Source organism: Edaphobacter flagellatus (assembly GCF_025264665.1).
Classification (GTDB): domain Bacteria; phylum Acidobacteriota; class Terriglobia; order Terriglobales; family Acidobacteriaceae; genus Edaphobacter; species Edaphobacter flagellatus.
Genome location: NZ_CP073697.1, coordinates 3,898,148 through 4,013,490 on the forward strand (window position 1 = coordinate 3,898,148; position 115,343 = coordinate 4,013,490).

Annotated in this window: 92 protein-coding genes, 2 tRNA genes and 1 pseudogene (2 of these 95 running past the window's edge); 40 read left to right on the plus strand and 55 right to left on the minus strand. The window is 57.5% G+C overall.

The genetic code is table 11. The annotated features are described in order from the left end of the window. Together KFE13_RS16335 and KFE13_RS16340 are read left to right on the plus strand one after the other, a co-directional pair. Positions 1 to 417 carry the 3' portion of a TetR/AcrR family transcriptional regulator gene (locus KFE13_RS16335; protein ID WP_260704526.1) on the plus strand. 186 nt of this gene lie to the left of the window's left edge, so 417 of the gene's 603 nt are visible here — the last part of the coding sequence; the start codon falls outside the window, past its left edge; the stop codon is at positions 415 to 417. A gap of 131 nt (positions 418 to 548) precedes the next feature. Then, positions 549 to 2,165 (plus strand): DHA2 family efflux MFS transporter permease subunit, encoded by a 1,617-nt coding sequence (locus tag KFE13_RS16340; RefSeq protein ID WP_260704528.1) that lies wholly within the window; start codon positions 549 to 551, stop codon positions 2,163 to 2,165. A 52-nt stretch (positions 2,166 to 2,217) separates the two neighbouring features. Here KFE13_RS16340 and KFE13_RS16345 read toward each other — a convergent pair whose 3' ends face one another. Next, complete coding sequence (locus KFE13_RS16345; RefSeq protein WP_260704530.1) at positions 2,218 to 2,541, minus strand: HU family DNA-binding protein; 324 nt, start codon at positions 2,539 to 2,541, stop codon at positions 2,218 to 2,220. A 248-nt stretch (positions 2,542 to 2,789) separates the two neighbouring features. After that, entirely contained in the window at positions 2,790 to 3,839 is a 1,050-nt protein-coding gene (gene sppA / locus KFE13_RS16350) for a signal peptide peptidase SppA (protein ID WP_260704532.1), read from the minus strand. A gap of 184 nt (positions 3,840 to 4,023) precedes the next feature. On the opposite strand from sppA, the gene KFE13_RS16355 reads away from it, so the two are divergent. Further along, on the plus strand, positions 4,024 to 4,845 hold the full coding sequence (locus tag KFE13_RS16355; protein ID WP_260704534.1) for a dolichyl-phosphate beta-glucosyltransferase: 822 nt from the start codon (positions 4,024 to 4,026) through the stop codon (positions 4,843 to 4,845). A 131-nt stretch (positions 4,846 to 4,976) separates the two neighbouring features. After that, positions 4,977 to 5,897 carry a proline dehydrogenase family protein gene (locus KFE13_RS16360; RefSeq protein WP_260704536.1) on the plus strand — a complete coding sequence of 307 codons (921 nt, stop codon included), beginning with the start codon at positions 4,977 to 4,979 and terminating at the stop codon, positions 5,895 to 5,897. A gap of 304 nt (positions 5,898 to 6,201) precedes the next feature. On the opposite strand, the gene KFE13_RS16365 is transcribed toward KFE13_RS16360, so the two are convergent. The 4 genes from KFE13_RS16365 to KFE13_RS16380 all read right to left on the minus strand — a co-directional run bounded on the left by KFE13_RS16365 (position 6,202) and on the right by KFE13_RS16380 (position 9,991). Beyond that, the gene (locus KFE13_RS16365) at positions 6,202 to 7,488 is read right to left on the minus strand and encodes a TlpA disulfide reductase family protein (RefSeq protein ID WP_260704538.1); all 1,287 of its coding nucleotides are present in this window, start codon (positions 7,486 to 7,488) and stop codon (positions 6,202 to 6,204) included. A gap of 494 nt (positions 7,489 to 7,982) precedes the next feature. Next, complete coding sequence (locus tag KFE13_RS16370; protein WP_260704539.1) at positions 7,983 to 8,654, minus strand: DUF3106 domain-containing protein; 672 nt, start codon at positions 8,652 to 8,654, stop codon at positions 7,983 to 7,985. 95 nt (positions 8,655 to 8,749) lie between these two features. Further along, positions 8,750 to 9,250, minus strand: coding sequence for a zf-HC2 domain-containing protein (locus tag KFE13_RS16375; RefSeq protein ID WP_260704541.1), 501 nt, complete (start codon positions 9,248 to 9,250; stop codon positions 8,750 to 8,752). Between the two features lie 90 nt (positions 9,251 to 9,340). Then, entirely contained in the window at positions 9,341 to 9,991 is a 651-nt protein-coding gene (locus tag KFE13_RS16380; protein WP_260704543.1) for an RNA polymerase sigma factor, read from the minus strand. Positions 9,992 to 10,292: 301 nt separating this feature from the next. Between KFE13_RS16380 and KFE13_RS16385 the strand changes: the two genes are divergently transcribed. Further along, positions 10,293 to 10,367 (plus strand) — tRNA-Val (locus tag KFE13_RS16385). A gap of 438 nt (positions 10,368 to 10,805) precedes the next feature. Here KFE13_RS16385 and KFE13_RS16390 read toward each other — a convergent pair. Continuing rightward, positions 10,806 to 12,638, minus strand: a complete 1,833-nt coding sequence (locus KFE13_RS16390; RefSeq protein WP_260704545.1) for a CRTAC1 family protein — start codon at positions 12,636 to 12,638, stop codon at positions 10,806 to 10,808. Positions 12,639 to 12,754: 116 nt separating this feature from the next. Continuing rightward, a complete protein-coding gene (locus KFE13_RS16395; RefSeq protein ID WP_260704554.1) occupies positions 12,755 to 14,422 on the minus strand; it encodes a tetratricopeptide repeat protein in 1,668 nt (555 codons plus the stop codon). Between the two features lie 906 nt (positions 14,423 to 15,328). Here KFE13_RS16395 and KFE13_RS18725 point away from each other — a divergent pair. Beyond that, a pseudogene (locus KFE13_RS18725) lies at positions 15,329 to 16,513 on the plus strand (amylo-alpha-1,6-glucosidase); the annotation flags it as partial. A 410-nt stretch (positions 16,514 to 16,923) separates the two neighbouring features. Here the strand turns inward: KFE13_RS18725 and KFE13_RS16400 are convergent. Beyond that, a complete protein-coding gene (locus KFE13_RS16400; protein ID WP_260704557.1) occupies positions 16,924 to 18,813 on the minus strand; it encodes an alpha,alpha-trehalase in 1,890 nt (629 codons plus the stop codon). A gap of 523 nt (positions 18,814 to 19,336) precedes the next feature. Between KFE13_RS16400 and KFE13_RS16405 the strand changes: the two genes are divergently transcribed. Both KFE13_RS16405 and KFE13_RS16410 read left to right on the plus strand, forming a co-directional pair. Continuing rightward, complete coding sequence (locus KFE13_RS16405) at positions 19,337 to 22,993, plus strand: TonB-dependent receptor (RefSeq protein WP_260704559.1); 3,657 nt, start codon at positions 19,337 to 19,339, stop codon at positions 22,991 to 22,993. A gap of 92 nt (positions 22,994 to 23,085) precedes the next feature. Then, positions 23,086 to 24,132 carry a tetratricopeptide repeat protein gene (locus KFE13_RS16410; protein ID WP_260704567.1) on the plus strand — a complete coding sequence of 349 codons (1,047 nt, stop codon included), beginning with the start codon at positions 23,086 to 23,088 and terminating at the stop codon, positions 24,130 to 24,132. Between the two features lie 557 nt (positions 24,133 to 24,689). On the opposite strand, the gene sdhB is transcribed toward KFE13_RS16410, so the two are convergent. The 9 genes from sdhB to KFE13_RS16455 all read right to left on the minus strand — a co-directional run bounded on the left by sdhB (position 24,690) and on the right by KFE13_RS16455 (position 33,457). Next, the gene (gene sdhB / locus KFE13_RS16415) at positions 24,690 to 25,451 is read right to left on the minus strand and encodes a succinate dehydrogenase iron-sulfur subunit (RefSeq protein ID WP_260704569.1); all 762 of its coding nucleotides are present in this window, start codon (positions 25,449 to 25,451) and stop codon (positions 24,690 to 24,692) included. A 12-nt stretch (positions 25,452 to 25,463) separates the two neighbouring features. After that, entirely contained in the window at positions 25,464 to 26,459 is a 996-nt protein-coding gene (locus tag KFE13_RS16420) for an acyltransferase family protein (protein ID WP_260704571.1), read from the minus strand. A gap of 160 nt (positions 26,460 to 26,619) precedes the next feature. Beyond that, a complete protein-coding gene (locus KFE13_RS16425; RefSeq protein ID WP_260704572.1) occupies positions 26,620 to 26,832 on the minus strand; it encodes a DUF4233 domain-containing protein in 213 nt (70 codons plus the stop codon). Between the two features lie 124 nt (positions 26,833 to 26,956). Next, positions 26,957 to 28,732, minus strand: coding sequence for a succinate dehydrogenase flavoprotein subunit (gene sdhA, locus KFE13_RS16430; protein ID WP_260704574.1), 1,776 nt, complete (start codon positions 28,730 to 28,732; stop codon positions 26,957 to 26,959). A gap of 355 nt (positions 28,733 to 29,087) precedes the next feature. Then, positions 29,088 to 29,864, minus strand: coding sequence for a succinate dehydrogenase (locus KFE13_RS16435; protein WP_260704576.1), 777 nt, complete (start codon positions 29,862 to 29,864; stop codon positions 29,088 to 29,090). 288 nt (positions 29,865 to 30,152) lie between these two features. Then, complete coding sequence (locus tag KFE13_RS16440; protein ID WP_260704577.1) at positions 30,153 to 30,773, minus strand: non-canonical purine NTP pyrophosphatase; 621 nt, start codon at positions 30,771 to 30,773, stop codon at positions 30,153 to 30,155. Further along, entirely contained in the window at positions 30,770 to 31,555 is a 786-nt protein-coding gene (locus KFE13_RS16445) for a hypothetical protein (protein WP_260704578.1), read from the minus strand. Before KFE13_RS16445 ends, KFE13_RS16440 begins: the two co-directional genes overlap by 4 nt. 19 nt (positions 31,556 to 31,574) lie before the next feature. Then, positions 31,575 to 32,990: a hypothetical protein gene (locus KFE13_RS16450; RefSeq protein ID WP_260704580.1), complete on the minus strand. Its 1,416-nt coding sequence runs from the start codon at positions 32,988 to 32,990 to the stop codon at positions 31,575 to 31,577. Between the two features lie 98 nt (positions 32,991 to 33,088). Continuing rightward, entirely contained in the window at positions 33,089 to 33,457 is a 369-nt protein-coding gene (locus KFE13_RS16455) for a hypothetical protein (RefSeq protein ID WP_260704582.1), read from the minus strand. 79 nt (positions 33,458 to 33,536) lie between these two features. On the opposite strand from KFE13_RS16455, the gene KFE13_RS16460 reads away from it, so the two are divergent. Then, the gene (locus KFE13_RS16460; protein WP_260704584.1) at positions 33,537 to 34,001 is read left to right on the plus strand and encodes a secondary thiamine-phosphate synthase enzyme YjbQ; all 465 of its coding nucleotides are present in this window, start codon (positions 33,537 to 33,539) and stop codon (positions 33,999 to 34,001) included. Here KFE13_RS16460 and KFE13_RS16465 read toward each other — a convergent pair. Genes KFE13_RS16465 through KFE13_RS16475 form a run of 3 tightly spaced genes read right to left on the minus strand, consistent with a single transcriptional unit; the run spans position 33,967 to position 35,787 of the window. Continuing rightward, entirely contained in the window at positions 33,967 to 34,722 is a 756-nt protein-coding gene (locus KFE13_RS16465) for a flagellar motor protein MotB (protein WP_260704586.1), read from the minus strand. The two genes, KFE13_RS16460 and KFE13_RS16465, sit on opposite strands and share 35 nt — an antisense overlap. Beyond that, positions 34,719 to 35,498, minus strand: a complete 780-nt coding sequence (locus KFE13_RS16470) for a flagellar motor protein (RefSeq protein WP_260704588.1) — start codon at positions 35,496 to 35,498, stop codon at positions 34,719 to 34,721. Before KFE13_RS16470 ends, KFE13_RS16465 begins: the two co-directional genes overlap by 4 nt. Positions 35,499 to 35,520: 22 nt before the next feature. Continuing rightward, the gene (locus tag KFE13_RS16475; protein ID WP_260704591.1) at positions 35,521 to 35,787 is read right to left on the minus strand and encodes a flagellar FlbD family protein; all 267 of its coding nucleotides are present in this window, start codon (positions 35,785 to 35,787) and stop codon (positions 35,521 to 35,523) included. A gap of 241 nt (positions 35,788 to 36,028) precedes the next feature. Here KFE13_RS16475 and KFE13_RS16480 point away from each other — a divergent pair, with 241 nt between their 5' ends. The 3 genes from KFE13_RS16480 (at position 36,029) to fliS (ending at position 38,879) form a co-directional block, all read left to right on the plus strand. Next, on the plus strand, positions 36,029 to 36,877 hold the full coding sequence (locus KFE13_RS16480) for a flagellin (RefSeq protein WP_260704592.1): 849 nt from the start codon (positions 36,029 to 36,031) through the stop codon (positions 36,875 to 36,877). Positions 36,878 to 37,033: 156 nt separating this feature from the next. Then, positions 37,034 to 38,407 (plus strand): flagellar filament capping protein FliD, encoded by a 1,374-nt coding sequence (gene fliD / locus KFE13_RS16485; protein WP_260704595.1) that lies wholly within the window; start codon positions 37,034 to 37,036, stop codon positions 38,405 to 38,407. A 4-nt stretch (positions 38,408 to 38,411) separates the two neighbouring features. Further along, positions 38,412 to 38,879, plus strand: a complete 468-nt coding sequence (gene fliS / locus KFE13_RS16490) for a flagellar export chaperone FliS (protein WP_260704596.1) — start codon at positions 38,412 to 38,414, stop codon at positions 38,877 to 38,879. On the opposite strand, the gene KFE13_RS16495 is transcribed toward fliS, so the two are convergent. The 13 genes from KFE13_RS16495 to KFE13_RS16555 all read right to left on the minus strand — a co-directional run bounded on the left by KFE13_RS16495 (position 38,880) and on the right by KFE13_RS16555 (position 53,057). Then, positions 38,880 to 40,685, minus strand: a complete 1,806-nt coding sequence (locus KFE13_RS16495) for an ABC transporter ATP-binding protein (protein ID WP_260704598.1) — start codon at positions 40,683 to 40,685, stop codon at positions 38,880 to 38,882. It lies immediately after the preceding gene. A 92-nt stretch (positions 40,686 to 40,777) separates the two neighbouring features. After that, on the minus strand, positions 40,778 to 41,434 hold the full coding sequence (locus KFE13_RS16500) for an FKBP-type peptidyl-prolyl cis-trans isomerase (RefSeq protein WP_260704600.1): 657 nt from the start codon (positions 41,432 to 41,434) through the stop codon (positions 40,778 to 40,780). A gap of 42 nt (positions 41,435 to 41,476) precedes the next feature. Beyond that, positions 41,477 to 43,843 (minus strand): LPS export ABC transporter permease LptG, encoded by a 2,367-nt coding sequence (lptG, locus tag KFE13_RS16505; protein ID WP_260704602.1) that lies wholly within the window; start codon positions 43,841 to 43,843, stop codon positions 41,477 to 41,479. 70 nt (positions 43,844 to 43,913) lie between these two features. After that, entirely contained in the window at positions 43,914 to 46,562 is a 2,649-nt protein-coding gene (locus tag KFE13_RS16510; protein ID WP_260704604.1) for an ABC transporter permease, read from the minus strand. Next, positions 46,559 to 46,903, minus strand: a complete 345-nt coding sequence (locus KFE13_RS16515) for a PadR family transcriptional regulator (protein ID WP_260704606.1) — start codon at positions 46,901 to 46,903, stop codon at positions 46,559 to 46,561. Before KFE13_RS16515 ends, KFE13_RS16510 begins: the two co-directional genes overlap by 4 nt. Before the next feature lie 98 nt (positions 46,904 to 47,001). Then, entirely contained in the window at positions 47,002 to 47,733 is a 732-nt protein-coding gene (locus KFE13_RS16520; protein ID WP_260704609.1) for a response regulator transcription factor, read from the minus strand. Continuing rightward, positions 47,730 to 48,674 (minus strand): sensor histidine kinase, encoded by a 945-nt coding sequence (locus KFE13_RS16525; protein ID WP_260704611.1) that lies wholly within the window; start codon positions 48,672 to 48,674, stop codon positions 47,730 to 47,732. The genes KFE13_RS16520 and KFE13_RS16525 overlap by 4 nt, the downstream gene beginning before the upstream one ends. A gap of 36 nt (positions 48,675 to 48,710) precedes the next feature. Further along, complete coding sequence (locus KFE13_RS16530; RefSeq protein WP_260704613.1) at positions 48,711 to 49,949, minus strand: YncE family protein; 1,239 nt, start codon at positions 49,947 to 49,949, stop codon at positions 48,711 to 48,713. A gap of 250 nt (positions 49,950 to 50,199) precedes the next feature. Further along, positions 50,200 to 50,343, minus strand: coding sequence for a hypothetical protein (locus tag KFE13_RS16535; protein WP_260704615.1), 144 nt, complete (start codon positions 50,341 to 50,343; stop codon positions 50,200 to 50,202). A 17-nt stretch (positions 50,344 to 50,360) separates the two neighbouring features. After that, complete coding sequence (gene ccsA / locus KFE13_RS16540) at positions 50,361 to 51,092, minus strand: cytochrome c biogenesis protein CcsA (RefSeq protein WP_260704625.1); 732 nt, start codon at positions 51,090 to 51,092, stop codon at positions 50,361 to 50,363. A gap of 56 nt (positions 51,093 to 51,148) precedes the next feature. Further along, complete coding sequence (locus KFE13_RS16545; RefSeq protein WP_260704627.1) at positions 51,149 to 51,838, minus strand: heme exporter protein CcmB; 690 nt, start codon at positions 51,836 to 51,838, stop codon at positions 51,149 to 51,151. After that, positions 51,835 to 52,341: a Cys-tRNA(Pro) deacylase gene (gene ybaK / locus KFE13_RS16550; RefSeq protein ID WP_260704629.1), complete on the minus strand. Its 507-nt coding sequence runs from the start codon at positions 52,339 to 52,341 to the stop codon at positions 51,835 to 51,837. The genes KFE13_RS16545 and ybaK overlap by 4 nt, the downstream gene beginning before the upstream one ends. Beyond that, a complete protein-coding gene (locus tag KFE13_RS16555) occupies positions 52,338 to 53,057 on the minus strand; it encodes an ABC transporter ATP-binding protein (protein WP_260704631.1) in 720 nt (239 codons plus the stop codon). Before KFE13_RS16555 ends, ybaK begins: the two co-directional genes overlap by 4 nt. Positions 53,058 to 53,124: 67 nt before the next feature. Between KFE13_RS16555 and KFE13_RS16560 the strand changes: the two genes are divergently transcribed. Continuing rightward, entirely contained in the window at positions 53,125 to 54,576 is a 1,452-nt protein-coding gene (locus KFE13_RS16560) for a M20/M25/M40 family metallo-hydrolase (RefSeq protein ID WP_260704633.1), read from the plus strand. A gap of 1 nt (position 54,577) precedes the next feature. Here the strand turns inward: KFE13_RS16560 and KFE13_RS16565 are convergent, their stop codons facing one another. After that, on the minus strand, positions 54,578 to 55,030 hold the full coding sequence (locus KFE13_RS16565) for a cytochrome c maturation protein CcmE (RefSeq protein ID WP_260704634.1): 453 nt from the start codon (positions 55,028 to 55,030) through the stop codon (positions 54,578 to 54,580). 50 nt (positions 55,031 to 55,080) lie between these two features. Further along, positions 55,081 to 55,290, minus strand: coding sequence for a hypothetical protein (locus KFE13_RS16570; protein WP_260704643.1), 210 nt, complete (start codon positions 55,288 to 55,290; stop codon positions 55,081 to 55,083). Positions 55,291 to 55,467: 177 nt separating this feature from the next. On the opposite strand from KFE13_RS16570, the gene KFE13_RS16575 reads away from it, so the two are divergent. The 3 genes from KFE13_RS16575 to thiC all read left to right on the plus strand — a co-directional run bounded on the left by KFE13_RS16575 (position 55,468) and on the right by thiC (position 60,069). Further along, positions 55,468 to 55,821, plus strand: coding sequence for a PadR family transcriptional regulator (locus KFE13_RS16575; RefSeq protein WP_260704645.1), 354 nt, complete (start codon positions 55,468 to 55,470; stop codon positions 55,819 to 55,821). Further along, on the plus strand, positions 55,818 to 58,490 hold the full coding sequence (locus KFE13_RS16580) for an ABC transporter permease (protein ID WP_260704647.1): 2,673 nt from the start codon (positions 55,818 to 55,820) through the stop codon (positions 58,488 to 58,490). The genes KFE13_RS16575 and KFE13_RS16580 overlap by 4 nt, the downstream gene beginning before the upstream one ends. A 100-nt stretch (positions 58,491 to 58,590) precedes the next feature. Then, positions 58,591 to 60,069, plus strand: coding sequence for a phosphomethylpyrimidine synthase ThiC (thiC, locus tag KFE13_RS16585; RefSeq protein WP_260704649.1), 1,479 nt, complete (start codon positions 58,591 to 58,593; stop codon positions 60,067 to 60,069). Positions 60,070 to 60,426: 357 nt separating this feature from the next. Here thiC and KFE13_RS16590 read toward each other — a convergent pair whose 3' ends face one another. The 4 genes from KFE13_RS16590 to KFE13_RS16605 all read right to left on the minus strand — a co-directional run bounded on the left by KFE13_RS16590 (position 60,427) and on the right by KFE13_RS16605 (position 64,273). Next, entirely contained in the window at positions 60,427 to 61,200 is a 774-nt protein-coding gene (locus KFE13_RS16590) for an SDR family NAD(P)-dependent oxidoreductase (protein ID WP_260704650.1), read from the minus strand. Positions 61,201 to 61,224: 24 nt separating this feature from the next. Then, complete coding sequence (gene tadA / locus KFE13_RS16595) at positions 61,225 to 61,773, minus strand: tRNA adenosine(34) deaminase TadA (RefSeq protein ID WP_260704652.1); 549 nt, start codon at positions 61,771 to 61,773, stop codon at positions 61,225 to 61,227. Positions 61,774 to 61,775: 2 nt separating this feature from the next. Next, entirely contained in the window at positions 61,776 to 63,125 is a 1,350-nt protein-coding gene (locus KFE13_RS16600; protein ID WP_260704654.1) for an amidohydrolase family protein, read from the minus strand. 74 nt (positions 63,126 to 63,199) lie between these two features. Then, positions 63,200 to 64,273: an agmatine deiminase family protein gene (locus tag KFE13_RS16605; protein ID WP_260704656.1), complete on the minus strand. Its 1,074-nt coding sequence runs from the start codon at positions 64,271 to 64,273 to the stop codon at positions 63,200 to 63,202. A 360-nt stretch (positions 64,274 to 64,633) separates the two neighbouring features. On the opposite strand from KFE13_RS16605, the gene KFE13_RS16610 reads away from it, so the two are divergent. Further along, entirely contained in the window at positions 64,634 to 65,950 is a 1,317-nt protein-coding gene (locus tag KFE13_RS16610; RefSeq protein ID WP_260704658.1) for a sugar MFS transporter, read from the plus strand. A gap of 136 nt (positions 65,951 to 66,086) precedes the next feature. Beyond that, complete coding sequence (locus tag KFE13_RS16615) at positions 66,087 to 66,776, plus strand: DUF4386 domain-containing protein (RefSeq protein WP_260704660.1); 690 nt, start codon at positions 66,087 to 66,089, stop codon at positions 66,774 to 66,776. A 50-nt stretch (positions 66,777 to 66,826) separates the two neighbouring features. Here the strand turns inward: KFE13_RS16615 and infB are convergent, their stop codons facing one another. From infB to KFE13_RS16635, 4 genes are all read right to left on the minus strand, one after another. Beyond that, positions 66,827 to 69,955 carry a translation initiation factor IF-2 gene (gene infB, locus KFE13_RS16620; RefSeq protein WP_260704667.1) on the minus strand — a complete coding sequence of 1,043 codons (3,129 nt, stop codon included), beginning with the start codon at positions 69,953 to 69,955 and terminating at the stop codon, positions 66,827 to 66,829. A 124-nt stretch (positions 69,956 to 70,079) separates the two neighbouring features. Then, the gene (nusA, locus tag KFE13_RS16625) at positions 70,080 to 71,651 is read right to left on the minus strand and encodes a transcription termination factor NusA (protein WP_260704670.1); all 1,572 of its coding nucleotides are present in this window, start codon (positions 71,649 to 71,651) and stop codon (positions 70,080 to 70,082) included. 94 nt (positions 71,652 to 71,745) lie between these two features. Continuing rightward, positions 71,746 to 72,336: a ribosome maturation factor RimP gene (locus KFE13_RS16630; protein WP_260704672.1), complete on the minus strand. Its 591-nt coding sequence runs from the start codon at positions 72,334 to 72,336 to the stop codon at positions 71,746 to 71,748. A gap of 220 nt (positions 72,337 to 72,556) precedes the next feature. Then, positions 72,557 to 73,504, minus strand: coding sequence for a beta-1,6-N-acetylglucosaminyltransferase (locus KFE13_RS16635; protein WP_260704676.1), 948 nt, complete (start codon positions 73,502 to 73,504; stop codon positions 72,557 to 72,559). 214 nt (positions 73,505 to 73,718) lie between these two features. Between KFE13_RS16635 and guaB the strand changes: the two genes are divergently transcribed. The 6 genes from guaB (at position 73,719) to KFE13_RS16665 (ending at position 80,337) form a co-directional block, all read left to right on the plus strand. Continuing rightward, positions 73,719 to 75,236 (plus strand): IMP dehydrogenase, encoded by a 1,518-nt coding sequence (guaB, locus tag KFE13_RS16640; RefSeq protein WP_260704683.1) that lies wholly within the window; start codon positions 73,719 to 73,721, stop codon positions 75,234 to 75,236. Positions 75,237 to 75,477: 241 nt separating this feature from the next. Beyond that, positions 75,478 to 75,879 carry a DUF503 domain-containing protein gene (locus KFE13_RS16645; RefSeq protein ID WP_313900658.1) on the plus strand — a complete coding sequence of 134 codons (402 nt, stop codon included), beginning with the start codon at positions 75,478 to 75,480 and terminating at the stop codon, positions 75,877 to 75,879. Positions 75,880 to 75,970: 91 nt separating this feature from the next. Continuing rightward, positions 75,971 to 76,372: a 30S ribosome-binding factor RbfA gene (rbfA, locus tag KFE13_RS16650; RefSeq protein WP_260704685.1), complete on the plus strand. Its 402-nt coding sequence runs from the start codon at positions 75,971 to 75,973 to the stop codon at positions 76,370 to 76,372. Next, the gene (locus KFE13_RS16655; protein ID WP_260704687.1) at positions 76,369 to 77,340 is read left to right on the plus strand and encodes a DHH family phosphoesterase; all 972 of its coding nucleotides are present in this window, start codon (positions 76,369 to 76,371) and stop codon (positions 77,338 to 77,340) included. Before rbfA ends, KFE13_RS16655 begins: the two co-directional genes overlap by 4 nt. A gap of 118 nt (positions 77,341 to 77,458) precedes the next feature. After that, positions 77,459 to 79,204, plus strand: a complete 1,746-nt coding sequence (locus KFE13_RS16660) for an ArnT family glycosyltransferase (RefSeq protein ID WP_313900659.1) — start codon at positions 77,459 to 77,461, stop codon at positions 79,202 to 79,204. Between the two features lie 110 nt (positions 79,205 to 79,314). Further along, positions 79,315 to 80,337, plus strand: coding sequence for a GNAT family N-acetyltransferase (locus tag KFE13_RS16665; protein ID WP_260704689.1), 1,023 nt, complete (start codon positions 79,315 to 79,317; stop codon positions 80,335 to 80,337). A gap of 49 nt (positions 80,338 to 80,386) precedes the next feature. Here KFE13_RS16665 and KFE13_RS16670 read toward each other — a convergent pair whose 3' ends face one another. From KFE13_RS16670 to KFE13_RS16680, 3 genes are all read right to left on the minus strand, one after another. Further along, the gene (locus tag KFE13_RS16670) at positions 80,387 to 81,082 is read right to left on the minus strand and encodes an outer membrane beta-barrel protein (RefSeq protein ID WP_260704690.1); all 696 of its coding nucleotides are present in this window, start codon (positions 81,080 to 81,082) and stop codon (positions 80,387 to 80,389) included. A gap of 111 nt (positions 81,083 to 81,193) precedes the next feature. Then, positions 81,194 to 82,504, minus strand: coding sequence for an NfeD family protein (locus tag KFE13_RS16675; protein WP_260704692.1), 1,311 nt, complete (start codon positions 82,502 to 82,504; stop codon positions 81,194 to 81,196). After that, positions 82,501 to 84,087: a tetratricopeptide repeat protein gene (locus KFE13_RS16680; RefSeq protein WP_260704694.1), complete on the minus strand. Its 1,587-nt coding sequence runs from the start codon at positions 84,085 to 84,087 to the stop codon at positions 82,501 to 82,503. Before KFE13_RS16680 ends, KFE13_RS16675 begins: the two co-directional genes overlap by 4 nt. A 225-nt stretch (positions 84,088 to 84,312) precedes the next feature. On the opposite strand from KFE13_RS16680, the gene KFE13_RS16685 reads away from it, so the two are divergent. Then, positions 84,313 to 85,650 (plus strand): alkaline phosphatase family protein, encoded by a 1,338-nt coding sequence (locus KFE13_RS16685; RefSeq protein WP_260704696.1) that lies wholly within the window; start codon positions 84,313 to 84,315, stop codon positions 85,648 to 85,650. Here the strand turns inward: KFE13_RS16685 and KFE13_RS16690 are convergent, their stop codons facing one another. The 4 genes from KFE13_RS16690 to KFE13_RS16705 form a co-directional block, all read right to left on the minus strand. Beyond that, positions 85,651 to 87,228 (minus strand): ArnT family glycosyltransferase, encoded by a 1,578-nt coding sequence (locus KFE13_RS16690; RefSeq protein ID WP_260704698.1) that lies wholly within the window; start codon positions 87,226 to 87,228, stop codon positions 85,651 to 85,653. Positions 87,229 to 87,264: 36 nt separating this feature from the next. Beyond that, complete coding sequence (locus KFE13_RS16695; protein ID WP_260704707.1) at positions 87,265 to 87,570, minus strand: DUF3467 domain-containing protein; 306 nt, start codon at positions 87,568 to 87,570, stop codon at positions 87,265 to 87,267. A 25-nt stretch (positions 87,571 to 87,595) separates the two neighbouring features. Further along, positions 87,596 to 87,680: transfer RNA gene (locus tag KFE13_RS16700), tRNA-Leu, on the minus strand. A 76-nt stretch (positions 87,681 to 87,756) separates the two neighbouring features. Beyond that, a complete protein-coding gene (locus KFE13_RS16705; RefSeq protein ID WP_260704709.1) occupies positions 87,757 to 89,184 on the minus strand; it encodes an MFS transporter in 1,428 nt (475 codons plus the stop codon). A gap of 222 nt (positions 89,185 to 89,406) precedes the next feature. Between KFE13_RS16705 and KFE13_RS16710 the strand changes: the two genes are divergently transcribed. From KFE13_RS16710 to KFE13_RS16750, 9 genes are all read left to right on the plus strand, one after another. Beyond that, a complete protein-coding gene (locus KFE13_RS16710) occupies positions 89,407 to 90,699 on the plus strand; it encodes an MFS transporter (RefSeq protein ID WP_260706989.1) in 1,293 nt (430 codons plus the stop codon). Positions 90,700 to 90,750: 51 nt separating this feature from the next. Further along, complete coding sequence (locus KFE13_RS16715; protein WP_260704711.1) at positions 90,751 to 92,253, plus strand: sensor histidine kinase; 1,503 nt, start codon at positions 90,751 to 90,753, stop codon at positions 92,251 to 92,253. Then, entirely contained in the window at positions 92,250 to 92,873 is a 624-nt protein-coding gene (locus KFE13_RS16720) for a response regulator (RefSeq protein ID WP_260704713.1), read from the plus strand. The genes KFE13_RS16715 and KFE13_RS16720 overlap by 4 nt, the downstream gene beginning before the upstream one ends. A 244-nt stretch (positions 92,874 to 93,117) precedes the next feature. Next, entirely contained in the window at positions 93,118 to 96,411 is a 3,294-nt protein-coding gene (locus tag KFE13_RS16725) for a TonB-dependent receptor (protein ID WP_260704715.1), read from the plus strand. 104 nt (positions 96,412 to 96,515) lie between these two features. Then, entirely contained in the window at positions 96,516 to 97,307 is a 792-nt protein-coding gene (locus tag KFE13_RS16730; protein ID WP_260704717.1) for an RraA family protein, read from the plus strand. Between the two features lie 82 nt (positions 97,308 to 97,389). Continuing rightward, the gene (locus KFE13_RS16735) at positions 97,390 to 98,670 is read left to right on the plus strand and encodes a selenocysteine synthase (RefSeq protein WP_260704719.1); all 1,281 of its coding nucleotides are present in this window, start codon (positions 97,390 to 97,392) and stop codon (positions 98,668 to 98,670) included. Positions 98,671 to 98,701: 31 nt separating this feature from the next. Next, positions 98,702 to 99,199 (plus strand): RidA family protein, encoded by a 498-nt coding sequence (locus tag KFE13_RS16740; protein WP_260704720.1) that lies wholly within the window; start codon positions 98,702 to 98,704, stop codon positions 99,197 to 99,199. A gap of 28 nt (positions 99,200 to 99,227) precedes the next feature. Then, positions 99,228 to 100,838: a PLP-dependent transferase gene (locus tag KFE13_RS16745; RefSeq protein WP_260704723.1), complete on the plus strand. Its 1,611-nt coding sequence runs from the start codon at positions 99,228 to 99,230 to the stop codon at positions 100,836 to 100,838. A 70-nt stretch (positions 100,839 to 100,908) separates the two neighbouring features. Next, positions 100,909 to 102,291 carry an amidohydrolase/deacetylase family metallohydrolase gene (locus KFE13_RS16750; RefSeq protein ID WP_260704725.1) on the plus strand — a complete coding sequence of 461 codons (1,383 nt, stop codon included), beginning with the start codon at positions 100,909 to 100,911 and terminating at the stop codon, positions 102,289 to 102,291. Between the two features lie 66 nt (positions 102,292 to 102,357). Here KFE13_RS16750 and KFE13_RS16755 read toward each other — a convergent pair whose 3' ends face one another. The 3 genes from KFE13_RS16755 to KFE13_RS16765 all read right to left on the minus strand — a co-directional run bounded on the left by KFE13_RS16755 (position 102,358) and on the right by KFE13_RS16765 (position 105,707). After that, complete coding sequence (locus tag KFE13_RS16755) at positions 102,358 to 103,512, minus strand: lactonase family protein (protein ID WP_260704727.1); 1,155 nt, start codon at positions 103,510 to 103,512, stop codon at positions 102,358 to 102,360. A 42-nt stretch (positions 103,513 to 103,554) separates the two neighbouring features. Beyond that, positions 103,555 to 104,676 (minus strand): lactonase family protein, encoded by a 1,122-nt coding sequence (locus KFE13_RS16760; RefSeq protein WP_260704735.1) that lies wholly within the window; start codon positions 104,674 to 104,676, stop codon positions 103,555 to 103,557. 209 nt (positions 104,677 to 104,885) lie between these two features. After that, positions 104,886 to 105,707 carry a protein-L-isoaspartate O-methyltransferase family protein gene (locus tag KFE13_RS16765; RefSeq protein WP_260704737.1) on the minus strand — a complete coding sequence of 274 codons (822 nt, stop codon included), beginning with the start codon at positions 105,705 to 105,707 and terminating at the stop codon, positions 104,886 to 104,888. Between the two features lie 251 nt (positions 105,708 to 105,958). Between KFE13_RS16765 and KFE13_RS16770 the strand changes: the two genes are divergently transcribed. From KFE13_RS16770 to KFE13_RS16795, 6 genes are all read left to right on the plus strand, one after another. After that, positions 105,959 to 108,154 (plus strand): DUF1800 domain-containing protein, encoded by a 2,196-nt coding sequence (locus tag KFE13_RS16770; RefSeq protein WP_260704739.1) that lies wholly within the window; start codon positions 105,959 to 105,961, stop codon positions 108,152 to 108,154. A gap of 16 nt (positions 108,155 to 108,170) precedes the next feature. Further along, the gene (locus KFE13_RS16775; protein WP_260704740.1) at positions 108,171 to 109,511 is read left to right on the plus strand and encodes a DUF1501 domain-containing protein; all 1,341 of its coding nucleotides are present in this window, start codon (positions 108,171 to 108,173) and stop codon (positions 109,509 to 109,511) included. 205 nt (positions 109,512 to 109,716) lie between these two features. Further along, entirely contained in the window at positions 109,717 to 110,472 is a 756-nt protein-coding gene (locus KFE13_RS16780; protein WP_260704741.1) for a TIGR00266 family protein, read from the plus strand. A 67-nt stretch (positions 110,473 to 110,539) separates the two neighbouring features. Next, positions 110,540 to 111,223 carry a response regulator transcription factor gene (locus KFE13_RS16785; protein ID WP_260704742.1) on the plus strand — a complete coding sequence of 228 codons (684 nt, stop codon included), beginning with the start codon at positions 110,540 to 110,542 and terminating at the stop codon, positions 111,221 to 111,223. Beyond that, positions 111,220 to 112,653 carry a sensor histidine kinase gene (locus tag KFE13_RS16790; protein WP_260704743.1) on the plus strand — a complete coding sequence of 478 codons (1,434 nt, stop codon included), beginning with the start codon at positions 111,220 to 111,222 and terminating at the stop codon, positions 112,651 to 112,653. Before KFE13_RS16785 ends, KFE13_RS16790 begins: the two co-directional genes overlap by 4 nt. Before the next feature lie 49 nt (positions 112,654 to 112,702). After that, positions 112,703 to 113,716 carry a YncE family protein gene (locus KFE13_RS16795; RefSeq protein ID WP_260704744.1) on the plus strand — a complete coding sequence of 338 codons (1,014 nt, stop codon included), beginning with the start codon at positions 112,703 to 112,705 and terminating at the stop codon, positions 113,714 to 113,716. Positions 113,717 to 113,763: 47 nt separating this feature from the next. On the opposite strand, the gene KFE13_RS16800 is transcribed toward KFE13_RS16795, so the two are convergent. Next, positions 113,764 to 115,343: the 3' portion of an efflux RND transporter permease subunit gene (locus KFE13_RS16800; protein WP_260704745.1), read on the minus strand. 1,513 nt of this gene lie beyond the right edge of the window; 1,580 of the gene's 3,093 nt are visible here — the last part of the coding sequence; the start codon falls outside the window, past its right edge; the stop codon is at positions 113,764 to 113,766.

A 115,343-nucleotide genomic window follows, 5' to 3' on the forward strand; every position in this document is an offset into this window, starting at 1 on the left:
GATTACTCCTGGGCCGTCGCGACAGGGATTCGGCAGAAAGGAATGGCAGAGATTACCAATCACGTTGACCGCCTGAAGCATCACATTGCGTCATTTGTGCATAAGTCGAGCATTCCCGGTGGATGTCCGCTGCTGAATACTGGAGTCGATTCTGACAATGGGAATCCGATCCTTCGTGAGCGGGTACGGAAGGCGTTACGTGAATGGCAGGGAATGATCCGTTCGGTGCTTGTTGAAGGGGTCGCCGCTGGAACGGTGCGCAGTGACGTGGATACAGAGAGAGTTTCACGGCTGATCGTCGGTGGGCTGGAAGGCGGGATGCTATTGAGCCGTATTGAGAAAAACGATCAGGCGAAGCTGGATGCAATGGAGCACCTGAACTCCTATCTGGAGACACAAGTGCGTGCTCCTCAATAGGCGGACCGCAAGCAAACAGGACAAAACACATCTGAGGCGAAATTTAGAATCGCAAGTATCAGCGCTTACTTCTAATAGAGACCGATCGGTCTTTTTGGTCGAGTTTGCTCCAGATAAGGAGAGGCTGCGCTATGGGAGCGGTTCAGGTCCTAGCTTCGCCAAAGGCTGCTGCGGTACGCCGCGAGATCAACCCCTGGGTGGTTGCGTTGACGGTCACTCTGGCGACCTTCATGGAGCTGCTGGATACCTCTATTGCGAATGTGTCCTTGCCGTATATTGCAGGCGGGTTGGGCCGCAGCTTCGATGAAGTCACATGGATTCTGACGACGTACCTGGTGGCTAACGCTGTCGTGCTGCCGATGAGCGCATGGCTGAGCAGAGTTTTTGGGCGCAAGAACTACTACATGGCCTGTGTTGCGTTATTCACGCTGACATCACTTTTCTGTGGAATCGCACCTACGTTAGGTGTCATGTTGATCAGCCGCGTGCTTCAGGGAATAGGTGGCGGCGGTCTGGCTCCGGTCGAGCAAGCAATTCTTATCGATACATTTCCGCCGGCGAAGCGAGCCTCGGCGTTTGCACTGTATACAGTGGCTATTGTGACTGCACCTGCGATCGGGCCAGTGCTTGGCGGTTGGATCACGGACAATTACAACTGGCGCTGGGTGTTTCTGATCAACATCCCGATAGGTTTCCTATCGCTCTATCTGACAAATCGCTTCGTGCACGATCCCCCGGCTTTTACGGAGGAGCGGAAGAGCGCTCGCATCGGTGGACGGCTGAAGATCGACACTGTCGGCATTGCGCTGGTAGCCCTGGGTTCTGCTGCGTTGGAAATCATGCTTGATCGCGGTCAGATCGATGACTGGTTTGGCAGCAGTTTTATCTGCTGGTTGTTTGCCATCGCCTTGGTTTGCTTTTCCGCAGCAATCTACTGGGAGTTGAAGACGCCAGATCCCATCCTCGAGCTGCGTCTTTTGCGTTATCCAAACTTTGCTATCGCATCGATCTTCTACTTCGTGTTTGGATTTGGGTTGTTTGCGACGACGACGATGATTCCTCAGATACTGCAGTCCCTTTATGGCTATCGTGCCATCGATGCGGGGCTCGTGCTCGGGCCAGGAGCCTTTGTCATTACGGCGCTCGCTCCAGTGGGAGCGCAACTGGTACAGCGCGGGCTGGTGCGCCCGAAGGTTCTGCTGGGGATCAGTCTGCTAACCGTATCGGCTGCGATGTTTTACTACAGCGGCCTTACCTTGCAGACGGATTACTTTCACTACGCGCTTTCACGTGGATTTCAAGGTTTGGGGTATGCATTCTTTTTCGTCCCTCTCAGCGTCATCGCCTACTCACAACTCAAGCCGAATGAAAATAACCGCGCCTCAAGCCTGACGAACCTATTTCGCAATTGGGGTGGTAGCTTTGGGATCGCCTTTGCAACCACACTAAGTGAGCGGCGGCAAAGCTTCCATCAGTCGGTCATGTCAGCAAATCTTCCACGCTCAGGCGCATGGTTGCAGGATGCGATCCAGCGCACGACTAACTATCTGATGAGCCATGGATATTCGCATGCCGATGCTCTTCGAGCGGCATATGCACGGTATTACGACCAACTAGGGGCTCAGACCAGATTATTGGGTTTTATGGATGTGTTCCGTGCGATTGCCTGGATCACCCTTATTACGGCTCCGCTGGTATTGCTTATCCAGAGATTTCACCCGCAGGGTAAGCCATCAGGCGGCCACTAAGCCGGCTGGAAAGACAATCCCTCCCGGAGGTGTCTTCCGGGAGGGAAATGAGTTACATGGCAGGAGGATGGTGCGAATCGATGGGCGCAGATTTAGCGCCATTAGGGTTGACCAGATCACGAAGCTCTTTGGATGGCTTGAAGAAGGGAACGCGCTTGGCCGGAACATCGACCTTGGCGCCTGTCTTCGGGTTGCGGCCGGTGCGAGCGTTACGCTGACGCGTCCGAAAACTGCCGAAGCCGCGAATTTCGATTTTGTCACCCGCCTTCAAAGCACCGATGACGGATTCGAAGAGGGTATCGACGATCACTTCGCCGTCGCGTCGGGTTAAGTCGCCGATAGCCGTTACTTTATCGACAAGATCTGCTTTGGTCATGAATGGAATCCTTTCGATGCCAAGAGGGAGGGCAATATACCGTCGATCTCGAACTCTACAGCCATAACTTTACAGCCAATGTTGATTGTAAATGGGATGCAGGATTCGGAGAAAAGGAAACCCGCCTAAGTAGCAAATAAGTGAACATCTTGCTGCTTTAGGATGCAGAAATGTGGAGCGAGGTTCCTTGAAGGAGACAAAATTGCCGCCTGAAGCTCCCCGAACGGGCTTTCTTCAACAGAAAAAAGCTACTTCCAGACAAAATAGAAGCCCGGAGCGCGGTTGAGCAACTGACCAGGGTTTGGAAACAGATCCTCACCATCATCGGTCAGGACGGTCAGGAGGCCGCGCTTGTTTTTATTGGGCTTCACAATGGAAGGCTCACCTGAGATGCCAACATCGCGCGCAGTTTCGATCAGGGCTGTGCGGAAGCCGCCAACCCGGTCGATCAGCCCGAGCCCCAGGGACTGTTGCCCGGTCCATACCTGGCCCGTGGCCAGCGGCTTGATCTTTTCGTCGGTAGTGTGGCGCCCCATGGCAACGTCGTGAACGAACTGTCCGTACATGTTATCGACCAGCGACTGGAAGTAAGCCTGTTCCTTCGGAGTAAGGTCGCGGCTGGGGTCGCCTGCGTCTTTCAGCTCACCGGCGGTGATCGTGATGTTCTTCAGTTTGGCCCACTTCAGCAGGTCACCATAGTTCATCCACTCCATGATGACGCCGATGGAGCCGACGACGGAGGCCTCGTTGGCGTAGATACGGTCGCAGGCGCTGGCAATATAGTAGGCGCCGGAAGCACCGACGCTTTCAACCGAGGCGACAATCTTCTTGTGCTTCTCTTTCCGGATGCGGAGAACCTCGTGGTAGATCTCCTGCGAGGCGGCGGCACCTCCACCGGGTGAGTTGATGTGCAGGATGATCGCTTTGATAGAAGAGTCGTCGCCAAACTTACGGAGCTGTGCGTTGACGGTGTCGGGAGAGAGGATGACGCCTTCAATGTCGATGACAGCGATCTGGCTGCCGAGTCCGAGACCTGCTGCGTTACCGCCAGCAGCAGAACGCATGGTGAACCAGACCACAAGGCTCATCACGAGACAGATTGCCGCAAATGATCCGCCGATAACCGCCACATAGAACCAGGGCGACCTCTGCCGGAGAGGGGCCTGACGATATGCAGCCGGGTAATATCCGGTTGCGTATGCAGAACGGGGTGCTGCATAGCCTCCGGTGTAGGGCGATGACGGTTGCTGAGGAGGGGGAGGCGGTGGCGGGGTAGGCTGATCGAACTCGTCCGGCATGTTGTGGAGTGTAGCAGGGAAGCCGCTTTGCTGTATCTGCTGTCAGGTGGAATCCCTTGTGAGAAAAAGCATTTTTAGAACTAAATACCGTGTTCGAACGTCAATATGTTGCAGTATGATAAACGGCGATCATTCTCTCCTCTCATTCTGTAAGGTTGGTTCCCGGGAAGGTTGGCAGTAGGTCATGGCTCATCCACAACTGAGCATTGTAATTCCGGCGTATAACGAGAGCGCCCGCATCGAAGATGCTCTTGAGCGCGTGATGTCGTGCATCGCCGAAAAGGGGTGGGATGCCGAGGTTCTCGTCGTCGATGATGGGTCGAAGGACAATACTGCAGCGATTGTAGAGCGGTGGATGGCTGAGTATCCCCGGCTCAACCTGATCCAGAATCCGGGAAACCGCGGCAAAGGCTATTCGGTTCGCAATGGCTTGTTGCAGGCAGCCGGCGAGATTGTGATGTTCACCGATGCAGATCTTTCGGCCCCGATGGAAGAAGCCGAGCGGCTAATCGCTGCGATTCATGACGGCGCTGATGTTGCCATTGGTTCGCGCTGGCTGGATCGGGCGAAGCAGACAATACATCAGCCGCTTTACCGGCAGTTCTTCGGCCGATGCTTCAACTGGATTACGCGCACGGTGATGGGGCTTCCGTTCCGCGACACGCAGTGCGGCTTCAAGGCATTCCGCCGTCCCGCTGCTCAAGTGATCTTCCGCCTGCAGACGATCGAGCGCTGGGGCTTCGATCCCGAGATTCTTTTTATTGCCCGTAAACTGAAGTACGACATCCGTGAGGTTCCGGTGACGTGGGGCCATGACGAGCGGTCACGTATCAGCTATCTGAAGGATGGCATGAAGATGCTGGAGGAGATGGCGAAGATTCGCGCGAACTCTCTCGCTGGCCGCTATGATGAGGCGATTGCGGCGATGCGCGATACCAGCAAAATGGTGACTCGCCCGGTTGAGGTCACGAAACCTGCGGCGAGAGCTGGAATGTCGACGAAGTAGCCTTAGAGGACCGTAAGTGTCGGCAAGGGAGGGCAAAAGCCCTCCCTTTTGCTTGCCAGTTTTCGATTTGGCCCTGCTGGTGGGACAATACCGATGGCCTTTCTCAATCAGGGCCGTCAGGAGTATCTGGGTTGCTTCGATCATTTTTTATTGCTCTCTCGCAGAACAGATCATTGAGGTCGTTTTCCGAGCGCTCCACTGTAGGGCGCAAGATGTCGAGCCGCTTTGTTGCGGGCATGTCCGTTGACGATGCGCTTGCGGCGTGTGAGCGCGTGAATCGAGAAGGTATTGCGGTGACGCTGGACGCGCTGGGCGAGAGCGTGACGACAGAGGCTGAAGCGCAGCGTTCGGCGGCGGTTTATCACGAGATGCTGGATGCGATCGCGGCGCGGAAGCTGAATGCCAATGTGAGCCTAAAATTGACGCAGATGGGCATGGATTTCGACCCGGCGCTGGCGGAGAAGATTGTTGGCGAGCTGGTGGAGCATGCTGCGCAGGCGGATTCGTTTGTGCGCATCGACATGGAAGGCTCGCCTTATACCGAAGCGACGATTGCGATGACGGAGCGGCTTCATGCCCGGCCGGGAATGCAGGGCCGTGTGGGAACGGTGCTGCAGGCTTATCTGTTTCGTACGGCGGGCGATGCGGATCGATTGTTGCAGCAGGGAATCCGCATACGGCTTTGCAAGGGAGCTTACAAAGAGCCACCGGAGATTGCATTTCCTTTGAAATCAGACGTGGATGAGAACTATGTGAAGCTTGCGCAGCGTTTGATGACCTCAGGCGTCTTCTGCGGGATGGCGACGCATGACGAAGCGATCGTCGAAAGATTGCTGGCCTTTGTGCGGACGCAGGGGGTGCCGAAGAGCGCGTTTGAGTTCCAAATGCTCTACGGGATACGACGCGACCTGCAGCGGCGGCTGGCCAAGCAGGGATTCGGCGTTCGCGTGTATGTGCCGTTCGGACCGGAGTGGTATCCGTATTTCATGCGGCGGCTGGCGGAGCGGCCGGCAAATGTGCTCTTCCTGATGAAGAACTTCCTGAAGAGCTAGTCCCCCGTACCGATTTTATGCAAAGTATTCAAACGATTGCTCTTATTTGAATGGTTACCCTGCGGGCGCTCCATAAAAACAAAGACTGCCTCAGGTCATGCTGAGGCAGTCTTTGCTATTTCCAGATACTTCTATTGTAGTTGGTCGGGCGGGGTAAATGCGCAACTTGTATTTCTTTTACCATCAACGACTTGCGGTGTTTTGGGGCTTGACAACATTTTGGGAAGAGGCGCGGATTTTCCGCTATGCAGGACATAGAACTGTCCTGCATAGCGGAGAAATGACAACTTCATCCAAAACCGCTTTAGTTGGAGGCTTTTTGGGTTGCAGGCGGCAGGGCCAGTAGTTTTTCGATGGTTTCTGTGACCTCGTTCTCGAGAGCCTGGTGGCCGGCGGGGTTAGCCGGTCCTGCGAATCCGGCATGGACCTCTTTCACCCGGCCGTCGCGACCGAGGATAAAGGAGGTTGGCCAGCAATTAAGGTGGTCTCCTTGAGGAACTTTCTCGTTGAGCTGATCCGGGGTTCCGGCGATGAGGACCGGATAGGTGAGGCCGTATCGCTGAATGAAGGCCCGGAGACGAGTAGGATTCTGGAGCTGGTCTTCTTCTTCGAAGCTGAGGTTGACGATCTCAAGGCCGCGGGTGTGGAACTTCTTGTAGAGGCTTTCGAGGAAGGGAGCCTCGTCGTGGCAGTTGGGGCACCAGGAGCCGCCGATGGCGACGATGACGACCTTGCCCGTGAATTCAGGATCGGTGTTGGAGACCTGATGGCCGGAGAGATCGGGAAAGCTGAAGGCGAAGGGGACGGAGGGATCCTTGACGCGAGTTTGCTGGGTGGAGTCGGTGGGGGCGGAGAGGTTCTGCTTGCGCGCATCGGAGGGACGGCGGGCGACGAGGTCGCGGGCCTGGGCCTTCTGCGATTCGGGCGCGAGGAGGTTGGAGACGAGCAGAGTGCCATCCTGCTGTGGGACGAGTGAGTAGAGAGCCGGACCTGCTGCGTTGAAGTGGCTGATCAGATATTGATGGCCATCCCATGAGCCGTAGAGAGAGCCGGTATCTCCATCGATGCGCTGGATGACGGCATGAACGACCGTGGGCTGTTTGGTTGGGTTGATGCGGAGTTGCCAGGCGGATTCGCCCTTGGAGCTGGAGACGGCGATCTCCCAATCGCCGTGGATGTCGGGGCCAGAGGCTGGAGTGGTGGAGGCTGCAGCGGGGTGAAGTGAGACGGGGACTCGCGGCGCATTGGGGTGGGCGGGGGTTCCGGGCGAGATGAGGCCGAAGGTGCCGGAGAGCTGGCTGCCGTCGAAGGTGGCCTCGAGGGAGCGAGCAAAGTAGTTGAAGGTCACGAGGAGTTTGCCGTCCTTGAATGTGGCGGCAGAGGCAGGAGCTTGTTCGGTGCCGTTGATCAGGGCCGCCTTCAGGTTGGAGAGTGAGCCGGAGATATGGAGGCGGAGAGGGACCTGTTGTCCGCGGACGGTGGCCGCGCCTTCCCAGGTTCCAGTGATAGGCACAGAGCCTGCGGCGAAGACGAGGGACGAGGCGGAGAGCAGGAGCGATCCAGCAAGAAGCTTCCCAAAAAAGGGGTTCATGACGAGCTCGATTCTTTCGTTTTTGAGAGGAGAAAAGGTGCGGCAGAGGCGCTTTAGCGAGAAGCGCAACACGCCTGTGTGCAGGCCAGCGCGAAGCGGCAGCAACAACAGAGGGTGAAAGGCGTGTTCATATATTTAAAGGTACGCGTTGGAATTTCGTGGAGTCAAGAGGAGATAGCTGCAGCCGTGCATTCAGGAGAGAGCTAGCACGGAGGAAATCGTTTGCTCTCCTAAAGTTGTATGGGCAGCGACGAAGGGCCGGATAAGAATACAGACACTATGAAGGAGGGGGCTGTTCAGAGGGTTTGATCGAGTCTGTAGGTTGAGCGTGATTGCAAGCCGCACTCCTGATCGGCGGAATCGCGTGACTCGTGAGAGGTCTCCGACGCTGGGCCAAAAAGCAAGCAGTGCCCCTCCAGTCATAGCCCTGCCCAAACTTCCTCGCTCTATTTATAGCCGCCTTCGGGCGGCTATACCTTCTTTGGGAGCGTAGATTATTTGCCGGCTTCCTGGTTGTCGGCGGACTTCTGAACCGGGATATACGGCTCAACGGCAAGGAGGCTGGAGAGCGTTCCGCGCTCCTGATCGGAGAACTGGCCGCGGAAGCGGTCGGAGGAGAGAATGGCCTGCCGCTGGGGCTCGGGCATCTCGCGAAGGTCGCGGAAGGCCTTGCCGACAAGCCGGCGCCGATCGGGTGGAAGGCTGCTGAACTGCTGCATCGCTCCACGAACCTGCTGCCGCTGCGGAGCGGTGAGACGCGTCATGGCTTCGTTGCGCTCAAGCAGACGCTGCCGTTGTTCGGGCGGCATGTTGTTGAGCTGGGTCAGACGATCGCGCAGACGCTGCTGCGTCTCATTGGGAAGATCATGGAAACCAGGCTCTTTCTCGAGAGCTTTTTGCTGCTGCTCGGGAGTCAGATTGCGATGGTTCTCCATCCATTGAGGAAGATGGTTCTGGCCAGGATGATTGGCGTTCTGTGCAGGACGATTGTTGGGCGCTGGTGCAGGATGATTATTGCCACCCTGCATACGCATGACCGGAGGCGCGCTTCTGGAAACACCGCCTTTTTGACCGGGTTGGGCGAAGACCGCAGTGGAGAAAAACACAGACACGCAAACCACCAGGGCCGTTGGAAAGGCATGACGGATTGTATGGTTGGAGGCCATGTCATTCTTTTCTTGGGGAGGAAGGGATCAGACAGCATCCCCGTCTTTCCGAGCTTACTGCGGTTCGCTCCTTTCAGCGCAAGTTTATTTATCAGCTAGGTCGTAGGCTGCGCTGCATTGTCATCGGACGGACTCTCGTCCTGCAAAAGCTGATCCATTGTTTGCAGTGCCTGGTCATTTTTGTCGAATACCTGAAGATCGGTGATGGTTGCCGATGTCTCACGGTGAGCCGGATGCTGCGACAGGTTGGCGATCGTTCCTCCGCCGACAAGCAGGGCGACAGCGAGCGCTGCGGCAAAGGCAGGGCGGAACTGACGGCCTGTGTTGAATAACAGGCGGGCGCGCATGCGCTCCAACCAACCGGCGGGCGCATTGGCCTGTTCTTCGCGGAGACGGACGGCGAGCTTCTGATCAAAGTAGGGCGACGGCTCGGGAGCCTTCCATTCGTCGAGCAGGGCGAAGGTGGCCTCCAGAGTGGCCAGTTCCCGGCGACACTCAGCGCAGGAGTCGACGTGCGCGCGGACGGCGCTGTTGGTGGGCGCGGTCGGATCGAGGAGAAGATCCGGAAGAGCGGATTTTGAGTCGCGGCAGATCATGATGCACCTTTCCAAACTCTGTTTACTGCTGGCGCTTGAAGAAATCAGTGTGACGCGCCGTAAAGGTCCCCCCAAGAAGGGACGAAATTGCTACACAAAGGTCTTCAGCTTCTCGCGCAACGTCTGGTAGGCGCGAAAGAGCAAGGATTTGGTGGCGGACTCACTGAGCTTGAGTACGTCACCGATCTGTTTGTAGTCCAGGCCCTCGTACTTGTGCATAAGCACGGCCATGCGCTGGCGCTCAGGAAGAGCCAGGACATGCTGGCGGATGGCATTGAGGCGTTCGCGACGAAGCATCTCGCTTTCGGCGCCAATGGCGGAGTCTGCAACATCGGGCGTGGTGCCGGTCTCGGGATCGACCTCGTCAAGATGGATGGTCGAGGCCGAGCGCTCCTGCTTGGTATCGCGCGCATGGTTGACCGCAAGATTGGTGGCGATGCGGTATAGCCAGGTGCTGAATCGAGCCTCAGCGCGGTAGGTTTCCCGAGAACGGTAGACGCGGAGGAAGACTTCCTGTGCGAGCTCTTCGGCAACGGCCTGATTGTGCACCATCCGATACATGAAGTGGATGATGGGCTTGCGATATTTCTGAATCAGATAGTCGAACCCTGCCATGTTGCCGGAGCGCAGCTCGAGCATGATGGCTGCGTCGTCCATGTGGACAAAATCGGCAGGGGCGTGGTGCTGGGCTGTCGCTGGAAGTTGTTCTACTAATTGCGGGTTGAGCGCCAGAGTAGCCATATCCTTGCTAACCCCATCTTTGCCTCGAGGTTGCGCTTTTGGAGGAAATTCTGCGTCGTCCCCGGAAGATGATGGAGGTGAGGGATTTGACCGGTCTGGAGGGGGAGTTTGCGACATCGGCTCCGGTAGATTGTACCGCCGCTGAAGTGGCAGAGGAGAATGATCTGGAGGTGAATTCCAAGTGGTTGCTTCGAAATACACGAGGAATTCGGGCTTTGGTTAATTCTGGAAGGGAATGGTATCCTTACCTAAGCGGAATCTGCCCCTTCAGAGGATTTCTGATGCGTGGCTCATGCCCCAAGGGCGCATAACTCAGCGGTAGAGTGCCACCTTCACACGGTGGAAGTCGTAGGTTCGAATCCTGCTGTGCCCACCATAAAATCAATGAGTTACACCGTCAACCTCTTCTGTTGAGGGCACAAAAGACACAAAAAGGCACAAAACCCTCCACAACATCTTGTGGTTGCCATTTCATGCCACGCTCTGTTCTCTAGGGAGCGTTTGGCGGTCGCATCCACAACCTAATTTGCGAGATCTACAGGCTCGTATGTCTGGACTGAGCAATGAATTTCCGCCGACGTCCAAGGGACATTACTGCTCCCCAGCTGGGATCGCGGTTATACGTTCCTGAGAATGAGCGAAAAGCAATTCAAGATCTGGCGACCCATAATGGGGCTGCCTTGTACCAGCTGCAAAAACTGGAACACCCTCAGCAATTCCTGGGCAACGTGTCAGGAAGATTTATCCGTCGTCGGGTCGCGCCCTGCGAAATCGCGCCAGAAAGCATCCCTGATAGCGGAACAGGTTTCTGGGATCAGGATTTCGTAGCTGAGGCCATCGGTGTGGTTTTGAGAATTTTGCCACCCTCCTGGATGACATACAGGTTGTTGGCGGCAAGCTCGGGGAGTTTATCGATTGCGCCCGAGGGCCAGCGAATTTCGATGTCAGCTTTCGTGGCGCGGTCCAGGCCGAAGTGAATGCGGAGATCGCTTTGCGAGAAGTAGCTACCTCCACTACGGACCTCGTCAATCTGGACAATTGGCTTTGCGTCTAACGCGGATCGCATGGTGACAGCGATGCGTGCGCCGATGCCGGTTCGATTGGACTTGGTGCCTACAGTGCGAATCTTGATCCAGTTGCGGCCGGTGGTTGAATCGCAGCGGATGAGTTGAGGCAAACTGTTGACGCAGTTGACGGCGATGTCGATATCGCCGTCATTATCGTAGTCGCCGAAAGCGGTACCGCGCGCGGCAACTGCTGCGATCATGCCGGGACCGGCTTGATCGGTAACCTCCTCGAACTGACCATTGCGGAGATTACGGTAAAGGTATTTGTGCTCGGCGTAAGGCGCGTCGATATGGGTTCCATCGACTTCGGGGTAGACATGGCCATTGGACATGAGCAGGTCGAGCCAACCGTCGTTATCCATATCGAAGAAACCTACGCCCCAGCCGAGGAAGCGAGTGTTGACGCCGAGGCCGGAGAGGTAGGTGTGGTCTTCGAAGTTGCCGTCGCCAAGGTTGAGGTAAAGAGAATCGGTATCACCGGCAAAGTTAGTCTTGACGATGTCGAGCATGCCGTCGCGGTTGAAGTCACCGATGGAGACGCCCATGCCGGCCTGGGGTTTGCCGTCAGGAGAGTAGGCGATGCCGGATTCGATAGCAACATCTTTGAAGGTTCCGTCCTTTTGATTCTGATAGAAGGTGGCGGCCGTGGAATCATTGGCGACGTAGATATCGGGCCAGCCGTCGTTATCGAGATCGGCCACAGCAACCGAGAGAGCGTAGGTGCCTATCGTGTTCCACATCCCAGACTTTTCGCTGACATCGGTGAAGGTGCCGTCGCCGTTGTTGCGATAGAGGATATTCTTACCGCCTTGCAGGCCTGGGGGCCCGCAGGCAACCTGGATGCCTTTGTACGCGCAGCCGGCGGCTTCGGGGAGAGGAGCCGTTTTAATGTCGAAGTCAATGTAGTTGGCGACGAAGAGGTCGAGATGGCCGTCGCGGTCGTAGTCGAGGAAAGCGCAGCCCGTGTTCCAGCGGGTCTTTGGTTGGAGTAGGCCGGCTTTGGCGGTGACGTCGCTGAAAGTCCCGTCGCCGTTGTTGCGATAGAGGACGTTTTGGCCGTAATAGCTGACGAAGAGATCGTTCCAGCCGTCGTTGTTGTAGTCGCCGACACAACAGGCCTGCCCCCAGCCGCTGCGGGCCAGGCCTGACTTCAGGGTGACGTCCGTGAAGGTGCCGTCGCGATTGTTTTTGAAGAGATGGGAGATGGGTTCCTGGCCTTTTGGGAAGCCTTCGATGCGGGAGCCGTTGACTAGGAAGATATCGAGCCAGTCGTCGTGGTCGTAGTCGAAAAAGGCGACCCCACAGCCTGTGGTCTCAAGCAGGTAACGATTTTTATGTTCGCTGCCATAGATGGTTTTGGCGTTGAGGCCTGATTGCCTGGCGACATCGATGAAGGTAACTCCAAGAGGAGTTCCGGAGACAGGAGAGGGCGATCCTTTGGGTGCAGGGCGTGGCTTGGCGTCGTAAGTAGAGCGGGAACCAATTTGAGGCGCTTGAGCCAGAGAGAGGACATCTTCGATTGAAAGTACAAGTGCGGTACGCGAGAGGGAGGTGAGGAAGTTGCGCCGGGACCAGTTCAATGGAAACACCCTTTTTGCAACTCGCGGTGAGAGCAGTCAGAGTAAGCGATGCCGCGGTTGGAGTGAGTATAGAGAATGGTGGGAGGTCAGGCAATCTTTGCGTTAAACACTTGTACTCAGGGAGTAGATCGTTGTTTGGCAGAGAGCTTCTGCGATTGTTGACGTTCGAGAGCGGCGTCGGCTGTTCGACCCTGCCGGCTGTAGGCATCGGCGAGCGCGGCGTGAGCTTCGGCATAGTTGGGGTCGGCGGCTACGGCAGCCTGTAACTGTGTGATGGCTTCAGTAATCTGCCCGCGCTGGAGCAGCGTACGGCCGCTGTCGAGAGAGAAGTTGGCTCTCTGACGGCTGACGGCGACGCGGCTGAGATCGGCGGCGATTTTGCGCTCGGCGGCAGCGCCTGCGGTGTCACCCTGGCCGATGAAAATGGAGGCGAGTGTGATGTGTGGGCTGGGCTGATTGGGCATCAGCTCGATAGCTCGCCGGAGTGCGGCGATGGCTTTTTCGGGCTGATCGTTTTGTTTATAGACATTGCCGAGCATAGCCCAGGCGTCGCCGTGGTCAGGGCGGAGCGAGGTGGCGCGCTCAAGCTCGGTTTGCGCCTCTGCGAAATGAGCGAGCTGCATATAGAGAATGCCGAGAGTGTATGGAGGATCGGGGAGCGCAGGATCGAGTTTGGCGGCCTGCTCGAACTCGGAGATAGCATTATTGGCGTCGTCCTTGAGCTTGTAAGCGAGACCCAGATCATAGTGGAGCTGCGGGTTTGCCGGATCTGCAGAAAGACCGTCGCGGAACTGCTCGATGGCGTGATCGAGATCAGCCTGCTGGAGATAGGCTACGCCGAGGTCTTCACGTAGTGTGGGGCTTGAAGGTGTGAGTGCGAGCGCTCGTTGATAAAGCGGAATGGCACGTTTGGCATCGCCGAGTTGTACGAGTGCGAGCGCATTATTGATGAGTGTGGGGGCGTCTAGCGGGCGAGCCGCGGTGACCTGTTCGAAGAGTGGGAGAGCTGCTCGCGGATTGCCTGTTGCCTGGAGAGTGAGAGCCAGTTCGTATTTGGCGTCAATCGATGATGGTAGAAGTTGGATAGCTCTGCGAAGAGTGGAAAGCGATAATTCATCCTGGTTGGCTGCGCGGAGCGCACGACCGAGTTGCAGAAGGTAGTCGACATTCTTTGGCGCAAGATCGGAGGCTTTTGTAAGCGAGGCGACGGCACGAGCGGGATCGTGTTGCGCGAGATAAGCGGAGCCGAGATGATAGTACGCTGAGGCAAGCGAGGGAGTGAGTGCGAGCGCTTGTTGAAAATGGGACGTGGCTTCGCTGTAGTTTTGTTGTTGTGCGAGCAAGGCGCCGAGAGCGTCGTGGAGCGCGGCATTATCCGGGGTAGCGGCAAGGGCTTGTTGAAGACGGGTCTGCGCAGTTGCTGGTTGCGAACTGGCTTGCAGAGCTGTGGCGTAGGCGATGATCTGTTCCGGTGTGAGTGTAAGGTTGGCTTTATCCGCAGTTTCGAATAGGGGAACTGCCTGCTTATAGTTACCGAGTTGCGTATAGGCAAGAGCAAGATTAAGTGCGGTGTTCGCATCGTTGGGATCGAGCCTGTGTGCGATTTCGAGCTCAGTTGCAGCGGATTTGACGTCGTTTTCAGCGAGGAGAACAGTACCGAAAGCAGAGTGGCCTGCTGCAATGTTAGGTGCGAGGTGGACGACACGTGCGAACTGCGTATGGGCAGTGCGGAGATCGTTGCGCTGGTAAGCCTCAGTGCCGGCGTGGAAAGCAATGTCCGCCATTTTTGCGACGCTGGCTGATGTTTTGTTCTGTGGTTGCGCGGACGGCAAAAGAAAGGCCAGCACGATCCATAGCTGTATGGTGCGTCTTGAACCGCGGTGCATGGAGAGACTATCGCGCATTTGGGGAGGTGAACGCAAACGTAGAGTTTCAATGCGCACGAGGCGCGCTGTTGTGAGTAGACTGGTGAATCTCTGAAGGGAGAAGTGATGCGACTGATGTGGACGGGAGCCCTGGCGCTTTGCGGAGTTGCAGCGGCACAGACGGGGTCGAATGGGATGGAGTATTTTGCGTTGCGGCAGGATGCTTTGACGATACGGCGGCCCGCTGAAGCCAACAAACCGTTCACTGTGGCGGGGACGGGGGGCGTAGTTGTCGGACGCCAGGAAGGTGTTTTTGAGGCGTGGCTGTTGCCTGTTAAGCTGCTGAGCAACCTTCGACTTGAGGCGGAGGTGGACGGGTATCCTGTGCCTATTGATCTGAATGGACAGGCAGCAGCGATTGAGGTTTCGCCCGACCACACGACGATTACGTATTCGCACATTGCGCTGACGGTGCGACAGATTATGTTTGCGCCTGACACGGCAGAAGACGGTACCGGGGCGGTGGTGTTGTTTGAGATCGATGCAGTGCGGCCTGTTAAGCTGACCCTGCGATTTACACCGGAGATGCGTCCGATGTGGCCTCAGTTGGGACTGGGCACGCCTTCGGCAGAGTGGGTATCGCGCGGGGCGAGTGGCTTCTATGTACTGCATACGGATTATCCGAATCTAGCCGGAGCGGTGGCAATGCCGGGGGCCGAACCAGGAGTGATGACTCCATATCAAGAGAGACCACAGTTCTATCCCCTGGAACTAAAGCTGCATTATGAGCCGAAGCGCGATGGCCGGCGCTACTTTCCCTTGCTGATGGCAGTGGGAAGGAGTGCTGTGACTGCCTCGAATGCCATTCTTGAAGCGAAGATTGAGAGGTTGCATGGATCAATTGCAAAACTTTATGCAGTCCATGCAGATGCGTATGAGCGGGCGGAGAAAACGGCAACTTCGATTCGTACACCGGATGCTACGTTCAATCATGCATTTTCGTGGGCGACGATCTCAATTGAGCAACTGCGGGCGAAGGCGCAGCCGTCGGGAGAGATTGGACTCGTGGCAGGATATTATGCCTCAGGTAATTCGGCGCGCCCGGGGTTTGGGTGGTTTTTCGGGCGTGATGCGCTGTACACGCTATATGCAGTTAACAGATTTGGCGATTTCGAATTGGCACGCCAGGAGTTGGAGTTCCTGATGGCGCGCCAGCGCGAGGATGGCAAGATCATGCACGAGTATTCGCAGACGGCAGCATTTACAGATTGGAAAAGTCTGCCGTACATGTATGCTGCAGCCGATGCAACTCCGCTGTTTCTGACCGCAATGCTGGATTATGTGCGATCGAGCGGAGATGTGGAGTTTCTGCGGAGACATCGCGAGGCGATTGAGAAGGCGTGGCGGTTTGAGACGACGCATGATGCAGACGGCGATGGTATCTACGACAATTCGCAGGGAACGGGATGGGTGGAGAGCTGGCCGCTGGGGATGCCGCGACAGGAGATTTATTTGGCGCTGCTCGATCAGCAGGCTTCTTCGGCAATGGCGGAGCTGATGCAAATACTGGGAAACGGAGCCGCGTCTGAGGCTGCGAAACGTGCTGACGCGGTTGGTAAGACGATTGAGGCGAAGTACTATGATGCCGCACGCGAGGCTTATGCCTTCAGCAAGAATGCGGATGCCATGGATTGGACGGCGACGGTGTATCCGGCGATTGCGTGGTGGAATGGTAAGGCCGGTGCACTGGCGCATGCGGATACAAGCTTCATGCGATGGGCCTCGCCTGATTTCTCAACAGATTGGGGACTGAGGGATGTAGCGGCGAGCGATCCGCTCTATGACCCGCTCAGCTATCACCAGGGTTCAGTGTGGCCGTTGTTTACAGGATGGATGTCTGTGGCGGAGTATCGAGCGGGGCATCCTCTATCTGGCTATGCGCACCTCATGCAGAACGCGGACCTGACGACGGCGCAGGATCTCGGAGCGGTGACGGAGCTGCTATCGGGAGACTTCTTCGTGCCGTTTGGTAGAAGTACAAGCCATCAGTTGTGGTCGTCGGCGATGGTCGTCATTCCAACGCTGCGGGGAATGTTTGGCATCGATGTAGATGCGCTGAAGCATGTAGTGCATGTCGATCCGCACCTGCCGGCCGACTGGAATGACGCAGCGGTAGAGCAGCTGCATGTAGGGGATTCAGTGTGTTCGATTGAGTATCGGCGAAGCCGTGGCGAGATGATGGTGCGCATCAAGACGCTAAGTGGAGCACCTGTACGTCTGGCGGGGGATGTTCGCGGAACAAAAAACGCAGCAGATGGATCTACTGTATCGGTCCCGCTACCACCGGTTGAGGTTTCGTTCTCCCATGGGCTTCCGCTGCCGGGAACACGCACTGCGCAGATGAAGGTGCTCAAAGAGATTCAGGAAGGGCGCTCATTGCGATTGGAACTTGAGGGAATAGCGGGTACGTCGGAGAGACTGCGCCTCCGGCGAAATGGAGCGGTTTTGAAGCTGCGGGCAGAAGGCGGCACGATCGTGGATGATGAACATGTACAAGTCAGTTTCGCGGCGGGCGAAGGATATCTGCGGCAGGTACTTGTTCTGAGTTGGTAGGCGAGGGCGTTCAGGTTTTTCTCGCGATTGAATGAGGCTGCTGAGCGTCTCTGCGTAGGCTGCGTGAGCAGATTATTCATCTGGAGATAGACGCCGTTGGTCCAGCCGAAGCCGACGACGTTGCTCTTGTAGCCGGTTGCGATTTCCACATTGGCGGTGCCGCTGACAACATTGTACTTCTCGCGGATAGTGCCATCGCGCAGAAAGTTATCTAGGATAGTCTGCGAAAATTTTGCTGCAATGCGGTCGGCATCGCTTGTGAAGTTGTATTGTGCGAGGCCTTTGATGGCGAGCCAGGTCGTGGGGGCCCAACCGAAGGGGAGGTCCCACTGTGTGCCGGAGTCAGTGTCGCTCATGGCGATGCCGCCTGGCCGCTCAAGGAGCGAAAGATGCCGGCGAAGAGAGGCGGCCTGGTCCGGCGTCGCAAGATTTGCCCATAGGGGATAAAAGGCGCTGATGTAGTTGTATATTGACTTGCGATGATGGACGAAGTCGTAGTCGTAGAACATTCCTGCGTCTGCGTTCCAGAGATATTGATTGATTGCGGTTTTACGGGCGGCTGCGCGACGGTTCCAATCGGCAGCCTCGCTGGACCGGCCGAGCAATGTAGCGAAGTGCGCCATGTCGCGCTCGTATTTGTAGAGCAGGCTGTTGAGGCAAACAGGAGCATAGCCGTCGGTTGATCCGCTGAAGGGGCCGAAGCGAAAGCTGGTATCAAAGCCTGACTCGCGCATGGCGCGATCGCCACGATAGAAAGCCGCGGTCAGGCGGTGGCCGTCAACGTGAGCTGCAGCGCAGACTTTGGAGGCCGTGATGTCGCAGCTTGTTTTTGCAAGTTCGGAAGTTTGCATTGGTGTTGGCTCGTCGGGAGCTTCGATAAGGTAGTCGGTCTGTACGCTGGGATGTGCGAGGAGCCAACGAATCACGTCTGGATAGTAAGTACTGTCGTCTGCCATCTCAGGGACAGGCCCTGCGCCTACATCGTCATAACGCGCAAGGCCCGTATCGCCGGCGAGGTGAGGCGCTGTAATCCAGACATTGTAGTCGCGTTTCGCATAGTTATAGGCGCGGGCGAGCCACGTCTTTGAGACGAAGTGTCCGCTGGGATGCTCGTAAAATTCGCGAATCATTGAAGTAAGAAAGGGCGGTTGCGAGCGGGTGAGGTGATAGGTGCGATTCGCGTTGAGGATGGAGCCGTAATTTTCAATCTCAAAGAAAAAATTCTCGATGATGCCCTGGGCCAGAGCAATCCGTTTGTCTGCAACCAGGCCGAGGATAATGAAGTAGCTATCCCATCCATACATCTCGTTGAAGCGCCCACCGGGGACGACATAAGGGTTCGGCAAATAGAGCAAACCTTCTTCGGAGACGTCTGCGGCAGTGACATCACCCATGTGTACGATCTTTCGCGGAAGATGACGAATTTCAACTCTGCAATGCAGTTGCATGGCAGTGACGGAAGACGGTGTCTCCATGCCATAGGGAAGATAGAGAACAGGAGTCGTTTGTACTTTGGTGTCAACGACGGTAGAGCAGCTATTCATCGAGCGTGAAAGCGTGTCCCAGTTGGTGCGTATGTAGGAGAGTATCTTCGTCTTGTCGGCCGTACTGTGTGCATATGTGGGCTGAGGAGAAGCTGTACCGACAAGAATGAAAAGAAGCAGGAAGAGTGCAGGAAAGCGAGCCGCTGGCTTCATCGAAGATCTCCGAACTGCGAGATTAGTCTTTCGAACGTGCCTTATTTTATGCTGTGGTTCTCTTTTGCGTTGATGTGTAGAAAGGCAATCCGAATCAGGGGGAAGCCGCGTCGATAAGGTCTTGATTCGTCGAACCAGAGTAAGGATTATTTAGCAGAGCCAGAAACAACCTATGTGTTTTGTGTAAGTTTCCAAAGAGGAGGTATGACCATCATGCAGCGAGGGGTGTTCAGAAAGGTAGATTCACAAAAGAGCCTGAGCACCGGTGTCCTTTGTTGCACAAATTGAATTTGACAGAGTTACACCATAACGAGTAGCGTTCACCCGTTCATGAGTAGCTATTCAGTCTGGCTGTAAATGTAGGTTCGGTTCGGTTGCAAGGCAGTTTCAAGGAAAGCTTTGAAAGTCCTGTCTCAACCAGAGGAACTTGCGAAAACGAGTTACACGTTCGACGAATTCGCAATCATGTATCCGTTTGGGAATGAGGCAGGACACGCAGTACTTTTTTCTGGAGTGTCTAGCGATGAGTGTCCAAACGCGAATCAAGCTGTTGTCCGTCATCTTTCTAGTAGTTTTCCTTGCCTTCACGACGAGCGCTGTTCGTGCACAGGCTGTGTATGGGGCGATTTACGGTACCGTAACCGATTCCACGGGTGCGGTCGTTCCGAACGCAACGATAACGGTTACGGATGTGGCAAAGGGAACGACGAACACGGCAACTTCAAATGCTAGTGGCGAGTTCACTGTAGACCACTTGATACCCGATGTTTATAACGTTCGAGTGACGGCGCAGGGATTCCAAAATTTTCAACAGACAGGAGTGCAGGTCTTCGCGGATACATCGGTCAAAGTACAAGTGAGCTTAACGATCGGTGGATCAGACACGACTGTCGAAGTAAATGCTGACTCTGTACCTCTGTTGAAGACAGACCGCGCTGATGTGTCGACAGTCTTCCAATCGAAGGAGATTCAAGACCTGCCCATTGCCGGGCGTAACTTTACGGGGCTGCAACTGCTGCTGCCGGGAGCGCAGGAGCTTGGGTGGAGCCATGCGGCAAGTGAGAATCCGCAGGGCAGCAAGCAGATCATGGTGGACGGGCAGGCCTTCGCCGGTACGGCATATGAGCTTGACGGAACCGATAACCAGGACCCGATCCTCGGCATCATCGTGGTCAATCCGAATCTGGACTCTCTCTCGGAGTCAAAGATCACAACGCAGAACTTTGATGCAGAGTTTGGTAAGGCGGTTTCGTCGGTCGTAACAGCGCAGACGAAGTCGGGGTCTAACAAGTTCCATGGTTCTGCATTTGACTATCGCCAAAGTGCAGCGAACCTGGCAAAAGACCCGTTCACGCAAGGGCCAGGACGGGCCGCTGTTCCTGCAGCATTGAAGAACCAATTTGGTGGATCGATTGGCGGACCGATTTTAAAAGATAAGGTATTTTTCTTCGGCGATTATCAGGGCGTCCGTCAGAAGGTGGGAACGGCCAACGTCCAGACGGTTCCATCATCGCTTGCTGTAGAGACATGCTTGGGCAAGCAGGTGGGGCCAAGTGGCATTCCTGGTTGCGACTTCAGCGAATATGCGGTTACTACTGCCAATGGTGGTCCCGGTGCTGTCATATATCAGGTGAATGGAACCCCATATCCCGGGAACGTGATTCCTGCGTCGCAGGTCTCCCAACAGGCGAAGAATTTCTTCGCAATGTTGGAGCCATACAAGCCCAACACGGTCGGTAATTTTAACGGCTTGAAGAACAATTATGCAGGATCGGGAACCGGAGGCCTGAACAGCGATCAGTGGGATGTTCGCGGCGATTACCAGATGAACGATAAGATCCATTTCTTTGGAAGATTCAGCCGGTTTACTGACACCCTAACCGGAAAAACGATGTTTGGCGCTGCCGGTGGTGCCGGATTTGGTTTAGGCGGATATGGCGGAACGTCAACTGGAGCCAATGACAGCGTTGCGCTAGGCACGGATATTGCGCTGAATGCAAAGCTGGTGACTGATATTCGACTAGGGTATTTTCGATACAACATCATCACGTCCAAATATGACCAAAACGTTCAGTTGGCAAACCAGCTTGGCATACCCGGTATGAACACTTCCGATCCAATTACAGGCGGTGCCCCGAGCTTCCAGCTAGAGGAGGTAGGTTCGTTTGCCGGAAAAGCCGAGCCATCGAATCCACAGAGCCAGGGACCACAGTATGGCGCTGGTCTAAACGTGGATCGTTGCAACTGTCCCTTGAAAGAGCGCGAAGATCAATACCAGTTAGTCAACAACTGGACGAAGATAATTGGGAATCATTCCATCAAATTTGGAGCTGACCTGCGTTATGCTCGCAATCTACGTGTGCCGAGCGACAATGATCGCACAGGAATCCTCTACTTCAGTGCTCAACCGACGTCGAACGGATCTACTGGGGGGCTTAGTTTTGCAACGTTCGCTTTAGGCAAGGTAACCGGATTCAAGCGTTATGTGAGCACTTCTACAAACGCGAAAGAATTTCAGAAGCGCGACTTCTTCTACGTTCAGGATACGTGGAGGGTGACTCCGAAGCTAACGTTCAACTATGGCCTCCGATACGAGTTTTACTTCCCTGAGACGATCAATGCCAAGGCTAACGGTGCCTTGCTCGATATGAATACAGGTTTCCTGAATGTTGCAGGTGTAGGCAATATTGCAAGCAATATGAACTGGGGAAGAGATACGAATACGTACAGTCCGAGAATCGGTATTGCGTACCAGGTGACGCCGGCAACTGTGATTCGCGGTGGCTACGGTCGCAGTTTCGATATCGGTGTCTTTGGCTCGATCTTCGGACATGCTGCGACACAAAACCTGCCAATTCTTTCAAGCCAGGAGATTGTATCGACCGGTGGCGCTTTGAGTCAGGCGTTTATGTTGGCGTCGGGACCTCCTGCTCCAACACCGACCCCTGTTCCCGGCAATGGGTTATTGCCGAATCCCGGGTACGCGGTCAACTCGAGGGCCCGGCCTAATTCGCTGCGTCTCCCAAGTTTGGATGCCTGGAATGTTTCGCTGCAACAATCCTTCACGCCGACGGTGTCTTTAACAGTTGCTTATGTCGGGAATAAAGGGACACATACGCTCGGCGACACTGCCGGTAATACGACGAACCCCAATGAGTCTGCTATCTTCCTGCCGGCGCAGTATAGTATCACCGGTCAGCCACTCCACTATGATCCATCAGTTAGCTCGACAACCAACTATGGAGTGAAAGCCTTGAACGGACAGCCTGTCCCAGGCATCTCTCCTTCCGGCGGCACCGGGAATCAGACCTATCTGCAGCGCTACTATGGGGGGAAATTGCCCGCATGTGCTGTAGCCGGATACCAGGCACAAGTGGGCGATCCGTTAATCGGGCCAGGCCAGTGCGGTTGGACGAATGGTATTACGGATTACAGCAACAACTTCAATTCGCACTACAACGCACTGCAGGTAACGTTGACGAAGCAATTCAGCAAAGGGCTTTCGGTCAATGGAAACTATGCGTGGCAACGCGCTGTCAGTTACCAGACCAGTTTTTCCAGCTGGGACATGAGAGCAGTGAAGGGACGTGATAGTTCGCTACGACAGCAGCAGGTCATCATCTACGGACTGTATGAACTTCCCTTCGGACGAAATAAGCTATTGCTCAGCAATATCCCTTCGGCGTTGAACTATATCGTGGATGGATGGCAGCTTAGTCCGGTATTGAATTACTCGAGTGGTTTGCCCTTTTCGCTTTCCTACAACGCATGTAGTGCATCGGCCCCTGGCTCGGCGCCATGCCTGGTCAATGGAAATCCTGGCGCATTCCAGCCGCAAATATCGGGTTTCTCGGGGAATGGTCTCGTATATTTCAAAGGAAAACCATTGAGCCAGACTCCATTTACAGCTCCCGGGCTGGACCAGATCGGAACCATTGGAAGAAACAGCGTATTTGGTCCCCACTTCTTCAACACGGATCTTGCGGTCTCTAAAAATTTTCAGATTCACGAGGATGCGTTCTTGCAGTTCCGCATGGATGCGTTCAATGTATTCAACTACATTAGCTTTGGACTGCCGAGCGGAAACATCGAACAGGACGGAGCGATCAGTAACGGACCGGGTAAGGATGGCACCGCGAATCCGCGGCAGCTGCAATTCTCGTTACGTGTTCAGTTCTGACGCATTTGGAGTTGCCGATTGTAGAGAAGGGAAGCCAAGGCTTCCCTTCTACTATTTGGAAGTAGACTCTAAAAGAGTTGCAGGGGACTGAGATGAAGTCGCTCGGTGTGTATGCTGCATTGGCTGTCGCGATAACAATGGCTGGGGTGCAGATTGCGGGTGCTCAGACGCCGGATAGTCCCGGTGCTACCGCAATACAGCAGAACTCGGAGATGCAGCGTAGCTTAGCTGAGGCGCGAAAACTGATTGACCGAGGCAGAGCCGCAGATGCGCTGAAACAACTGGATGCGTTGACAGCAGAGAAGCCAGGTGCTGCTGGCATCAATACGCTACGAGGCACGGCGCTGTATGCACAAAGCAATTTTGCCGAAGCGGATACAGCATTCGACAAGGCATTGAAGCAAAACCCGCGCGATGAAGAAGCCACGCAGATGCGTGGGTTGACTCTGTTTCGGTTGGGGAGGTCTGCGGAGGCGATTCCATTGCTTGAGGCCGCTCACAACTGGACTCCAGAGACGAAGACCGATCCGAGCTATGCGCTGGCCCTCTGCTATATCGATACGCACCGTTACGATGATGCTCGCCATGCCTTTGCTTCGCAGTACGGCTTCGGACCGAATTCGGCGGCGGCCTATCTGCTGGCCGCCCGCATGCTGCTGCGCAGGAACCATGTTCTAGTAGCCAGGGAGTTCGGGGCAAAGGCGCTTGAGATTGATCCGCAGCTTCCACAGGCGCATCAGTTGCTCGGAGAGATTGCGCTTGCAGGAGAGCATGTGGACGAAGCGATCGCAGAATTTGAAAAGGAGCGCGCCCGCAATCCTTTAGAAGGTAGCCTCTACGATCGGCTGGGGGATGCTTATATACGTGCAGGTGATTACACGCGCGCACAACGTGCCCTGCAGCAGGCTCTTCTGCTAGAGCCGAATACGACGGGTCCTTATATTCTGCTGGGCAAAGCGCTCTTGAGAGTACAGGATGGAGTGAATGCGGCACTTTATCTGGAACGCGCGGAGAAGATGGATCCCGGCAACACGATGACCCACGCATTATTGGGGCAGGCGTATCGAATGCTGGGGCGCGCGGAGGATGCGAAGCGCCAGAGCGAGTTTGTACAGAAGCTACAATCCGCAGATAAGTGACAACTGAATTTATTCGGTAACGACACCGCACCTACTACAAGTACGTGCTCCATCGAAGATTGGAGATATCTTTCCACCCTCGTGGGGAGGACAGTATTTAGAGGATGAGCCACAATGCTTCGACCAACTACGAATGCAACTGGAGAATAGTTGCTTATATTCAGTCTGTTTGAAGGACATTTTGTGGGAGCTTAACCAAAAGTTTTGGAGTGCTTTCCTCCTGTTGAATCTTGCTGTTGCACTTGCCGAAGCACAGACGAATTACGTTGCGTTACGTAGGATGGTATTGGATCCGCAGGACCTGGGGATACCGTCGGCGAGCATCACGTTAGATGAGAAGACGTGGCGAGGCCGTTCCTGCCTCTAGTCAGAAACTGATTAAAGTCATGCGGCAGGGAGACTTTATGGGCATCTCTAAATGCCACCACGTCGGCTTTGGCTAGCGGTGGGTTTAATTGAAAACCGTGAACATCGGCTCCAAAGACAGGTGGCTGCCTACTCCGCAAGAATGCTAACGCGTCCGTTATGCGTGAGGTATCGATTCCGGGCACGAGACGCTACCGCGTGAACATGTCCTTGACCTGCTGGATGAAGACATCCCGGCCCATGTCGCTGATGGCCTCGGTGAGGGGGAGTTCCTTGGGGCAGGCTACGACGCAGTTCTGGGCGAAGCCGCACTCCTGAATGCCGCCTTCGCCGGAGAGGGCGCGGAGGCGGTCCTCTTTCAGCACGGCGCCGGAGGGGTCCATGTTGAAGAGCTTGGCCTGCGCGATGGTGGCTGCTCCGACGAAGTTGGTAGAGACGTTGAACTGCGGGCAAACCTCCATGCAGCAGCAGCAGGAGATGCAGTTGGAGAGCGGATAGCGCTGTTCCTGCACCTGCGGGAACTGCTTGGGACCGGTGCCGAGGTCGTAGGTTCCGTCGATGGGCACCCAGGCCTTGACTGTCTTGAGGTTTTCGAAGAGGACGGAACGATCAACGGCGAGGTCGCGGACCACGGGGAACTTGGAGAGCGGGGCCAGCGTGATGGGCTGGCCGGGTCGCTCGGCCTGGAGCTTGTCGACGAGGGCGGAGCAGGCCATGCGGGCTTTGCCATTGATCAACATCGCGCAGCTTCCGCAGATCTCTTCCAGGCAGTTGGAGTCGTAGGTTACGGGCGTGGTGGCTTTGCCGGCGATATCGACGGGATTGAGCGCGATTTCACCAAGCACGGAAGTGATGTTCATGCCGGGGCGATAGGGGATCTCGAACTTCTCGATGACGGCTGCAGTATCGGGGCTGGCCTGACGCTTGATCTCGACTTGGATGGTGGTGGGCATGGTCATTTTTCCTTAGCTTGGTGTAACGGCGGGATAAGGGGTTTTGATTCGCCGTGAGTGTGCAAATGCAAGAGATGGTTTTTCTACAAAGAACCAGGAGAGGGCGGCACCGAGGGCGACGGCCACGAGGGTAACGATAAGGGCGGCCCAGGGGTGTGCGGCGTAGAGTCCGGCGGCAACGACGATCTGGATGATGGGCCAGTGCAGGACGTAAGTGCCGTAGGAGAAGTCTCCCCAGCGCGTGGGGCCTTTGACGGTGGGCAGCAGCAGCGAGGCCGCGAGAGTGAGTGTGGCGACGGCGGCGGGGCGCAGGATGAACCATCCGGTGATGGCGTGCGCGACGTACATGAGGGCGGCGGTGAGGGTGATCCAGCGGCCGTTGGCCTCGAACCAGCGGAGGTGATAGTGGATGAGCGCACCGATCATGAAGAAGGAGAGCTGGCCTGGGAGCTGCACGGCGAGGGTCTCATGGTTGGCCATGGCGATGCGGTAGATGATGGAGAGCGCGAACAGCGTCCAGAGGACGGCGTCGCGATGGAGACGGCGGCAGAGCCAGACGATGATGGGGACGGCGATGTAGAACATCACCTCGATCTTGATGGTCCAGAGAGCTCCGTTGAGAACCGGCATCGGGTTGTTGGGGAAGACGCCGGGGATGGAGCTGTGCAGGAAGGTGGCGAAGCTGAGGTTGGCCAGCAGGAAGGGACCGACGTGATAGCTGTGGTAGTAGAAGGCGATGGCGAGGCAGAGGGCGGTGGCGAGCCAATAGCCTGGCAGGATACGAGCCGCGCGTTTGATCCAGTAGTCGCCAAGCGAAGAGGCGCGTTCCCAGCTGGCGAAGATGAGAAAGCCGGAGATGGCGAAGAAGCCTTCGACGGCAAGGTGGCCGCTGAAGTAGCGGGGGAGCGGCTCAAAGAGGGGAGCACCGCTAACGTGGCCGACGTGAAAGAAGACAACGACGGTGGCGAGGAGCAGTCGGATGATGTCGAAGTTGTTCTCGCGCTTCATCGAGTGGGCACCCGCCTTGCTGCGTATGGATGGTTGGTAGCACGAACGAAATGCGGAGGTTCCTCGGTTCCGCGCTGACGCGCTCCGCTCGGAATGGCACGATCACAATGAGGCGCAGGGACATCGCACTGGCGCGGCGTGTGGGTGTCGCGCGTGCCGGTTACGCGGTGCCAGTCTTGCCGGAGCGGCGCTCCCGCTCGAGCAGAACGGTGGCGATCCCGGCCTCTTCGCTCGACAGTGACCTGCCCGGACCTGCGATCTGCTTCATGCGCTCCTTGACGCGGTGCGTGAAGAAGAAGGCATAGGCCCAGATGGCGATGAAGATCACCGGAAGGACGAAGAAGACGAAGTAGTGCGATGCCGTCTCTGTCATGAGCGGTTAGATGGTGCCAGCCGCGTTGGAGGGTACCTGAGGGCATCGCTTTTGTGTCTTCCGGGGCTAAAGCCCCATGGTGATTCTCCTTTTCCGTGAGCTGACGCCCACGGCTCCCTCCGGGTCAGGCGGTGGCGTCGTAACGGCGTGGCCGCGGCTTGATGTACTGGATGTCGACGTCCTCGAACTCGAACTTGGGGGCGCTGTCGACGAAGCTGGCCTTGGTGGTCTTGAGGAACTGCTCGTCATTGCGGTCGGGGAAGTCGGGCTTGTAGTGGGCTCCGCGGGACTCGTCGCGGAGGCGTGCGCCCTGGACGATGACGCGGGCTAGCTCGAGCATGTTGTAGAGCTGGCGGGCGAAGGCGAAGCTGGTATTGGCCCACTGGCTCTTGTCCGAGAGATTGATGTTGCGATAGCGCTGCTGTAGCTCGACGATTTTGGCGTCTGCCTCATCGAGCCCGGCGTTGTAGCGGATGATAGTGGCGTGCTTGGTCATGGTGTCGCCAAGCTCACGCCAGATCTTGAAGGGGTTCTCGGTGCCGGGGTTGTTGAGAAGGATATTGTTGTATTCCTTCTGGCGCTGGAGCTCGGCTGCGTGGCCACCGTCGCCCTCGGCTGCGGGGAGAGACTTGGCATATTGCAGGGCCTGCGGTCCGGCGACGAAGCCGCCGTAGATGCAAGAGAGGAGGGAGTTGGCTCCGAGGCGGTTAGCTCCGTGGATGGAGTAGTCGGCCTCGCCCGCGGCGAAGACGCCGGGGATGTTGGTCTGCTGGTTGAAGTCCACCCAGAGGCCGCCCATGGTGTAGTGCATGCCGGGGAAGATCTTCATGGGGACTTTGCGGGGGTCGTCGCCTACGAACTTCTCGTAGATCTCGAGGATGCCCTCGAGCTTGTGCTGGCGCTCAGGAGAAAGGTGCGAGACGTCTAGGTAGACCTGCGGCTGGCCGTCGATGCCCATGCCGTGCTCGTACACCACCTTGAATATTGCCCGGGTGGCTACGTCGCGCGGGACGAGGTTGCCGTACTTGGGGTACCACTCTTCGAGAAAGTACCAGCGGTCGGACTCGGGAATGGACTGCGGGGCGCGCTTGTCATTCTTGTCCTTGGGGACCCAGACGCGGCCGCCCTCGCCGCGGGCTGATTCGGACATGAGGCGCAGCTTGTCTTCGCCGGGGATGGCGGTGGGGTGAACCTGGATGAACTCACCGTTCGCGTAGTAGGCGCCCTGCTGGTAGAGCGCGGACTGTGCGGAGCCGGTGCACACCACGGAATTTGTGGACTTGCCGAAGATAGCTCCGTTGCCGCCAGTGCAGACGATGATGGCGTCGGCAGGGAAGGTGCGCAGCTCCATGGTGCGGAGGTCCATCGCGCAGATGCCGCGGCAGACGCCGTTATTGTCGAGCACGGCGGAGAGGAACTCCCATCCTTCGTACTTGGTGACCTTGCCTTCGGACTCGTAGCGGCGAACCTGTTCGTCGAGCGCATAGAGAAGCTGCTGGCCGGTGGTGGCTCCAGCGAAGGCTGTGCGGTGATATAAAGTCCCGCCGAAGCGGCGGAAGTCCAGCAGGCCTTCGGGGGTGCGGTTGAAGGGGACCCCCATGCGGTCAAGCAGGTCGATGATGGCGGGCCCCATGGCGGTCATGGCCTTGACGGGGGTCTGATTGGCGAGGAAGTCCCCGCCGTAGATGGTGTCGTCGAAGTGCTTATAGACGTCGTCGCCCTCGCCCTTGAGGTTCTTGGCGGCGTTGATGCCTCCCTGGGCGCAGACGGAATGCGAGCGCTTGACGGGGACGATGGAGAAGAGGTCGACCTTGCCGCCAGCTTCGGCGATTTTGATGACGGCGGAGAGGCCAGCGAGGCCGCCGCCTACGACGATGATTCTGGGAGTTGCTGCTGCCATCCTTTACCTACCTATCAAAACCTTGTGCTTGAACTGCAACGGGATTCTCTACCCTGTGCTGCGACGGTACTGCGAACCTCCAACAGACCGCTGTAATGAATCCGAATATGAGAAGCAATCTTGCTAACAATCTGCGATGACTGTTCGGAAACAACTCTTTGTGGCGGATGAACACCTTGTCGAGCCATCTGCGCCGTCCCATCCAATTTCGGGAATTCTCAACTTCTTCAAATGGTTCAACGCGCTCCGTACTTTTCGAATTTACTTGGGTGACGAGAGAGTCATAGACAATGCCATACGCAATAAACAAAGCCACTGCAAGTAATGCCAATGGCCAACTCAGAGCGGGATACACTTAGCGCGCCTCTCCAAGATGTGATGGAATCATCGGCGTCGGTAACGTCATTTTGGCGGTTTGTGTTGGCATGACGTCTTCGGGAGCCGGTGGTGCGGTGACGACGGCGTAGATGCTGACGAGTCCCATGAGGCAGAGCGCGATGCCGACGACGGCGCAGACATAGCCGAAGGTCTTGCGGGCCTTTTCGCCGGGGGTGATGCCCCACTTGGCGGCGAAGAGCCAGATGCCGTAGGCAAAGTGCCAGGTCGTGGCGATCATGGCGATGACGTAGATGGCGATCATCCACGGATTGGAGAGCTCGTGCTGGACCTTGGCGAAGGCCGCGCCGGGGTGCTCGGGGAGCGAGACGCCCATGAAGCGCTGCCGCAAGACGTGCTGAATGATATAGAGGAAGGCGATGATGCCGGTCACGCGCTGGGAGATGTACATCCAGTTGCCGGCCCAGGGGTAGACGTTGACGTTGGTGCGTCCGCGGAAGGCGATGAAGAGGCCATAGAGGGCGTGGAAGGCGAGCGGGATGAAGATCAATCCCCACTCGAGGACGCGGACCAGCGGCAGGGAGTTGAGGAAGAGCACCTGCTTCGCGTAAGCGAGGGGGCCATTGACGATCTCGAAGTTGGAGACGATGTGCTCGATGAGGAAAGCGCCGATGGGGACGATGCCGGTCAGAGAATGGAGCTTGTGCCAGAAGAAGGAGTGGCCCTCGCCCGCGCGGAGCGGTTGCACGCCGCGGATGGGTGCGGCGGAGGGGGCTGGCGGGGTGGCGGTAGCCATGGAGGAACTCCTTGAAAACGTTGGGAGTGCTGCTGCGGATGGATTTCTGCAGCAGGGTGATTATTCCGCCGAGGTTATATCAGCGTCAAGAAATCAAAGGCTTTCCGTGCGGTTATCGGGAGATTTGTGCGAATTCTGGGAGCAGGCGGTTGGAGCGAGCCGCAAATCCTTCGAACTAGCTGCGCTCCGCTCAGGATGATACGTTGTCGGGAGCGAAGCGTCGTGACGGACGGAGCGAAATGCTGGGTTCCTCGGCTCGCTGCGCTCGCTCGGAATGACAGTTCTTTATTACAGATGTTGGGAAAGCTCGGCGAGGAGGGCTGTAAAGGCGCGGCCTCGGTGGCTGAGGGAAAGCTTGGTTTCTAGGTCGATCTGGGCCATGGTGCGTTGGTGGCTGGGAAGGTAGAAGAGTGGGTCGTAGCCGAAGCCGCCGGTGCCTCGGGGTTCGGTGAGGATCTCGCCTTCGACGGCTCCGTGGCCGATGGCGAGGAGGTGGCCGTTGCGTGCGGCGGCGAGGACGCAGTGGTAGCGGGCGCTGCGTTCGGTGAGTGGGACTCCGGTGAGGAGGGAGATGAGATAGAGGTTGTTGCGTTCGTTAGTGCTTAGAGGTTTATCGGTCGCCGGGTGGAAGTTGTGGTCGTCGGCGAAGCGGGCGGAGCGGACGCCGGGACGGCCGTGGAGGGCGTCGACCTCGAGGCCGGAGTCGTCGGCGATGACGATGAGGCCGGGGGAGTGACTGGAGTAGTAGCGCGCCTTGGCGATGGCGTTGCCTTCGAACGTAGGTTCGTCCTCGGGCGGCGGAGCGATGGCGGCGAGATTTGGCAGAGGCTCAATGGAGATGTGGGCGGTGTTGGCGACGGCGAAGTCGCGGAGCTTGCCAGGGTTGGATGTGGCTACATAGAGGGTCATTGGTGGATCTCGTCTTCTGTGCGAACTTCGTCTGGGGCGAGTTCTGTCTTGTCCAAGATTACTTGGATCACTTTAACGCTAGGCTCAGAACCGCCGTCACCCACGGCATTCGCGCTCAGCAGGCGACCATCTTTGAATTCGATAAGGAGATCCTTATGAGCCTTGAAACTTCCATCACGAAGCTTGTAGCCGTCAACCATGGTCAACCGAATGATGTCTGAGTAACTGAAAACCTCGGGTTTGAGTGAGGCGTAGTGCGTCCAGAGAATGTTCGTGTTCGTCAGGGTCAATCGTTCTGGAAGAGTCAAGAGTGTAAAGACAGCAATTGGAAGAACCAGGAAGAGGTTGATAGCGCCCATCACGCGAAAGCAATCGAATCCGGACTTTTCGCTAGCTTCTGCTTCAATGTATCTGGCTTCGTCGCTATACGCACTTCGCCGTAGTAGTGAGATCATGAGCGGCCACGGTACCGCCAGCGCCGCAAACCCGGGTAAGAAGTACCAGATCGCTGTGATGGGAAAGGCTTGCGCTAAAGGTTGTCCATCTAATTTTGCGAATAAGTGGTTGATGATACGAAGAGCAAAATACCCTCCAATGGCAATGACTAGTCCCATTGTGATTGCGATCGTCCTGAAGGCGCCGGTTGGGAGCCTCTTTCCTTCATAGCGATCATAACGATCAAGCTTTGTATTTACTTTCGCGGGAAAATATTTGCGAAATGCGACAAATGCGAGGGCAACGGTTAGAGGGACTAATAATTTGCCTAGCCATGAGAGGTCCATCGCGCAAAAGAATAACAAGCTACTGTGCGATGCGGAAGCGGAGGAAGGCGGCTACTCCCCACGGGTGGTCGCCGTAGGTGGTTTGGAGGGCCTGCGGCGTGTTGTAGGTGGTGAACTGCGCGCCGGGGGCGGCGGTGATGTGGCGGCCTATGCGGAAGTCGCGGTCGTAGCCGAAGCTGAAGGCGGCGACGTGGCCGATGGGTTCTTCTTCAAAATCTGGAGGAACGGGTTTGCCGGGCGTGAGAAGGAGTTGGTTGGTGCGGGCGGCGTTTTCGATACGTGTCCAGACGTAGTTTTTGTTGGCGAACTTGAGCAGTGATTCGGCGAGGTAGCTGTTTAGCTTACCGTGCGAGCTGGTGCGTCCCCAGACGAGGGTGTTGGACCAGTTGCCGGTAGAGAGTTCGTTGGCGTCGCGTGGGCCGAAGGGGCGGTTGTACATGATGGATGCGGTCTGGCGTTGCTGGGTTTCGTGTGCGCCGGGCTCGGGGTTGGCGATGTGGGCGATGGAGTATTGGCCGCTCCAGTTGGCGTTGGGGGCGATGGTGATGCGGGTGGAGTAGCTGTCGATGGCGAGGCCGTTTTCGGAGGGTTGGAACTGCCAGCGGTCTTCGCCGGGCTCGCCGCCGTGGAAGCCGGAGCCTTCGATGCGTGCCCAGCGCCAGGTGAGGCCTGTGGTGATGACGTTGTAGGCGATGTGGGTGGAGTCCTCCTGATGGTGGCCGAGAGCGGCGAGTGGGTTTTCAGACGCCGACATGCGGTGCGGGTAGGCGGAGGGGCCGATGGCGGGGTCGCCGATGGGTGCAACGTAGAAGCTGAGCAGGGTGCGCTCGCTGAGCTTGATGTCGTAGAGAGCGGCGACCTCCATGAAGAAGTTGTGCGGATGCTGGCCGTCGATGATGGGTTTGCCGAATGCGGTTTCGCCCTGCTGGAAGAGGAGCGGGTACTGGCGCGCGGTGATGGTTGCCGGTTCGAGCGAAAACATGGTGCGAAGCGTGAGCTGGCCGGGGCCGAGGCGGCGCATGGCCATGGGCATGACCCAATTGGTGGAGAAGAGCTTGTCTCCTCCGCGGCGGCCTTCTGGTGTTTGCGCGGCTTGTTGTTGGATGTCGGTGACGAAGGCCTCGCCGTGCAGCATCCACATCCAGGCGCCGTGGTGTCCCATCAGCATGTACATCGGTGTGGATGCGGGCTCGGAGGTGGTGCCGGAGGAGAGATGGTTGAGCTGCGATTCGATGAGATTGGTAGCCTGGCGCATCTGCATCATGCCCTGCATGCCGGGCATGTCCATGCTCATCGTGGACATGTCGTGCATGTCATGGTCGTGATGCTCGGCGGGCGGTTTGTTCTCTTGAGAGGAAGATGTCTGGGCGGTGATGGCGGCGGACAGAAGCAGAAGGCCAGTCCACCGCAGTGCGGAAGTGGTACGGGATAGCACGGGAGATTCTCCTGAGGGTGAAGAGGAAGGTCGGCTCCATCTTTGCGAGCACGCAAAAGCGAGCCGCTAGCTGGAGCAGTCTTCAGGCGGAGAGATTCTCAGATTCGAAGGACTTGTAAGGTTCGTGGAGGGAGTAGCGGTGCTGATGTATCGACAGTGGCGTTCGCAGCGGCTACCTGGATGAGCACGGGCAGCGCGGATTGTGCTGCCGATGCGGTGGCCTGATGGTCTGCGATTGTGACGCAGTCGGTTGCTGCTGGCTGATGATGCACAGTGCAGCAGGAGGCCGACATCTGCGGTTGGTCGTGGCCGGGAGGGCAGCACTCATGTCCCGGAGCGCTGATCTGCATGGGCATCGCGGCATTTGTGGAGGTGTCGGGCGGAGTCGCTACAAGGCATGCTGCCGAGCTGACAAAGAGGATCAGCAGGCAGAACACGGCAACGAGGCTGGAGAATATCCGCGGCATCGACTTAGTTAGTGTAAACCTTCATAGCCTCGCGTGATGTGTCTCGCTCTCCAACGGGTTATACATAGATTCAGATCGAATGAATCCACAAAACGAGGATGATGCAAAGACGATGTCCGAGATGAAGGCGCACACAGAGTATCTGACGTTCAGAACGAGGGAACGTTATGAGATGGTTCATATTACCGACGAGATCGAAGAGATTGTGCGGCGCAGCGGCATCGACGACGGACTGTGCTTTGTGTCGCCGATGCATATTACAGCCGGGATCTATGTGAACGATCACGAGGACGGGCTGATTGAAGATATCGGCGTGTGGCTGGAGAAGCTGGCTCCGCGCTGGCCGGGATACAAGCATCACAGGACGGGCGAGGACAATGCGGATGCACACCTGAAAGCGTTGCTGCTGCACCATGAGACGACGTTGCCGGTGACGAAGGGGAGTCTGGATCTGGGGACGTGGCAGAGGGTGTTCTATGCGGAGTTCGATGGGCAGCGCTCGAAACGAGTTATCGTGAAGGTGCTCGGTCTCGCAAAAGGATGATGTCGACTCGGCGATTCTGGCTGCGACCTTCTTCGGTGGCATTGGAGGCTACAGGGTGGTACTCGGCATAGCCTGCCGCGGCGAGATTGGTGGGCTGAATATTGCTGCGTTCGAGCAGAAGCCGTGCGATGGCAGTGGCGCGTGCAGTGGAGAGTTCCCAGTTGGTGGGGTACTGATCATTGTGGATGGGGACATTATCGGTGTGTCCTTCGACGCGCACGGGAGCATTGGGCAACGTTGTGGCGAGCGCCGTGAGCATAGCCATGGAAGCGACACGCACTTCGGCTGATCCGGAGGCGAAGAAGCCGATTTCGTTGAGAGAGATGACGAGACCCTCTGGAGTCATGTGTGTGGTGACGCTGCCAGGAGGAATGCCTCCGCTGGCAGATTGCGTGCGGAGCAGGCGATGGATGCGAGCCTCGGTTTCTTCGAGATGGGTGCTACCTACGGGAGGCATGGGCAGAGGAATGGCCGCAGGTTTTGTCTGGCTGGGCGCGAAGCTGTTATCTGCGATGGGTGGAGTCTTGGAGTGCGATTCGAAGATGCCGAGCGGGGTGAAGGCAGATTGCATGGCAGCAGCGACCTGGCTCTGCTTCTTTTTGTCGGACTGGCTGGAGGCAAATAGAACGACGAAGAAGGCGAAGAGCAGTGTGATGAAGTCGGCGTAGGAGACTAGCCAGCGCTCGTGGTTGACATGCTCATGTTTTTTCTTTCGGCTCACGCTGCCGCCTCCGCCGTGCTTTCGGTTTGTTTGTCGTCAAGCAGGAAGGTGCGGAGCTTGGTCTCCATCATGCGCGGATTCATGCCTTCCAGGATGGAGACGACGCCTTCGAGCATCATCTCCTTGATCATCTGTTCTTCGCGATGACGAATCTTGAGCTTGCCGGCGACGGGAAGAAAGATGAGGTTAGCGAGCGCGACTCCATAGATGGTGGCAACGAAGGCGACGGCGATACCACGTCCGACTTCTGTGATGTTATCGAGGTGCTGCATGACCTGGATGAGACCGAGGACCGCCCCGATAATGCCTACCGTAGGTGAGTAGCCGCCTGCGGCTTCAAAGACCTGCGGGATTTTTTCTTCCATCTCGGTTTTATTGTCGAGCTCCATTTGCATAATCTTGCGGACTTCGCTCGGCTCGGTTCCGTCGATGGCAAGCATGAGGGCCTGTTTGAGGAAGGGATCACTGACAGTAGGGAGATCCTGATCGAGAGAGACGATGCCGCTCTTGCGTGCCTTATTGGCGAACTGCACGAGTTGTTTGAGCACAGTTTCGCCATTGGAGCTTCCTGAGAAGAAGATGCGAGCCATGCGCTGTAAGGCGGCGAGAAATATCTTGAGCGGAAATTGAAGCATAACGGCGCCCATTGTCCCACCGATGACGATGAGCGCGGCGGTTGGCTGCGTGATCTGCGAGATGCTGCCGCCTTCGATCATCATGCCGGCAAGAATGCCGAGGATGGCGACGATGATGCCACCGATGCTGGCGATATCCATAAAACGTCCCTCTGCGATGAAGCTAGGTATTAGAAGTCTGTGTGCTGCGTTCCTGCGTCTCTCTCGCACTGCATGCGCCGAGAGCGGATGCAGCCTCGGGCCACGCGGCGCGCAGGACAGAGGCGCGATAGTCCAGTGCGCGGCGCATGACTTCGCTGCGCGGTTCGAGGACGACCAGTTTTTCTCCGGTGACAAGTGTTAATACAGTGTCCGGAGCAGATTCGGCGTATTTGATGAGATCGCAGTTGATGCTGAGTCGGCTGCCGTTCAGGCGCGTCAGTTCGATCATGAAGATATTCCTCATGGCTCTCATCGGCGTATTGCGGCGCAGTAATAGGGAGAGAGGCGGAGTAATCGAAGGTAATGAATGAAGTGACAGGCGACTCAAGTCACGACGCCAAGGGCCGATGAGTTGGGAGAACGCAAAGCCTTTCGCAAGGTCAGACGGATGGAGGGGAGACCCAAGAGCCGGATCGCCAGGGACAGGCAGTGCGGTAACTCAATTTCGAGTGATAGAGGAGCGTTCCCCAATGTCCTTGGGTGTATTGAATAACATTTCGGCAATCTACGCGCAGACTAACCTGAACCAGACCCAGGCGAGCCTGCAGAACACACTCACGCAGCTCTCTTCCGGTTCGCGCATTAACAGCGGTGCGGACGACGCGGCAGGCCTTGCGCTGGCCGACGGACTGCATGCGAACGTTGCGGCTCTTACGCAGTCGTCACAGAATGCCAGCGCGGGCGTCGGTCTGCTGCAGACTGCAGATGGCGCTCTGGCGCAGGTGACCAACCTGCTCAACCGCGCGATTACGCTGGCGACCGAGGCTGCCAACGGCACGCTGAACACCAATCAGGTCAGCTCGGCCGACCAGGAGTACCAGAACATCCTGACCGAGATCGCCAACATCGGTACCACGACGAACTACAACGGCCAGAACGTTTTTTCGGCGACTCCGGTCAAGATCTTCGTCAGCGACGGTACTTCGTCGGGATCAAGCACCTTCAACGAGACCATCGGCGTGCTGACCAAGGCGAGCGTTGGTACGACCTCGGCTGGTGCAGGGGCTGACCTGACGACCAACGCCACACTGGATGCGACGACCGCCACCAACATCCTTACCACGCTCACCTCGGCAGTACAGAATGTCGCCTATCAGCGCGGTACGATCGGTGCCAACATCAACCAGCTCAATGCGGCTTCGAACGTGGCGAGCTCACAGTCGGTCAACCTGTCCTCGGCAGAGAACAATATCCGCGCTACGAACTTTGGCCAGGCGACCAGCGATATGGCGAAGTACAAGGTACTGAGCCAGACGGGCATTGCTGCTCTCTCCCAGGCAAATGCTGTGCAGCAGGATGTGCTGAAGCTGCTGCAGTAGTTGTTGCTGTAGTACAGCGGTTGCGGGTGGGAGACCTGCTCGCAACCGCGTTCTTTCCTGCGCCTAAAGCTGATCTGGATGAGAGAACTCTTATGCAGAAGCCGCTGCTTTGGCGATGAAGTTGCTTGATAGTGGTCGGAAAGTAAGGAGATGTAGATGGGCACGGTTGGGCTAAACTTTGGGGCGATCAACAGCGGGACCGGCATCGATGTGGCAGCTACCGTTTCGCAGATTATTGCAGCAGAGCAAGCGGTGGAGACACCGTGGAAAAACCAGCTGACGACTCTGAAAGCGCAGGACACAGCGTTTAGTTCAATCGGCACCGATCTTGCCACACTATCTTCTTCGCTGCAGGCGCTGACTGGATTCAGCGGAGTTTTTGCTGCCAAACAGGGGGCCAGTTCCGATACGAATGTGATTGCACTGAGCTCGGCAACGTCGACTGCCGTGGCGGGCAGCCACTCCATCACCGTGAACTCTCTGGCTCAGACTTCTTCGATGTACTCGGGAGTGATTGCAAATGTCGGCGATACACTTAGCGGGTCGCTCACGATCCAGATTGGCAGCGGTACTGCACAAACGATTACGGTAGGCAGCACCAGCAATACATTGTCCTCGCTGGCGGCAGCCATCAATGGGGCTTCAATTGGTGTGCGCGCAAGTGTGATCAAGGACACGACAGGATCGCGTCTTTCGCTGGTGAGTGCGACGAGCGGAGCTGCGGGGCAGATCACACTCAGCGGATCGCTGACGGATGCAACGACGGGAACATCTGTATCATTTCAGCAAGGACAGCAGGGGCAGGATGCGAGCCTCAATATTGATGGATTAGATATAACGACGGCTTCGAATACGGTCTCGGATGTTATCCCGGGTGTGACCTTTCAGATACTTGCGGCAACAGGCTCATCGCAGCCGGTGCAGGTTCAGATTGCCAACGACAATAGCACGATCACGCAGGCGATGAGTGCGTTTGTTACGGCATACAACGCTGTGGTGACGGATATCAAGACGCAGGAAGGAAAGGATGCCAATGGCAGCGCGCAGCCGTTGTATGGCGATCCTACGTTGGCTCTGATCCAGAGCCAGTTGTCCTCGGGACTGCTTGGCGGCTCCGCCAGCGGCGCGATTACCAGCATTGGGCAGCTGGGGCTTTCGATTGGTCAGAATGGAATGCTTACGCTCGATAGCGGGCAGTTGCAGTCTGTGTTGAATACGAATTTCTCCGATGTGATGGGGTACTTCCAGAACGTCAACAGCTTTGGGCAGACGCTAAACAAGTCTCTGAATGGGTTGAGCAGCACATTGACGTCTGGCGCTATTTATCTTGCCCTGCAGCAGAATGCGGCGCAGGAGACATCCCTGAACAAGAACATCAGCGACCAAGAGACGCGAATTGCTGCCGACAAGGCGCGTCTTACGGACCAATTGAATACAGCGAATCAGATACTTCAGGATCTGCCGAACCAGATCAATGCTGTCAATCAACTCTACAGCGCGGTGACGGGCTACAACCAGCAGAACGGATAACGACATGATGACGAACTATCAGGAGCAATCGCTGGCTGGAGCTACAGGAGTAGAGCTTGTGGTGGCCTTGTATAACGGGCTTGTGCGGTTTCTCTACCAGGCGCTTGCATGTATCGACGAAGGCGACATACGTGGTCGGCGGATTTCAGTGAAGAAGGCGTTGGATATCGTGATGTATCTGCAGGCACGCCTGCGCCTTGATCTTGGCGGAGAGACGGCGGCATCGCTAAGTGACTTCTATGCTGCGATTTTCACGATGACGCTGGAAGCTTCGCACGAGGATTCGCACGACAAGATGGAAGAGGTGATCCAGTGCGTGCGGAGTGTGCGCGAGGCATGGATTATCGCTGCACGCGATCCTGAGGCTGGCCGTGTTCTTCCCCGTGAGTTGAGAACGCAGGAGGAGCGATTTCTTGCTCCGGCTGTCGTGGAAGCCGTGGGAGAACCTGCGTCTGCAGGCTGGTCTGCATAATTAAATTGCTACGGAAAGCTCTTCTTCGAGACGTTGTTTTTCGTAGAGGCTGGTGTAGTAGCCATTCCGTGCGATGAGCTCGTCGTGAGTTCCCAGCTCGGCGATGCGTCCGTGTACAAGGACAGCGATCTGGTCTGCGTTGCGAGCGGTTGAGATGCGATGCGAAATGAAGATTGTTGTTCGCTTTTGCATGACCTTCGCGAGCCCAGAGAGAATCTGCTCTTCAGTATAGGTGTCGACCGAGGCGAGTGCATCATCGAGAATGAGGATACGGGGATTGCGGATGACGGCACGCGCAATAGCTGTACGTTGCTTTTGGCCGCCGGACAGAGTGACACCCCGCTCGCCGACCATCGTGTCGAAGCCGCGTGGGAATTCTAAAATTTCAGTGCGAATGTGGGCGATACCTGCGGCGGTTTGGATCTGCTCGTCTGTAGCTTGAGGTGTGCCAAAGCTGATGTTCTGGCGGATGGTGTCGGAGAAGAGAAAGGTCTCTTGCGGCACGTAGCCGATATTTGCGCGCAGGTCGGCGAGTGGGAAGGAGCGGATCGGTTCTCCGTCGATGAGCACCATGCCGGGCGCAGCATCCTGAAGACGAGGGATCAGCGAAACCAGTGTCGATTTGCCGGAGCCTGTTGGGCCGACGATTGCGAGTGATGATCCCGCAGGAATACTCAAATGGATGCCGTCGAGAACGGTAGGGCCGCCAGGATAGGCGAAGGTGAGATTACGAAGTTCGATGCTGCCCTGGATGGAACACCGTTCAAGATGCTTCGAGTTTGCAATGGGTTCGACGTAGTCCGTACCGCGCTGCGGTTGGCAAGCAAGAAGAGTGGGATCGTCGGCGATGGAGGGTTGTTGCCTTAGTAATTCATCAATGCGCACGACGGATGCAGTGCCGCGCTGAAAGAGGTTGACGACCCAGCCGATAGCGATGATGGGCCAGATGAGCTGAACCATGTAGACGTTGAAGCTGGCAAATTGGCCGAGTGTTATCTGGTGTCGCACAACCTGATGTCCACCGACCAGAAGCGTAATCATCAGCGAAAGGCCGAGCACGAATTCGAGCGTTGGCCAGAGCATGGCCATCAGGCGGACAAGATGGAGCGATCGGCGGATGTATTCGTGGTTGGCTTCTTCAAATGAGGCAACCTCGGCTTCTTCCTGCGCGAAGGCGCGGATCAGGCGAGCGCCGGAGAAATTCTCCTGCGCCTTGGCGGAGATGTCAGAGAACATTGCCTGAATGCGCTCGAACCGCCGATGAATGCGATTGCCGAAGTACTGAACGAGAACGGATGCGGCGGGCAGCGGCACGAAGGCGAAGAAGGTGAGCTTGGGGCTGATGCGGTACATGAAGGGCAGCGCAGCGCAGGTGAAGACGAGCGTATTGGCGCTGTACATAATTGCGGGACCCAGAAGCTGGCGTACGGCATTCAGGTCATTCGTAGTGCGGGCCATGATGTCGCCCGTGCGATGCGTATGGTAGAACTCAGGCGATTGGCGTTCGAGGTTGGCGAAGAGATCGTTGCGGAGGTCGAACTCAATCTCGCGCGATGCGCCGATAATGACCTGGCGCGTGGTGTAGAGGAAGACGGCGGAGAGTGATGCTACGAGCAGGAGGCGGAGTGCATGGAAGAGAATCTTTTGCTGCGTAATCCCATGTTGCAAATCATCGATGGCATGGCCGATGACGATAGGAACGAGCACTTTGAGTGTGTTGTAGAAGATGACGGCGATGCCACCCCAGGCAAGGGATTTCCAATAACGCTTGAGATAAGGATTGAGGGGCTTCAGCCGATCCATCATGACAATAGTTTAATCCGCTGGAAGATTAGATACGCCGGACGAGGGAAAGGTTCTGAGGCGAGCGCCCGCGCCCCGTCCGGCTTCATCATCTATTAGTTCGACTGCGGGGCAGGCGGCGTCTGTGGCTTTGGAGCGGTCGCGGGTTGGCTCGGCTCGGCGGGCTTCGCAGGCTCCGTAGGCTTGGTCTCCTGAGCCGGGGCTGCCTTTGGCTCAGGCGGTGTGTCGGACTGAGCGACCAGCTCGACATCAAAGATCAGGTCGGCCTTGGCGGGAATGACGGGAGGTCTGCCGCTTTCGCCGTAGGCAAGCTGGTAGGGAATATAGAGACGACGCTTGCCGCCGATGTGCATGCCTTCGAAGCCGGTGTCCCAGCCAGGGATTACTCTGCGTCCACCGTAGGGGAAGACAATAGGTTCGCCACCAGGATGATCATGAGAGGAGTCGAACTTCGTTCCATCGGTAAGCCAGCCGGTGTAATGGACCGTATAGAACTTGCGCGTCTCCGCGAGGGGACCAGTGCCTACTTCAATGTCGATGTAGCGCAGAGCATAGAGATTTTTGGGGGTGCCTTCAACCTTAGGTATGTTAGGAGGATTGTCGGCTGGGTTTGCCGCAGGCGCGTTAGCAGCCGGTTTTGCTGCGGTAGAGCGGCGGGCAGTAGTGGTCTTTCGTTGTGGGGTTGTCGTTGTGGTCTGTGCGGCAGCAGTTGCGGCGATCAGCACAAGGGCGAGAGAAAGTCGATGTGTCATCTTGGCATTTAGTGTAGGCCACCTATGCCAGTTTTGCCGTTTTTACGTAGGAGATCGCAGCAACAGGTAGGTACCGGCAATGCCGAAGAGGAGATCGGGAGTCCAGGCCGCGAGGACGGCAGGCAGCGTATTGACATTGCCCATAGCCTGGAAGAGTCCGTCGACAACCCAGTAGGCGATGGCCAGCCCGATGGCGGTAGCGATGCCGGCCAAAGAGCCTCGTTTGCCCATTGAGAGCGCAAATGGAATCGCAAGTATGGCCATGACGAGTGTGATAAGTGGGTAGGCAAGCTTGCGGTTAAGCTGTACGCCGAGACGCTTGGTGTCGAAGCCGGATTGCTTGAGGTCGGCGATGTAGTGTGACAGCTCGCTGTAACTCATTTCCTGTGAGGGGCGGTCTTCTTTGACGAAGTAGGACGGCTGCTCGTGAATCTCAGGAAAAGCTGTGAGTGTGAATGGCTGGTAGGACGCGATGGTCTCACCCTGGAAGGTGCGTTGCCAGCCATTTTCGAAGACCCATTGGTTAACGCGATCATTCCAGTGCGCGGATGAGGCGAAGATGCGGCGCTGTAATGCGAAGGTGGCGGGATCGAACTCGAAGACAGTCAGATTGGCGAAGACATTTTTATTGGCATCAAAGAACTGATAGTAAAAGATGCGCGCGGGACTGCCTGATGGGCCGGACTGACCGGACATCCACTTACGATCTGGACGAAGGAAGGTCTGCGCGGGCTTGTTCTTGATGACGGAGCGAAGGGCCTCCTGGCGACGATTGGCGGCCGGGAGATAGAGCTCGTCGAAGGCGAAGAGCCCGCCAGCAATCAGCAATGTGGTTATGAGGACCGGCGTGACAATGCGGTAGAGACTGATGCCCGTTGCCTTCATTGCGGTTAGCTCCGACGAGCGGCTGAGAGCGCCGAAGGTAACGAGTACGGCAACGAGACAGCAAAGGGGTGTAACGCTATAGATGATGTACGGGATGAGGTTGATCAGATAGTCGCCAACGGTGACAAGCGGTGTGCGGTTGCGGATGATGTCGCCAATCAACTCGAAGAAAGTAAAGATGATGAAGAGTGTCGAGAAAGAGAACAGCACCAGGGCGAAGTTGGTGGCGTACTCGCGCATAACATAGTCGTCGAGCAGAAGAGGGAATTGTAGCCGAAAGATGCTGCGAAACCGGCGCAGGGCCGTTGCAATGTTGAAGGAACTGGTAGAGGTGCCACGTCCACGAAAGAGGCGAGTCGTTAACTTGTTCAGTGATACGCCGAGAGAAGATATAAGGCTAAGAGCAATGCCTCCACGCGACATCTGGTAGAGCAGAAGAGCACCTGCTGCAGCAAAGAGGAGATTGGCTCCCCATACCCCCAGGAAGGGAGAGAGCTTGCCTGTCTTCGCGAAAGCTATACCAACGGAAGATAGAAAGTAATAGACGAAGACAAGAAGGATGGTCAGTACGAAACCAGTCGATTTGCCTCCGCGCTTTGAGGAGAGGCCCAGGGGGACGCCGACCAGCATCAGCACAAGGCAGGCAAATGGATAGGAAAAGCGCTTGTTTACCTCGATCCGATAAGTGCGTGCGGGGTGGCCGGGGATATTGTTATCGGGTGCGTTGGCGCGTCGCCAGAGCTCGGAGAGAGGAAGCGCCAGGATGGGGGTATCGGAGCGCCCAAGGTGCGTGTCTTCCTGGGCTTCAGTCTGGATGGGAAGATCGGTCGAGGCAAAGGTGGAAATGTTGTACTGATTGGGATCGTTGGTTGAGGTCTCGTGGCGTCCGCCGTTGAGGAGATGAAGGCGGATCGTCTGCGAGTCCCCGCTGACGACGATGGCCTGGTCGGCTGTTGTGATGTTTGGGTTCGCGGGTTGTGTGAGATCGGCGAGGAAGACGTGACGCCAGAGAGCGGCACCGGAGGCGGGGCGCACGTCCTGGATGTAGAGAACATAGTTACGGAAGTCTTCGTAGAAGACGCGTGGCTGGACTTCAAAAGATGCCTGCGCGTTTCGGATCGATTCCTCAAGCTGCAGTGTCGCGGCGGCCGAGTGCGGTGCAAGATAGAGTGAATTGAATAGGCCGAGAGCGAGCGCGACAGAGGCGAAGATGGAAACGATACGGACGAAGTCGAGCGCTCCCATGCCCGAAGCACGCATGGCGGTGATCTCTGAGTCGGAAGCGAGGCGCGAGAGGCCAAGCAGAATGCCGACCAACACTGCCATTGGAATGGTAACGATCAGGAAGTTGGGCAGTAGGTACGCAAAGATGCGGAGAACATCGGTAAAAGATGCGGAGTTGCGGACAACCAGCTCAAGAATGTGCCCGAGATCGCGCATGAAGAGCACGAAGGTGAAGAGAACTCCGCCAAGCAGTGCGTGAGAGATGACTTCGCGGAGAATGTAGCGTGTAAAGATACGCATGCCGTGGCTTGTGCTCTACCCTCAAGTGTAAAGCAGCAGCCTCGGCTGAGTGCGTATAGCGACGAATTGTTTATTCGGCTCGGAGTGCCTCGACGGGGTTGATTGAGGCCGCACGACGGGCAGGAATGAAGCTGGCCAGCAGCGCCGCGAGCCCCAGAAGGAGCGATACTGCGGCAAGAGTCGTGATGTCCCAAGAGTGTGTGCCGAAGAGCAGCTTCCTTATAAAAGTTGCGGCGCCGATGGAGCACAGAATACCGGCGACGATTCCGATAACAGTAAGTCGTCCAGCCTCCTTAAGGATGAGCTGATAGACAGAGCCACGTGCGGCTCCAAGCGCCATGCGGACTCCGATCTCACGAGTGCGCTGGCTGACTGAATAGGCGATAACTCCATAAAGTCCGATGATGCCAAGCAAAAGCGCGAGAGCGGCGAAGCCTCCGACCAGCCATGCGGCGGAGCGATGCAGATAAGCTGTCTGCGAATCGTCGATACGCTGTTGCATGGTCAACTCGTTTAATGTGCCGATGCCAGGATCGACTTGATGAACGGCGGCACTGAGAGAAGGCAGGATGGACTTTGCGTCGCCTGAAGTGCGAACAACGAGTGCGAAGAAGGCGTCGGCGTCCTGATTATGAGCCTTGTATTCGGCGGGCCAGATATCTTCGTTAAGGGCACTCTCGCGAATATTGTCAACAATACCCACGATCTCCTTGACGGAGTCAGGTGCGAGATCGCCGCCGCCATATTTTTTGCCAATGGGGTCTTCGCCGGGGAAGTATCGATCTGCAAAAGCCTTGTTAATGACAGTGACCCGGGGGCGTGTAGCGTCGTCCTGCTGCGTCAGAAAGCGGCCTCGCAGAAGCTGTGCATGGATCGTCTTGAAATAGTCTGGGCTGATCTCGCGTTCGTTGACCTCATTGTGTTCTCCATGGAAGGGATGGCCAATAACACGGATCCAGTCTGTGTTGCCATTGCCGCTGACCGGAAGAACGCTGGTGATGGCGACAGAGGTGACGCCAGGGAAAGTTGAGACCTGATCGATAATTTTGTGCGTAGCGGTAACGATCAGCTCGTCTTTGTTATAGGTAGTGGCTGGAAGCGAAACGAAGAGAGTGGCGAGATTGTTGGGATCGAAGGCGAGATCAACGTGAAGAAGGCGGTAGAAGCTTTTACCAAGGAGTCCAGCTCCGACAAGGAGTACGACGGCAATGGCGAGCTCAAGCACGACAAGATTAGCTCCGAATCGACGCCAAAGGGTTCCTGCGGAGCCCCGGTCGCCGTCGTTGAGAGCTTCGCGCATGGCTGTAGTAGGGAGACGCAGAGCTGGGGTGGCCGAGAAGATTCCCGCTGCAAGCAGGGCAATGATCAAGGTGAAGCCGAGAATATGTGGGGTGAACCCAAGGTGGGAGAGATAGGGCATGCTGGAGAGCATGTCCTTCGAGAAGAGACTAAGCAGGAGGCGTATAAGGGAGTAACCTGCAGCAAGTCCAACAACAGTTCCCGCGGCAACGAGCACGAGACCTTCGGTGATGAACTGCCGGATGAGGCGTATAGGGGCGGCACCCAGTGCTCCACGCACAGCAAATTCACGGCGACGGCCTTCTGAGCGCACGAGCAACAGACTGGAGACATTGATGCAGGCGATGAGCAATAACAAAGCAGATCCTGCAAGCAGAGTGAGCAGGATCGGGCGGATGTCTTGGACGATGAGGTCCGACAGAGGCTGAACAAAGGCTCCCTGATCGCGATTGGAGCCGGGATATTGAATTTCAAGCTGCTTTGCGATAGCAGTCACGTCCATGAGAGCGGCTTGAACAGATACGCCATCTTTGAGACGCGCGACAGCGAAGAGGTTGTGGCAACTACGACGCTTCTCGCATCCGTTGTGTTGATGTGTGGTTGTCCAGAACTCTGCCGCGCCTCGTGGAGCAAAGTGAAAATCCGGCGGCAGAACTCCGATAACGGTTGTCGGCACTCCGTCGAGGGAGATGATCTGGCCGACAACATCTTTGCGTCCTCCGAAGCGTTGAATCCATGTGTTGTAAGCGAGGATTACGGTGGCGGCGGCGTTCTGCTGATCTTCGCCGGAGTAGAAATCCCTCCCGAGCATGGGGTGGATGCCTAGTGTGCGGAAGAATCCATCGCTGACGCGAGCCGCGGGAACAGGTTCGACCCCTGAAGAGGTGCGATACAAGTAGCCCCCGCCGCTATAGACGTCGAGTGACGAGAAGGATTTATTGAGACGCTTCCAGTCTTCGTAGTCCTGATAGGAGAGATTGGAGCGCGAGAAGGATGCACCGCGTTCTGCAACATCTACCAGGCGTGTGGGATCGGCATATGGAAGAGGCTTAAGGAGAGCAGCGTCGACGAAGGCGAAGATCGCCACGCTTGCACCTATACCTAAAGACAGCATTAGCATCGCCGTAACGGTAAATCCGGGATTGCGCTGCAACTGTCGGAGGGCGTAATGCAGATCCTGAAGGACGCCATCAATGAACGGAATGGTGCGTCCTTCGCGATGAGCCTGCTTCGTATGCTCTACGCCGCCGAGTTTGCTGTAAGCCTCGCGACGGGCCTGCTCGGCAGTCATCCCGGCGCGCAGGTTGTCTTCGATGTGCATCTGAAGATGACTGGCGAGCTCGTCGGAAAAGTCCTGCTCCTGATGCTGTTTGGGAACGATACCCGTGATCCGGAGAAACCATGCGCGTATACGTTTCATGATGGTTCTCCTGTTGCCGCAAGAAAGCGGGCGAGGATGGCGGTTGTCTGTTCCCAGCTGCGCGCCTCGTGAGCAAGCTGGCGGCGGCCTGTGCGGGTCAGAGAGTAGAACTTCGCCTTACGATTGTTTTCAGATAGACCCCATTCGGACTCGATGGCGCCCTCCTGCTCAAGCCGAAGCAGAGCAGGGTAGAGCGTACCGTAATTCAGCGAGAGCAGGTCGCCGCTGGTTTGCTCAATGCGCCGTGCGATGCCATAACCGTGCAGTGGCCCCAGGGTCTCAAGAGTTTTTAGAACCATAAGGGCCAGGGTGCCTTGCCAAACGTCCGTCTTATCGCCCATGCCGCTCCTATTGTGTTGCCATAGGAGTATCGCGTTTCTTCTATGGCCTTGCAATAGGAAAAATGTGATTTGTGACGAATTGAATGGGTTTCGGCGTTTCAAGTCGGATTAGCAACGAATCGGTAGCCGATGCCGCGAACCGTGATGAGATGTTGCGGATTGGCCGGATCGTCTTCGATGTAGCGACGCAGGCGGACTATGAAGTTGTCGATGGCGCGTGTGTCGGTGTCTTCGTGGACGCGCCAGACCTGTTCGAGAATCTCCTTGCGGGAGACAATCTGGCCTTCGCGTTCGGTCAGGTAGCGCAACAGGTCGGCTTCCATCACGGTCAGGTTGGTTGTGCGGTTGGGAGCGGCGAGTTCAAGAGCATCAAAGCGGATAGTGCGATGGTTGAAAGCGTATTCGGATGACTGCGTTTGTTCGCTGGCAGTCGGCGTTGCGTTGCGTTGCCAGGCGGTGCGGCGCAGGAGCGATTTGATGCGGACCAGCAAAATGCTCAAGTCGAAGGGTTTGGGCAGATAGTCGTCCGCTCCAGCTTCCAGCCCTTCGAGTATGTCTTCAGGCCGCGAGCGTGCCGTAAGCATTAAAACAGGTGTGTACCGCTGCGCCTCGCGCATGGCCCTCACGATGGTGAATCCGTCCGATCCCGGCAACATGCAGTCAAGAACAACGAGATCGGCATGTTGCGTTGGATCGAGCAGCCAGGCGAGCGCGGCGTCGCCATCGGCTTCCTGATATGTGCGATAGCCTTCGGCCTGGAGATTGAAGACAAGCCCTTGCGCGAGATGTTCTTCATCTTCGATGACGGCTATCAAGGGGGGCTCGTTCATGTGCTCTCCAACGATGGTGTCGGGGCTGCGGCGGAATCCTTCGTTCCCGCTAGCGGAAGTTTGAGGGTGATTGTGGTGCCTTTGTTGAGGCCCGGACTGGAGGCGGTGACCTCGCCGTCATGTTGGCGAACGATATTGCGCACAAGAAAGAGTCCGAGTCCCGTTCCCTTGATGCGCATCATGGTGCGGCCGGGGACACGATAGAAGCGGCGAAAGATGCGCTTGTTTTGATTTGGCGGAAGCCCAATCCCCGTGTCGGTGATACGTAGCGTGGCCCATGTGTAGTGAGCGATGGAAAGAGAGCAGCGGACATGAACTCCTTCGGGGGAGTACTTCACCGCGTTATCGAGCAGGTTAAGCACGGCGGTACGGAGATCTTCGGCGATTCCAAGGACACGAAGCCGGACATCCCCAGGGATGGGCTCAAGGACGATGGCATCGTCAGGAAGATGGTGCCGTTGGCGTGTGATGGCGACGCATTCGGCCACAAGCGCTCCCAGATCAATAGTAGTGCGATTCTGCTGACGTTGGCGTTGCCCGAGCTGACCAGCTTTAAGAACTTGTTCGACGGTAGCGAGAAGGCGGTCGGAGTCCGCGAGCATGTTGGTGTAGAACTGCTGACGCTGCGCCTCATCAAGGGGCCGCCTTTGCAGGGTTTCAAGGTAGAGACGGATGCTGGCAATGGGTGTCTTCAGTTCATGCGTGACGGCGTTCAGGAACGAATCCTGCCGCTCGTTGCGCCGAATCTCCCTGACGAGGAAGACAGTATTAAGAACAACACCCGCGATGAGAAGCGAAAAGAGGATAAAGCCAAGGACAGCGAGGGCGACGGTGCGCTCGTTCAGCAGAATCCAGGCGCTCTGCGTCACCGCAAGACCGACGAGGATCACGCCAAGGGTGATGAAGAAGGCGATGGCTCCGCGGCGGCGAGTGATGTTCATGGTGTTTGTCAGAGAAAGTATAGAAGGATGCGATGGCTACGGTGCGCCGTGCGTCACCTTCACGGCGATGGCGTTGGGTGAGCCTCCGGCAGGCAGGATCGTGAATAACGCCGCACCCTGGCGGCCCTGCGTACGGATTACGGCAACATCGCCTGAGTGAGCGTCTGCCGCAAGCAGAAGATGTTCGTCGGCGGAAAAGGCAAGTGCATCCGGCGATGAACCAGTATGGATTGTTGTGACCAGTTGACCATCGTCGATGCTGTAGATACTGATCAGGTCCGCTCCGAAGTTCGAGACCCACAATGTCGAATTGTCGCGGCTCACAATGCCATAGGTAGGCTTACTGCCGATCGTGTAGGTTCCACCGACCTCATTGGTCCAGGTATAGATCTCTGAAACAGAATCGTCTCCGAAGTTGGAGGTAAAAATTTCGCCGCCATCAGGCTTCATTGCCAGGTGAAGCGGTGTTTTCCCCACGTCGAGCAACGCCAGCAGGTGGTCGGTCATCGCTCCCGGGTTCTGACGTGCGGGCCATGATCCGGGTTCGGCGGCCAGCCTGATAGCCATCACCTGGTTGCCGCCCGAACATGCAATAAAGGCTTTGGAGGAGTCGGGGAGGATCGCAATGTCTGTCGCTCCGGGACAACCGGGAAACGCAGCCCGAAGGTGCAACGGCGGTTCTTTCTGCTCCTGCTGCGGGGCACCGGGAGAACTGCTGTAAGGCGTGACGCCGTACACGGAGACACTGCCCGATCCGCGATTTGAGACCACAAGCGACCGCATGTCGGGCGAGATGCGGGCCATCCCCGGCTGCTCGCCTGTACCCGCAACGGCGATCTCACGCCGGTGGTCAAGATCGATAACGCTGACCGAGTTTGACCCTGAATTGGCAACGTATGCCCGGCCTCCTCGCGCGTCGACACTGATGAAATATGGTTGGCGATGGACGCCGATGGTTGCGGCAACCGTGTTGTTAGAAGTGTCGATGACGGTCACTGTGCCGGATTGCGTATTGATCGCGTAAACCTCGTTCCGCTTAGGGTTTACGGCAATACCAGTAGGATTGTCACCTACTCGAAGCGTCCGGTCCGGCCGCAGAGAAACCAGATCGAGCACGCTCACGGTGTTGGACGCCCCATTCGTGACGTAGGCGAACTCCCTGTAGCCTGCCGGGACATCCGGGAAACCGTTACGGCGGCAGCCGGTGAGCATAGCGGAGAGGGGGAGTAGCAGGGCGAACGCAACGGCTCGCCGGTGATGGTCAACTGTGGGCACTGAAGGGAGTCTATCGGGGAGGGTTACCGGGTCGCAAGTGTGGGTGAATTCAGTAGGTTCTGGCGGCTTTATCCCTGTGGAAAACATAACTCAAAAGATTTTCCGAAACATTTTTTCAGGGAGCGTGTCCATAAGGATGATGCGAAGAGTTGCCAGATGGGGAGCTCTCACATCGTCTGTAAATCCTTCTCGGACAACGAAGCTACGGCCTCTGTAGCTTCGTTGATTTTTTTAAATTTCAAGAAAAGTTTTACCGGCTTCCAGGACGGGTGCGGCTCCAGCGGTAAACCAGCGAGCCGAAATAGGTTAACTGGACAGCGATCACGCCGATATAAACAAAGACCAAGTGGCGATGCGCCATGGTGGAGAAGTCGAAAAAAGTCTGCCAGGTCATCTGAAAGCTAGCTCCGGTTACTGTGGGGTCTCGAGTGAGGCTTCGATGGCCAGTAGTGCCGCATCCTGCTCGGCAATCTGGCGACGGCGCTCAATGACAAAGCGGAGAGCAATGAGCAGGACTCCCCACATCATCCAGCCAGCAAGGTTCCAGAGTACGGCTGGCCACATATGTGGGTCGATTCCGCCCCCATTCGGTCCGAAAACCGGAGCAGGGTGTTGCGTGCGCCACCACTCGATGGACATGAAGTCAATTGGGATGTCGATAGCCGCAAAAACAGAAAGGACCGCGGCGAGCGTAGGCGTCTGACCGCTGGGCGAGAAGCGGCGAAGCATGATGTAGCTGATGTAGAGCAGCCAGAGAATCAGTTCCGAGGTGAGCCGTGCGTCCCATGTCCACCAGATTCCCCAGGCCGGCTTACCCCAAAGCATTCCGCTCGCCAGCGTAATGCCGACATAGAGAACTGTGACCTCAGCCGAAGCGACGGCCAGAGCATCCGCGGTCAATGCCTTCAGTGGATCGCGACGGCGCCAGTACAGGAAGGCCAGCGAAGCAGCGCAGTTGATGTAAGGAAAGACCAGCCCAAGAGTGGCATGCGTAACGTGATAGTAGAAAATACGCTGCAGGTTCCCCATCGTCGCTTCTGTCGGTGCAAAAAAAATAGCCTGACGGAAACCGACAACCAACACAGCAATTGTGGTGGCGAGCCAGAGCCATGCAATCTTGCGGAGGATGGGAGAACGATCCACAGCGGTATTTTATCGCGAACAGGCAGCCACCGGCTGATCAATAGCTCGATTGGGCGTTATTCGGCGTTGAGTGCGGTCTCGAAGAAGAGGATGCAGATCGTTGTATAGATCACATCGAACCCTGCAAGCTGCGTGATCCAGGTGCGAATCTGGATGTGGTCCAGATCGCTGGTCAGGACGCCGGTCGTGGCCTGCACCATCATCAGGAGCGAGGGCAGCGAGAGCGGAAGCAGGATCAACGGCAGCAGAAGCTCGCGGTTGCGGGCGCGGAGGCCCAATGCGGCAAAGAAAGTCCCGTTGACCACCAGCGCCCAGGTTCCCAGCGGAAGGATAAGCGCTAGCAACCATGCATTTCCAAGCACATGCAGATTGAAAAAGACGACGAAAATGGGCGCCAGGACTGCCTCGACGATCAGAACGAAGATCATATTGGCCAGCGCCTTGCCGAGAAACAGGGCTGAAGCCGGTGACGGAGCCATCCGCTGCGCTTCGAGCACCTGGTTACGCTGCTCGCGAGCCCACGACTGGTTGAGTGCCGTCATCGAGGCAAACAGTAGCCCGACCCACAGGATTCCGCCCGAGATCTGCCGTGTCACCGTCGGATATCCTGCAGGATCGAAGGCGATCGAGAAAACGACGACGACCAGCAGCACGAAGAAGAGCATGCCGTTGATTGCATCGCGGGAGCGCCATTCAAGACGCAGGTCCTTGCGAAGGTGTTCGAGTACATAGCCGAAGTACTTCACCGTGGCTCTCCTGTCGGGGCTTTGGTGAGGTCGGCGAGCATGGCCTCGGTGGCGCGGAGATAATCGGCGGGGGCGAGGATGATCTGTAGCCCACGCAGTCCAGCAGATACGCTGATGACATCGAAAAGTTCGATCGTTTCGTCAGCGAAGGCAGGGAAGGGCTTACGAGCGCCCATGACGGTAACGCCGCCGCGTATGTAGCCGGTAAGAGGTTCGACGTCTTTCAGCGATGCCAGCTCCGCCTTCTTCGCTCCGGCAGCGTGTGCGAGCTTCTTCAGATCAAGCTCTGAGTTGCCGGGGATGACCGCAAAGAGATGCTGGCCGTCGTTGGTGTGCGAGAGTAGCGTCTTAAAGACCTGCTCCGGTGGCATGCCGATTTTGCGCGCGACAGAGAGGGCCGTGAGGTCCTCGGGATCGACCTCATAGGCCCGCAGCTCATAGATGATGCCGAGTGAATTGAGAAGGCGTGCGGCGTTAGTTTTAGCTGGAGCGGCGTGCTTCATCCGCGTGAACCGGTATGCGTTTCGATGATCTGTCCCTGGCGCATGATGATGGTGGTATCGGCGATAGGCTCGGCAAGCGAAGCCTGATGTGTGGTGAGGATGACGGTGCGCCCACTGCCGTTCTTTGAGGGGGGCGGCCATGTGCGGAAGTCTGCGAGCAGTTCGACCATGTGGTGTGCGCTCTGCGCGTCCATGTTGGAAAAGGGCTCGTCCAGCAGCAGCAACTCCGGATCGGTCTGCAACACACGCGCAAGCGAAGCGCGCTGCCTCATGCCCTGGGAGTACTGACCTACGGGACGCGTGAGATTTGGATCAAGTCCAACGGCGCGCAGGGCCATCTCTGGTGAGCCGACACAGTCGCATCCTTCACCGCGATGCAGTCGTGCGAAGTAGCGGAGATTCTCCATTGCGGTCAGTTCGTCATAGAGCATAGGTGCGTGGCTCATATAGGCAACACGACGGCGTTGCAGATGCGGCAGCTCTCCATAGACACTAACCTTCCCTCGGTTCGGCGTAATTAGCCCTGCGACGACGCGAAGCAGCGTGGACTTGCCAGCCCCGTTTTCGCCAAGGATTACGGTGCATGTGCCTGCAGAGAAAGTCGTGGAAACGTTGCGCAACGCGGCAAATGTGCCGTAAATCTTCGATACAGACTCAAGCGAGACGGCAAAAGTTGCTGCTGCGGTTTCACTCGGAATGGATGCGGCTGTCGACATGTTCTCTATGCGAGTATAAGGGTTGGACACCGATAACTTGCAGTGCGAAAGCATGGAGAGCCGTGTGATGAAAGGTAAATCTGTCGCTTTATGCGCTAGTTTGTGTGCGGTATTGAGTGCGTCTGTAGTGATGCTGAACGCGCAGGCAGCGTCGGATGCCGCCTCACGAGAGGCAGCTCGTGACATCTTCAAGCAGCTGATTGAGATCAATACGACGGATTCGGTGGGCAGCACAACGCTTGCTGCCGAGGCCATGCGGAGGCGTCTGCTGGACGCAGGCTTCCCTGAGGCAGACGTTGTCGTGCTCGGTCCAAACGAACGCAAAGGCAACCTGGTCGCTCGCTATCGCGGTGTGCAAGGGAGTACGAAGAAGCCCGTGCTGCTGATTGCTCATACGGATGTGGTCGAGGCGAAACGCGAGGACTGGACAACCGATCCATTCGTATTCACAGAGAAAGACGGCTACTTCTACGGTCGCGGCACGCAGGACATGAAGGACTCCGTTGCAGCGATTGTCGCCAGCGTTGTCCGTATGAAGAAGGAGGGGTATCAACCAGACCGAGACATTATTCTCGCCCTCACTGCGGACGAGGAAGGTGGCGGGTCGAACGGTGTGAGCTGGCTCCTCAAGGAGCATCGAGACCTGATCGATGCAGCCTTTGCGCTGAATGCCGACGCCGGCGGTTTGAATACGGTGAGAGGAAAGCCCATCAGCATGGGCGTGGAAGCAACGGAGAAGCTCTATGCCGACTTCCGCCTGACCGTAACCGATCCCGGCGGACATAGCTCGCTACCTCGGCGCGACAACGCTATTTATAGACTCTCCAACGCGCTCAGCAGGCTTGAAGCATATAAGTTTCCCTTGGAACTGAACACAGTGACGCGCGGATATTTCGAAGCGATGGCAAAGATGCAGAAGGGACATGCCGAAGACATGCGCGCCATCTTGAAGTCACCGCCAAGCGCGGCTGCTGCCGCGCGTTTGTCGCATGACCCTCTTTACAATGCGATGCTGCGCACGACTTGCGTTGCTACGATGGTGCAGGCAGGGCATGCGCCAAATGCTCTGCCGCAGCGCGCCGAGGCCAACATCAACTGCAGAATCTTTCCTGGGCACACGCCTGCGGAGATTCGGGCCACTCTGGTTGAGGTACTGGCCGATCCGAAGATCGGGATCAGTCTTCTCAACAGCGCGCGCCAACCCAGCGATGCAGGGTTGCATGAGCTCTCCGTGGCGCCTCCGCCGCTGAACGAAGAAGTCTTTTCGGCTCTGCGCTCAGTGGTAGGTGCGATGTGGACTGGGTTGCCAATTATTCCTGAAATGGAGACCGGAGCCACGGACAGCAAGTACACGATGGCTGCGGGCATTCCATCCTATGGATTTTCAGGAATGGGAATCGATGAAGATGATGCTCGCGCGCACGGACGCGACGAGAGAATCGGTGTCGATTCGTACTACAAGGGCGTGGAGTTCGAGTACCACTATTTGAAAGCCCTAACCGGCGGCGAAACGAAGTAGGCTAGCGCGTTACTGGAAGCGTCGCCGTGGCGGTTGTTGCCGGGGTCTGATTTGCCGCAGGAGCATACTTCGAAGCACATTTCGCCTGCAACTGGGTGGCATGGAAGACGCCATCATGGCCGTAAGTTCCAACGGCCAGCGCCTGCGAGTCGTCCTTGAAGGTGTCCGGCGGAGGCTCAGAGCCACGGTAAGCAACGCGGAGGGTCTTACCCTGCTCCAGCAAGGTGAAGGTAGCGTTTGTACCCGAGCGTTCGATCGAGCCGGGAGCGACATTCCCGGCTACGCGAAGATGACGCACATAGGCCTTATCACCCATCTTCTGAAGCTCGCTGATGGTGACGTAGTAGCTCTTGTTGTCGCGTACGCCGGTGAAGGCGAGATAGGCGACAGTCCCCAGAATGATGACAGTGGCGACAATGATCTTCAGCGGGCTTTTCTGTGCAGAGGTTGCCATACCGCTCCCATTCTACAGGGAGAGAGTGACCCAAGAACACATGGACGTTTTCAGGCGGCCTTGCCTGCTGGAGATGCCGAATGCAGCAGCTCCTCCAGCCGGGCCAGGTAACACTCTGTCCGGCGGATGTGATTCTTGAACTCGGCCACAAGATGGCGGTCCGGAGAACTATTTCCAGTCAGGTTCCTGATGCGGTTGGTTGCCTGATTATCAATCGAATGGGCCGGAAGGTCTTCAAATCGGGTTGAAAACGACTTCATATGGGCTCCTTACAGCGGAGAAGGCTACGCTCTCACCGCTACCCGGGGAGGGGCTTATGGGCGTTTAGACGCAAGGGTTGTCGCTGAAGTTGATTTTCTTTTCCAGTTTTTTGGGAACCTTTCCGCACCTGTGGCGTATCCACATGTATAAATGTGGGCATACCACAGGAGAAACGCATGGGAGACGAGAAACTGGATCTTTTGCAGGGGACCCTGGATCTGATGGTCCTGCAGACTTTAGCCACGATGGGCAACATGCATGGCTATGGGATTGCCCGCCGTATCGAGCAGGTCAGCGGCGACGAGGTGCTGCTCAACCAGGGGACGATTTATGCCGCTTTGGTCAGGCTGCAGCAGCGCGGATGGATCGATGCGGAATGGGGAGCGTCGGAGAACAATCGTAAAGCGAAATTCTACTCGATCACCAAGCGCGGCCTGAAGCAATTGGCCGACGATACGGCGTACTGGATGCGGCTCTCCGGCGTGATGGGGCGCGTGTTGGCTATGGGGCAAGAGGGAAGCGAGCCATGAAGAATCCGTCTCAAGAGTCGTCGATGGATGCCTTGCGCCGCGGGTGGGCACGATTAAGAGCCTTCTTCCGCAAGCAACCTCTGGATCGTGAGCTTGAGGAAGAGATTGCCTCTCACATTGCGATGGCCACTGAAGAGAACCTGCATAACGGAATGTCGCCCGACGAGGCAAGAAGGAAGGCCATGGTGAAGTTCGGTGGAGTGGAACAGGCGAAAGAGAAGCAGCGCGAGTCGCGAGGCTTGCCCTGGTTGGAAAGAGTGCTGCAGGATCTTCGCTATGCATTGCGCAGCCTAAGTCGGGATCGCGGATTTGCGACGGTGGCCATATTGATTCTTGCGCTGGGGATTGGCGCGAACGTTGTTGTGTTCAGCGTGGTCAATACCATTTTGCTGCGGCCGTTGCCGTTCTACGATCCATCACGGCTTGTATGGATCGCGCCAGATGGTGCGAATGGGCTATCGGCATCGACGTACTCCGTCGATGCATATGAAGATCTGCGTTCGATGAACAAGTCCTATGAAGATGTGACAGGCTACTTCGCCTTCTCGACCGAGGACAACTATAAGCTCACGGGACGAGGCGTTCCGCTTCCTGTGACCGGCATCATGGTTACCGGCAACTTCTTCCACGTGCTCGGCGTAGAGCCGATGTTCGGGCGCCAGTTCACTCCCGAGGAATCCATCAAAGGCGGCCCGGCTGCGGTGATGCTGACCTACCCTTTCTGGCAGCGACAGTTTGGTGGCGACCGCTCCATCGTGGGCAAAACCATCGAGCTCGATAATAAGCCGGTAACTGTGGCGGGCATTCTGCCGGAGAGCTTCGACTTTGGAGCTGCATTTTCTCCAGGAGCCAGGGTCGACGTCCTGACCCCGCTGATCATGGACGACATCCGCTACGATGGAAATACGATTGCGATCATCGGCAGGCTGAAGCCGGGCGTTACGATTGAGCAGTCCCGCATCGAGGCCAGAACGCTATTTCCGCAGTTCTATTGGGGCAAGCGGTTTCCGGATTCCAAAAATAACTACACTGCCTATCCCGTCTTCCTGAAGGACTACATCAGCGGCAAGATGCGCCGCTCCCTGATCGTGCTCTGGAGCGCCGTGGGACTGATTCTGTTGATTGTCTGTGTCAACCTCGCCAATCTGCTACTGGCTCGGGCTGCTGCACGCAGTAAGGAGTTTGCCCTGCGCAGCGCACTCGGCGCGGGCCGCAGGCGTCTGATCGGCCAGGTGCTGACCGAAAGCCTCGTGCTGGCCGCAGGCGGCGCTGCCTTGGGCCTCGCCCTCGCCTATGGACTGCTGCGCTATCTCGCGCATCAAGGATCGATCGCACTTCCCCTGCTGAGCAGTGTGCGGCTGGACGGAACAGCTCTGATCTGGACGCTGTTAATCACCGTATCGACCGCAGTCCTGTTCGGTCTGGTCCCCGGAATCAAGGTCTCGCGCACGAACGTGCAGGAGGCGCTGAAAGACGGCGGACATGGCACGACCGAAGGTCGCCAGCACGAGACAATGCGCACTACGCTGGTGATCTCCGAGGTTGCGCTGGCCTGCGTTCTGTTGGTCGGAGCAGGACTTCTTCTGCGAAGCTTTCTGCACGTGCTTGATGTAGACCTCGGCTTTGAGCCGAGCACTGCGGCTGCCGTGCGCATCGACTATGACGACGGCGGGAAAACGGACAAGCGAAGCGCCATCCTGCAGAACATCGCAAACCGCGTAAGCAGTCTTCCCGGAGTCGATGCCGTCGGCTTTTCCGACAATCTACCGCTTGATCGCAACCGCTCCTGGGGAGGGCCGCGGATCAAGGGAAAAACCTATAAACCGGGAGAGGGAAAGGGGGCATTTGTCTATATCGTTTCGCCCGGCTACATGAAGGCGATGGGCATGCATCTGCGTGGTCGCGATTTTACCTGGCAGGACAACGACAACAGCGAAGGCGCCGTCATCCTGAATGAATCCGCTGCGAAAGAGCTTTGGCCCAATGAAGATGCCGTCGGCAAGATGGCTGTTATCGGTAAGAAAGATGTTCGTGTGATCGGAGTGATCGCCGATGTCCGCGATACCAGCGTCGAAGGCAAGGTCAGCTGGCAGATGTACCTGCCGATGATGCAGAAGGACTGGGGACCGGACGGAGCCGTCCTCGTGCTGCGCAGCAAGTTGCCGCCAGAGCAGCTTGCTGGCAGCGTGATGCGTACCTTGCGCGATATCAATCCGAACCAGGCGGCCGTCGAATTTCGCCCCATGCAGCGCCTGGTAGAGCACGCCCTCTCACCGCGGCAGTTCTTCATGCTGCTGGTGGGCATCTTCGCCGGGCTGGGGCTGCTGCTGGCCTCGCTGGGCATCTATGGCGTGATCTCCTACTCGGTGACACGACGAACCCAGGAGATTGGCGTGCGCATGGCGCTCGGTGCTTCACCCGGCAACGTGCAAATGGGGGTGCTGACGAAGACGCTGCGCATGACGGCAGTTGGAATTGCTGTAGGAGCCGTCGTATCGCTTGCAGTAGCAAACCTGATTGCTTCGTTGCTGTTCGGCACCAGACCAACGGACCCGATGACGTTTATTGCCATGACGATTGTGCTTGGTGTTGTGGCGGCTTTGGCTGGGTATCTCCCGGCGCGTCGTGCTTCGAGGATTAATCCCATGGTGGCCCTCAGAAACGAATAACGAACACCTCCGGCTCTTCGCTCCCACCCGGCGATGCTACGGCGCGTAGCGGCGTATACTAACTCGATAACATCGCTAAGTGGGAGCGAGGAAAAGATATATGAGCAGCGGAAACACACAGCAGGGGCATGCGCACACCAACGGCAATGGCTACAAGGTGCCGACCGGACGCGCAGAGTGGATCGTGAAGCGTAAGGCCGAGGCTGAGCGCACTGGCGACTGGAACATGTCTCAGATGCACTTTGCACGCAAAGGGTTGATCACAGAGGAGATGGCCTTCGTTGCCCAGCGCGAGAAGGTCACCCCCGAAAAGATTCGCAGCGAGATTGCCAAGGGAACGATGATCATCCCGGCGAACATCAACCATGTTGAGCTGGAGCCGATGTGTATCGGCGTCGAAAGCCTCTGCAAGATCAATGCGAACATCGGCAACTCCGCCGTCGTCTCGAACGTCGAGGAAGAGTTGCGCAAGCTGCATACCGCGGTTCACTTCGGCGCCGACACCGTGATGGACCTCTCCACCGGCGGCGACATCCCGATGATCCGCGAGGCCATCCTGCGCCACTCGCCTGTGCCCATCGGCACCGTGCCGCTGTATGAGGCACTCTCACGCGTGAAGAAGCTCGAAGACCTCAACATCGACCTCTACCTCGAAGTCATCGAGGAGCAGGCGCAGCAGGGCGTCGACTACTTCACCATCCACGCTGGCGTTCTCATTCAGTACGTCCCCATGGTCGCCAAGCGCATCACCGGCATCGTCTCACGCGGCGGAGCCATCATGGCGCAGTGGATGACTCACCATCACAAACAGAACTTCCTTTACGAAAATTTCGATCGCATCACGAAGATCATGGCGAAGTACGATGTCAGCTACTCACTCGGCGACGGCCTTCGTCCCGGCTGCGTGGCCGATGCCTCCGATGAAGCCCAGTTCGCCGAACTGAAGACGCTGGGCGAGCTTACCCGCGAAGCCTGGAAGTCGGATGTACAGGTGATGATCGAGGGCCCCGGCCACGTTCCCATGGACAAGATTAAGGAGCAGGTCGATAAAGAGGTCGAACTCTGCGACGGTGCGCCGTTCTATGTCCTCGGCCCGCTCGTCACCGACATCGCCCCCGGCTACGACCACATCACTTCCGCCATCGGCGCAGCTATGATCGGCTGGCACGGCGCGGCGATGCTCTGCTACGTCACGCCCAAGGAGCACCTCGGTCTGCCCAACGAGAAGGATGTCAAGGACGGCATCATCGCCTACAAGATCGCCGCGCATGCTGCCGACATCGCGCGTCACCGCCCCGGTGCTCGCGACCGCGACGACGCCATCTCGCATGCGCGCTACACCTTCGACTGGGACAAGCAGTTCGCTCTCTCGCTCGACCCGGACACTGCGCGTGGTATGCACGACGAGACGCTGCCCGACGACTACTACAAGGAGGCAGCCTTCTGTTCCATGTGCGGCCCGAAGTTCTGCTCCATGAACTGGTCCAGCAAGGTCGACCAGTTCAACGAGCGCGAGCATGGGCTCAAGAAACCCGATCTTACCCAGATCGTCACTGAGCAGATGGCGCTGCGCAGCTGATTTTCATCGTACCCAAACACACGAAAGCCGCGTCCCTGGTGGGGTGCGGCTTTTGTCCTTCTGAAGCGTAGATCTGCGTTGATCCGTTTGGCCCGGTGCTACAGGGCCACGAGTAAAGGCGCTTACAGGGCGTCCTTCTCCTCTTTTTCGGAGCGCATGGCGAGCAATGCAGGAGCGATGATCATTGCAAGAAAGATCAGGGCGAGAACCAAGTCGTGAACCATGGGGCAATCTCCTCAGCGGTGGCGGCTTTCTGCCGTCTCATGAGCATGATGCCGCTATTTACAAGATGGGAACATCCCCCGTCTGCCTGCCCAGCGTAACCCTTTAGTTGCAGTGCCACCTCTTTGCCATCACTTATTGTTCGTGGTAATTCACCATCAATCCACCATCGATCACATAGGTGCTGCCCGTGATGTAGGCTGCCTCGTCGGAGGCCAGAAAGGCGGCAAGCCCGGCGACCTCCTCCGGCTTTCCCATGCGCCCCAGCGGGATGTTTTTCAGCAGCGCATCGAGTTTGGGTTTGTCATCCAGCAGGGAGGTGTTGATCGGCGTCATGATTGCTCCCGGTGCAATGTTGTTCACCGTGATACCGAGAGGGCCAAGTTCTACAGCCAGATTGCGTGCGAGCATGCGCATCGCCCCCTTTGAGGCGCAATACGTCGAAAAGTGAGGAAACGCCATGTCCTCATGCACGGAGCTGATATTGACGATCCGCCCCGGACGCTTTGCATCGCGTAGCCGGCGGACGAAGGCCTGCGTAAGAAAAAACGCACCCTTCAGATTGATGCCAAGCACAGCATCGTAATCGGCCTCCGTGACCTCCCAGAAATCCGCAGCCCTCTCGATGCCCGCATTGTTGACGAGAATGTCGCAGCCGCCAAACTGCTGCCATGCCTGATCGACAAGCTGCTGGGTGTCGGCTAGCTTCGAAACATCGGCATGAACGACGATCGCCTTGGCTCCCACTGTCTCAATCTGCTGCTTCGTCGCGTCGGCACCTTCAGGATGATTGCGATAGTCGACGACGATGTTAGCTCCTTCCGACGCGAGACGAATGGCGATGGACTGACCGATGCCGGAGGAGGAGCCTGTAACGATTGCGGTCTTGCCTGCGAGACGGCCTGCCATGCCTGTTTCTCCTTAGTGAGAAGTTTACAGATCATCCTCAGCATCCAAAGGATGCGAGTCAGAGCGCAGATCAAGCGGCTTCTTTCCGCGCCGGACGAGGAAAAAATTGCTAAGCATACGACTGCATTCGTCTGCGAGCACACCAGTCGTTACCTCGGCGCGGTGATTGAGCTGAGGGTGGTTCATCACGCTCAGCACGCTGCCGCATGCTCCTGCCTTCGGATCATCAGCAGCGTAGACCAGCCGCGCAATGCGTGCGTGCAGAATGGCGCTGGCACACATCGCGCAGGGTTCCAGCGTCACATAAAGCGTGCAGCCATCACCTTCAGGCGTTAGCAGGCGATAGTTTCTCAACATGCGTCCGGCCTCGCGCATGGCGACGATCTCGCAGTGTGCCGTCGGATCGCTGTCGCGAAGAACACGGTTCTGTCCATAGCCAAGAATCGTCTCGCCATCCGGCGCGACAACGATAGCTCCGACGGGAACCTCGCCAGCGGCTTCTGCGGCGCGGGCTTCGGCGATGGCGAGACGCATCATCTTTTCGTCGTGCTGCGTCTGTAATTCTGCGGTCATGGTCAGTTCTTCGGTGGTGTGTTGGGAACGAGCACACCATGGTGATAGACCGCGTCGATGCGGCGCGTATTGCGAATGTCCATCAGAGGATCGGCCGAGAGGATGATGAGATCTGCAGAGTAATCCTCCTTGACGAGCCCCACGTTGAGATGCGGGTTAAGCTCATGGATGAGGCGTCCGCTCTCGCCTGTTGCAAGCGAGATGGCTTGCAGTGGCGTAATGCCTGCTTCGACCAGATCTTCGAGCTCACGATGTTCGCTGAACCCTGGAATGCGGCCGGTAACGGCTCCGGAATCCGTGCCAAAGGCGATCGAGACCCCAGCGTCCGAAAGCATCTTGAGATTCTTCATCGCGATGACGTGATCCTTCTTCGCCTGTTCCGTCTGCGGCGCGGCCAGCGTCTTCTCGGCATAGTCAGTGGCGGTGAGCTTTGCCAGAAGCTGCGGTCCGGCGGCCTGCTTGAAGAACGCGGACTGCATCACCTCAGGGCTTGCGGCATAGAGATAGAAGGCCTCATCGAGAGCGAGCGTAGGAATGTACCAGACTTTGTGCTGGATCAGCGACTGAGCGAAGGCAGCATCGATGGCCTGATCGCGGACGGAGTGCGCAAGGATATCCACGTTCGCATTCACCAGGCTGCGCGCATCGTCGAGCGTATAGACATGCGCGGCAACCTTCAAGTGATGCTTATGCGCCTCCTCGATGATGGCGGTGTAAATGGCTGGCGACATGGCCGGGATTTTGCCGTGCCCGCTATCGAGCCATAACTTCACCAGATCGGCATGATGGCTGGCCAATTCATTGACATCTTTGCGTGCTTCCTCCGGCGTTGCCGGGCGATAGACCTGATCGGGTGCAACGTTCAGGCCCGGTGCGCCGTTGGGTACGCCGATGCCGCGTCCTGCGGTGAGGATCGTCGCGCCTTCGAGCTTGCCCGCACGCTGCTGCTCGCGAAGCTCATAGACAAGATCGCGATTGAGCCCAAGCGAAACAATTGTCGTTACGCCGTAACGCTCGAACTGGTTGAGCGCGGCGGTCACGTTTTCCGTTGTGTACGCATCCGGAGAAGGGTCTGCATTGTTGAGCAGGATGCCGAGATGCGAGTGCGCGCTAATCAGCGCCGGAATGACTGTCTTACCTGTGCAGTCGACGATCTCAACGCGGCTGGGAGCCTGCTTGAAAGCAGGGCGAACGCTCTCGATCCTGCCTTTGTGCATCGTGATGTCGACGTGCTGACGCGCTGTTGCGCCGGTGCCGTCGACCAGCGCGGCGTTGTGCAGAATAATGGGCTGCTGTTGCGCCGATGCTGCAATTGCGGCAGAAAAGATCATGGCACTGGCGATGATTCGCATCTTGGTCTATCTGTCTCCGTAAGAGTTTTTACGAACGGCAAAGACTAGTTGGATGCCTGCGTTCCGTATCAGGTTTACGCAGGCTCCTGTTGCGTCATGCAGTGTAGCGCGCCGAGGCCCCAGATGAAGTCGGTGCAGTGAATTCCGGTCACCTTGCGGGTAGGGAAGCACTCCGCGACGATGTTCAGCGCGTGGCGATCGTTCGGGTCGTTGAACGTGGGCACCAGCACCAGATCATTCGCGATATAGAAGTTGGCATAGCTGGCCGGAAGCCGCTGATTGTCGAAGATAACAGGCGCGGGCATCGGCAGTTCGACGACCTTGAAGGGCTTGCCTTCGAGATTGCGGGCGGAGCGCAGACGGTCGAGATTTTCCGCCAGCGGCAGGTGATTTTCGTCATGTGTGCTGGGCTCGACGCAGGTGAGGATGGTGTTTTCGGTGACGAAACGGGTGATGTCATCGACGTGACCGTGGGTGTCGTCACCGGCTGCGCCGCGATTGAGCCAGAGAACCTGGTCGATGCCGAGGTAGTCGTGGAAGGCTTTTTCGAGCTGTTCGCGCGAGACTCCCGGGTTACGCTGCTGCACCTCGGAGAGTAGGCACTCTTCGGTCGTCAGCAGGATGCCTGCACCGTTGGTGTCGATGGAGCCGCCCTCAAGAACGAGGCGTTGCGGTTTGCCTTCGACCTCAACCTGAGGCTGGAACTCTTCCATGCTGTAGAGTCTGGCAACGTGGTGCGGAATCTGGTCGTCGCGGCGATAGTTGTCATACTTGGCCCAGGCGTTGAAGCGCCAGTTGGTGAGCGCGAGCTCGCCTTGCGGATTCTTGACGAAGATGGGGCCGGAGTCGCGCAGCCAGACGCGATCTGTTTCCCATTGGTGGAAGTGCAGGCGGGCGAGGTTCGCTCCAGCGCGGCGGAGGAAGTTGGTTGCGCGTTTTTCGGCATCCTGGCTGTTGACGAGGATGTGGACATCTTCCACGGAAGAGAGGTGGCGAACAATGTCGGCGTAAACCCATGGAATGGGCTGGAACTTGCCGGGCCAATCCTCAGCGTTGTGCGGCCATGCGATCCACGTAGCGGAGTGGGGGTCCCATTCGGCGGGCATGCGGAAGTTACGGTCGCGAGGTGTCGGTGTGCTGGCTGTCATCTGCTTTATTCAACTTTCCAAGAGGCCGGGGCCCCCCCTGGTACTTTTTTGTGCAAAGTCTTCTAAAGACAGACTTTATTCTGGCACTCCCTTTTCTGGCGACCCTGGAACCGTTAAAAGAATCTGAAACGCAGACGGCCAGTGTTCTGCCTGTTTTAAGTATAGCTTCTTGGCCATAACGAATCGGCAAATGCAAGTGCTTGATGTGGCAGGAGTTGACGTGCACCGAGGCTTGACAGAATTTCGACCTGGTTTTCCACAGATGCGCCCGCCATCGGCACGAAGAATAGGGCAGATGCTATAGCGGCGTATAGGATGAGTAAGTCCAATTTGTTGGGTTCAGGAGAAGTTGTCGGGAACATGGCTATCAGTGCAGAAACCACCACAAGTTATTCCTCGGGTACGGCGCAGAAGACGGATGTCCGTGCAATGAGCATCGCTACGATGCTCTTTTTCATGTGGGGGTTCCTTACCTGCCTGAACGACATCCTGATTCCGCACCTGAAGGGCATCTTCGACCTGAACTACGCCCAGGCGATGCTGGTGCAGTTCTGCTTCTTCTCGTCGTACTTCATCTTTGCGCTGCCCTCAGGCAAGCTGGTGGAGTGGCGCGGCTATAAGGGCACGATGGTGATCGGGCTGCTGGTGATGGCTGTTGGTGCGTTCCTCTTTCTGCCCGCCTCGGCGTCCGCCTCGTTCGGGTTATTTCTGTCGGCACTGGTCATTCTGGCGGCTGGAATTACGACGCTGCAGGTTGCTGCGAATCCATACGTGGCGCATCTCGGGCCTCCGGAGACCAGTGCGGCACGACTGAATTTGTCGCAGGCGTTCAATTCGTTTGGGACATTTGTCGCTCCTTTTTTCGGCAGTGCATTCATTCTGGTTGAGGCGCCGATGGCGCAGGAGAAACTAAAGACGCTTTCGGCCAGTGCGCTGCAGGCGTACCGGGCGCAGCAGGCTTCGTCCGTGCGCCTGCCTTACCTGGGAATCGGGCTGACGCTGGTGCTGCTGGCGATTTCGTTCGCTGTGGTGAAGATGCCGACGATGGACTTCACGCGCGACATTCGTCCTGGCGAGTTGAATGAAGGCACAGACGACAGCATCTGGAAACACCCGGTGCTGCTTGCCGGAGCGCTGGCCATCTTTGTTTATGTCGGCGCGGAGGTTTCCATCGGTAGCTTTCTGGTGAACTACTTCGGTCTGCCGGATATTGCCGGGTTTACGGAGAAGACAGCGGCGAAGTATGTGGCTCTGTACTGGGGTGGTGCGATGGTGGGCCGGTTTATCGGCTCGGCACTGCTGACAAAGTTCAGGACAAGCGTAGTGCTGGGAACGGCTGCTGTGATGTCATGCCTGCTGGTGACGACGTCGATTCTTACGCACGGACACACGGCGATGTGGACGATTCTTGCGGTGGGCCTGTTCAACTCGGTGATGTTCCCGAGCATCTTTACGGTTGGCCTGACAGGACTGGGGCCGCTGACGAGCAAAGGATCGAGTCTGATGGTGGCTGCGATCGTCGGCGGAGCACTGATTCCGCTGGCCGAAGGACATCTGGCCGATGCCATCGGCGTGCAGCATGCGTTCATGATCCCCGCAGTCTGCTATATCTACATCGCACTGTTTGGATACATCGGAGGACGCAGAGCCGAGCATGAAGCTGGCGTAACGGTTTAGGGCGTTCTGATGTGAGGGGAGTTATCCCGCCAAATAGATTTGAGGAACCAATAATCGCCGATCTGCGTACCCCTCTCGAGATGCTGACAGCATTGATTTGCAGCTAAAGACCTCTTTGCAGAGGGGGGAACTGCTCGTGACTCAACGTGCCGATGCCAGGGCTGCGGGGATCGCGTACCTCAGCTATATCGTGTTTACGATGTCCAGCAGCATCATCTACGGAAAAGCCACTGCGGGTGATGATGTCGCGCAACAACTTTCCAATCTTTCGCAGATGCTTCTTTCGGCGCGTGTAACCATACTGCTGGATCTTCTGCAGGTTCTTTGCGCGCTGGTGCTGGCTGTAACGCTATATCGCCTTACCAAAACCTTTGCTCCGTCGCTTGCCTTGTTCGCGATGATGTTTCGTGTTGGGGAGGGATTGTTCGGGGCATTGCCCATACTCAGCAAACTTGAGCTGATTCGTTTGGTAAGCACTCATGCTTTGAACGCAGACGCGGCCGGATATAGCCTTCTTGCGAACTACATCCTGAGTCGGCCTGACGAGCAATTCAGTGAGTTCTGCTTTGTCGTGGGTGGATTCGTTTTTGCGTATCTTCTTCTGCGTGGACGCATGATTCCGAGCTGGCTGGCATGGATCGGAGTTATCACGATCGGTGTGCAGATGATTTGTGTTCCATTGCACATGGCCGGCTTTGTCAAAGGTTCGATCGTGAACTTACTCTGGATGCCGATTTTGGCTTACGAGATTCCGCTCGGATTCTGGTTGATTTTTAAGGGCGTAGAGGATTCTCATCGTCCGATCCGTCATACAGCGCAGGCATAAAGAAAGGCCAGGATTGCTCCCGGCCTTTGCTTTGGATTGAGGTTGGCAGACTATGCGCTGGCAGAATCTCCGCTCTCTGCCTTGCGTTGTGCTGCGGTCTGGCCGAGTTCGGCGGCGAGACGCTCGGTGGTGAAGGCCTCGATGAAATCGCCGACCTGAATGTCCTTGAAGTTGCCGAGATCGATACCGCACTCGACACCCTGACGGACCTCGGAGGCATCGTCCTTGAAGCGCTTGAGCGAAGCGATCTTGCCCTTCCAGACCTCCTCGCCGTTGCGCTCGACCTTGACCTGCGCGTCGCGGCGTATAAGTCCGTCGCGAACGATGCAGCCAGCGATCTGGCCGACCTTGGTGATCTTGAAGACGTTGAGCACCTCGGCGCGTCCCAGGTAGTTCTCCTTGAACACAGGCTCGAGCAGGCCGTACATGGCCTTGGTGATCTCGTCCTGCAGTTCGTAGATGATCGAGTGGATGCGGATCTCGACGTTCTCGCGCTCGGCGATCTCGGCGGCCTTGCGGTCTGGACGCACGTTGAAGCCGATGACGACAGCGTTCGAGGCCGACGCCAGCAGCACGTCGGATTCCGTGATGGCACCGACGCCTGCGCGAAGTACGCGGACTCGAACCTTTTCCGTGGACATCTTCTCGAGCGAGTCGGCGAGCACTTCGACAGAGCCCTGCACGTCGCCCTTGAGGATGAGGTTCAGGTCCTTCATGCCGGCCTGCTTGATCTGCTCGGAGAGGCCCTCGAGCGAGACACGCGAGCTCTTGGCAAGCTGCGCCTCGCGCTCCTTCAGCGTACGGTAGCGTGCGATTTCCTTGGCACGGTCGCGGTCGGCCATGACGAGGAAGGTATCGCCAGCATCGGGGATGGCTTCGAGGCCGAGGATCTCAACTGGGGTCGAGGGGCCAGCCTCTTCGATGGCGCGTCCGCGGTCGTCGAACATGGCACGGACCTTACCAAACGTGTTGCCGACGATGTAGCTGTCACCGATGCGGAGCGTTCCGTTCTGCACCAGGATGGAGGCTACCGCGCCGCGTCCGCGATCGAGCTTGGCTTCGATGACGGTACCGACAGCGGGACGCTCCGGCTGTGCCTTTTGCTCGTTGACGTCGGCGACGAGGCAGATCATCTCCTCGAGCTTGTCGAGGTTCATGCGCTTCTTGGCAGACACCTCCACGTATTCGACGTCGCCGCCCCAGCCCTGGAGCTGCAGGCCGCGCTCGGCGAGCTGCTGCTTGATGCGGTCGGGGTTGGCTTCGGGCTTGTCGATCTTGTTGATCGCCACGATGATCGGCACGCTGGCGGCCTTGGCATGGTCGATCGCCTCAAGCGTCTGCGGCATGACGCCATCGTCGGCTGCGACCACGATGACGACGATGTCTGTGACCTTGGCTCCGCGAGCACGCATGCGGGTGAAGGCCTCATGACCGGGGGTGTCGAGGAAGACGATCTCGCGGCCGAAGGCGGGCGAGTCGGGCTTGGTAATTTTGACCTTGTAGGCGCCGATGTGCTGGGTGATGCCTCCAGCCTCGCCTGCGGCGACATCGGTCAAGCGGATGGCGTCGAGCAGCGAGGTCTTACCGTGATCGACGTGGCCCATGACGGTGACCACGGGCGAGCGCACGATCTCGGTCATGCCGGTCGTGTCCTCGAGGAAGCCTTCGATGGCCTCGTTCTCCATCTGCTCTTCGACCGAGATGATGGTAGCGTCTGCGCCGAACTGGCGCGCGACGTCCTTCACCAGCTCGCCTTCGAGCGACTGGTTGACCGTGACGAAGACGCCACGCATCAACAGCGTTGCGATCAGGTCCTTGCCGCGGATGTCGAGCTTCTCGGCGAGATCCTTGACGCTGATGCCTTCCGTCACGGTAATGGTGCGGGTGATCGGCAGCGGCTCGTGGGGGATCTGGACTCCACCAAAACGCGGTGGCGGAGCAAAGCCCTTCATCGGGCCTTCTTTGCTCTTTTCGTAACGTTGGTTTCCGCCTCGACCGCGAGGTGCGGGACGGCCCTGCGGACGGCCAGCCGGGGCTTCGACCGAACCTGGAGGAAGCAGACCGGGGGCTCCGGGGCGTGGGCCACCAAAGCCAGGGCGCGGTCCACCGAAGCCGGGACGACCACCTGGGCCGCCAGGGCGACCTCCGGGTCCGCCAAAGCCTGGGCGTCCGCCTGGACCTCCGGGGCCACCTGGACCGCCGGGGAAGCTGCGCGTAGGATGCATGGGCCGTCGCGCTCCGGGTGGAAGCGAGGGACGGTTGCCTCCGGGGGCTCCAGGGCCCTGTGGGCGTGGCCGCTCAAAGATGGGGCGATTACGCGGCGGAACTCCAGGTGCGTTGACAGGGGCCGTATAAATGGGGCGTGGGCCTGTCTGCGGCATGATGACGCGGCGCGCAGGTGCGGCGGGCGCTGTTACGGCTGCTGCGGGTGCTTCTGGCGCCGTCTCTGCTGGCGTAGCTGCCGGAGGCTCAACGACCGGAGCTGGGGCAGGGGCTGGTGTGGCCGGTGCGACTGCTTGCTGCACAGCCGGAGCGGGAGGCGCAACCGGTGTAGCGGGTGGCTGTACCGCAGCCGGTGCCGCTGGCTTCGGAGTCGCAACGACCACCGGGCGTTCCTGCACAGGAGCGGCGGGAGGCGTAGCTGGGGGACGGGCAATAACCGGTCCTGCCGGCGGCTTGGTGGCGATGGCCGGTGCCTGTTGCGGAGGAGCAACAATATTTGCCTGTGGGCGAGGCTGCGGGACGATCTTTCGCGGACCTTGAGGCGCAGCCGGAGCTACAGCAGGAGGCGCGACGGCAACCGGAGGAGTGCTCGGCGCTGCTGCCGGACGCTGTGCTGTAGCGGGCGGGACCACAACGGCCGGACGCGCTGCAACGGGTGGTGCAGCCTTAGCTGCGGTCTCGGCCTGCTTACGCTCGAGGATTGCCTTCAGTGCATCGCCGGGTTTGGAGACCTTGGAGAGGTCGAACTTCGGCTTGGAGTCGGCAGCCGGTTTACCGGCGCCCGATGCACGCGAGCCGCCTGTCAGGTAGGCGCGAACCTTCTCTGCTTCGTCGGCTTCAATAGAGCTGGAGTGGGTCTTCTTCTCTGTAACGCCGACAGCCGTCAGCGCGTCCAGAATGGACTTGCTCTTCACTTCCAGTTCGCGTGCCAGATCGTTGATTCGAACTTTGCTCATCCGTTCCTTTATTTTGCTTCCCTAGCGCCCTTAGCTGCTCATATCGGCCTCTTCGAGGTAGGAATCGTTATCTCTATTATCTCTGAAGTTGCTGCATCCGCGATGCAGCGCCTCACGACCGCGGCTAGCCACGGTCGTTTCCATCGTCGATGCCTTCGTCGGAGACCTCCTGGGCTTCGTCGACCAGGGTGTCGATGGCATCGTTATCTTGCTCGATCTGTTCTTCGCGCGCATCTGCGTCGCTGTATGCATCGGAGTCCGACGCCTTCTCTTCAGCTTCGGCGATATCCTCGGCGCTGAATGCGTTGACCTCTTTTGCGCTACCTGTTCCAGCTTCACTTGCGAGAATTTCTTCCGGAGTTTTCACAGAACCCTCCCCTTCTACAGCCGCAGCGACCGTCGCGGGACGCTCTTCGCCTTCTTCGTACTGTCCGAAATAATGGCGCACGGCGACCGAAATCTTCTCGACCGTCTTTTCGCCAATGCCCGGAACCTCTTCGAGCTGCTCGGGGGTCATGTCGGCAAGTGACTCGACCGTGGTGATGCCTGCAGCCACCAGCTTCTCGATGATGGACTCACCAAGCTCGGAGACCTGCTCGATCGGCGTCGAAGGCCCGCCACCCATGGCCTGCATCTGCTGTTCGACCTCCTGGCGCTTCTCCTCTTCGCTCTTGATGTCGATCTTCCACTGCAGCAGCTTGGCGGCCAGGCGGACGTTCTGTCCCTTCTTACCGATGGCAAGCGAGAGCTGGGTGTCGTCGACGATGACCTCAAGCTGCTTCTCGCCGAGATCGGTGATGGAGACGCGCGATACCTTGGCGGGCTGCAATGCTTTCTCCGCGAAGGTGGTGATCTCGTCGGAGAACTCGATGATGTCGATCTTCTCGCCGCGCAGCTCACGGATGATGGACTGCACGCGCATGCCTTTCATGCCGACGCAGGCGCCGACCGGGTCGACGTCCTTGTCGCGGGACTGTACGGCGATCTTGGTGCGCTCGCCGGCCTCTCGCGCGATGGCCTTGATGGTCACCGTGTTGTCGTAGATCTCCGGCACTTCGCTCTGGAAGAGATTCTGCACGAGGATCGGTGAGGCGCGGGAGACGATGACCTGCGGGCCCTTGGCAGCGCGGTCGACGCGCAGCAGCACAACGCGTACACGCTCGCCGACGGCAAACTGCTCCAGACGCGACTGCTCGCGCTTGGGCATGCGGGCCTCCGCCTTGCCGAGGTCAAAGATGACGTCCATCGGCTCCAGACGTTTGACGGTCGCTGTGAGGACCTCATTGGCGCGGTGCGCATACTCGTTGAAGACTGTATCGCGCTCAGCCTCGCGGACCTTCTGAAAAATAACCTGCTTGGCCATCTGCGCTGCGATACGGCCGAGCGGCGTGGTGTCCTTGTAGAAGCGCAGCTCACCGCCGACCTCAACCTCGGGTGCGAGGGCGCGGGCCTGCTCCAGCGTCAGCTGGTTGATTTCGTCCTCGACCTGCTCGGGGCCGTCGACCACTGTTTTGAACACATACGCGCGGATCTCACCCGTTTCGCGGTCCATCTCGGCGCGCATGTTCTCCTGCGTCTTGTAGTACTTGCGTGTCGCCAGCGCGATTGCGTCTTCGACGGCGCCTACGACGACGTTTGCATCGATGCCCTTATCGCGGCTCAAAATTTCGATCGACTGATACAAAGCACTTGCCATTGCTGTTGTCCTTCTTTTCTGCAACTCGTCCGGCGAGGGAGCATTCCGCTGCCGGAGCTGAAATCTTTCGGTGTTGTTATTCAGATGCGGCGAGCTAGAGTTCAGCCACCAGCTGCGCCTTTTCTATATTGGCCAGCGGAATCTCCACCACCGGCGCGGTTACAGCTTTCTTTGCCTTGCCCTTCTGCTTGACGGCAGAGAGGTCCAGCGTCAGTACGTTATTCGCAAAACCTGTCAGGCGCCCCTGCCAGTGCCGGTTATTGTTGACCGGCGAAAAAGTCTGAATCTTCACGAGGCTTCCGGTAAAGCGGACGTAGTCTTCGGGCTTTTGCAGCCGACGCTCCAGGCCGGGCGAGGAGACCTCAAGGGTGTACTCAGCTCCGGGCATCAGATCTTCTACGTCGAGGACGGTGCCGAAGTCCTGCGCGAAGCTGGCGCAATCTTCGTGCGTAACGCCCGAGAGCATCTCGGCGGGAACACCTTTGGGCAGGGCAGCATCCTCGTCCGCGCCTTCAGGGGCGGTTTTAGCGGCAAGCTTCGCGCGCTCCTCGGCGTTCTTTTCGATGAAGATGCGAAGCGTGCGGAACTTCGCGCCGCCCTGATACTCCAGGTCGACCACGTCGAGGTGGTGCGAGGCGGCTACGCGCTCTGCTGTTGCCCGAATTGTGTCCAGATTCAACGCCATTCATCGTTTCCTGTTGCTTTGCGCGGGGCCATCCGCCTTGCGGCTCCGGGCATATTTCAGAGCAAATAAAAAGTGGGCTCTAGCCCACTCATCTCTTCCGTCGTTTTGCCGGACACGTCACGGCGTACCATCAGCGGCAGAATAAATTCGCTATTCAGATACTAGGCCACTTCGAGGAAAAACTCAATATCCGCCTCCCGTGCGAGCGGGGCCGTACAGTTCAGGCGCTCTGACGGTCTAACTCCAGTTGTGTCTGGGAGAGTTGCTCGCTGAGTCGGAGCAGCATCTCCCGATTGAATTGGAACTTTCGCGCGAAATGAGACGAAGAGGACAGCAGGTGCGGAATGTCGGCCTCGGTCAGAGTGCGCGGATGATTGAACTGACCGGCCCAGTCTGTAAAACGCTTATTGTCGGGCGATATTTTCAAAGACGGGACATTGCCCAGCACTGTATGCGTAAACCCTTCATCGGGAACGGGGCGGCGCATAAAGTGGGCAATCAGGCTGCGGTTCAGCTCGCTGTCTGCTATCAATGCTTCCGCGGTTGCACGGTTGCCGGTCAGCCAGAAGTCTCCGGCATAACATTTAACAGAGCCATGAAACGGGGTCAGTTTCTCGATCAGGAACCTTTGACGCAGATAAAAAGCTTTGGTTCTCCACTTCATGCGAGTAGCCAGCTTATAGAAGCCAAAGCCGATGGCCACATACCGCTCAAAAGCGAGCCGTTCCCAGGCCGGGTGCACGAAATTTTCGTTTCCAAATCCTTTTTCATGCGGAATCGGCAGGTCGCAGCGTTCGATTTGCCGATGATAGAGATATGCATCGAAGCCGCCGTTGTAGAGATCGTCCAAGATGGACTGCGCTGGCTTTATGGGAAAGTCCGCCGCGCTTAGAACAACAAACCAGTCTGGGTTGTGATCGGCATAGAGACGGCGTAAGGCTTTAAGCTTGCCCCCAACAATACCCCAGCTTCCCCACTGCGTCGTAAGCCAATCCTCAACAAAGCTGACGTTTTTCGGGAAGAGCCCGACATTCACTTGGCATTGGCTGAAGTCGTGATGAATGACGATGGGTGCGTTGTCGAAAAGCTTCGTCAGCTGTTCGCAGAGGAACAGGATCTGGTCTGGATTGTTGTGCGTCAGGAGCACAAAACCAATGGCAGGATTCACAGAAGTCAACTTTCGAGGTCGAACAAAGACGTGCAGATACGTAGTTCTGTTACAGATGCGTAGTTATGTTAATAGCCGATGGCGCTTTGATGAACAACTGTTTTGGGACGGGTAGAACCTTGCTGTAATGCAGCATTCTCCCCTACAATTGACTATTAAATCTTCAACGCCTATCGCCTCCTATGAGGCCCTCACACGGGATTAATAAAACGACATGATTCAACTCCCTGTACCCGAAGCGCTCACCTTCGACGACGTCCTTCTTGTACCTGCTTACAGCGATGTGATTCCTACCCAGGTTTCGACACAGACGCAACTGACTCGCAATATCACCCTGTTTACTCCGCTGCTGTCGGCGGCGATGGATACGGTTACGGAATCGCGGCTGGCGATTGCCATGGCGCAGCAGGGAGGTATGGGCGTTGTGCACCGGAATCTGACGATCGAGCAGCAGGCAGGCGAGATCGATAAGGTGAAGCGTTCGGAGTCGGGCATGATCGTCGATCCGGTGACGATTGAGCCAGAGCAGCCTATCGCGGCTGCGCTCGAGGTGATGCGGCGCTACAAGATCTCCGGCGTTCCGGTGACGAAGAACAAGAAGCTGGTTGGCATCCTGACCAATCGCGACCTGCGGTTTGTCTTGCGGACGGATATTCCGATTGCGGATGTGATGACGAAGAGCAACCTGATCACGGTTCCGGTGGGAACGACGCTCGAACAGGCGGAGCAGATTCTGCATCAGCATCGGGTGGAGAAGCTGCTGGTGGTCAACGACGACTACGAGCTGAAGGGCCTGATCACGGTCAAGGACATTCAGAAGAAGTTGAAGTATCCGAACGCTTCGAAGGACTCGCAGGGACGACTTCGGGTTGCGGGCGCGATTGGCGCGACGGGCGACTTCCTGGAGCGTGCGGAGGAACTGGTCAAGGCGCGTGTGGATGCGCTGGCGATCGACTCGGCGCATGGTCATTCGTCGCGTGTGCTGGAGGCGGTGCGCGAGACGAAGCGCCGCTTTCCGGAGATCGATCTGCTGGCAGGCAATGTGGCGACATACGATGGCGCATTGGCGCTGATCAAAGCTGGAGCTGATGCGGTGAAAGTAGGAATCGGGCCGGGCTCGATCTGCACGACGCGCATGGTGACGGGTGCGGGCATGCCGCAGATTACGGCGATTTCGGAGGCCTACCGTGCAGGTAAGGAGAACAACGTTCCGATCATCGCGGACGGTGGCATCAAGTACTCGGGCGATGTGACCAAGGCGATTGCCGCGGGCGCGAGCGTGGTGATGATGGGCTCGCTGTTTGCCGGAGTCGATGAGTCGCCGGGCGAAACAATTCTTTACCAGGGCCGCAGCTTCAAGGCCTATCGCGGTATGGGCTCGCTGAGTGCGATGGCGCAGGGCTCGGGAGAGCGCTACTTCCAGGGCAAGGACGACATCTCGGAGAGCGAGCGGCCGAACCTGACTGCTCGCGAGAATGCTTCGTCGAACCGGCTGGCGAAGTTCGTGCCGGAAGGCATCGAAGGCCGCGTGCCGCATCGCGGGCCGCTGGAAGGCGTTGTTTACCAGATGGTTGGCGGCCTGCGGTCGGGAATGGGCTATCTCGGGTGCTCGTCGATCCGGGAGCTGCAGGAGAATGCACGGTTTATCCGCATCTCCGGAGCTGGGCTACGAGAGAGCCATGTGCATGATGTGATCATCACGCGTGAGGCACCGAACTATCACGTAGAATAGGCCCCCCTCCCCCCTCAAAGGTGGTAAGTGATTTGCTTTCTGTTGTTTGCTCGATTTGCACAGGGCAAAATATTGAAAACAGATCAGTTAAGGCCAAAAATATTGATTCCAAAGGAGAAAAGCCCCGCAATGCGCGGGGCTTTTTGCCTACTTCTTAAAGATAACAAATCGGGATAGGTCAATCGGCACATTTTTGTAACTCTATCTCTTTTTGATTGTGATGGTTACGATTTAAGGGGGCTTGACAAGATTTGCGCCCAGTCCGGCGGAATATGAGGAATGCTCGATTTCGCTCGGCATGGTGCGTGGGTGCGAGGGGTTAGACTTCATCCTGTTTATGCCGATTGCCAGCCTGACCCTTGAAATCGAGATTCCTCATGCCCAGTCGTTGAAGGACCGCCGTCAGGTGGTGCGGTCGATGAAGGAGCGCCTGCGCCATGCGTTCAACCTTTCGATTGCAGAGCTGGACAACGCGGAGGTATGGAACCGGGCGACGCTGGGGATTGCGGCCATCTCTTCGTCTACAAGTTATTTGAATGGGCAACTGCGGGAGATCGACCAGGCGGCGCACCGGATTGCGAACGGATTGGGGGCGCAGATTGTGGACTCCTGGGCGGAGGTGCTTTCGCCTGGGGAGGAGTGAGATTGCGGCCATCTTTGTGCTGGCCGAGTCCAGCAATTAGGATGGGTGAAGGATTTTTGATATTCTCAACCGTTCGCCAACCAAAAGACCTATGCCAGAACAGAGAGCCAGAGCGTACCACCGTAGTCGAGTTGCCAACACTTTCTCCGAAGAGATTGGAGCGATGCTGGAGGGAGAGTTGTCGGACCCCCGTATTGCGCCAAGCCATGTGACCGACGTGGTGCTTGCCCCCGGAGGGAAGTCGGCGCGTATTTATGTTGCTGTTCATGGCAACGAAGAGGAGGAGGAGTCGACGCTTGCCGGGTTAATGGCGGCGCGGGCCTACATTCGTTCGCAGCTTCGTGAGCGGATGGGGGTGCGGCATGTTCCTGATCTGACGTTTGCCATCGACCGGTCGGAGAAGATGACGGGACGCGTGGACGAGCTGCTGGGCCGTATCCATAAGCGGGAAAAGAAGCCCGTGCAGAATGTCGAGGCGATTTCCGGATCATGACTGTAGACCCTCCCATCGTGGCCTTGCTGGAGGCCTTCCGATCGCATCGCCACTTTCTGGTTACCTCGCATGAGCGTCCTGACGGGGACGCGATTGGCTCTGTATTGGCTACGGCCGAATTGCTGGAGCTGCTGGGGCGCGAAGCGACGGTAGTTCTGGTCGATGAGATTCCCAATATCTACAAGACATTGCCGGGTGTTGACCGGATCGTGCAGGCATCGGATGTCGGCGAGGTGGAGCCGGACATTGCAGCTCCCGTGATTGTGCTGGAGTGCGATGGGATTCCGCGCACGGGACTTGCGGGCCTGGAGGGCAGGGTCCTGATCAATATTGACCACCATGCCAGCGGGCGGAATTTCGGCAAGGTGAACTGGATCGACGACGCCGCATGTGCGGTGGCCGAGCTGGTGTACCGGTTGGCGAAGGCTGCCGGGGTGGAGATCACTCCAGCGATGGCGACGTGCCTGTATACGGCGATTCTGTCGGATACGGGGTCGTTTACGTACTCGTGCACCAATGCAGGCACGTTTGCGATGGCGCACGATCTGGCAGCCCATGGCGCGAGTCCGAGTCAGATTGCGCGGGACATCTATTTTTCGAATTCGGAGGGCAAGATTCGCCTGCTGGGAACGGCCCTCTCGAATCTGCGAATGGACGGCGCCGTGGCGTGGAGCTGGGTGACGACGAACGATATGGACCGGGCCGGAGCAGGAGCGGAGGACTGCGAAGGTGTGGTGAATTACCTGATCAGCATTGCGGGAGTGGAGTCCGCAGTCTTTCTCCGCGAGCTTCCGTCGGTGGACCAATACCGGTTGAGCATACGCAGTAAAGGCAAAGTGGATGTGGCCCAGATCGCCGAGAGCTTCGGCGGCGGGGGACACCGCAATGCCAGCGGATGCACACTGGATGGGCCGCTGCCCGTTGCCATGGAGCGCATCCTAAGCCAACTACGAACGGGGCTCTGTTAATCTGGTTCCGTTTCCAATGCCCTGAATGAGTGAACGCTATCCATCATCTGGTTCTAGTGTGAGGACCGAAAAAGCTCCGCACGGTCTGTTGTACCGATTGTGGAACCACCCGGAGGCTATGGCCCCGCGTGAGTTGATCCTGCTGACGCTGGTGAGCGGGTTTCTGCTGCTGTATGGCCTGGTTCCGGCGTTTGGAGGCGACCAGCTGGGGCTGGTAGGTGCCGATGAGCCGCGATATGCGCAGATTGCCCGCGAGATGCTGGCGGCGCACTCGGAGGCATGTCATGCGGTGAATGCGAAGATCTTTCCGCGGAGTCTGCGGATCGAGGACCTGAAGGCTTCGTATCGTTGCCTGTCGGGTGGAACGGTGACGCCGATTTTGTACGGCAAGCCGTGGCTGGAGAAGCCGGCGCTGTATTACTGGCGAGCGATGGGGTTCTTCAAGGAGTTTGGCGTCTCGGACTGGGCGGCGCGGCTGCCGTCGTCTTCGGGCGCGTTTGTGCTGATTGCGTTGATCTATCTGCATATGCGGAGGTTCAGACCGGGTGGTCACCTGGATGCGGCGCTGATTACGGCTTCGTGCGTGGGGATTGTGAGCTTTGCGCGAGGCGCTTCGACGGATATGCAGCTGGCGGCGCCGTTCTGTATTGGCATGCTGGGCTGGTATGCGTGGTACGAGACGGGGAAGAAGTTCTGGCTGTTCGACCTGTACTTCTTCGGCGCGGCGGCGACGCTGGCCAAAGGGCCGGTGGCTCCGTTTCTGGCGCTGAGCATTATTGTGCTGTTTGCGGGGCTGAGGCGGGAGTGGTCGCTGCTGCGCAGGACGATCTGGCTGCCGGGCGTGGCGTTGTATCTCGCGATGGTGCTGCCGTGGTTTATCGCGGTGCAGCATCATAATCCGACGTTCTTCCGGGTGTTCTTTAAAGAACACAACCTGGAGCGGTTTGCGACGAATCGTTATCAGCACCATCAGCCGTTCTGGTACTACGTTGCGGTGCTGGTGATCGCGCTGATGCCGTGGACGGTGATCGCGCTGCGCGCACTGCTGGATTCGATTGAAGTGTCGATCGCGGAGTGGAAGGTGCGGCATAATCCGACGCGCTACCTGGGGCATACGCGCGCGGGCGATGCGTTCCCGGAGTTCCTGGTGCTGTGGGCGCTGTTTCCGATTGTCTTCTTCTCGTTTTCAGGATCGAAGCTTCCCGGGTACATCCTGCCATCGATTCCTCCGCTGACGATTCTGGCGGCAGATTATATGAATCGCATACGGAGGCAGGGACTGCCGCGGTGGCTGCTGTGGTCGCATGCGGCGATGTGCGCGCTGCTGGTCTTTGTGCTGACGCTGGCTCCGCAGCATATGAAGTACGAGACGCTGGTGCCTTCGGCGACATGGCTGGCGGTGGCTGCGGCTGCTGCGGTGTTCTTTGGGGCGCTGGTGTTCTGGATTGTGCGGCGGTGGGGAATTTCGCAGATTGCGAATGCGACGCTGCTGCCGGTCCTGGCTGTGCTGGTGTTTCTGCTGGGGTTCCACGGGAAGGATCTGGATCTGAACTATTCGGCGCGTCCGCTGGCGGAGGAGATGGCGAAGCAGGCTCCGGATGTGAAGGTTGTGGCGGTGGAGTCGGTGAGGCGCGACATTGATTACGGGCTGGCGTTTTATCGCAACGAGCCGATGGTGCACTATGACTCGGACGGCGTTCCGGCGGGTGAGCATCTGCTGGTGATTCGTGCGAGCGATACCGCTGACTTAGATCGGTATCTGGCGGGAAGAGTGTATAAGCCGCTGTTTCTGTATGACTCGCAGGGGCTGGAAGTGTATCGGGTTGCAGCGCGGCCTGAGGGTGCATTGCAGCCCGGCTTATAAGTGAGAGTCCGGTGTGTGGAAATGGTGCTTGTCGAAGCAGGAATTTCCGATAAGCTCTTTCGATAAGGCTCCCTGGACGGGATGGGAGAGCTTGCGGAGATTTTCCAGTTGTGACGGTTGCGACCCAACTCGAGATTCTGGACCTGAGGCATTTCTCGGCGCGTCAGCTGCGGCCCCTGCTGGAGGCTGAGGCGAGGATATGGGAGCAGAGGCTGCGGTGGGATTACCGCGGCTCGACGGAGCTGCTGCTGCAGTATCTGGATTCGCGGATTCTGCCGGGGTTTGTGGCGCTGGATCGCGGGAAGGTCTGCGGCTATACGTTCTGCGTTTATGAAGGCCACAAGGCCGTGGTGGGCGATGCGTTTGCGATGGCAGGCGATGTGGAACAGAGCCTGTATGTGACGCAGACCCTGTTGCGGCGGCTGATGGAGCTGCTACTGCACTCGCCGCATATTGAACGTATTGAATCGCAGCTTCTGCTGTACGACTCGTCGTTGGTGCAGGAGAGCTTTCTGGAGGCCGGTTTTGTGCAACATGCGCGGCTCTTCATGGAGTGCGATCTGGCGCGCGAGCCGTGGCGAGTCGCAGACGCGAAGCCGAGGATGACATTGCCTGCGGGCGTTGAGTTGATTCCGTGGTCGACGACGTATTATCAGCAGGCGGCGGAGCTGATTCATGCGGCGTATGCAGGGCATATCGACGCGCAGATCAACGATCAGTACTGCTCGCTGCATGGGTCACTGCGGTTTCTGCATAACATTGTCCGCTTTCCGGGATGCGGTGTCTTCGACGCCGACCAGTCGTGGCTGTTGCTGGACAAGCGTACCGGCACGCTGGCAGGGATGCTGTTGTGCTCGCGTGTGTCGCCGGATGTGGCGCATATTACACAGCTCTGCGTGCTGCCGTCGTTTCGTGGGCTGGGTTTGGGGAGGCTGCTGCTGCAACATGCGATGGCGCAGCTGATGATCGCGGGGTATTCCGCCATTACGCTGACGGTGACAGAGGCGAACAGGCAGGCAGTGCAGCTTTATCTTGCTTTGGGGTTCCGCGTGCGGTATCGCTTCGATGCGATGGTGCTGGACCGGAGCGAAGAACGCGGACCGGATACGGTCTGGCGGCTGCGCAAAAACTAAGGGCGCAGCCTGAAGCCGCACCCTCTATTCCATTACGAAATTCAATCCGCTAGAAGCGAAGGAAGAAACCTGCGGCCGGTTCGATGGTCCAGGTTTGTTGCTGAATCCTGAGGTAGTTCGCCTGGAAGTCGGGAGCTTTGAAGAATGTCTGACGAAGCTGGATGCGAAGGCCAAAGTGATCGTTGAAGACGTTCTGCTCGGCACCCACGGCGTAGTAATAGGTCATACGTGCCTGCTCCGGTAATTTCTGACCGCCGCCTGTTGTGGGGCGGAAGGCTGTGGAGCCAGCGCCGACAGCGATAAAGGGATGGGCGCTAAGAAGCAGGCGCGGGGGATGAGCGACGTAGCCGAGGCTGTATTCGTTGGCGTTGGTCTGTACGCCGCCAGTGATGTACTGGTTGGGAATGCTGGCGTTGGTCGCGTTGGTAAAGTTCTCGGTATAGCGAGCGTAGCCATAGTTGAACTCGCCGCCTAACCAGGGAGATTTCGTGTAGCGGATGGTGACAAGGGCACCAACCGTGGTGGAGGCGTTTTGGTCGACTTTGAGATGGTCGCGCTCGTTTATGCCGGAGACACTCTTGGTGATGGCGCCGAAGCCACTAATTCCCAGATCGAGGCGCGAGAGATGGCGATCGAGCGTGGAGTTGCCGGTGGTGGCCTGAGCATGGACTGCCGGGGCAACGAGTGATGCAAAGAGGCAAAGAACGAAGCTCCGGGCGAGCAGCAGGCGAGACACATTCGACATCAGCAACAGACTCCTTAGAAACGGCTTGCGACAAGAGATGATGTACTTCCAGTCTACTCTGTAGGGTCGCTTTCCGTCCGGGATGAAGGGTTTTCGGAGAACCGAAATATCTTAGGGTTCGACGAGTAGAGTGAGGTTTTCGATAGCGCGGACATAGACAGTGCTTCCGGGGGGTATAGGGGCGGAAGCGGGATTGAGCAGGCGGGCCTGCCAGATTTCGCCGCGAATTTCGACCTGGCCGGTGGGTGAAAGAGAAGTGCGGGCGATGGCGGAGGCTCCGACCATGGCCTGCGGGCCAATGAGGATTTTGTTGCGGCGAGCGCGCAGGGCGATAAAAGCCAGCGAGAAGGAGATGATGCCGAAGGCGATGCCGAGAGAGACAGCCGTGGAGGTGTGAACGCGCTGCTCGGGGATGGGGCCGTCGACCAGGGTCAGAAGCCCGAAGATGAGCGACAGGGTTCCGGCGAGGGCGAGGATGCCGTGGCTGGGGAACTTGGCTTCGAGCACGATGAGGGCAAGCGCAGCGAAGAGAAGAAAGACGGCCGTGTGGTGAATGGGAAGAAGATTGAGGCCGAAGAGCGCGAGCAGGAAGAGAAGTGTGCCGAGCGATCCGGGGACGATGGTGCCCGGGACGTTGAATTCGAGGTAGATGAGCAGCACGCCGATGACGAGGGCGAAGACGGCGAGGTCAGGGTTGGCCAGGCGGCTGAGGAGGCGCTCGCGCAGCGAGGGCTGGAGAAAGGAGATGGCCGCTCCTGCGAGATGCAGCGTTTGTGCGGAGCCGTCGAGGCGATGGATGGGATGGCCATCGAGCTGGTGCAGGAGATCGTCGTCGCTGGATGCGGTGAGATCGATGAGGTTGAGTTTGAGCGCTTCCTGATCGCTGTAGGATTTTGAGCTGCGGATGGCGTCTTCGGCGGCCTGCAGGTTGCGTCCGCGGCGCGAGGCGTAGGAGCGGAGGAAGGCTGCGGCGTCGTTTTCGATCTTCTCTTTGAGGACAGGGTCGAGCTGGCGTCCTTCGACGATGGGATGGGCTGCACCGGCATTCGTGCCGGGAGCCATGGCGGCGACGTCGGCGGCTTCGAGGATGAAGAAGCCTGCGGAACCGGCGCGGCTGCCAGTCGGTGAGATGTAGATGATGACGGGAACGCGGGAACGCTCGATGGCCTGGACGATCTCACGTGTGGAGTCGAGGAGGCCGCCGGGCGTGCCAAGCGAGATGAGGACGGCGGAGGCGTTGCTGCGCGCAGCCTCATCGATACCGCGCTCGATATAACTGGCGGAGATGGGCTGGATGGTGTCGTGGAGGGAGAGCTTGAGAACGCGGGGTGCGACGGGTGCGTTTTGTGCGTGGACGGTGATGACGCACAGGAGAAGTGCAATCAAGGCGAGCAGGGCGCGTTGCGAAGATGGAGGCTTCATGGAAGACTCTGGCCGCGTGCGGCGAGTGCCTGTTTCATGCCGAGAGCGGCGGTGTTGGTGGGCTCGATTTTGAGAGCCCGGCTGACGTCCGCAGCCGAGGCGGCGGTCTGGTTGTCGTGCAGCTCAAGCCGGGCGAGGACAAGGTAGGCGGGTGCGTTGGGGCGAAGCTGGATGGAGGCCTGGGCTTCGGTGCGTGCGGCGGCGATATCGCCACTTTGTTCGCGTACCTGGGCGAGTCCGGCGCGGGCTTCGGCGCTGGAGGTGTTGATGGCGAGCGCGGACTGGAACTGCTGTTCGGCTTCGGGAATAAGGCCCTGGGCGAGATAGTCGCGTCCGAGCTGAACATATTGCGAGACCTGCTCTGCAGCAGAAAGTGTGGCCATCCGCATGGCGCGCATCTGGTCAAGCTGGAAGGCAGCCTGACGGAAGGAAGCTTCGGAGTAAGTGCGGCGGATGCGTTCGAGAGGCTCGAAGGTTGGGCCGGAGGCTGGAGCTGGTTTTGTTGCACTGGTGGTTGTGGCGGTGGGTTTCGACGCGGGCAGTGCAATGGGAGCGGGTGGGCGTCCGAAGGCGATGAGGGCCTTCAGCTCGGGTGCTTCGGTGTCGTTGGGACGAAGACGGAGAACCTGGTTGACCTCGTCCTGAGCGCGGGCGAAGTTTCCCTGACGCCAGAGCGAGACGGCGAGGTTGTAGTGGAAGTCGGCGTCGTTGGGGTCGGCAGCGACGGCCCGCTCGAAGAGCGCTGTGGCGTTGTGGCCCTGGCGTGCGGAAGCGACGGCCTGATTGTTGATGACCTCAGGTAGAGGAAGGCGGCCGGCGACGAAGGTGAATGCTTTTTCGGCGTCGGCGTAGCGGGCGGAGTTGAAGCGTGCGAGACCGAGGTAGAAGTTTGCCTCCAGCGCGCGGCGGTCGGCAACAGGGATGCGCGCGAGAGTCTGGGAGGCGTGATCGTAATCGCGATCGGTGTACTGCGCTTTGCCCAGTGCGAGCAGCGCGGCGGCGTAGCTGGGCGACTCCTGCACGGCGAGCTGGAGGCGCTTGAGGCGCTCCTGTGGGGTGGCGGCGGCGATGCCGCGAATGTAGTTTTCGAAGGCGCTGAGTTTTACCTGGCCGGGAGCGGCAAGGAAAGTCTGTTCTGCGACATTGAAGCGCGGGTCGATTTGACGTGCGATCTTCCAGGCGATCGCGTTCTGTACGTCGAAGAGGCGAGTCAGCTCACTAGAGTCTTCGAGAGGCGAGGACATGCGCAGATTATTGACTTCGAGAACCTGGGCCTGGACAGAGATGCGTCCGTTGGCGACGTTGTAGCTGCCGATGATGACGTAGTTGGCGTCGAGCGTTTGCGCGATACGGATGGTGGTGGCGCGGGTGGGGCGGAAGTCGGTGGGAAGTCCGAGGTGGTCGAGTGCGTACTGACGGTCGTCGCGGGAGATGGTGAGGAATCCGGCGGAGTTGAGGCGCTGGTTGAGGGTGTCGGGGAAGGACTCGCCGATCCAGCCGAGGTCGGACTGACCGGAGCGGTTGTCGAAGGGAAGGACCAGCACGACGCGGCCGGTGGGGCCTGCGGCGTCGGCGCTTTGCATGGGAGCTGCGTGCGAGGCGAGTGCTACGCAGAAGAGAACGAGCAGGAGCAAGAGGCGCGAGAGACCCGAACGAAGATCAGTGAGCTGGTGCACAGCTTGAGTATAGAAGGGTGGCTGCTCCTCTGTAGATTTCGAATCATGTTACCTGAGAGAAGCCTTGCGCTGGTAAGCTTCCAGACGAGTTGAAGGTTGCTCAACGAAAGAGTCCGGTTTTGAGGAGGATGGATGTACAGGTGGTTGGGTGCGGCGTGTGTGGCATTGTTTCTTGGACTGGGATGTGCGAACGATGTGGAGGGCCAGCAGGGAATACGGCATAAGGTGGTGGTGATCAGCCTGGATGCTTTTGGAGCGGAGAGTCTTCGGGACCCGCATCTTCCTGCGCCGACACTGCATGCGCTGATGCAGGCAGGCTCTTATGCCAGGGCAATGCGTCCGATCAATCCCACGGTGACATGGCCGAATCACACGGCAATGATCTCGGGAGTCAATGCGAGCAGACATCATGTGCTGGTGAATGGGCTGGTTGTGAACCAGAGGCAGGACACGGCTCCGAAGATTGAGCCGCACACGCCGAAATCGGAGCTGGTTGCTGTGCCTACCGTGTATGACGCTGCGCATAAAGCCGGGCTGACGACTGCGGAGGTCGACTGGGTTGCGATTGAGAAGGCAGATGGCATCACATGGCGGTTCACCGAGTACAGCGATGCGAATGGCGAGATTGAGCACGACCTGATGCAGCAGGGCACGCTGACTGCGGACGATCTGGCCCACTTCAACAAGCCGTCGCAGGCGTGGCGCGATCGCGTCTATGGGCTTGCGGCAGTGGACATCATTAAGAAGCACCATCCTGACCTGATGCTGCTGCACTTTCTTGCTCTGGACAGCATTGAGCATCAGACCGGCTATGGCAATAACTCGGGCATCAACACGATTGCTTTTCTGGATGACCGGGTGCGCGACGTGGTTGAGGCTGTGCGCGAAGCAGGCGATCTGCCGAATACGACGTTTCTTATCGTCTCCGATCATGGCCAGATGAGCGTTCATCATCATCTCGATGCAAATCTGCTGCTTAAGCAGGCAGGCTTGCAGGGACAGGCGGCCAGCAATACAGCTTTTGCAATTCCTGAAGGCGGATATGCGCTGATCTACCAGAAGCAGGCGACTGCGGAGTCGACGGCTGCGCTAAAGGCCCTCTTTACGGGCAAGCCCGGAGTTCGCGCTGTGTTGAGTCCGGCAGAGGCGGCTAAAGATGGATGGCCGACGCCGACGCAGACCAGCCAGGCTCCCGATCTTTTGATCTATGCGGAGAATGGCTATGCGTTTTCCGGTGTGGGCAACGGGGAGTTTGTCTCGGATGCGAAGGAGAGCGGAGCGCATGGCTACCCCAACACGGAGCCGCTGATGAAAGAGATATTCATTGCATCGGGCGCGGGAATTGCGAAGAAGGGCGAGATTGCGGAGTTCGACAACGTCGATGTTGCACCGACGATTGCACGGTTGCTGAATGTGCCGTTGACGAACATTGACGGCAAGGCGCTGGAGGAGATTCTGACAGGGAAGTAGTTACTGCTGCGGAGCGATGAGCGAGGCATTGACGGCGCGTGGGAAGCGGAGCACAGCGGCCCACTCGCCTTTGCGGCGCGCCTGCCAGACGATTTCGCCGTGGAGCAGAGCGGCGGCTTCGGTGGGCGAGAGGTCGTGGTGAAAGTCGAAGTACTTCTCATCGGACTGGCGGTTGGCGCGTCCGAGGTCGATGCGGTTGGCGGGTGGCTCCCACTTGGTGGAGAAGAGGAGCGCGGTGTCGTAAGCGCCGGGGTCCTGGGCTGCGCTTTCGATCTGGTCGATAGCGAAGTTCTGGAGCTGGACGGTCTTGAGCGGACTACGAATGTACCCGAGCTCGGGGCGCGACATCTCGGCAGTGGCGGGCCAGGCGGAGAGTACGATGGCCTGCGGATAACGATGCGCAATGACCGAGATGGCCTGCTGGTGGAGAACGATCATGTCGCGGTAGGTGAGGTTGTCCTCAGGCGCGAAGGCGTAGGGCGGGTTGATCCAGATGCCTGCGAGGAAGGCCACAAAGCTGAGCGCGGCGAGTGTCCACCACTGCTTGAGATGGCGTTGCCATGTGACGACGCAGAGCAGGAGGACGAGGGGATACATCGGCAGCAGATAGCGCGTGAGCAGAGCACCGCCGAGCACCGAGAAGGCGATCCAGTTGGCGATAAGGACGGTCGCGATGGCTTCGAGCGAACGGCGCGAGAGGGCCTGCGCCGCGGTTCGTACCGGCATGAAGAGGACGGCGATAGCGCAGGCGGCAGGGACGTACATGTTCATGTGCGTCGTGAGGTGGAGGAGGCGATGCCAGAGCGAGAGCAGGATGCGGTGTACACCGAGATTCGCAGTCGCGTTGTAGCGAAGATATTCGGGGTTGCCGAAGGTGAAGCCAGTCTGGTGGCGATGATAGGCATACCAGGCGATGAGCGGGATCAGCGGTGAGAGCAGCGAGGCGATCCAGAGAAGATGGGCGCGACGCTGCGCTGCGTTGGCGCATTGGCGATAAAGCAGGGTGGTTTCGTAGACGGCCAGCGCAAGCGGTGTAACGATGGCGGTTTCTTTCGACAACGCGGCAAAGGAGAAGAGTGCGGAGGCGAGGATCTGATTGTCGGCTCCGGGCTCAAGGTAAAGCGCAAGGCCCCACAGGGTAAATGCGGCGGCGAAGATGTCGGCGTGTGCGAGTGTGCTCTGCGCGAACCAGACGGGATAGGTGGCGGTGAGCAATGTGACTGCGATGGCGGCGGGTGTGTTGAGCAGCGACCGCGTGAGCCGAAAGACGGCGAGGAGTGCGGCGGCAGCGATCATGACGACCAGCGTGCGCGTTCCGCTAACGACGAAGCCGGAGAGATGCCACCAGGAGGCAAGCAGGATGGACGGCAGCGGAGGATGTGCGTTGGTGAGCGTTGTTTGCGGAATGAGGGAGCCGGTGCGGAAGAAGTCCCACGCGGCGGGAATGTAGTAGCCGGCCTCGTCCCAGAAGTAGGGCAGGCGAAGGAGGGTGATGTGCGAGAGATAGACCGCGGCGAAGAATAGCGGATAGAGCATCCCGAGTGAGATGTCCTTTGCGCGTTCTCGTCGTCGGCTCAATGCGGATATCACGCGCTGTTCGTCGGGCTTGATTGATTAGTGGACGGGACCGCCCGGCTGAGGAACCTGCTGATCGAGAGCGATGGTCCCGAAAGCCTGTTCATACTGGGCGAGATTGCTGTTCAGCACGTTCGACAGGGCTTTCGCCTGCTGTGGACTGAGATAGATGCCCTGGAAATTTTTGATGTTGATCTCATCCGGGCTTTCCTGGCTAAGGGTGCCGAAGACGAGCAGGAAGTCCCAGACGGACATGCGAACCTGAACGCTGTTGGCGTAGCCGTCGCGGTAGTCGGGTGTGGTGGTGAGATTAACCTTAGGCTCTACGGGTTTCGGCTGGCTCATACGTCTGCTTTCAACGGTAAAGATTTGGTGCGAAAGGGGGGACTTGAACCCCCACGGATTGCTCCGCCAGATCCTAAGTCTGGTGCGTCTGCCAATTCCGCCACTTTCGCAAGGATCGATACGGTTGGTATCGGATCAACATGTTGAATTGTATCGTGTCTGTCGGTCTATGGAGATCATCGCGCATTAAACCGGGTTGACTTCCATTTCGGGCTGGCGATGACCGCTTGTGGTTGCTCCTGCATCGTGGGAGAGGCCGAGGGCATCGAAGACCGGACCGAGCGACAGCAGAGCAATCACGAGAATGGCGATGCGGAAGTCGCGTAGCTGGGGTGCCGCAGCAGAGTGGCCATGTGCGTGGGCGACCATGCGGAGCGTGATGGCGCCGACGGCGACTCCCATGCCCATGCTGAGCTGCATGATGGCGCTGAGGAAGCCGTTGGCCCGGCTCATGCGGCTGGGGGAAATCTCGGAGTAGGCAAGCGTGGTCATGCAGGTGAATTCAAGCGAACGGCATGCCCCGTGAGAGAACAGTATGGCGACGATCAGAGCCGGGGGCGTTGACGGACTAAGTGCCGCGCAGAGGGCCATCGATGCCGTAGTGATGAGGCCATTGACGATAAGCAACTTACGGAAACCGTAGCGCCGGAGCAGCTGGATGACGATGGACTTCATGCTGAGATCGCCGGCGAAGAGTGCAAGCAGATAGAGTCCCGATCGAAAGGCGCTGAGGCCGAAAGAGATCTGGAACATGAGCGGCAGCAGGAAGGGAAGCACGGAGACGGAGATGCGGAAGAGGCTGGCTCCGTAGATGGAGAGAGAGTAGCTCTTCAGCTTCATCGATTCGAGATCGATGAAGGAGGTCGCTGGCCTGCGACGAGCGCAGACGATGGCCGCTGCTCCGCTGAGCAGACTGAGCACGAGGATGGAGACCGGATTTTGCCAGTGCACGCCTTCTCCACCGAGCTTCTCCATGGCATAGACCGCGCCTGAAGAGGCTGCCCCGCCGAGCGCGAAGGTGATCCAGTCGAAGGAGTGTATCTCCTCGGTGCGGACGTTTTCGATCCAGAGCTGTGTCAGGATGAGCGCCGCGATTCCCAGGGGGAGATTCAGGAAGAAGATCCAGTGCCAGCTCCAGTAGGTGGTGATGAAGCCGCCGATGGCAGGGCCGAGGACGAGCGCGGTCAGGCCCGGCCAGGAGATGTAGGCGATGGCCTGCGCCAGCTGGTCCTTCGGTGTATTGCGCAGGACGATCAGACGGCCGACCGGAACCATCATGGCTCCGCCGATGCCCTGGAGAATGCGCATGAGCGTGAACTGGGTGAGCGTGTGCGAGAGACCGCAGAAGAGGGAGGCAAGCGTAAAGGTAAGGATCGCCGCAGAGAAAACTGAGCGCGAGCCGAAGCGGTCGGCCACCCAGCCGCTGATGGGGATAAATACGGCAAGTGTCAGCAGATAAGCGGTCATACCAATATTCAGGTTGACGGCGCCTACGTGAAAGCTGAGGGCCATCTGCGGCAGTGCCGTGGCGATAATCGTACCGTCCAGGTTCTCCATGAAGAATGCCCCCGCAACGAGGGAGGTGACATAGAGCGTGGAGCGATGCTTCGTCATATCTTAAGTTTACGAAACATGCGATGTGGTAGGGCTTGGGCGGCTGCGGGCGGTATCTTTTTAGGCTATTCAGCGGAGAGGGTTTGCAGGGCAACTAAGACATATGGCCCTTGCGTGTCGTTATTGCCGGTCGATACCATTCGGGGTGCTACGCAAAATTGCGGGCGAAATCTTAGATTTGCAAACGCAGGCGGCCTCTTTCAGTCGGCTGCCAGGAGCATGATGTCCGACGAACGCCGTACACGGATCCGATTTTTTCTCGCCTTTTGGCTCTTTGTTCTTAGCGGAGTAGCCTTTCTCGACCGCACCAATCTGTCTATTGCAGGTCTTGCCATCAGCCAGGAATACGGGCTGGGCAACCAGCGCCTGGGATGGATTTTCAGCGCCTTTCTGATCGGTTATGCGGGCTTTCAGCTGCCGGCCGGATGGCTGGCTGCGCGGTTCGGTCCACGGCGCGTGCTGACGCTGGGCGTCGTATGGTGGGGAGTCGCTACGGCCCTGACGGCTATGTTGCCCTCAGGCATTTCACACGCGGTCTTGCTGCTGATCTCCATTCGCTTTGCTCTGGGTGCGGGTGAGGCTGTGATCTATCCTGCGGCGAACCAGTTTGTGGCTCGCTGGGTGCCACTGGAGGAACGCGGCCTTATTAATGGACTGATCTTTGCAGGAGTAGGCGCGGGCAGCGGTCTGACGCCTCCGCTGCTGGCATGGATCATTAAGAATCAGGGATGGCGCGCTGCCTTCTGGTTCAGCGCCATTATTGGAGCGATTGCCGGCCTCGTATGGTGGTATGCCGCGCGGGATACTCCTGAAGAGCATCCTGCCGTCTCGCAGGCGGAGTTGCGCGAGATTCGCGATGGACTGAGCTATACGCCTGTTGGAGCTGCTGCGCCAGCCGGGCAGCAGAAACAGATCTCGTGGAGCGCCATCTTGCATCGCCGCGACCTGCCTGCACTCATGATCGGCTACTTCAGTTTCGGCTATATCGCGTGGATCTTCTTCAGCTGGTTCTTCCTGTATATGACGCAGGCGCGTGGGTTCGATCCGAAGTCGAGTGCGTTCTATACGATGTTTCCGTTCCTTGCGATGACGGTCTTCTGTCTTGCAGGTGGTGTGCTGAGTGACAGGCTGACGTTGAAGTATGGACTGCGTGTGGGGCGTTGCTGGCTTGCCTCGATCGCACTTCTGGCCACCGCGGTGTTTCTTGTGTTGGGATCGCAGGTTGCCAGCCCACAGCTTGCCGGCATTATTCTTGCGTGCGGCGCGGGCTCAATGTATCTCTCGCAGAGCTCCTTCTGGTCGGTCTCGAACGATATCGCGGGGCGTAGCTCAGGCATATTTTCGAGTATGGTCAACATGGGCGGACAGATCGGCGGTGCTGTAACGGCCTCTCTGACTCCGTGGATTGCGCAGCGTTTCGGCTGGACGACATCGTTTGCGGTGGCTGCAGCACTCTCCATTTTGGGAGCGATCTGCTGGATGACGGTGCATCCTGAGCGTCCGCTGGATGCCTGAGGAGTTTGTAGCGCCGATGTTAGAGCGAGGCGAGTGGGGTTGCAGATGACCATGCTGTCGGAGAAAGGAATTCGTGTTTGCCGATGGGCGCTGCTGGCTCTGTTGCTATGCGCTATGTCAGGGGTCCTCTTTGCCGATGATGCTGCGCAGGTGGAAACCCACGACGAGTCTCGTTTTACTCAGGCTGGCGCTGGGGTTCGCTGCATCTATCGCGACAAGCAGGGGACGGCTTGGATTGCGACTGAGGATGGCATTGAGCGATTGACAGGGAAGACCCTCGAAGCGCTCCCGTCTGTGGGGGGCGTCTCGAGCGACATCGTGGCTCCGTTTACAGAAGACGGCAACGGAGGCATGTTCTTCATCACCTCTGCAGGACTGTTTCTGTGGGAGAAGGGAGCTGTGCGCGAGCTTCCGTTGCAGCTTCCCAAGGACGATTCGCCGGTGGCGCTCTATCGCGATCCGCAGCAGCGTGTCTGGCTCGGCACACATACCGGTGTCTATAAGCTGGTGCCGCAGCCGAAAAGCCTTTTTCAATCGCAGCCATCGCCGGCTTACACCGCAGTTCTGAATGCGAGTATGCATGGAGCGGTGACCGCGCTGACGGGAGATGCTCAAGGAAATCTTTGGATCGGAACAAGCTCCGATGGTCTCTGGCGGCTGGATAAAGACGGCCTTGTGCGCGTGATGCGCAGTGCGCTGGGGACTGGACCAGATGCGGCTTCTGACAAGCCGACGACGCCTCCTGCTGGCGAGGGACAGCGCCTTGCGTTCTACCAGACATGGTATTTCTACGTTGCTGTTGTCATCGCGATTGTCGGTTTTTCCATGCTGTTTCTGCGCAGAAGAATGCAGCTGATGACGGGGCATCTCGGCATCATCCTGGAAGAGCGCAATCGTATTGCATCGGAGTGCCACGATACGCTGATGGCGGGCTTTGCTGCGATCTCATGGCAGCTTGAGGCGACGGCAAAACTGTTTCGCGACAGCGGATCGGAAGCAACGCCGGCGGCGAAGTCGTGCGAGCTGGCGCGCAGTATGGTGGCGCACTGCCAGGCTGAAGCGCGACGCATTATCTGGGATCTCCGCGATACGGGCGAAGTGACCGACGTGCTCTCGCAGGCGCTCTCTCGCGCATTGTCTGCGAGTCATCTTCAGGCGCCGATTGAGACGACGCTCGATGTCGAAGGCGATGAGGTTCATCTCGCGCCAGGATGTGTGCATCACCTGGTCTGCATTGGGCAGGAGGCGGTCTCCAATGCGATTCGTCACGCGCAGCCGTCGCGCATTATCGTCAATCTCCGTTATGACAGCGATGCGCTGAGCCTGTCGATTCGCGATAACGGACACGGCTTTCTTACTTCCGATCGCGCGTTATCGCGTCGCGGACATTTTGGCATTCCAGTGATGGAAGAGCGCGCACGAAAGCTCGGCGGAACACTCAAGATACAAACCTCAGTCGGTGGCGGGACGGAGGTTGTCGTGAAGGTTGCATTCAATGCAATGCAGCAGCCCGTTAACCAACAGCATCATGTGATACGGTGGATCGGAATATGAAGCAGATTCGAGTCCTGTTGATCGAAGACCATTTTCTCGCACGCGTCGCGCTCCATTCTGTGCTCTCGGGGCACCCGCAGATTCAAATCGTCGGCGAGGCGGGCGACGGCGAACTCGGCATTTCGATGTATCGTTCGCTGCGTCCGGATGTGGTCGTACTCGATCTGCGTCTGCCGCGCGTCAGCGGCTTCGATGTGATCGTTGCATTGCGTAAGGAATTTCCTACGGTGCGCATTGTTGTGCTCTCGAACTACCAGGGCAGCGAAGATATCTACCGTGCCGTACGCAGTGGCGCGATGGCTTACCTGACGAAGGACGCCAGCGGAGAAGAACTTCTCAGTGCGATTCAAAGCGTTGACCGTGGATTGCGATACCTCCCTCACGGAGCGCTCGACCGGCTTGCCGAGCGCATGCCCGCAGTCGATCTGACTCCGCGCGAGGCCGAGGTGCTGGCCTGCATTACGCAGGGGCGCAGCAACCGCGAAATCGCGGAGGAGCTGAAGATAGCAGAGAAGACCGTACGCATTCATGTCAGCTCACTGCTGGACAAGATGGGCGCTCGCGATCGCACGCAGGCAACAATTTATGCGCTGCAACGCGGCCTCGTTCACCTGGACTGATCGCTCCATCCCGTTGCTGAACATCTACTTGCAGCATCAGTTAGGTCAAATGGCCTAAGAAGTGGGGCGGCAACTGTCCGATTGACGATTGTTTAGCAAAGTAATCACAATCTATTCACACATAGATTGCTAGCGGTTCGCACATGGAATGTGCGGATTGTTTGATTTCTTTGTCCGGCGGCAAGGGAGATGTCGCACGTTTCTGCAATACCTGCTTCATTCAGGTTTTACCCAGGAGGCTTCAGTGAAAAAGTTTATTTGTTGTCTCGCGCTTTTGATCGGCTCCGTATTACTCCATGCCCAGGTTGCGGATAATACGGCGCTTGTAGGAACAGTCACCGATCCTTCGGGAAGTGTTGTTGTTGGGGCGAAGGTCGTGGGCGTCAACCGCGAAACCAAGGTGGTCTACAACGGTACAACGAACACTGAAGGCTACTATTCGATTCCGTTCGTGAGCCCTGGAACCTATGACGTCACCGTCGAGATGACCGGGTTCCAGAAGATGACGTCAACCAATGTCATCGTTACGATCAATCACGCCGTCCGTACGGACTTCGCGCTTTCGGTTGGTTCGGAGACATCCGTTGTCAGCGTCTCGGCTGATACACCTCCACTGTCGACCGATGATGCGCTCCTTGGTGAAACCATCGACTCGCAGCAGGTACACGATCTACCGATGAATGGCCGGCACGCCATCGATCTGGCGGCGACTGCGTCCAATATTACGATCAGCGGCAATGCTCTGACGGGTAATCCTCCCGGCAACCGCGCCAGCGGCTCGGGTACGCGCAACATCAACAACAGCATCTCGCTCGATGGCATTTCGATCATGAACAACCTGATCACAACGGCCACACTCTCTCCCAATCCGGATGCTCTGAGCGCCGTGCAAACCCAGAACGGAAACTATACCGCGCAGTATGGCGACTATCTGGGCGTTCACATCAACCTTGTATCGAAGAGCGGAACCAATAAGTTCCACGGCACGGTTTATGACTACATCCAGAATGATGCGATGAACGCTAAGGGTTGGCTTCAACCTACAACCGGACTCGCTTCTCTTAAGCCCAAGCTTCGTTACAACCTCTTCGGTGGCGTATTGAGCGGTCCAGTTGTTATCCCCTTCCTATACAACGGGAAGGATAAGACCTTCTTCACTGGGTCATATGAGGGTCTTCGCAACAATGGTGCGACTGTGACTACAGGGACCGTTCTCACCAACAAGATGCGTACCGGCGATTTCAGCGAACTTGGTAAAGCTCTTTACAACCCCAAGACACGCTTTACTCAGTGCTCTGCGCCAAACTTTGCATGCCCTGCGGCACAGTACGTCAATTCAATCATCCCTATCGATCCTATCGCTGCAAAGCTTCTTCCTTATTTGGCCGCTCCTACAAACTCAGCCACTACGGGAAACTGGCAAGGAAACCTTCCTACGCAGATCAATGAAGACTCAACATTGGAGCGCTTAGATCACAACATCAATGGTAAAGTATCGCTCTTTGGCCGTTTCGCATGGCAGTCGGTCAATAACTTCACCCAAGCGATCAATCCTGCAAATACCGCCTATACCACGACGAAGACTCGCAACGGAGCAGCTGGCTATACCCACATCATTACGCCAAAGCTCGTAAACGATCTGCGCTTTGGATTCAACGTGGTCAATACGTTCATCCTGAATCAGCAGGCTCAGCTTAAGCAGACGAATGCTGGCTCTGCGCTGGGTATTCCAGGCTTCACCGCCGATGTTGATAGCGGCAATCCTGGCCTGGTTGATATGCAATTAGGTGGTACTGCCGCCGCTCCTCTGTATCAAGGCATTGCCCAGACCGGAACGAACTGGTATCAGGATGACCGCCAACTTACCTGGTACGACCAGATCAGCTATACCTTGGGCAAGCACGCTCTTATGGCTGGGATCAGCTTCCGCAAAATGACGATTGGACGTTCTGCCGCCAATACGGCGCGTGGGCAATTCACATTTGACGGAACCCTAAATGGAGCGACTTCAGGGACCGGCGATGCGGCGGCAGCTTTTATTGCTGGCACTCCAACCGGTTACACCTCTCCGTTCTTCCAGGTAAAGGGTTCGATCGGCCAGTGGCGTGATGGCTTCTTCATTCAGGACACCTGGCAGGTGACCCAGAATTTCACTCTGCAGTATGGTCTGCGCTACGAGCTGCCTCAGGTCGCTTACAGTTTGAATGGCGTCGGTCGCATCATGGACGCCGGTCTCACCACACTGTATCCGGCTATCGGCGGTACAACGCCTCTAAATGCCCAGAAGTATCCTGGCTTCAAGTTCAGCGGGCCTTCTCACGACAACATTAGTCCGCGTGTTGGTTTTTCCTACCGTGCAACGGATAAAATTGTGATTCGCGGAGGTGGTGGAATCTACTACAACGCGAACCAGCTCAACTCTTATACCTTGTCCTCGACGAACTACCCCTACTCGGCAGTGGTCACCCCCTCTGCTGGCTTCGGCACTACACCGGCATTCACACTCGCCAATCCGAATGTACCCGCGCCGGTAGCGTGGCCCGGTCCAGCGAATAGTCCATACGCGAACTTCGCTGTCGATCAGAATCTGCCCACTGCTCGGATGTATCAGTGGAACATCGATATTGGTAATGAGATATGGCATAACGGCGGCTTCGAGTTGCAGTATCTGGGGTCGCGTACGATCCACCTGGACCAGAGCTACTATCCGAACCAGCCAGCTCCTTCGCCGATTGCGTTCTCGCAGTCTCGCCGTCCCAATCCGGCGATTGGTCAGATTCGTCTGATTCATAACGATGGATTCGCAACGTATAACGGCCTCACTGCCATTCTGCGACAACGGTTGACCCGCGGTATCAGTGCAAACCTTAGCTATACCTGGTCGCATTCCATGGATACATCGGACAGCTCCAACGACGGCGGTTCTGCGATGTGGCAGGGACATTTGAAGCTTGACTACGGTAACTCGGCTTACGACATTCGCAATCGCTTTGTTGGTACTGTTACCTACGAGCTGCCGAAGTTTGAGGGGCGCAATATATTCATTCGTCAGGCTATTGGTGGATGGCAGGCGAATGCGATCGTCGACCTCCGCAGCGGTACTCCTCTCAACATTACGATTAACTCGAATCTGGCGAATGTCGGAGGTGTAGGAGGATCTCAACGTCCGAACTACGTTCACGAAAGCCACGTAACCTGCAGCCGCGGAACAGTGACTGGGCCTGGTGGATCCCAGAGAAACAGCTGCATAGATGCAACTGCTTACGCGAATCCAACCGCAGGAACCTTCGGCAACCTGCACCGTGACGCGATCAACGCACCGGGTGTAGCTAACACCAATTTTTCACTCTTCAAGAACTTTCCGATCTGGGAGACAGTCGCCTTCCAGCTTCGCGGAGAGGCCTTCAACGTCTTCAATCATCCCAACCCCGGCAGCCCGAACACCACCTTCGGTGGTCCGAGTTTCGGATTCATCACGGGAGCCAACACCAACTTTGGTTCACGTGTGATGCAGATTGCAGGAAAGATCAACTTCTAACGATTTGGCCGCCGGGTCTCCCGGCGGCTAAATTTTTTGCAAACCTGTCAAACCTTGGCCTAGTCCGGTAACATTTTCCTGTCTATACAAGGAGTCGTAAAGTCTTGAAGTATTCTTCTCTGGTTTCAGTTTTTCAGTCCCGCCTTCTTCGCATTTCAGCAGCAGCAGCCATCGTTTGCGGATCGCTCTTTACCGCAAATCTCATTGTTCATGCCGATGCGCCGAAGACGGCAGCTGATTATCAGGCTGATCCAGCTTCCATGATCGATGCATATCGTCGTGTCGAGGCCGCATCCGTCTCCGACGCCATGGAGCAGCTGCTGCATCAGAAGCGCTACATGTCGCATCGCATGCAGTCCATTTTTCCAACCAAGTTTGCGGGAACGGCGCTTACGGTCAAGCTGGTTAAGCAGGAAAACCATGACCCCGACGCATTGAGCGGCATGCTGAAAGCGATCGACTCAGGCGGTGCTGGCTCTGTCTATGTCATGCAGGTTGAGGATGGAGCAGACATCGCCGGCATGGGTGGGCTGATGGGCACGGCGATGTTCAATCGAGGATTCGCCGGAGCGGTTGTCGATGGCGGTGTCCGTGATCTTCCCCAGTTGAAAAAGATTGGTTTCCCGGTGTACTCGACGGGACCCGTGCCTTCGACCTCGGTCAGCCACTACAAGTTTGGCGGCATGAATATTCCGGTCGACTGCGATGGGGTTCGCGTCAATCCGAATGACATTATTGTCGCGGATCAGGACGGTGTAGTGGTTGTGCCGCGTGATCGTGCGGCTGAGATTCTGGTGCTTGCGCAGAAGCTCGATAACAGCGAGCACTCGATGTACCCATTCATTGAAAAGTTCCACTCCATTGAAGAAGCTGTAAAGCAGTTCGGCAGAATCTAGCGGCTCGCTACGTCATTTGACCCATGACAATGCGATCACATTTAATTTCCCATCGAATCAACAAAATACAGGGGTAAACAGGATGTCCAGCGAGAATCGCGCTCTCTTTAGCCGCCGCAGCTTCCTGCGGTGGTCGCAGTCGGCCATGGCCATGTTTGGCGCCGCGCCGTTCCTTAGTAAGACAGCGGAAGCAGCCGCGCCAGCATCTTCGGTTACGGACTATTACGACAAGCTCGGTGTTGCGAAAATCATCAACGCTGCTGGAACCTACACGACACTGACGGCGGCGTGCATGCCTCCGCAGGTGCGTCGCGCAGTCGAACTTGCCGCGCAGCATCCAGTGCAGCTTCACGATCTGCAGGTTAAGTCCGGCGAGTATCTGGCCAAGAAGCTTCGTTGCGAGGGGGCGCTTGTTACCTCGGGCGCTTCGGGAGCCATTACGCTTGCCACGGCTGCCTGCATTACCTACGCGAATAACAGCAAGCCAGGCGCTCTGCCGCAGGATGCCGGCAACCTGAAGAACGAGGTCATCGTCCAGAAGTCGCATCGTTACAGCTATGACCACGCGATGATGCTGAGCGGAGCCGTAATTCGCGAGGTAGTGACACTCGACGATTACAAGCGTGCTTTTAATGAGAAGACGGTGATGACCAACTTCTTCAATGCGGCAGAGGAAGAGGATGGTCCAGTTGCGCAGATTGGCCGTGAGCAGTGGCTCGAGATTGCGCATCAGCATAATGTTCCATGCCACATGGACGCTGCTGCAGACATGCCGCCGATTGAAAATCTGTGGAAGTACACGGGGATGGGATTCGACCTAGTCTGTTTCTCGGGCGGCAAGGGAATTCGCGGTCCGCAGAACGCAGGTCTGCTGCTGGGTAAGAAGCATCTCACGGACCTCGCACTGCGTAATACCAATCCGAATGGCGATGCGGTTGGCCGTGGTATGAAAGTAGCGAAAGAGCAGATCGTCGGCATGGTCGCCGCGGTTGACTGGCTTCTGGAGCAGTCGGATGAGTCAAACGAGCGCGAGTACAACAGGCGCTGTAAGGTGATCTCGGATGCAGTCAAAAACATACCGACGATGCAATCCAGCGTTGTTATTCCGAAGATTGCCAATCATGTTCCACATCTTCTGTTGAAGTTTGATCCTGCTAAGGTTGGCGTTACTGTTGCTCAGGTGCAGGAGCGGCTGCGCGCACAGAACCCACCCATTGAACTCAATCCCAACACGGGCCATAAGCCGAATCAGGGCATTCCATCGGATGCTAATACGCTGGTCATCGGCGTGTGGATGTTGCAGCCGGGCGAAGACGAGATCGTTGGTCGTCGTCTACGTGCGGCCCTCACCCAAAAGGCATAATTCACGTTCAACACAATAAGGAGCGAATCAAATGGAAAAGCAGTCGAGAAGAGGTCTTCTCAAGAGTGCCGCAAAGGCGGCTGTAGCTGTTACCGGCGGCGCAGCGCTGGCCCAGACCGCGAACGCACAGGTGTCCGGCAAGCTTGAAAAGAAGTCGATTCCGCCGAAGACCCAGGCGGATAAGGTCCCCACAACTCCTGGAAAGAAGCCGCTGTTTTCGAGCATCGTGACCTATGGCAACATGGTATTTCTTGCCGGCATTGGAGCACACTTCAAGGGAACAGTCGAAGAGCACACCAAGCACGTGCTCGAGGAGTTGGAGAAGAACCTTATCAAGGCCGGCTCTTCGCTGGAAAAGGTTCTTAAGGTCAACGTTTATCTCAACGACCTCAAGGACTATCAGGCCATGAACTCGGTTTACGCGCAGGCCAACTGGGGCGATACTCCGCCTGTCCGTACGACCATTGCTGCCGCAGGCGGAATCCCTGGCGACTCGCTGGTTGAGATTGACTGCATCGCTTACATGTAAATTTCTCTCGTAATAAGGAAAGGTATCCATGTCACTCTTTCGCAAGACCCGCTGGTCCCGTCGCGATGTGCTCAAGCAAACTGGAATGCTCTCTGCGCTTGGAGCAGCGAATGCTGTTGCTCCGATAGCAGGAGTTGCTGAGGCGGCGAAGCCAGGTGAGCACAAGCTTCCTGCGCGGAGTGGCACGGATACCGATAACCTCTTTACCCGTATCGGTGTCCGCCCAATCATCAATGGGCGCGGCACCTTTACGATCATCAGCGGTTCGCGTTCTCTGCCTGAAGTGAAGCAGGCCATGTACGATGCCTCGTTCTACTACGTGCAGCTTGACGAGATGATGAACGGCATCGGCGCGCGGCTCGGCCAGTTGATGGGAGCAGAGTGGGGAATTACCACGACAGGCTGCGAGGCGGCAATCTGCCTCGCAACGGTCGCCTGTATGGTTGGCACAAACGTCGAACAGAGCCAGGCTCTTCCTTATATCAAGAAGAAGGATCAAGTCATTATTCCCAAGCACTCCCGCAACCAATATGACTTTGGTGTGCGCATGGTGGGAGCAGAGATCATCGAGGTGGATTCGCCGGAAGAGCTGACGGCGAAGCTCAACGACCGTGTTGCGATGATCTATATCATGTCCAATCCGGGCAATGCCACCGGCCCGATGAGCATTAAGAACATCTGCACTATCGCAAAGACGAAGAATGTCCCTGTCTTTGTCGATGCCGCTGCAGAAGAGCCATTGAGGCCCAATATCCATATTCAGGCGGGAGCTACGCTGGTTGGATATTCCGGCGGCAAGTGCCTGCGCGGGCCGCAGTCCTCGGGCATCCTGCTCGGACAGAAGGACCTCTGCAAGGCGGCATATTTTCAGGCGGCTCCGCACCACAACTATGGGCGTGCTTTGAAGTGCAGCAAAGAAGAGGCGATGGGCATCCTCGCTGCTGTTGAGACGTGGTACAAGCGCGATCATGCGGCGGAGCAGAAGATGTGGCGCTCGTGGCTGAACACGATTGAAAACCGGCTCAAAGGTCTTCCATCCACCAGCTTCACCTATATCGAACCAGAGGATCTCTCCAATCGCGCTCCGACACTTCAGATCAAGTGGGATGCCAATGTGTTGAAGATTACCGGGACCGAACTTACGGCACGCCTCGATGCCGGAACGCCGCGCATCGTTATCGGTGGCGCGCGCGGCAGGCGTCCCGACATGATGGAAAGCGCCGTCTCCGTAATGCCGTACATGATGGATCCAGGCGAAGACAAGATCATCGCCGATGCCATCTACGAAGCGCTTACGAAACCCGGCCACTATGAGAATCCCGTTATTCCTGCGGGTGAACCTGCCAAGGTTGCCGGGGATTGGGCCGTCACGATCCACTATCCGCGAGGGACAGGCGAACAGAAGTTCTCGTTGCAGCAAAACGGCAACGACGTGAGTGGAAACCACATCGGCGAAATCTACAAAGCGACCTTTAAGGGAAGCATTCACGCAGACCAGCTTGAGCTGCACAGCGGGATGGCCGTTGGTGGCAATACAATTATGTGGACTTTCAAGGGCAAGGTCGAAGGTAACGAGATCTCTGGCACCGTTAATATGGGCGAGTACGGCAATGCAACATGGACAGCCGTTCGCGCCTGAACAATTTCAAGAAACAAGGCTCGGAGAGAGTGCCTTGTCAAAGCATCGTGGTTCTAACTTGAGGAGCACAATGATTCATTCACTGCGTAAACGATCCATCACCTGTTGTGCGGTTCTTTCGCTGGCCGCCTCATCTGTTTATTCCTTCGCTCAGGAGAGGATGCCGCCGCTTCCGCCGCCTCCAGCAAATATCGCCTACGATCTCATCCTGCAGAGCGGTCATGTCATCGACGATAAGAATCACATCGATTCGGTGATGGACGTCGCCATCAAGAATGGCAAGATCGCTAAGGTCGCTCCGCACATTGCCTCTTCAGAAGCACTCAAGACCATCGATGTCAAAGGCCTTTACGTCACGCCGGGTCTCATCGATCTTCACGTGCACGTCTACAGCGGTACAGGCGAAAAGAATTCCTACGCTGGCGACAATAGCGTTCCTCCCGACGGTTTTACCTTCCGCGTCGGAGTCACCACGGTTGTTGATGCGGGCTGCGCCGGCTGGCGTAACTTCGAGGACTTCAAGGATCGCATCATTGATCGCTCTAAGACCCGCGTCCTCGCCATGCTGAACATCGTGGGTTCCGGGATGCGTGGCGATAAGTACGAGAACAATCAGGCCGACATGGACGGGGAAGCCACCGCAAAGATGGCGCTCAAGTACCCGAATGTTGTTGTGGGCATCAAGACCGCCCATTACGCCGGGCCAGAGTGGACGCCGGTCGAGCAGGCCGTCATCGCCGGCACGAAAGCCAATATTCCTGTCATGGTCGACTTCGGCAACAATCATCCCGAGAGCCGCCCTCTCTATGACCTGCTGACGAAGAAGTTGCGTCCTGGCGACATCTACACACACATGTACTCCGGCCTGCGCAATGAGCAGGACCCTGTCACGATGGGGCCCAGCAAGGCCTTCATCGAAGGCCGCAAGCGTGGCATCTTCTTCGACACAGGCACAGGCGGTGGCAGCTTCAAGTTCTCGCTCGCAGTACCCATGGTCAAAGATGGTTTTATTCCGGACTCCATTTCGACGGATCTTCATATCGGCAGCATGAACGGTGCAACCAAGGACGAGCTCAATGTCGCCAGCAAGATGATGGCGATTGGCATCTCCTTGCAGGAGGCGGTGGCCGAAATGACCTCGCATCCGGCGCGCGAGATCAAGCATGAAGAACTAGGCAATCTCTCCGTCGGTTCCGTTGCCGACGTCGCGGTGCTTCGCCTGGAAGAAGGCCACTACGGTTTCACCGATATGGTCAATGGCCGCCTCGACGGAACGAAGAAGCTGACTGCCGAGATCACCATCAAGGACGGCAGGATCGTCTATGATCTCAATGGCATGGAAGCAGACAAGTGGGATGCTCCGGCCGATCCCAACGCAGCCTACGCCTATCGCTGGACGACCTTCGCGCCCCGTGTGCGTCAAGTACGTCCGAGCGACAACAATCGTCACTAAACTTCCTGGTCGCAGCAAAATGGCTCAGCATATGCTGAGCCATTTTTGTTTGTCATACGATTGCGTCTAGACGAAGACAATACACTGCGGCCGCGACAACGGGAAGCTCTTGCCGTCGTTCGCCAGTTTGCCGGTCTTAGGGTCGCGTGCAAATACAGAAAGATTGTCGGTTGCCTGATTTGCGACCAGCAGCCATTTACCGCTTGGAGACAATGCAATATGCCGCGGGGTCTTGCCTCCGCACGAGGTTCTCTCCATGAGCGTCAGCTTCCCATCCGCTGGCGATATCGAGAACGACACCATAAAGTCATCCAGGCGGTTTGCGACGTACACAAAGCGGCCCTTCTTATCCATCACAATGTCCGACGGAGCAGACGGTCCCTGATGTCCCTCCGGTACCGTCGAGATCAATTGCACGGTTGTGAAGACACCCTTCTTTTTGTCCCACTGCAGCACGTTGACCGACGAGCCCACTTCATTTACGCAGTAGGCCCACTTATGGTTCGGATGGAAGAGCAGGGAACGCGGCCCTGAACCAGGCTCGGCCTTCCACGCAGGAGGATCTTGCGCCGTCAACTTCGCTGTCGATGCGTCCAGGTGATAGACGTGAATTTCGTCCAGTCCCAGATCGTTCACAAAGAAATATTTGTTGTCCGGAGAAACCGTCGCGCGATGGCCCCGCGGCCCCTTCTGCTGCGGCATCGGACCATGGCCCTCGTATTGAAAGAACGAGACCGCCTCGCTCAACTTGCCGCTCGGGTCCACGGCAAACGATGCAGCGCTGCCTCCGCCATAGTTCGCGGCAAAGACGCAACGGCCCGTATGATCGACGCTGACATGGCACGTCCCCGAGCCTTTGGCGGACACTTCATTGATCTTCGTCAGCTTCATCGTGCTGCGATCGACAACATAGCTTGAGACAGCACCGCTTCGCTTGCCTTCGTACTGATTCAGCTCATTGGCTGTAAACAGAAACTTGTGGTTTGGCGACAAGGCGAGAAATGTTGGGCTATCGGCCTCTGCTGCCAGCGCAGTCTGTTTCAGCTCGCCGGTCGCCTCATCGAAACTGTACGCATAAATACCTTTGCTCGTCTGTCCTGTCTGCGTTCCTACAAACAACATGCGCTCACCGGAATGCTTTGCCCAGGCTGGAGAAGCTCCAAGCACCGCAGCTGCCGAGGCTCCGTGAAGAAATCCACGCCTCGATATCTTCGTTGACATCGTCTCTATAGCTCCTTGTTGAGTTCGTTTGCGGCAGAGGCACTAACTATAAATGACCTGAAGGCAGATCGGTGCTTCGACGCGCGCCAGCAAGCGCGCATTGCTCACCGCACCGGTTGCGTCCAGCGAAGCTCCCCAGATCGCTCCACGCTCTTTATTGATGGTGGTGATGTACCTTCCGTCATCCGACAATGCAAGTGCCTGTAGCACTCCCATCTCTTCTGCCTGACGGCCTGCCATCTTCAGTTCGCCGGTCGATGGATTGACCTTCCATGCTGCAACACCGCCGCCTGCATCGCATGCGAAAAGAGATCTTCCCGATGGATGCACCGCGAGTACCTCCGCACCATCCGTCACCCCGGAGAATGCAAGATGTTGCCGCATCGTTGCTACATGTCCGGCTTCGTAGTTGTACTCGTAGCTCTGCAACGAATCTCCATGCGCCACGAAGAGCAGCTTCCCTTCAGGAGCAAAGGCAAGATGCCGCGGTCCATCCCCTTGTTGCGTGGCGCTCAGCGTGTGCGGAATCAGTCCATCGCCATGCGCAAGAGTGCGCAGTCGCGAGGTCCCCTGATCGGCACTCACAATGCGGCCGACACGATCAAAGGCCGTAGCGCGAGGCTGCGTCGTGCGGCCATCGCTATCCCCCGTCTCCTTCAGAATTCCTGTAACGCGACCTACAGATCCGTCGTCCTCGATCGCCAGCGTGTTGTATACGCCGCCACCGTGTGCTGCGACTACAAGCTTTTTGCCATCGTGCGACACTGCCATATGCCGCGGCATCGTCGCCGACAGCGAAAGCTCCTGCCTATTGAGCTTCGTCAACGTTCCATCAGGGTTGATGGCGAATGCCTCCACGGTGCCTCTGGGCAGCCCGCGATACTCCGCTATTTCATTGGCCGCGTACAGTACACGTCCGTTCGGTGCCAGCGCCAGTGCAGCAGGACGTGCGCTGGCTATGCTTTGAATCTTCTCGGCACGACCTCCGCGAATGGCGAAGACCTCAATCGTGCCTGCCCCGCTGCCTGCATAGGCGACAGCATGCTTCGGCGAGCCGATACCTTGGGCGAAGGCCATCGACGAAGCTAACCCACGTGCAGAAAGCGCTGTCGCACCCATCACCTGAACGAAGTTTCTCCTGCTCCAGTTCCTCTGTTCACTCATAGCTTTGATCGAGCGCTCCAGCGCATACTCCTTACATAAAGTCGCCGTTCCTTATATAGCTGCGCGGCTTTTCCAAAGATCATCGCACAACCAGGCAACGCTTGGCTCTCCGGATTTTCGCTTATGTCAAATGGCCTAATATTGGGTCAAGCATTGGTCCTATCCATATTAAAGGCATAAAGGATCAGTGACTTCCTGCAAATAGAGGGTCAACGAGTCGACAGCCACCATCCATCTCCTGCGCACCATGCTGTTTTGTCAGGATTGTTATTGCGCCGTAGTGATCGAACCCTTTCCGCATGCCCTCGTCGAAAACACTCAACCAGCTGTTGTTCCATGGCCGCATCGCGAGCTCCAATGCATCCCACAAACTGCGCTCCGCAGATGAATTGTGCGGAGTAGTTTTCCTCATGTCGTGTGACCAGCAGCATCGCTCCTCCACCATGGTCAGAAGTCAACGGGAAGAGCAGTCTTCCTCTATCACGTAGTGCATCCAGCCATGTGCTCAGCGGCGAAGTGGCCCCCGCATTGACATACAGCACATCGCACATCGGCAGGTTCGCCGTGCCGGAGCGCGCATGAACGTGCACCCAGGGCAGCGAGCGCAGATTCTCTGCGGCCTTCTGGGCCAGGGATGGCTCAATCTCATAACCTTCCACAAATCCGTCGCTGCCTATCAGCCTCGCCAATATGGCGGTGTAATAACCGAGGCCCACGCCGACATGAACTGCCGTCTCTCCTGGCGTGATCGTGAGCGCAGCGAAGCATCGTGCATGAAGGCTCGGCTGTCCATTGTTAATCGCTGCTTCGCTCTTTAGCTGCACCAGTACATCCTGATACAGCATAGTCGGATCATCCGTCAGCAAGCCCGCATCTCCCCGCGCTCCAAATATCCGCCATGGAGGCGGCCCAAGAAACTCTTCCCGTGGTGTTGCGGCAAAGGCTTGTGCAATGGCACTGTCTTCGGCAACGCCAGCACTCGCGGCCATCTGTCTGGCGAACTGCGCCCGTTGCTCCGTTCGTTCCATCATGCTCCCGCCGCTTCTCGCCAGCAGAGCTGCCGCAAACCCCGCTGTGCGCAGAGATAGCTTATTGGATGAGCAAAACCGTGACGACGCCTGTCCCCAAAAGTTTCACTGAATACAGAAAAATTTAAAAAATACCGCGACTTGTCTCTCCGCGCGATGTTATACAAGGTGCCTGCAGAGTTTCGCTAGGGCAGCCAGAAGCCGCTCCGCTGCCAGGTAGCAAGACCGAATCACAGCCTGGAGGCTGAGTGAACATGGATGCTCGCGCGCTGCTGCGACATAGAACCCGTCGTGTGTTTTTGCCCCTTGGCTGCGCAACTCTTGCGCTGGCAGTACTTGCAGGTTGCAGTGGAGGCGGCGGCACGAGTTCGACCCCCACGCCCCCGGCAGTCACCGTAACCGTTTCCGGCAACAGCCAGGCGCGTATCGGAACCACCGTTCAATACACCGCCACCGTCGCCAACAACCCCAACACAACCGTCACCTGGCAAGTCAACGGAGTCGCAGGCGGAGCCACTGCTACAGGAACCATTTCCGCCTCCGGCCTCTACACGCCTCCCACAGCTCTTCCCAATCCAAACACCGTCACCATTACCGCTATTAGCCAGGCCGTATCCACCGCTTCCGGATCGCTCACCGCAACCTTGCTCAATCCGCAGCCCACCGTCACGAATGCAACCGTAGCAGTCTCCGGCTCTACCGACACCATCACCGTCAACGGCACAAACTTCGTCAGTGGAGCCCAGGTTCAGTTGCAAGGCCAGACCTTCAACGCAACAATTAACTCCTCGACACAGCTCACCGCAACGGCCTCGCTCTCTCTGCCCGCAGGAACGACGACGATTCCCATCACCGTCATCAACCCCAATCCGGGAAGCATCGCCTCGTCGTCTTTCAACGCGCTCGTCACCACCCCGGCCAGTATCACGGCTGCGGCACGCCTGCTGGATCAGGCTACGTTCGGGCCGACGCTCACCGACATCCAGCACGTCGAATCCGTCGGCATTGCCGGATACCTCAACGAGCAGTTCAACACCGCGCCGACGACGCTCCCGCTCATCGCAGCCACGCCACCCACACCCTGCGCAACCAATCTCGTCCCCTGTCTTCAGTCCGAGTGGTGGCAAGCGACGCTCACGGCGCCCGACCAGCTTCGTCAGCGCGTTGCCTTCGCACTCGCCGAAATGTTTGTCGTCTCCACCAACTCCGTCAACTCGCGCGCCGTCGTCGCCTTCCAGAACACGCTCGTCAATGATGCCTTCGGCAACTTCTCCACCATCATGAAGGACGTCACCCTTTCGCCCGCCATGGGTGCCTACCTCAACATGCTCAACAGCAACAAGCCCGGCACCGTGAACGGCGTCCCGCAGATCGCCAATGAGAACTACGCACGCGAACTCATGCAGCTGTTCACCATGGGGCTCGTGCTTCTCAACCCCGACGGCACGGCGCAGCTCGATTCTTCTGGCAACACGATCCCGACCTACACGCAGGCGCAGGTCCAGGCCTTCGCCCGCGCCTACACCGGATGGACCTATGCCAACGCCGACGGAAGCGCGCCATCCAAATTCCCTAACGGCACAGCGAACTACACCATGCCGATGGCTGCCGTCGACGCCAATCACGACACCACCGCAAAAATTCTCCTCAACGGAACTACGCTCCCCGCGGGCCAAACTTCCGCACAGGATCTCGATGGCGCACTCGCCAACATCTTCGCGCATCCCAATGTCGGCCCCTTCGTCTGTAAGCAACTCATCCAGCACCTCGTCGCCAGTAATCCAAGCCCGGCATATGTCCAGCGCGTCGCCGCTGTCTTTGCCAACAACGGCAATAACGTTCGTGGAGATATGAAAGCCGTCATCACCGCCATCCTGACGGATACTGAGGCCCGCGCCGGTGACACGAATGCTACAGCCGAAGGCGGACATCTTCGCGAACCCATGCTCTGGCTCACCAATATGGTTCGCGGCCTGGGCTTCGTCAACAATGACGCCAAGGCAGGCAACGACGTCATCGCCAACGCCTCTTACAACACGCTCGGCAACTACACATCTTCGCTCAGCGAGCGGCCCTACGCCTCACCCTCTGTCTTCAACTTCTTCCCGCCCGACTACGTCATTCCGAGCACAACCACCAATGCCCCCGAGTTTTCGCTGGAGAACACTGCCAGCGCCGTCCTTCGGCTCTCTTTGGCTAATACCGTCGTCTTCAATAAAATCAGCGGATTCACCGTCGACCTTTCCGCCACCAGCCCGCTCGGGGCCATGGCGTCGAACCCCGGCAATCTCGTCGACGCCCTCGGCATGCTCTTCATGCACAGCCAGATGTCCACGCAGATGCGTACCGCCATCGTCAATCACATCTCTACCTTCACCGATCCGGCACAACGTGTTCGCGTAGCCACTTATCTCGTCATCACGTCATCGCAGTACAAGATTCTGCACTAAAGAGGAGACTCGAAGAATGCGCCCCAATCGTCGTAGCTTTATCCGGTGTGCCTCACTGGCCGCGGCAGGCAATGTCCTCGGCCTGCGTCCCTTCGGAGCCCTCAATGCCCTCGCGCAGTCCGCGACCGATTACAAGGCGCTCGTCTGCGTCTTCCTTTACGGCGGCAACGATGCCAACAACACTTTCATCCCTTACGACACGGCTGGATACAACAGCTACGCCAACATACGTGGCCCTCTGGCCATCGCGCAGAACCAGCTTCTTCCTCTCACGCCGCTTCCCAACTTCGCCCTCAATCCCAACCTTCCCGACCTCCAGACGCTGTTCAACAACAAGAACGCCGCCATCGTCGCGAACGTCGGCACACTCGTCGCTCCAACGACGAAGGCGCAGTATCAGGCGAACCAGTCTCTCCCCAGCAATCTCTTTTCGCATCCCGACCAGCAGCTCGAATGGCAAAACGCATCGCAGTCTGCTGCTGCGCCTACCGGCTGGGCCGGACGCATCGCCGACACGCTCAACACCTCCTACAACCCCAACGGCCAGGTTCCGATGATCACCTCCGTTGCAGGAGACACCCTCTTCTGCAATGGCAGCGCAAGCACGCCCGTATCCGTCAGCCCCGGCAATCTCGGCGCCGCCGCATGTTCAGAGAGCACCACCGAGTGCGGCGCCCGTCTCGCCACTGCGCAGGCGCTACTTTCCTTCGACACCGGCCTTACCCTGGTTCAAGCCGATGACACCATCACCTCGAACGCTTACAACTACTCCAAGATCCTCACTGCAGCCACGTCATCCGTTCCCAAATTGCAGACAGTTTTTCCGGCAAATAACGGATTGGCCGCCCAGCTCGCACAGATCGCGCAGATCATCCAGGTGCGTGCGGCCCTCGGAGTCAGCCGGCAGATCTTTTTCGCGGGTATAGGCAACTTCGACACGCACTCCGACCAGATCGCGCAACAGAGCGCCCTGCTTGCTCAAATCAGCCCGGCCCTGGCCGCCTTCTATCAGGCCACACAGGAGCTCGGCGTCGCCAGCAACGTCACCACCTTCACCATGTCCGACTTCAGCCGTACCTACCAGCCGAACTCCAACACTGGTTCCGACCACGCCTGGGGCTCGCATCATTTCGTCATCGGCGGTGCCGTCAAGGGAGGCCAGATGTACGGAACCTTCCCCACGCTCGCCCTCGGCGGCCCCGACGACTCCGGCTCCAACGGACGCTGGGTGCCCACTACCGGTTCCATGCAATACGCCGCCACGCTGGCCCAGTGGTTCGGCGTCAGCGCCGCTCAACTGCCGGCCATCTTCCCCAACATCGGCAGCTTCGCCACCAACAATCTGGGTTTCGTATAGTCGATTTCCACAGCAGTTTTCTTGACATGCCTGATACCCTTAATAAAGAGAGAAATGCAGTAAGCCCGGCTTCGCTTAGCCGGGCTTTGCTATTGCCGCCAAAACAGGTAACCAGGGTAACCGTCGCTGTAAGCCTTGCTTTTCGAATACTTTGCACAAAAACAATACCGGGGGCGACCGGTTCTGACAGGGTGAGGTAGAGATCATGCAACACCGCATTATCGGCACCACGATGCCCGTTCTTGAGTTCGCGCTCGACCACAACGATGCCATCATCTCCGAAGCTGGAGAGCTCTCCTGGATGAGCCAGTCCATTCAGATGACCACGCACACGCAGCACGCTGGCGGTGGCGGTTTGCTCGGCGCACTCAAGCGTGTCGCTGGCGGCGGCTCCCTCTTTATGACCGAGTACCGCGCCTACGGCGCACCCGGCACTGTCGCCTTCGCAACGCGCGTCCCCGGCCACATCGTCCCCGTCGAGGTCGGGCAGGGACACGAATACATGATTCACCGCCACGGCTTCCTTTGCGCGACAGAAGGCATCGCGCTCGGCGTCGGCTTCCAGCAGTCGCTTGGCGCAGGTATCTTCGGTGGCGATGGCTTCCTCCTGCAGAAGGTCTATGGGCAGGGAATAGCCTGGCTGGAGCTCTCCGGCGAGGTCATCGTTAAAGACCTTGCCCCAGGTGAGACCCTTCGCGTCCACCCCGGCCACGTCGGAGCCTTCCATGCGAACGTCGCCTTCCAGATTCAGCGTGTTCCCGGTATCCGTAACATGATCTTTGGTGGCGACGGCGTGTTCCTCGCCGCACTCACAGGCCCAGGGCGTGTCTGGCTGCAGACACTTCCCATTCAGCGCCTTGCCCATCAGCTTCAGGAATACATGAAGGTCGAACGCGTCGAGCAGCAAACGGGAGCAGGTGTCGTCGGCGGTGTCATCGGCTCTGTTCTCAAGGGTTTATAGCGAAGAATAGTTGGCAAGGTTCAGTGGAGATTAAGCCCAACCTGAGAAAATAATCTCAGGTTGATCTATGCGTGTACTTCTTGTCGAAGACGAACAGCGTCTCACTGAAAATATCGTGGCAGCATTGCGGGAAGTAGGCTTCGCCGTCGATTTCGCACTCGATGGAACCACTGGCTCTCACCTCGCCGAGCAAGGTGTCTACGATGCGATCATTCTCGATCTGATGCTGCCGGGCAAAAGCGGCCAGAAGATCCTGCAGGATCTCCGCCGCAAAAAACTTCACAGCCCCGTTCTGATCCTGACGGCTCAGGAAGGCAAAGAATCAATCGTAGAGCTTCTGAATGCTGGCGCGGACGATTATCTGAGCAAGCCATTTGATCTGGGCGAGTTGATTGCAAGAGTCAAAGCCCTGATTCGCAGAGCGAAAGGCGTTGCGACTCCTGTTCTCACCATCTCCGACGTCCAGATCAATACTGTTCAGCAAACCGTACGAAGAAAGGATCAACTCATCGATCTTTCGCCGACCGAGTACCGCATTCTGGAATATCTCTGTCATCGACCGCGCGCCGTCGTCTCAAAGCAGGAGCTTCTCGAACACCTGTACGACTTCGATTGGGAACATCACTCCAACGTGATTGAAGCGCACATCTCCAACCTGCGCAGAAAGCTGAATATCACAGGAACAGAAGAGCTGATCGAAACATTGCGGCATCGAGGTTATCGCCTCCGCGAGGAGCCGGCCGAAGCATGAGTGCCTCGGTCTCCATCACGCGCCGGCTGATCCTTACTGTTCTCTTGTTGGAGCTACTTACAGCACTCGCATTGATCGGGGCCATCATTGTCCACGAGCGCCATGTCGAGCTGACGGCCTTCGATGCCAATCTGCGAGGAACCGCGCAGACTCTGATGGGAGCTGTGCAGGATGCGGAAGATGTAGACGATAATGTGATGCTCGATCTCAGCGATATTCACCTGGCTCGACATGCCATCTTTCTAGTCGAAGAGGATGGTGGAAAGGTTCTTGGATCAAGCGGTAAGGTCCCCGATTTCGATCGATCGTTAACGGGTCCGGAAATCCAGAATAAACGCGTGGACGGTCATGCCTATCGGTTCTACAGCTTTCGAGGCGTCCGAGTCATCGATCCAGGAAAACCTAATGGCGGAACGCGTCACGACATCCGGATTTTCTATGGAATGCCGGTAGACCATGTGTGGCATGAGGTGCTGGAGTCAGTCCGCTTTTTCGCAGCGGCGACAGCCATCCTCATCGGCATGACAGCGATTGTCCTGGCATGGCTCATTCGTCGCGGGTTGCGGCCAATCTATGAACTGGCTCACGAAGCCGAACGTCTTAGTGCAGCAGACTGGCAATTCAATGCTCCTGAAAGCGCCAAGCAGACGGTTGAACTGCGTCCGCTTTCTGCAGCGCTTGAGGCGGCTCTCTTGCGTGTTCAGCAATCCTTTGAGCAGCAACGACGCTTCACCAGCGATGCAGCACATGAACTGAAGACTGATGTTGCTATCGTGAAATCGTCCCTCCAACTGCTCGCTATGCGTAAGCGTACTGTAGAGGAGTACAGCCAGGGGCTGGCTTTGAGCCTGGACGACTTCACGCGGTTGGAGACAACAGTCCAAAGACTGCTTACCCTGGCAAGACTGGAGCAGCCAGTAGAGGTGAAGGGCCAGTCCTGCAGGCTGCGCGATGTGATGGAAGAGGCTCTGCACCAGAGTGCGTCCTTTGCCCAGCTCAAAGATGTGAAGGTGATAAGCGAGCTTTCGGGCGACGTCAGTATCCCGGTAGATAGTCGTGACGCATTGCTTTTATGCTCGAACATTCTCGTCAACGCTTTGCAGCACAGCATGCAGGGCGGAGAGGTTCGAGTTGCCTTGAGAGCATTGAACCAGCAAGTCCAGTTCGTTATAGAAGATGCAGGTGAAGGCATTACTGAAGAGGACAGGCCACATCTCTTCGAGCCCTTTTATCGTGGCGATCCTTCTCGAAGCCGCAAAAGCGGGGGGACAGGGTTAGGCCTCGCTATCTGTAAAGCGATCTGTGATCGGGTGAATGGGACGATCGAGATTTCGAATCGTGTGCCCCATGGTGCTTCGGTCGTAGTAACGCTCCCCGTATGCGCGCACATGGCTGAACCGGTTACTTCAGCTTCAATTAAGGAAGGATAGGAGAGACTAGGATGGCCGGCTCGATGCCGAGTTTATACGGGAGTCTCTCATGCGCTTATATCGAGGATGGATCGTCGCAGCTGTCTGCTCCTTCGCAACATTTGCAACCGCGCAAAATTATCACATCGCAGACCACTGGAAGATTGGTGGACAAGGCGGCTGGGACTATCTACTGAGTGATGATGCAGCTCATCGGCTGTATATCACTCACAACTCGCGCATAGAAGTCGTCGATACTACAACGGGAAAAGTGATTGGCGCCGTCACCGGACTAAAGAGTACACACGGCGTAGCACTGAACCCGGACGGCAGAACAGGCTACGCCAGCGATGGGGCAGGGAATGCGATCGTCGTTTTCAATCGTGCAGACTTCTCTGTAACAGCTACTGTTTCCGCAGGTTCGAATCCTGACGGCATCACCTATGAACCGTCGACGAAGACGGTATGGGCCTTCAACGGGCGCAGCAAAGATATATCCATCATGGATACGACCACCAATAAGGTGGTTGCCACGGTGCCGTTACCCGGCAAGCCGGAGTTTCCGCAGGTTGATGGGCATGGATCTGTGTATGTAAATATCGAAGATAAAAATGCCATCGTAAAGCTGGACGCATCTTCAAAGAAGATCGTGGACACTTGGCAGTTGCAGGGTTGCGATTCTCCCTCCGGAATGGCGATTGACCGAGTGAAGCACAGGCTCTTTTCCGTCTGCGATGGAGACAAGATGGCGGTCCTCGACTATCAGTCTGGCAAGCTACTTGGCTTGGCTGCGATTGGTGATTCTCCCGATGCTGCTGGGTTTGATACAAAGCATGAGCTGGCTTTTTCTTCCAATGGAGAGGGAACGCTTACGGTTGTCTCTGCAGGCAAGCCAGGCTTTCCTACAACACAAGCGCTGAAGACCGCAAGAGGTGCTCGCACAATGGCTTTGGATGCCGTTACCGGGCGAGTTTATCTGGTTACAGCGCAGTTTGGTCCAGCACCTGCTGCTACGCCCTCAGCGCCTCGGCCACGCCCGTCAATACTTCCGGATACCTTTGAAGTGATCGTTGTAGAGCGGTAATCCAGCGAGTGAGTGAAGGGCTGGCGTTCAGTTGAGCGCCAGCCCTTTTAGGCTTCCGTGACAGTATGCCGCGTAAGCAGGTAATAGACCACGGGAGTAACGATCAGGCTCAACAGCATCGATAACACCAGGCCGCCGATGACTGCGATTGCCAGTGGCTGCAGCATCTGCGATCCGGAGCCAATGGCAAACGCAAGCGGTAACATGCCACAGATGGCTGCAGTAGCGGTCATCAGGATGGGGCGCAAGCGTCGCTGAGCGGCGTGGATCATGGCATCTCTGGCATTCGCGCCCTCGTGGCGATATCGCTCGTCGGCGTCGAGGAGAAGAATACCGTTCTTTGCGACAATTCCAATGACCATAATGAGGCCCATGAACGAGGCAACGTTAAAGGTCGTCCGCGTAATGAGCAGGCCAAACAAAACTCCAGCAATAGAGAGGATGGAAGACGTAAGGATGGCTATGGGAGCTGAAAGGTTGCGGAACTCAATCAGAAGGACACCAAAGACAAGTGCCAGCGATAACAGCAGCACGCGTAGCAGTTCACGGAAGGATTGCTGTTGCTCCTGATAGGTTCCACCGTATTCGATCCGTACGGTCGGCGGAAAATGCATAGCGCTGACGGTTCGTTGAACTTTAGCAATCGCAGTCCCGAGGTCGGTGCCCTCAAGTCTGCCAGTGACAGTGATAAGTTGCTGTAAATTTTCGCGCTTGATTTCATTCTGGGGCGGCAGTTGTGTGACTTGCGCAAGAGCGCCTAGCGTCGCCAGCTTTCCCGTCGAACTATTGAAGACAGTGTTCTGGATGGTATCGAGAGATTGACGAGTCTCTTCGCCGAGGCGAACACGGATGGTGTAGGGTCTGCCGTTAGTGATGAGAGGATTTACGGCGTTCACACCATCCAGAATGGATGTGGCGTCCTCGGCGACTTCGCTTGCAGTGAAGCCCATGCGCCCAGCAACGCTTGGGTCGATCTGGAAGTTTGTAGCGGGTCCGCTGATCGTATTATCGATGCCATTTTGAATATCGACAACGCCACCAATTTTCGAGATAGCGTCTCCGATGCGAGGGCCGAGGTTGGCTAAAAGCGCAGGATCATTCGCGAAGACTTTGATCTGGATGGGCTCTGGAGCGTTGGATAGATCGCCGATCATGTCCTGCAGAACCTGTGTAAATTCGATGTCCAACTCAGGTTCAGCTTTCTTGATCTGTGCTCGTGCGTCTGCAATCACCTCGTCGATTCCACGATCACGCGAGGTTTTCAGCTTGACGGTGATGTCGCCTGTATTGGCTTCTGTTACTGCGGCAAGGCCCATCTGGAGGCCTGTGCGACGCGATGTGCTCTCGACCTCGGGCATATCGTGCAGAATGCGATCTACATGTTGTAGCACGCGGTTCGTCTCCGATAAGGAGCTTCCGGCGGGCATGATGTAGTCAAGGATAAAGCCCCCTTCATCCATTTCTGGAAGAAGGTCGGAGCCCAGAGAGCGATATGTAAACCAACTCCCTGTAACGAGGACGACACATAGCCCAAGAAGCGATGCAGGATGTTTGAGCGACCAACCGAGCCCTGTTCCATGCCAGCGCAGAATCCTGCTCATCAGCTTTCCATGGGTTTCATGGCTGG

What these genes read in the sequence shown, in the direction of transcription:
- KFE13_RS16745 (WP_260704723.1), top strand. Translation starts at nt 99,228, where the DNA reads ATGTCACTCTTTCGCAAGACCCGCTGGTCCCGTCGCGATGTGCTCAAG.
- sdhB (WP_260704569.1), bottom strand. Translation starts at nt 25,451, where the DNA reads ATGCCCACCACCATCCAAGTCGAGATCAAGCGTCAGGCCAGCCCCGAT.
- KFE13_RS16610 (WP_260704658.1), top strand. Translation starts at nt 64,634, where the DNA reads ATGGCTATCAGTGCAGAAACCACCACAAGTTATTCCTCGGGTACGGCG.
- KFE13_RS16795 (WP_260704744.1), top strand. Translation starts at nt 112,703, where the DNA reads ATGCGCTTATATCGAGGATGGATCGTCGCAGCTGTCTGCTCCTTCGCA.
- KFE13_RS16750 (WP_260704725.1), top strand. Translation starts at nt 100,909, where the DNA reads ATGATTCATTCACTGCGTAAACGATCCATCACCTGTTGTGCGGTTCTT.
- KFE13_RS16395 (WP_260704554.1), bottom strand. Translation starts at nt 14,422, where the DNA reads ATGGCGGACATTGCTTTCCACGCCGGCACTGAGGCTTACCAGCGCAAC.
- KFE13_RS16675 (WP_260704692.1), bottom strand. Translation starts at nt 82,504, where the DNA reads ATGAAGCCTCCATCTTCGCAACGCGCCCTGCTCGCCTTGATTGCACTT.
- KFE13_RS16780 (WP_260704741.1), top strand. Translation starts at nt 109,717, where the DNA reads ATGCAACACCGCATTATCGGCACCACGATGCCCGTTCTTGAGTTCGCG.
- KFE13_RS16345 (WP_260704530.1), bottom strand. Translation starts at nt 2,541, where the DNA reads ATGACCAAAGCAGATCTTGTCGATAAAGTAACGGCTATCGGCGACTTA.
- KFE13_RS16460 (WP_260704584.1), top strand. Translation starts at nt 33,537, where the DNA reads ATGAATCCACAAAACGAGGATGATGCAAAGACGATGTCCGAGATGAAG.
- ybaK (WP_260704629.1), bottom strand. Translation starts at nt 52,341, where the DNA reads ATGAAGCACGCCGCTCCAGCTAAAACTAACGCCGCACGCCTTCTCAAT.
- KFE13_RS16365 (WP_260704538.1), bottom strand. Translation starts at nt 7,488, where the DNA reads ATGAACCCCTTTTTTGGGAAGCTTCTTGCTGGATCGCTCCTGCTCTCC.
- KFE13_RS16765 (WP_260704737.1), bottom strand. Translation starts at nt 105,707, where the DNA reads ATGATGGAACGAACGGAGCAACGGGCGCAGTTCGCCAGACAGATGGCC.
- KFE13_RS16435 (WP_260704576.1), bottom strand. Translation starts at nt 29,864, where the DNA reads ATGGCTACCGCCACCCCGCCAGCCCCCTCCGCCGCACCCATCCGCGGC.
- KFE13_RS16685 (WP_260704696.1), top strand. Translation starts at nt 84,313, where the DNA reads ATGTACAGGTGGTTGGGTGCGGCGTGTGTGGCATTGTTTCTTGGACTG.
- KFE13_RS16515 (WP_260704606.1), bottom strand. Translation starts at nt 46,903, where the DNA reads ATGGGCGATAAGACGGACGTTTGGCAAGGCACCCTGGCCCTTATGGTT.
- KFE13_RS16680 (WP_260704694.1), bottom strand. Translation starts at nt 84,087, where the DNA reads ATGCAAAGCGCCGACGCCGCAGGCCCCACCGGCCGCGTCGTGCTGGTC.
- KFE13_RS16740 (WP_260704720.1), top strand. Translation starts at nt 98,702, where the DNA reads ATGGAAAAGCAGTCGAGAAGAGGTCTTCTCAAGAGTGCCGCAAAGGCG.
- KFE13_RS16705 (WP_260704709.1), bottom strand. Translation starts at nt 89,184, where the DNA reads ATGACGAAGCATCGCTCCACGCTCTATGTCACCTCCCTCGTTGCGGGG.
- KFE13_RS16480 (WP_260704592.1), top strand. Translation starts at nt 36,029, where the DNA reads ATGTCCTTGGGTGTATTGAATAACATTTCGGCAATCTACGCGCAGACT.
- KFE13_RS16455 (WP_260704582.1), bottom strand. Translation starts at nt 33,457, where the DNA reads ATGCCGCGGATATTCTCCAGCCTCGTTGCCGTGTTCTGCCTGCTGATC.
- KFE13_RS16375 (WP_260704541.1), bottom strand. Translation starts at nt 9,250, where the DNA reads ATGATCTGCCGCGACTCAAAATCCGCTCTTCCGGATCTTCTCCTCGAT.
- sdhA (WP_260704574.1), bottom strand. Translation starts at nt 28,732, where the DNA reads ATGGCAGCAGCAACTCCCAGAATCATCGTCGTAGGCGGCGGCCTCGCT.
- KFE13_RS16770 (WP_260704739.1), top strand. Translation starts at nt 105,959, where the DNA reads ATGGATGCTCGCGCGCTGCTGCGACATAGAACCCGTCGTGTGTTTTTG.
- KFE13_RS16655 (WP_260704687.1), top strand. Translation starts at nt 76,369, where the DNA reads ATGACTGTAGACCCTCCCATCGTGGCCTTGCTGGAGGCCTTCCGATCG.
- KFE13_RS16605 (WP_260704656.1), bottom strand. Translation starts at nt 64,273, where the DNA reads ATGACAGCCAGCACACCGACACCTCGCGACCGTAACTTCCGCATGCCC.
- KFE13_RS16580 (WP_260704647.1), top strand. Translation starts at nt 55,818, where the DNA reads ATGAAGAATCCGTCTCAAGAGTCGTCGATGGATGCCTTGCGCCGCGGG.
- KFE13_RS16380 (WP_260704543.1), bottom strand. Translation starts at nt 9,991, where the DNA reads ATGGCTACTCTGGCGCTCAACCCGCAATTAGTAGAACAACTTCCAGCG.
- KFE13_RS16445 (WP_260704578.1), bottom strand. Translation starts at nt 31,555, where the DNA reads ATGGACCTCTCATGGCTAGGCAAATTATTAGTCCCTCTAACCGTTGCC.
- KFE13_RS16600 (WP_260704654.1), bottom strand. Translation starts at nt 63,125, where the DNA reads ATGCGAATCATCGCCAGTGCCATGATCTTTTCTGCCGCAATTGCAGCA.
- KFE13_RS16570 (WP_260704643.1), bottom strand. Translation starts at nt 55,290, where the DNA reads ATGAAGTCGTTTTCAACCCGATTTGAAGACCTTCCGGCCCATTCGATT.
- KFE13_RS16630 (WP_260704672.1), bottom strand. Translation starts at nt 72,336, where the DNA reads ATGGCGTTGAATCTGGACACAATTCGGGCAACAGCAGAGCGCGTAGCC.
- nusA (WP_260704670.1), bottom strand. Translation starts at nt 71,651, where the DNA reads ATGGCAAGTGCTTTGTATCAGTCGATCGAAATTTTGAGCCGCGATAAG.
- KFE13_RS16760 (WP_260704735.1), bottom strand. Translation starts at nt 104,676, where the DNA reads ATGAGTGAACAGAGGAACTGGAGCAGGAGAAACTTCGTTCAGGTGATG.
- KFE13_RS16790 (WP_260704743.1), top strand. Translation starts at nt 111,220, where the DNA reads ATGAGTGCCTCGGTCTCCATCACGCGCCGGCTGATCCTTACTGTTCTC.
- KFE13_RS16695 (WP_260704707.1), bottom strand. Translation starts at nt 87,570, where the DNA reads ATGAGCCAGCCGAAACCCGTAGAGCCTAAGGTTAATCTCACCACCACA.
- KFE13_RS16340 (WP_260704528.1), top strand. Translation starts at nt 549, where the DNA reads ATGGGAGCGGTTCAGGTCCTAGCTTCGCCAAAGGCTGCTGCGGTACGC.
- KFE13_RS16535 (WP_260704615.1), bottom strand. Translation starts at nt 50,343, where the DNA reads ATGACCTGGCAGACTTTTTTCGACTTCTCCACCATGGCGCATCGCCAC.
- KFE13_RS16425 (WP_260704572.1), bottom strand. Translation starts at nt 26,832, where the DNA reads ATGACAGAGACGGCATCGCACTACTTCGTCTTCTTCGTCCTTCCGGTG.
- KFE13_RS16560 (WP_260704633.1), top strand. Translation starts at nt 53,125, where the DNA reads ATGAAAGGTAAATCTGTCGCTTTATGCGCTAGTTTGTGTGCGGTATTG.
- tadA (WP_260704652.1), bottom strand. Translation starts at nt 61,773, where the DNA reads ATGACCGCAGAATTACAGACGCAGCACGACGAAAAGATGATGCGTCTC.
- KFE13_RS16495 (WP_260704598.1), bottom strand. Translation starts at nt 40,685, where the DNA reads ATGATGGATCGGCTGAAGCCCCTCAATCCTTATCTCAAGCGTTATTGG.
- KFE13_RS16440 (WP_260704577.1), bottom strand. Translation starts at nt 30,773, where the DNA reads ATGACCCTCTATGTAGCCACATCCAACCCTGGCAAGCTCCGCGACTTC.
- KFE13_RS16525 (WP_260704611.1), bottom strand. Translation starts at nt 48,674, where the DNA reads ATGAACATCACTCGCCGCCGCGGAGCCATCGCCTTCTTCATCACCCTT.
- KFE13_RS16510 (WP_260704604.1), bottom strand. Translation starts at nt 46,562, where the DNA reads ATGAAACGTATACGCGCATGGTTTCTCCGGATCACGGGTATCGTTCCC.
- lptG (WP_260704602.1), bottom strand. Translation starts at nt 43,843, where the DNA reads ATGCGTATCTTTACACGCTACATTCTCCGCGAAGTCATCTCTCACGCA.
- KFE13_RS16405 (WP_260704559.1), top strand. Translation starts at nt 19,337, where the DNA reads ATGAGTGTCCAAACGCGAATCAAGCTGTTGTCCGTCATCTTTCTAGTA.
- KFE13_RS16785 (WP_260704742.1), top strand. Translation starts at nt 110,540, where the DNA reads ATGCGTGTACTTCTTGTCGAAGACGAACAGCGTCTCACTGAAAATATC.
- KFE13_RS16660 (WP_313900659.1), top strand. Translation starts at nt 77,459, where the DNA reads ATGGCCCCGCGTGAGTTGATCCTGCTGACGCTGGTGAGCGGGTTTCTG.
- fliD (WP_260704595.1), top strand. Translation starts at nt 37,034, where the DNA reads ATGGGCACGGTTGGGCTAAACTTTGGGGCGATCAACAGCGGGACCGGC.
- KFE13_RS16775 (WP_260704740.1), top strand. Translation starts at nt 108,171, where the DNA reads ATGCGCCCCAATCGTCGTAGCTTTATCCGGTGTGCCTCACTGGCCGCG.
- KFE13_RS16410 (WP_260704567.1), top strand. Translation starts at nt 23,086, where the DNA reads ATGAAGTCGCTCGGTGTGTATGCTGCATTGGCTGTCGCGATAACAATG.
- KFE13_RS16720 (WP_260704713.1), top strand. Translation starts at nt 92,250, where the DNA reads ATGAAGCAGATTCGAGTCCTGTTGATCGAAGACCATTTTCTCGCACGC.
- infB (WP_260704667.1), bottom strand. Translation starts at nt 69,955, where the DNA reads ATGAGCAAAGTTCGAATCAACGATCTGGCACGCGAACTGGAAGTGAAG.
- KFE13_RS16470 (WP_260704588.1), bottom strand. Translation starts at nt 35,498, where the DNA reads ATGGATATCGCCAGCATCGGTGGCATCATCGTCGCCATCCTCGGCATT.
- rbfA (WP_260704685.1), top strand. Translation starts at nt 75,971, where the DNA reads ATGCCAGAACAGAGAGCCAGAGCGTACCACCGTAGTCGAGTTGCCAAC.
- KFE13_RS16575 (WP_260704645.1), top strand. Translation starts at nt 55,468, where the DNA reads ATGGGAGACGAGAAACTGGATCTTTTGCAGGGGACCCTGGATCTGATG.
- KFE13_RS16565 (WP_260704634.1), bottom strand. Translation starts at nt 55,030, where the DNA reads ATGGCAACCTCTGCACAGAAAAGCCCGCTGAAGATCATTGTCGCCACT.
- KFE13_RS16590 (WP_260704650.1), bottom strand. Translation starts at nt 61,200, where the DNA reads ATGGCAGGCCGTCTCGCAGGCAAGACCGCAATCGTTACAGGCTCCTCC.
- KFE13_RS16400 (WP_260704557.1), bottom strand. Translation starts at nt 18,813, where the DNA reads ATGAAGCCAGCGGCTCGCTTTCCTGCACTCTTCCTGCTTCTTTTCATT.
- KFE13_RS16500 (WP_260704600.1), bottom strand. Translation starts at nt 41,434, where the DNA reads ATGACACATCGACTTTCTCTCGCCCTTGTGCTGATCGCCGCAACTGCT.
- KFE13_RS16420 (WP_260704571.1), bottom strand. Translation starts at nt 26,459, where the DNA reads ATGAAGCGCGAGAACAACTTCGACATCATCCGACTGCTCCTCGCCACC.
- KFE13_RS16710 (WP_260706989.1), top strand. Translation starts at nt 89,407, where the DNA reads ATGTCCGACGAACGCCGTACACGGATCCGATTTTTTCTCGCCTTTTGG.
- KFE13_RS16735 (WP_260704719.1), top strand. Translation starts at nt 97,390, where the DNA reads ATGTCCAGCGAGAATCGCGCTCTCTTTAGCCGCCGCAGCTTCCTGCGG.
- guaB (WP_260704683.1), top strand. Translation starts at nt 73,719, where the DNA reads ATGATTCAACTCCCTGTACCCGAAGCGCTCACCTTCGACGACGTCCTT.
- thiC (WP_260704649.1), top strand. Translation starts at nt 58,591, where the DNA reads ATGAGCAGCGGAAACACACAGCAGGGGCATGCGCACACCAACGGCAAT.
- KFE13_RS16475 (WP_260704591.1), bottom strand. Translation starts at nt 35,787, where the DNA reads ATGATCGAACTGACGCGCCTGAACGGCAGCCGACTCAGCATCAACTGC.
- sppA (WP_260704532.1), bottom strand. Translation starts at nt 3,839, where the DNA reads ATGCCGGACGAGTTCGATCAGCCTACCCCGCCACCGCCTCCCCCTCCT.
- fliS (WP_260704596.1), top strand. Translation starts at nt 38,412, where the DNA reads ATGATGACGAACTATCAGGAGCAATCGCTGGCTGGAGCTACAGGAGTA.
- KFE13_RS16715 (WP_260704711.1), top strand. Translation starts at nt 90,751, where the DNA reads ATGCTGTCGGAGAAAGGAATTCGTGTTTGCCGATGGGCGCTGCTGGCT.
- KFE13_RS16355 (WP_260704534.1), top strand. Translation starts at nt 4,024, where the DNA reads ATGGCTCATCCACAACTGAGCATTGTAATTCCGGCGTATAACGAGAGC.
- KFE13_RS16555 (WP_260704631.1), bottom strand. Translation starts at nt 53,057, where the DNA reads ATGTCGACAGCCGCATCCATTCCGAGTGAAACCGCAGCAGCAACTTTT.
- KFE13_RS16520 (WP_260704609.1), bottom strand. Translation starts at nt 47,733, where the DNA reads ATGAACGAGCCCCCCTTGATAGCCGTCATCGAAGATGAAGAACATCTC.
- KFE13_RS16755 (WP_260704727.1), bottom strand. Translation starts at nt 103,512, where the DNA reads ATGTCAACGAAGATATCGAGGCGTGGATTTCTTCACGGAGCCTCGGCA.
- KFE13_RS16370 (WP_260704539.1), bottom strand. Translation starts at nt 8,654, where the DNA reads ATGGCCTCCAACCATACAATCCGTCATGCCTTTCCAACGGCCCTGGTG.
- KFE13_RS16670 (WP_260704690.1), bottom strand. Translation starts at nt 81,082, where the DNA reads ATGTCGAATGTGTCTCGCCTGCTGCTCGCCCGGAGCTTCGTTCTTTGC.